94 protein-coding genes (2 of these 94 running past the window's edge) are annotated in these 115343 nt (G+C 60.7%); 37 read left to right on the top strand and 57 right to left on the bottom strand.

Going from position 1 to position 115343, the window contains the following annotated elements; all coding sequences use genetic code 11:
* Both VM554_07525 and cdd read right to left on the bottom strand, forming a co-directional pair.
* Positions 1-569, bottom strand: the start of a protein-coding gene (locus VM554_07525) for a thymidine phosphorylase (protein ID HVJ08218.1). Its footprint begins 769 nt before the window's first position; only the first 569 of its 1338 coding nucleotides appear in the window; its start codon is at positions 567-569; its stop codon lies beyond the left edge, outside the window.
* A 107-nt stretch (positions 570-676) separates the two neighbouring features.
* Positions 677-1111, bottom strand: coding sequence for a cytidine deaminase (gene cdd, locus VM554_07520; protein ID HVJ08217.1), 435 nt, complete (start codon positions 1109-1111; stop codon positions 677-679).
* 137 nt (positions 1112-1248) lie between these two features.
* On the opposite strand from cdd, the gene VM554_07515 reads away from it, so the two are divergent.
* The gene (locus VM554_07515) at positions 1249-5979 is read left to right on the top strand and encodes a DEAD/DEAH box helicase (GenBank protein HVJ08216.1); all 4731 of its coding nucleotides are present in this window, start codon (positions 1249-1251) and stop codon (positions 5977-5979) included.
* A gap of 86 nt (positions 5980-6065) precedes the next feature.
* Here VM554_07515 and VM554_07510 read toward each other — a convergent pair whose 3' ends face one another.
* From VM554_07510 to VM554_07500, 3 genes are all read right to left on the bottom strand, one after another.
* A complete protein-coding gene (locus VM554_07510; GenBank protein HVJ08215.1) occupies positions 6066-8669 on the bottom strand; it encodes a PBP1A family penicillin-binding protein in 2604 nt (867 codons plus the stop codon).
* An 87-nt stretch (positions 8670-8756) separates the two neighbouring features.
* Positions 8757-10517: a proline--tRNA ligase gene (locus VM554_07505; protein ID HVJ08214.1), complete on the bottom strand. Its 1761-nt coding sequence runs from the start codon at positions 10515-10517 to the stop codon at positions 8757-8759.
* A 130-nt stretch (positions 10518-10647) separates the two neighbouring features.
* Positions 10648-11625: a KpsF/GutQ family sugar-phosphate isomerase gene (locus VM554_07500; protein HVJ08213.1), complete on the bottom strand. Its 978-nt coding sequence runs from the start codon at positions 11623-11625 to the stop codon at positions 10648-10650.
* A 164-nt stretch (positions 11626-11789) separates the two neighbouring features.
* Here VM554_07500 and VM554_07495 point away from each other — a divergent pair, with 164 nt between their 5' ends.
* Positions 11790-12410 (top strand): TlpA disulfide reductase family protein, encoded by a 621-nt coding sequence (locus VM554_07495; protein ID HVJ08212.1) that lies wholly within the window; start codon positions 11790-11792, stop codon positions 12408-12410.
* A complete protein-coding gene (locus VM554_07490; protein ID HVJ08211.1) occupies positions 12410-12913 on the top strand; it encodes a protein-disulfide reductase DsbD domain-containing protein in 504 nt (167 codons plus the stop codon). Before VM554_07495 ends, VM554_07490 begins: the two co-directional genes overlap by 1 nt.
* A 73-nt stretch (positions 12914-12986) precedes the next feature.
* Here the strand turns inward: VM554_07490 and gltX are convergent, their stop codons facing one another.
* From gltX to ispD, 5 genes are all read right to left on the bottom strand, one after another.
* Positions 12987-14450 carry a glutamate--tRNA ligase gene (gltX, locus tag VM554_07485; GenBank protein ID HVJ08210.1) on the bottom strand — a complete coding sequence of 488 codons (1464 nt, stop codon included), beginning with the start codon at positions 14448-14450 and terminating at the stop codon, positions 12987-12989.
* Between the two features lie 63 nt (positions 14451-14513).
* Entirely contained in the window at positions 14514-16064 is a 1551-nt protein-coding gene (locus VM554_07480; GenBank protein ID HVJ08209.1) for a glycosyltransferase family 39 protein, read from the bottom strand.
* A 20-nt stretch (positions 16065-16084) separates the two neighbouring features.
* The gene (locus tag VM554_07475) at positions 16085-17956 is read right to left on the bottom strand and encodes a M14 family metallopeptidase (GenBank protein ID HVJ08208.1); all 1872 of its coding nucleotides are present in this window, start codon (positions 17954-17956) and stop codon (positions 16085-16087) included.
* 61 nt (positions 17957-18017) lie between these two features.
* A complete protein-coding gene (gene ispF / locus VM554_07470; protein ID HVJ08207.1) occupies positions 18018-18638 on the bottom strand; it encodes a 2-C-methyl-D-erythritol 2,4-cyclodiphosphate synthase in 621 nt (206 codons plus the stop codon).
* Positions 18639-18681: 43 nt separating this feature from the next.
* Positions 18682-19428 carry a 2-C-methyl-D-erythritol 4-phosphate cytidylyltransferase gene (ispD, locus tag VM554_07465; GenBank protein HVJ08206.1) on the bottom strand — a complete coding sequence of 249 codons (747 nt, stop codon included), beginning with the start codon at positions 19426-19428 and terminating at the stop codon, positions 18682-18684.
* A 195-nt stretch (positions 19429-19623) separates the two neighbouring features.
* On the opposite strand from ispD, the gene tilS reads away from it, so the two are divergent.
* The 4 genes from tilS (at position 19624) to holA (ending at position 25111) form a co-directional block, all read left to right on the top strand.
* Complete coding sequence (gene tilS, locus VM554_07460) at positions 19624-21036, top strand: tRNA lysidine(34) synthetase TilS (protein HVJ08205.1); 1413 nt, start codon at positions 19624-19626, stop codon at positions 21034-21036.
* Positions 21037-21351: 315 nt separating this feature from the next.
* Complete coding sequence (ftsH, locus tag VM554_07455) at positions 21352-23265, top strand: ATP-dependent zinc metalloprotease FtsH (protein ID HVJ08204.1); 1914 nt, start codon at positions 21352-21354, stop codon at positions 23263-23265.
* A 116-nt stretch (positions 23266-23381) separates the two neighbouring features.
* On the top strand, positions 23382-23906 hold the full coding sequence (gene lptE, locus VM554_07450) for an LPS assembly lipoprotein LptE (protein ID HVJ08203.1): 525 nt from the start codon (positions 23382-23384) through the stop codon (positions 23904-23906).
* Positions 23907-23947: 41 nt separating this feature from the next.
* Entirely contained in the window at positions 23948-25111 is a 1164-nt protein-coding gene (gene holA, locus VM554_07445) for a DNA polymerase III subunit delta (GenBank protein HVJ08202.1), read from the top strand.
* A 9-nt stretch (positions 25112-25120) separates the two neighbouring features.
* On the opposite strand, the gene VM554_07440 is transcribed toward holA, so the two are convergent.
* Complete coding sequence (locus VM554_07440) at positions 25121-26059, bottom strand: EamA family transporter (GenBank protein HVJ08201.1); 939 nt, start codon at positions 26057-26059, stop codon at positions 25121-25123.
* 229 nt (positions 26060-26288) lie between these two features.
* Here VM554_07440 and VM554_07435 point away from each other — a divergent pair, with 229 nt between their 5' ends.
* A complete protein-coding gene (locus VM554_07435; GenBank protein ID HVJ08200.1) occupies positions 26289-28085 on the top strand; it encodes a S53 family serine peptidase in 1797 nt (598 codons plus the stop codon).
* A 20-nt stretch (positions 28086-28105) separates the two neighbouring features.
* Here the strand turns inward: VM554_07435 and VM554_07430 are convergent, their stop codons facing one another.
* Positions 28106-30157, bottom strand: coding sequence for a M13 family metallopeptidase (locus VM554_07430; protein ID HVJ08199.1), 2052 nt, complete (start codon positions 30155-30157; stop codon positions 28106-28108).
* A gap of 181 nt (positions 30158-30338) precedes the next feature.
* Between VM554_07430 and VM554_07425 the strand changes: the two genes are divergently transcribed.
* Complete coding sequence (locus tag VM554_07425; GenBank protein ID HVJ08198.1) at positions 30339-31604, top strand: hypothetical protein; 1266 nt, start codon at positions 30339-30341, stop codon at positions 31602-31604.
* Positions 31605-31694: 90 nt separating this feature from the next.
* Here the strand turns inward: VM554_07425 and rpsT are convergent, their stop codons facing one another.
* Positions 31695-31970, bottom strand: a complete 276-nt coding sequence (gene rpsT / locus VM554_07420) for a 30S ribosomal protein S20 (protein HVJ08197.1) — start codon at positions 31968-31970, stop codon at positions 31695-31697.
* A 252-nt stretch (positions 31971-32222) separates the two neighbouring features.
* On the opposite strand from rpsT, the gene VM554_07415 reads away from it, so the two are divergent.
* From VM554_07415 to era, 5 genes are all read left to right on the top strand, one after another.
* A complete protein-coding gene (locus tag VM554_07415) occupies positions 32223-33257 on the top strand; it encodes a methyltransferase (GenBank protein HVJ08196.1) in 1035 nt (344 codons plus the stop codon).
* 382 nt (positions 33258-33639) lie between these two features.
* Positions 33640-34680: a PhoH family protein gene (locus tag VM554_07410; GenBank protein HVJ08195.1), complete on the top strand. Its 1041-nt coding sequence runs from the start codon at positions 33640-33642 to the stop codon at positions 34678-34680.
* 96 nt (positions 34681-34776) lie between these two features.
* Positions 34777-35394, top strand: coding sequence for an rRNA maturation RNase YbeY (ybeY, locus tag VM554_07405; GenBank protein HVJ08194.1), 618 nt, complete (start codon positions 34777-34779; stop codon positions 35392-35394).
* Complete coding sequence (locus tag VM554_07400; protein HVJ08193.1) at positions 35391-36677, top strand: hemolysin family protein; 1287 nt, start codon at positions 35391-35393, stop codon at positions 36675-36677. Before ybeY ends, VM554_07400 begins: the two co-directional genes overlap by 4 nt.
* A gap of 60 nt (positions 36678-36737) precedes the next feature.
* Positions 36738-37850 carry a GTPase Era gene (gene era, locus VM554_07395; protein ID HVJ08192.1) on the top strand — a complete coding sequence of 371 codons (1113 nt, stop codon included), beginning with the start codon at positions 36738-36740 and terminating at the stop codon, positions 37848-37850.
* A 70-nt stretch (positions 37851-37920) separates the two neighbouring features.
* On the opposite strand, the gene VM554_07390 is transcribed toward era, so the two are convergent.
* The gene (locus tag VM554_07390) at positions 37921-39276 is read right to left on the bottom strand and encodes a sigma-54 dependent transcriptional regulator (GenBank protein ID HVJ08191.1); all 1356 of its coding nucleotides are present in this window, start codon (positions 39274-39276) and stop codon (positions 37921-37923) included.
* Complete coding sequence (locus VM554_07385) at positions 39273-41546, bottom strand: ATP-binding protein (protein HVJ08190.1); 2274 nt, start codon at positions 41544-41546, stop codon at positions 39273-39275. The genes VM554_07390 and VM554_07385 overlap by 4 nt, the downstream gene beginning before the upstream one ends.
* Before the next feature lie 280 nt (positions 41547-41826).
* Between VM554_07385 and VM554_07380 the strand changes: the two genes are divergently transcribed.
* Entirely contained in the window at positions 41827-42690 is an 864-nt protein-coding gene (locus VM554_07380; GenBank protein HVJ08189.1) for a hypothetical protein, read from the top strand.
* A 96-nt stretch (positions 42691-42786) separates the two neighbouring features.
* On the opposite strand, the gene ald is transcribed toward VM554_07380, so the two are convergent.
* Positions 42787-43902, bottom strand: coding sequence for an alanine dehydrogenase (ald, locus tag VM554_07375; protein HVJ08188.1), 1116 nt, complete (start codon positions 43900-43902; stop codon positions 42787-42789).
* 183 nt (positions 43903-44085) lie between these two features.
* Between ald and VM554_07370 the strand changes: the two genes are divergently transcribed.
* Positions 44086-44493 carry an Lrp/AsnC family transcriptional regulator gene (locus tag VM554_07370; protein ID HVJ08187.1) on the top strand — a complete coding sequence of 136 codons (408 nt, stop codon included), beginning with the start codon at positions 44086-44088 and terminating at the stop codon, positions 44491-44493.
* An 87-nt stretch (positions 44494-44580) separates the two neighbouring features.
* Here VM554_07370 and VM554_07365 read toward each other — a convergent pair whose 3' ends face one another.
* Positions 44581-46065, bottom strand: coding sequence for an aldehyde dehydrogenase family protein (locus VM554_07365; GenBank protein ID HVJ08186.1), 1485 nt, complete (start codon positions 46063-46065; stop codon positions 44581-44583).
* Between the two features lie 326 nt (positions 46066-46391).
* On the opposite strand from VM554_07365, the gene VM554_07360 reads away from it, so the two are divergent.
* The 7 genes from VM554_07360 to VM554_07330 all read left to right on the top strand — a co-directional run bounded on the left by VM554_07360 (position 46392) and on the right by VM554_07330 (position 57689).
* Entirely contained in the window at positions 46392-47456 is a 1065-nt protein-coding gene (locus VM554_07360) for a rod shape-determining protein (protein ID HVJ08185.1), read from the top strand.
* A gap of 153 nt (positions 47457-47609) precedes the next feature.
* Positions 47610-49142 carry a rod shape-determining protein MreC gene (gene mreC, locus VM554_07355; protein ID HVJ08184.1) on the top strand — a complete coding sequence of 511 codons (1533 nt, stop codon included), beginning with the start codon at positions 47610-47612 and terminating at the stop codon, positions 49140-49142.
* A 9-nt stretch (positions 49143-49151) separates the two neighbouring features.
* A complete protein-coding gene (gene mreD, locus VM554_07350) occupies positions 49152-49670 on the top strand; it encodes a rod shape-determining protein MreD (GenBank protein ID HVJ08183.1) in 519 nt (172 codons plus the stop codon).
* Between the two features lie 115 nt (positions 49671-49785).
* Positions 49786-51810 carry a penicillin-binding protein 2 gene (gene mrdA / locus VM554_07345; GenBank protein HVJ08182.1) on the top strand — a complete coding sequence of 675 codons (2025 nt, stop codon included), beginning with the start codon at positions 49786-49788 and terminating at the stop codon, positions 51808-51810.
* Between the two features lie 53 nt (positions 51811-51863).
* Positions 51864-52964: a rod shape-determining protein RodA gene (rodA, locus tag VM554_07340; GenBank protein ID HVJ08181.1), complete on the top strand. Its 1101-nt coding sequence runs from the start codon at positions 51864-51866 to the stop codon at positions 52962-52964.
* Positions 52965-53380: 416 nt separating this feature from the next.
* Positions 53381-56707: an Rne/Rng family ribonuclease gene (locus tag VM554_07335; GenBank protein ID HVJ08180.1), complete on the top strand. Its 3327-nt coding sequence runs from the start codon at positions 53381-53383 to the stop codon at positions 56705-56707.
* Positions 56708-56894: 187 nt separating this feature from the next.
* The gene (locus VM554_07330) at positions 56895-57689 is read left to right on the top strand and encodes a hypothetical protein (GenBank protein HVJ08179.1); all 795 of its coding nucleotides are present in this window, start codon (positions 56895-56897) and stop codon (positions 57687-57689) included.
* A gap of 9 nt (positions 57690-57698) precedes the next feature.
* On the opposite strand, the gene VM554_07325 is transcribed toward VM554_07330, so the two are convergent.
* From VM554_07325 to mqnC, 4 genes are all read right to left on the bottom strand, one after another.
* A complete protein-coding gene (locus VM554_07325; GenBank protein ID HVJ08178.1) occupies positions 57699-58100 on the bottom strand; it encodes a hypothetical protein in 402 nt (133 codons plus the stop codon).
* Complete coding sequence (locus VM554_07320) at positions 58097-59464, bottom strand: Xaa-Pro peptidase family protein (GenBank protein HVJ08177.1); 1368 nt, start codon at positions 59462-59464, stop codon at positions 58097-58099. Before VM554_07320 ends, VM554_07325 begins: the two co-directional genes overlap by 4 nt.
* 97 nt (positions 59465-59561) lie before the next feature.
* Positions 59562-61196: a cellulose synthase family protein gene (locus VM554_07315; GenBank protein HVJ08176.1), complete on the bottom strand. Its 1635-nt coding sequence runs from the start codon at positions 61194-61196 to the stop codon at positions 59562-59564.
* 160 nt (positions 61197-61356) lie between these two features.
* Positions 61357-62403 (bottom strand): cyclic dehypoxanthinyl futalosine synthase, encoded by a 1047-nt coding sequence (gene mqnC / locus VM554_07310; GenBank protein ID HVJ08175.1) that lies wholly within the window; start codon positions 62401-62403, stop codon positions 61357-61359.
* Positions 62404-62578: 175 nt separating this feature from the next.
* Between mqnC and VM554_07305 the strand changes: the two genes are divergently transcribed.
* Positions 62579-64600, top strand: coding sequence for a hypothetical protein (locus tag VM554_07305; protein HVJ08174.1), 2022 nt, complete (start codon positions 62579-62581; stop codon positions 64598-64600).
* A 136-nt stretch (positions 64601-64736) separates the two neighbouring features.
* Positions 64737-65933, top strand: a complete 1197-nt coding sequence (locus tag VM554_07300; GenBank protein ID HVJ08173.1) for a DUF481 domain-containing protein — start codon at positions 64737-64739, stop codon at positions 65931-65933.
* Between the two features lie 86 nt (positions 65934-66019).
* Here VM554_07300 and VM554_07295 read toward each other — a convergent pair whose 3' ends face one another.
* Complete coding sequence (locus VM554_07295; protein HVJ08172.1) at positions 66020-66604, bottom strand: cytochrome c; 585 nt, start codon at positions 66602-66604, stop codon at positions 66020-66022.
* Positions 66605-66796: 192 nt separating this feature from the next.
* On the opposite strand from VM554_07295, the gene VM554_07290 reads away from it, so the two are divergent.
* The gene (locus tag VM554_07290; protein ID HVJ08171.1) at positions 66797-67561 is read left to right on the top strand and encodes a hypothetical protein; all 765 of its coding nucleotides are present in this window, start codon (positions 66797-66799) and stop codon (positions 67559-67561) included.
* 87 nt (positions 67562-67648) lie between these two features.
* On the opposite strand, the gene VM554_07285 is transcribed toward VM554_07290, so the two are convergent.
* Positions 67649-69082, bottom strand: coding sequence for an aspartate ammonia-lyase (locus tag VM554_07285; GenBank protein ID HVJ08170.1), 1434 nt, complete (start codon positions 69080-69082; stop codon positions 67649-67651).
* 181 nt (positions 69083-69263) lie between these two features.
* Here VM554_07285 and VM554_07280 point away from each other — a divergent pair, with 181 nt between their 5' ends.
* Together VM554_07280 and VM554_07275 are read left to right on the top strand one after the other, a co-directional pair.
* On the top strand, positions 69264-70310 hold the full coding sequence (locus VM554_07280) for a YpdA family putative bacillithiol disulfide reductase (protein ID HVJ08169.1): 1047 nt from the start codon (positions 69264-69266) through the stop codon (positions 70308-70310).
* A gap of 151 nt (positions 70311-70461) precedes the next feature.
* A complete protein-coding gene (locus VM554_07275; GenBank protein HVJ08168.1) occupies positions 70462-72366 on the top strand; it encodes an ATP-binding protein in 1905 nt (634 codons plus the stop codon).
* Between the two features lie 105 nt (positions 72367-72471).
* Here the strand turns inward: VM554_07275 and VM554_07270 are convergent, their stop codons facing one another.
* The 3 genes from VM554_07270 to VM554_07260 form a co-directional block, all read right to left on the bottom strand.
* Complete coding sequence (locus tag VM554_07270) at positions 72472-74688, bottom strand: hypothetical protein (protein ID HVJ08167.1); 2217 nt, start codon at positions 74686-74688, stop codon at positions 72472-72474.
* A 225-nt stretch (positions 74689-74913) separates the two neighbouring features.
* Complete coding sequence (locus VM554_07265; protein ID HVJ08166.1) at positions 74914-75198, bottom strand: hypothetical protein; 285 nt, start codon at positions 75196-75198, stop codon at positions 74914-74916.
* A 191-nt stretch (positions 75199-75389) separates the two neighbouring features.
* Positions 75390-76403 (bottom strand): NAD(P)-dependent alcohol dehydrogenase, encoded by a 1014-nt coding sequence (locus VM554_07260; protein HVJ08165.1) that lies wholly within the window; start codon positions 76401-76403, stop codon positions 75390-75392.
* 127 nt (positions 76404-76530) lie between these two features.
* Between VM554_07260 and VM554_07255 the strand changes: the two genes are divergently transcribed.
* Positions 76531-76746, top strand: a complete 216-nt coding sequence (locus VM554_07255) for a hypothetical protein (GenBank protein ID HVJ08164.1) — start codon at positions 76531-76533, stop codon at positions 76744-76746.
* A 209-nt stretch (positions 76747-76955) separates the two neighbouring features.
* Here the strand turns inward: VM554_07255 and VM554_07250 are convergent, their stop codons facing one another.
* The 5 genes from VM554_07250 to VM554_07230 all read right to left on the bottom strand — a co-directional run bounded on the left by VM554_07250 (position 76956) and on the right by VM554_07230 (position 81297).
* Entirely contained in the window at positions 76956-77729 is a 774-nt protein-coding gene (locus VM554_07250) for an SDR family NAD(P)-dependent oxidoreductase (protein HVJ08163.1), read from the bottom strand.
* A gap of 25 nt (positions 77730-77754) precedes the next feature.
* Complete coding sequence (locus tag VM554_07245) at positions 77755-78630, bottom strand: NAD(P)-dependent oxidoreductase (GenBank protein ID HVJ08162.1); 876 nt, start codon at positions 78628-78630, stop codon at positions 77755-77757.
* 135 nt (positions 78631-78765) lie between these two features.
* Positions 78766-79467 carry a response regulator transcription factor gene (locus VM554_07240; GenBank protein ID HVJ08161.1) on the bottom strand — a complete coding sequence of 234 codons (702 nt, stop codon included), beginning with the start codon at positions 79465-79467 and terminating at the stop codon, positions 78766-78768.
* A 7-nt stretch (positions 79468-79474) separates the two neighbouring features.
* Positions 79475-80236, bottom strand: a complete 762-nt coding sequence (locus tag VM554_07235; GenBank protein HVJ08160.1) for a response regulator — start codon at positions 80234-80236, stop codon at positions 79475-79477.
* A gap of 8 nt (positions 80237-80244) precedes the next feature.
* Entirely contained in the window at positions 80245-81297 is a 1053-nt protein-coding gene (locus VM554_07230) for a YncE family protein (GenBank protein HVJ08159.1), read from the bottom strand.
* 360 nt (positions 81298-81657) lie between these two features.
* Between VM554_07230 and VM554_07225 the strand changes: the two genes are divergently transcribed.
* Positions 81658-83481: a DUF2339 domain-containing protein gene (locus tag VM554_07225; GenBank protein HVJ08158.1), complete on the top strand. Its 1824-nt coding sequence runs from the start codon at positions 81658-81660 to the stop codon at positions 83479-83481.
* 61 nt (positions 83482-83542) lie between these two features.
* Here VM554_07225 and VM554_07220 read toward each other — a convergent pair whose 3' ends face one another.
* The 3 genes from VM554_07220 to VM554_07210 all read right to left on the bottom strand — a co-directional run bounded on the left by VM554_07220 (position 83543) and on the right by VM554_07210 (position 88216).
* The gene (locus VM554_07220; protein ID HVJ08157.1) at positions 83543-86110 is read right to left on the bottom strand and encodes a DNA translocase FtsK; all 2568 of its coding nucleotides are present in this window, start codon (positions 86108-86110) and stop codon (positions 83543-83545) included.
* Between the two features lie 220 nt (positions 86111-86330).
* Entirely contained in the window at positions 86331-87206 is an 876-nt protein-coding gene (locus VM554_07215) for an undecaprenyl-diphosphate phosphatase (GenBank protein HVJ08156.1), read from the bottom strand.
* Positions 87207-87226: 20 nt separating this feature from the next.
* The gene (locus tag VM554_07210; protein ID HVJ08155.1) at positions 87227-88216 is read right to left on the bottom strand and encodes a hypothetical protein; all 990 of its coding nucleotides are present in this window, start codon (positions 88214-88216) and stop codon (positions 87227-87229) included.
* A gap of 111 nt (positions 88217-88327) precedes the next feature.
* Here VM554_07210 and VM554_07205 point away from each other — a divergent pair, with 111 nt between their 5' ends.
* Positions 88328-88735 (top strand): VOC family protein, encoded by a 408-nt coding sequence (locus VM554_07205; protein ID HVJ08154.1) that lies wholly within the window; start codon positions 88328-88330, stop codon positions 88733-88735.
* Between the two features lie 242 nt (positions 88736-88977).
* Positions 88978-89691 carry a hypothetical protein gene (locus tag VM554_07200; protein HVJ08153.1) on the top strand — a complete coding sequence of 238 codons (714 nt, stop codon included), beginning with the start codon at positions 88978-88980 and terminating at the stop codon, positions 89689-89691.
* A gap of 140 nt (positions 89692-89831) precedes the next feature.
* On the opposite strand, the gene VM554_07195 is transcribed toward VM554_07200, so the two are convergent.
* The 13 genes from VM554_07195 to VM554_07135 form a co-directional block, all read right to left on the bottom strand.
* Positions 89832-90797, bottom strand: coding sequence for a threonine/serine dehydratase (locus VM554_07195; GenBank protein ID HVJ08152.1), 966 nt, complete (start codon positions 90795-90797; stop codon positions 89832-89834).
* Between the two features lie 151 nt (positions 90798-90948).
* A complete protein-coding gene (locus VM554_07190; protein ID HVJ08151.1) occupies positions 90949-92604 on the bottom strand; it encodes a ribonuclease J in 1656 nt (551 codons plus the stop codon).
* A gap of 61 nt (positions 92605-92665) precedes the next feature.
* A complete protein-coding gene (locus VM554_07185; GenBank protein HVJ08150.1) occupies positions 92666-93520 on the bottom strand; it encodes a 2,3,4,5-tetrahydropyridine-2,6-dicarboxylate N-succinyltransferase in 855 nt (284 codons plus the stop codon).
* Between the two features lie 266 nt (positions 93521-93786).
* Entirely contained in the window at positions 93787-94710 is a 924-nt protein-coding gene (gene dapA, locus VM554_07180; protein HVJ08149.1) for a 4-hydroxy-tetrahydrodipicolinate synthase, read from the bottom strand.
* Between the two features lie 73 nt (positions 94711-94783).
* Positions 94784-95260 (bottom strand): hypothetical protein, encoded by a 477-nt coding sequence (locus tag VM554_07175; GenBank protein HVJ08148.1) that lies wholly within the window; start codon positions 95258-95260, stop codon positions 94784-94786.
* Positions 95257-95730, bottom strand: coding sequence for a hypothetical protein (locus VM554_07170; protein ID HVJ08147.1), 474 nt, complete (start codon positions 95728-95730; stop codon positions 95257-95259). Before VM554_07170 ends, VM554_07175 begins: the two co-directional genes overlap by 4 nt.
* Positions 95731-95817: 87 nt before the next feature.
* The gene (gene dapB, locus VM554_07165; GenBank protein HVJ08146.1) at positions 95818-96501 is read right to left on the bottom strand and encodes a 4-hydroxy-tetrahydrodipicolinate reductase; all 684 of its coding nucleotides are present in this window, start codon (positions 96499-96501) and stop codon (positions 95818-95820) included.
* Complete coding sequence (lysC, locus tag VM554_07160) at positions 96501-97943, bottom strand: lysine-sensitive aspartokinase 3 (protein ID HVJ08145.1); 1443 nt, start codon at positions 97941-97943, stop codon at positions 96501-96503. The genes dapB and lysC overlap by 1 nt, the downstream gene beginning before the upstream one ends.
* On the bottom strand, positions 97940-99025 hold the full coding sequence (gene asd / locus VM554_07155; GenBank protein HVJ08144.1) for an aspartate-semialdehyde dehydrogenase: 1086 nt from the start codon (positions 99023-99025) through the stop codon (positions 97940-97942). The genes lysC and asd overlap by 4 nt, the downstream gene beginning before the upstream one ends.
* Positions 99026-99132: 107 nt before the next feature.
* Positions 99133-99930 (bottom strand): carboxypeptidase regulatory-like domain-containing protein, encoded by a 798-nt coding sequence (locus tag VM554_07150; GenBank protein HVJ08143.1) that lies wholly within the window; start codon positions 99928-99930, stop codon positions 99133-99135.
* Positions 99931-99969: 39 nt separating this feature from the next.
* Positions 99970-101004, bottom strand: a complete 1035-nt coding sequence (locus VM554_07145; GenBank protein HVJ08142.1) for an isocitrate/isopropylmalate family dehydrogenase — start codon at positions 101002-101004, stop codon at positions 99970-99972.
* 91 nt (positions 101005-101095) lie between these two features.
* Positions 101096-101608 carry a transcriptional regulator NrdR gene (gene nrdR / locus VM554_07140; GenBank protein ID HVJ08141.1) on the bottom strand — a complete coding sequence of 171 codons (513 nt, stop codon included), beginning with the start codon at positions 101606-101608 and terminating at the stop codon, positions 101096-101098.
* 46 nt (positions 101609-101654) lie between these two features.
* A complete protein-coding gene (locus tag VM554_07135; protein HVJ08140.1) occupies positions 101655-102149 on the bottom strand; it encodes a hypothetical protein in 495 nt (164 codons plus the stop codon).
* 409 nt (positions 102150-102558) lie between these two features.
* Here VM554_07135 and VM554_07130 point away from each other — a divergent pair, with 409 nt between their 5' ends.
* A complete protein-coding gene (locus VM554_07130; GenBank protein ID HVJ08139.1) occupies positions 102559-103116 on the top strand; it encodes a hypothetical protein in 558 nt (185 codons plus the stop codon).
* 270 nt (positions 103117-103386) lie between these two features.
* Here VM554_07130 and VM554_07125 read toward each other — a convergent pair whose 3' ends face one another.
* The 3 genes from VM554_07125 to VM554_07115 form a co-directional block, all read right to left on the bottom strand.
* On the bottom strand, positions 103387-104451 hold the full coding sequence (locus tag VM554_07125) for a lysylphosphatidylglycerol synthase transmembrane domain-containing protein (protein HVJ08138.1): 1065 nt from the start codon (positions 104449-104451) through the stop codon (positions 103387-103389).
* Positions 104452-104472: 21 nt separating this feature from the next.
* Entirely contained in the window at positions 104473-105252 is a 780-nt protein-coding gene (locus VM554_07120) for a lytic transglycosylase domain-containing protein (GenBank protein ID HVJ08137.1), read from the bottom strand.
* Positions 105253-105323: 71 nt separating this feature from the next.
* Positions 105324-106232, bottom strand: coding sequence for a Cof-type HAD-IIB family hydrolase (locus VM554_07115; protein ID HVJ08136.1), 909 nt, complete (start codon positions 106230-106232; stop codon positions 105324-105326).
* A 38-nt stretch (positions 106233-106270) separates the two neighbouring features.
* Between VM554_07115 and VM554_07110 the strand changes: the two genes are divergently transcribed.
* Both VM554_07110 and VM554_07105 read left to right on the top strand, forming a co-directional pair.
* The gene (locus VM554_07110) at positions 106271-107536 is read left to right on the top strand and encodes a threonine synthase (protein HVJ08135.1); all 1266 of its coding nucleotides are present in this window, start codon (positions 106271-106273) and stop codon (positions 107534-107536) included.
* Between the two features lie 125 nt (positions 107537-107661).
* Entirely contained in the window at positions 107662-107862 is a 201-nt protein-coding gene (locus VM554_07105; GenBank protein HVJ08134.1) for a hypothetical protein, read from the top strand.
* A gap of 84 nt (positions 107863-107946) precedes the next feature.
* Here VM554_07105 and VM554_07100 read toward each other — a convergent pair whose 3' ends face one another.
* The 3 genes from VM554_07100 to VM554_07090 form a co-directional block, all read right to left on the bottom strand.
* Positions 107947-108510, bottom strand: coding sequence for a hypothetical protein (locus VM554_07100; GenBank protein ID HVJ08133.1), 564 nt, complete (start codon positions 108508-108510; stop codon positions 107947-107949).
* 176 nt (positions 108511-108686) lie between these two features.
* Complete coding sequence (locus VM554_07095) at positions 108687-109250, bottom strand: hypothetical protein (GenBank protein ID HVJ08132.1); 564 nt, start codon at positions 109248-109250, stop codon at positions 108687-108689.
* Between the two features lie 119 nt (positions 109251-109369).
* Positions 109370-110050: a riboflavin synthase gene (locus VM554_07090; protein ID HVJ08131.1), complete on the bottom strand. Its 681-nt coding sequence runs from the start codon at positions 110048-110050 to the stop codon at positions 109370-109372.
* 47 nt (positions 110051-110097) lie between these two features.
* Here VM554_07090 and VM554_07085 point away from each other — a divergent pair, with 47 nt between their 5' ends.
* Positions 110098-111306: an MFS transporter gene (locus VM554_07085; protein ID HVJ08130.1), complete on the top strand. Its 1209-nt coding sequence runs from the start codon at positions 110098-110100 to the stop codon at positions 111304-111306.
* Positions 111307-111317: 11 nt separating this feature from the next.
* On the opposite strand, the gene ribD is transcribed toward VM554_07085, so the two are convergent.
* The gene (gene ribD, locus VM554_07080) at positions 111318-112454 is read right to left on the bottom strand and encodes a bifunctional diaminohydroxyphosphoribosylaminopyrimidine deaminase/5-amino-6-(5-phosphoribosylamino)uracil reductase RibD (GenBank protein HVJ08129.1); all 1137 of its coding nucleotides are present in this window, start codon (positions 112452-112454) and stop codon (positions 111318-111320) included.
* A 2-nt stretch (positions 112455-112456) separates the two neighbouring features.
* Between ribD and VM554_07075 the strand changes: the two genes are divergently transcribed.
* Positions 112457-112636, top strand: a complete 180-nt coding sequence (locus tag VM554_07075; protein HVJ08128.1) for a hypothetical protein — start codon at positions 112457-112459, stop codon at positions 112634-112636.
* Positions 112637-112782: 146 nt separating this feature from the next.
* On the opposite strand, the gene ftsY is transcribed toward VM554_07075, so the two are convergent.
* From ftsY to VM554_07060, 3 genes are all read right to left on the bottom strand, one after another.
* Positions 112783-113742 carry a signal recognition particle-docking protein FtsY gene (ftsY, locus tag VM554_07070; protein HVJ08127.1) on the bottom strand — a complete coding sequence of 320 codons (960 nt, stop codon included), beginning with the start codon at positions 113740-113742 and terminating at the stop codon, positions 112783-112785.
* Between the two features lie 184 nt (positions 113743-113926).
* On the bottom strand, positions 113927-114940 hold the full coding sequence (locus VM554_07065; protein HVJ08126.1) for an HD domain-containing phosphohydrolase: 1014 nt from the start codon (positions 114938-114940) through the stop codon (positions 113927-113929).
* A 189-nt stretch (positions 114941-115129) separates the two neighbouring features.
* A protein-coding gene (locus VM554_07060) for an NAD(P)H-dependent glycerol-3-phosphate dehydrogenase (protein HVJ08125.1) crosses the window boundary here: on the bottom strand, positions 115130-115343 show its 3' portion. 794 nt of this gene lie beyond the right edge of the window; the window shows 214 of its 1008 coding nt (coding positions 795-1008); its start codon lies beyond the right edge, outside the window; it ends in the stop codon at positions 115130-115132.

Raw genomic sequence — 115343 nt, 5'->3', positions numbered from 1 at the left:
AGCCCCTCTGCCAGCTTCTTGCTCATGATGGAAGCGCAGATTAGATCGGGACTCTCGACGGTCGCGGTGCGATCGCGCAATGCATAAAGAACACGATCGGCAGGCGCCAGGTTCTTCGTCTGCCCCATAATGCTTGCGCCGGTGCGATCGAGGATGCTGCGGAACTCAGCCAGTGAAAGTTTCGTGCGATAGCCGGGGATAGATTCGATCTTGTCCAGAGTGCCGCCCGTGTGGCCAAGCGCGCGCCCGCTGATCATCGGCACTGCCAGCCCTGCCGCCGCCGCGATGGGTGCAACCAGGAAGGAGGTTTTGTCTCCCACGCCGCCGGTGGAGTGCTTATCGACAGCCAGCTTGCCGAGCGTCGTCGTGTCGAAGACCTCGCCGGAGAAGCGCATCGCCTGCGTCAGCGATGTCAGCTCGTTGTGCGAGAGTCCCCGCAACCACGCGGCCATCAGCCATGCCGATAACTGCTCCATTGGCAGGCTCTCTTCAGCGGCTCCCCGTACAAGAAACTTGATTTCTTCGTCGTTCAGCTCTATACCGTCGCGCTGTTTTCGAATCAGGTCCACTGCTCGCATTGGTATCCATTCATTGGTTGAAGCGAATTGCTGTGTATTTATGAGTTGTTTATAGGTTGAAGCACATTGCTGGAGATTGCACCTGCAGCAGACGGAGCCTAAGAAGTTGCGCTCGTGCTGAGTTGGAATGGGAAGGGGAAAAGCTCCGCGAATCGCCGAGTCTCCAGCCTGCCTGCAACCGGGAAGACAACCCATGCGTCGGGTTCTGTGAACTCCGCCAACACCTGTAGACAAGCTCCACAAGGGGAGGAGGAAGCCGCGTTGAGGTTTGCCAGTGCGATGGCACGGATGCGTGTTTGCGGCCCACGTTCGCCAATGGCTCGAACTACCGCGGAGCGTTCCGCGCATATCGTCAGCCCATACGAGGCATTCTCCACATTGGCACCGGTAACGACTGCGCCATCGCGCAGGAACAGGGCGGCACCGACGCGAAATCCCGAATATGGCGCATACGCGTTGGCGGCAGCAGACTTCGCCTCGTCGATCAGCTTCGCAACCTGCTCTGGCGTCAGCGGGGGTTCTTCGCTTTTCATCGTGCACTGAGGCTAACGTCTACTCAGGTTCGGTGCAAGCTTCTCCGGCCCTCCCCGGTTTGGCGTGTCCGGGTTTCAGCATATCCAGGGCGGATTGCATCCTACGAAAAACGACGGGATACTCTCATGGAGAGTTCATGACGAAGCGAGGGCAACGCGGGCAGTCGCAGGAGCCTGATCCACTTTCGCTCTTTCATCCGGTTACGGCAGAGTGGTTTCGCGCCGTATTCAAGCGCCCGACCGCGCCACAGCGGCTCGGCTGGCCTGTCATCGCGCGCGGAGAAAGCACTCTCATTCTTGCGCCCACGGGTACGGGAAAGACGCTGACTGCGTTTCTCTGGTGCCTTGACCGGCTAATGCTGCACGCGAGCGAGCCAGCCGCGGAAGGCTGCCGCGTACTCTACATCAGCCCGTTGAAAGCACTGGCGGTCGACGTGGAGCGCAACCTGCGCATGCCGCTTGCGGGCATCGCCGATATGGCGCGCAGCCGCGGAGTCGCCTTTCATACACCAGAGATCGGCGTGCGCACCGGCGACACTCCACAGAAAGAGCGCAGTCGCTTTCGCCGGCATCCGTCCGAGATACTGATTACCACGCCGGAATCGCTATACCTGATTCTGACCTCCGATGCTGGCGCTAGCCTGCGCAGCGTCGAGACCGTGATTGTTGACGAGATTCACGCTCTGGTGCCGACCAAGCGCGGCGCTCACCTCGCTCTTTCTCTCGAGCGCCTCCAGGCGATCTGCGGTCAAAGGCTGCAACGCATCGGCCTCTCCGCAACGCAGAGACCGTTGGAGGAGGTAGCCCACTTTCTTTCGGGCGTGGAAGCAGCGACTCCGGAGACATCGGAGGCAAGCGAGCACGATAACCTCGCGGCGGAGTTTACGGGCGATATAGAGGATCCAGCATTTCCGGCATTCCGGCCTGTAACCATCCTCAATGCCACCGAACCGAAACGGCTGGAACTGCGGGTTGAAGTTCCTGTAGAGGACATGGCGCGCCTGGGACAGGTAGAGGAGCGCGCCAGCGAAACTGCCTCCAAGGAGCCAAAGCGCACCTCCATCTGGAGTGCAATTCATCCGCGCCTGCTGGAGATTGTGCGCTCTCGTACTTCGACCATCATCTTTGTAAACAGCCGCCGCATTGCGGAGCGTCTTGCGGGAGCGCTGAACGAACTGGCAGGCGAGACACTGGCGCGGGCCCATCACGGTTCGCTGGCGGCTGCGCAGCGCACAGAGATAGAGGAGCTGCTGAAAGCCGGTCAGATCCGTGCGCTGGTGGCCACATCGTCGCTGGAGCTTGGCATCGACATGGGCGCAGTCGATCTCGTGGTGCAGATTGAAGCGCCGCCATCGGTTGCCAGCGGCATGCAGCGTATTGGCCGCGCAGGGCACCATGTCGGCGCAGCCAGCGAAGGCATCATCTTTCCTAAATTTCGTGCCGACCTGGTGGCCTGTGCAGCGGTGACCCGCGCCATGCATGAAGGGCTGGTGGAGTCTACGCGCTACCTGCGGAATCCGCTCGACGTTCTGGCCCAGCAGATCGTTGCCATTACCGCTCAACCGCCGCAGCGCACACTCGCAAGCCGACGGAAGGACGTACCGCCGATCGACCCGGAGATCAGCGTCGAGGAGATGTACAGAATCATTCGTAGCGCAGCGCCCTTCGCTTCTCTTACGCGCGCGGCATTTGAGGGCGTGCTGGATCTGCTGGCCGGCAGATATCCCTCAGATGAATTTTCCGAGCTGCGTCCGCGCATCACTTGGGACCGCAATCGCAATCTTCTGACTCCGCGCGAAGGCTCCAAGATCCTCGCTGTTTTGAATGGTGGAACCATACCCGATCGCGGATTGTATGGGGTCTTTCTCGCCAGCTCCGAGACCAAGCCAGTTCGAGTGGGGGAGCTGGATGAAGAGATGGTCTTCGAAAGCCGCACAGGAGACACGTTCGTGCTTGGTGCGTCCACCTGGCGCATCGATGAGATAACGCATGACCGCGTGCTGGTTTCTCCCGCGCCGGGCGAGCCGGGAAAGATGCCTTTCTGGCATGGCGATGCCGCAGGGCGACCGCTGGAGTTTGGCCGCCGCATTGGTCAGCTTGTGCGCGAGCTTTGCGCCATGCCACGAACGGCCGCGCTCAGTAAATTAGCTCGCGAACACGATCTCGATCCGGCAGCAGCGGAAAACATGATGCGCTTTCTCGGGGATCAGCAAATTGCAACTACGGCTGTTCCAGATGATCACACGATTGTGATTGAGCGCTGCCGCGACGAACTGGGAGACTGGCGTGTCTGCATCCTTACGCCCTTCGGAAGCCGCATTCACGCGCCCTGGGCGATGGCGATCACAGAGAGGAGTCGAGCGGCGGGCGGGCCGGACGTCGAGCCATTGTGGGGCGACGATGGCCTGGTGCTGCGCTTTCCCGATAGTGACATAGTGCCGGATGTTCAGCAGTTTTTGCTGGATCCGGCCGAGGCCACCAGCCTCGTCCTGCGCCAGCTCGGATCGACTGCGTTGTTCGCTGCGAAATTTCGCGAGAGCGCAGCGCGTGCGTTGCTCCTGCCCCGCCGCCGTGCCCAGGGCCGCGCTCCGCTATGGCAGCAGCGCAAGCGAGCCCATGACCTTTTGTCGGTCGCATCCCGCTATCCGGCATTTCCCATGTTGCTGGAGGCGTACCGTGAGTGCCTGCGCGATGTCTTCGATATGCCCGCGTTCCTTGAAACGTTGCGTGCGATTGCGACGCGTAACATTCGCGTGCATGTCGCGGATTCGCAGACACCCTCGCCCTTTGCCTCTTCGCTGCTCTTCAGCTATGTGGCGAACTATATCTACGATGGCGACGCTCCCCTCGCTGAGCGCAGGGCGCAGGCACTCTCCATCGATCAGGATCAGCTTCGCGAACTGATGGGCGACGCCGATCTGCGCGAGCTTCTGGATGCGGATGCCATTGCGGAAGTAGAAGAGCATCTTCAATCTCTTGCCGAGCCGATGCGTGCCCGCTCCGCCGATGGCATGCATGATCTGCTGCTGCATCTCGGAGATATCTCTAGGGACGAGCTGGCTCGCCGCTGTGTTAGTCCCAACCTGCTGAAGAACCTGGACCGCCTGCAGCGCGTAAGACGTGTGGTTGAAGTGAAAATCGCAGGCGAGAAGAGATGGATTGCGGTGGAAGATGCGGCCCGATACCGCGATGCCCTTGGACTTTCCTTGCCGCGTGGCCTGCCTGCCGCGTTGCTTACGCAGGTTGGTGCGCCGGTGGTGGAACTGGTCCGCCGCTACGCGCGCACTCATGGTCCTTTCACGCTGGACGAGGTGATTGCAAGATTTTCTCTGGACGCCGCACAAGTGGAGAAGGCGCTGCGCATCCTCATGGCGGATGAGCGCATTGTTGAGGGAGGCTTTCGCCCGGGTGGCGTTCATCGAGAGTGGTGCGACGTGGAAGTGCTGCGCTCTATCCGGCGTAAATCTCTGGCGCGCCTGCGCAAGGAAGTGGAGCCGGTTGAGCCGCAGGTGCTGGCGCGGCTGTTTACGCATTGGCAAGGTGTATTGCAGCCACGGCGCGGCCTGGATGCATTGCTGGATGCGATCGAGAACCTGCAGGGTGCCCCGCTGCCGGCTTCCTTGCTGGAGACCGCGATTCTTCCCGCGCGTCTGGTGAATTATTCTTCCGCCCATCTGGACACGCTGATCGCTGCGGGGGAAGTGATGTGGTGCGGCTTCGATGCGTTGGGCGAGCATGACGGACGCGTGTCTCTTTATCTCGCCGATAAGCTCAGATCTTTGCTGCCGCTCCGCTCTGCGCGCGATGCCGGCAGCGGCGCACCGCTCTCGCCGCGGGAGTTGGCGATTCTGGAAGAACTGCGTCGTGGCGGCGCTGCATTCTTTTCGCAAATACACGATGCGGTGGGAGGCGGCTATCCCGGGGAGACACTCGATGCACTCTGGAGCCTGGTGTGGCGCGGCAAGGTGACCAATGATACCTTCCATGCACTGCGGGCCTATGTGGCAAAGCCTTCGACTGTGCGTCCATCGAGACACCAGCATAATTTGCCTGCATATCGCTCCCGCCGAACCACTCCGCCAAGCGCGCAGGGCCGCTGGGCGCTGGTGCCGGTGGAGGAGGCAACCGCGGAGACAGCGAGCGCTTTGCAGACGGAGTGGAGTCACGCGATAGCGCTGCAGTTGCTCCATCGCTACGGCGTGCTGACGCGCGAATCCGTAGCGTCTGAGAATCTTCCTGGAGGTTTTTCTGCCATCTACGATGTGCTGAAGGCGCTTGAGGAGAGCGGCAGGGTTCGGCGCGGATACTTTGTCGCTGGTCTTGGCGCGACGCAATTCGCGTTGCCGGCGGCGGTCGATCTTCTGCGGTCTCTCAGAAATTCCGCGCAGCCGGAAAAGTCGGAGATGGTGCTCCTCGCAGCGACGGACCCGGCGAACCCGTATGGTTCCGTGCTGCGCTGGCCTGCCGCAGCACAGGCTGATGAGGGAGAGGAACAGGCTCCGCGATCGCTCGCCCGGAGCGTTGGCGCGAGTGTCGTGCTACGCAATGGGGAGTTGGTTGCTTATCTGCGCCGCAACAATCCGAACCTGCAGGTCTTTCTTCCGCTGGAGGAACCAGAGCGCACGAATGTGGCGCGCGATCTGGCGCATTTTCTGGCGAGGACAACCCAGGAGGAGATGCAGCGCCATAATGCCGATCGTCGTGGCGGCATGCTGGTGGCGGCCATCAACGGCCAGCCCGCCCATCTGCACTGGATGGCGAGGCTGCTGCTCGATGCGGGATTTCAGGCTGCGCCACTGGGCTTCAATCTGCGACGCATGCTGCTGCCGCCGCAGTCGGAGGAATCCATTGCACCGGAGGTGCATTAGCGTGCCCTGCAGGATGGATTCTGGATTGAGCACCGATGCTGTTACAAAATGGCAGATGGAGAATCCGGGACTCTCCGTCGAGGAGACTAAGGAGAGGGTTGTGCCTGCGGAGCGGGCTTCTTATCGCTACCCTTCAGCGCGCCAAATACCTTTCCAAAGAATCCCTTCTTCTTTGTGCCATCCGGATTTGTCTCCGTGCGGCTCGCGCTTACGTCTCCAGCAGCCTGGCCTGGTGGCTGCACAATCGGCTGACCGTTGACCGTCGGGGAGGCGGGCTTCTCGCCTATGCCAAAGAGTTTTTGAAACAGGTTGCGCTGATCGCCATTGGCATGATCGCAGGTATCGGTCGGAGCCGTTCCGTCGAGGAACGATGCCGTATAGCTGTCCGGACAGGAATCGTTCGCGAGGAGATTCGTTGCCTTGTCGATGCGTACCTGGATGATGCCGGCAGGGGCGGCAAAGTCATGCGTGTCAGAGTATTGCGGTAACTGTACCGCGCGCTTCATGAATTCTGCCCAGATGGGGGCCGCGGCGGCGCTGCCTGAAAGTTTTACGTCGGTATAGTCGTCGTTGCCCACCCACACAATGCAGATCAGGTTGCTGGTGTAACCTGCAAACCAGGCATCGTGCGAGGTTCCCGTTTTGCCCGCGGCTGGAGCGTTGAAGCCGCGCCTGCGTACTTCGTAGCCCGTGCCGGCGTTGATCACGTTCTGCATCAAGCTGGTTGTGAGGTAGGCGACTCGCGGATCAAGAATCGGTTTGGAGTCAGGAGAATAGTCGTCGATAACGTCACCGGAGCTGGTGCGAACGGAGGCCAGCATCCAGGGATCAATCTTGACTCCGTTGTTGGCGAAGACGGTGTAAGCGCCGGCCATGTCGAGAGGCGTTGCGTCATAGGCGCCCAGCGCGACGGCCGGAGTTCCCCGAGCCGACTTGATGCCTGCATCCCGCGCGAGAGAAGCCACGTTGTTGAAGCCCACCATTTGCGCCAGGGAGATGGTGGCGTTGTTCAGCGATTGCTGCAGGGCAAAGCGCGCGGTTACCTGGTCGTGATATTCGGAGTGGTAGTTGCGCGGTGTATATTCCTGGCTGCTGCCGGCGTTGTACGTGGTCTGCTCGTCACTCAACATGGTGACGGGCGAAAACACGGCGTCCTGCCCCGTCAATTGAGCACCTGAAAGACTCGAGTTAAAAGCCGCTGCATACACGAAGGGCTTGAAGATCGATCCTGTGGGTCGCTTGGACACCGCGTGATTTAACTGGCTCATGCCGTAATTCCGTCCGCCAACCAGGGCCAGCACCTGCCCCGTGTGCGGATTGAGCGCGATGAGCGCCACCTGCGGATACGTGATGTTGCCGCTGGTGGTGATCGTCCCATCTTTCGCTTTATGCGAGTGGGCCTTCAGCACCAGTTGGTCCACATTCTTCATGCCGATCTCAACTGCTTCCGCCGCGACACGCTGCAGGTCAGGATCGAGCGAGGTATAGATACGCAGCCCCTCGCGGTTGAAGTCGCGCTCGCCGAGCTTCTGGTTTAACCGGTCGCGAACAAGGTCCACAAAGTAGGGCGCCTCGCTGGCATCGACGCTCATGACAGCCAGCTTCAGTGGAGATGCCTTTGCGATATCCGCCTGCTGCCGGGTGATGGCGCCTGTCTCCACCATCGAGTCGAGAACCAGGTTGCGCCGCTCCAGTGCGCGCTCGGGATGCTTGTAGGGAGAAAAGTAATTCGGCCGTTGGATCATGCCGGCCAGCAGCGCACATTGCGGCAGATCAAGCTGCTGCACATCCTTGCCGAAGTAGCTCCTTGCGGCCTCGCCGAATCCGTTGATCGAGAAGCTGCCGCGCTGGCCCAGGTTGATCTGGTTCGCGTACATTTCGAAGATCTGCCGCTTATTGAAGCGATGTTCGAGCTGGAAGGTAATTGCAATCTCAATCAGCTTGCGCTTCAGCCGCTTTTCCGGGGAGAGGAAGAAGCCGCGTGCCAATTGCATGGTGAGCGTCGATCCGCCTTGCGCCTTCTGCCCGGAGCGGACGTCTTTAAACATCGCCATCATCAGGCGGTAGTAGTTCACGCCGCTGTGTTCAAAGAATCGGCGGTCCTCGATGGCGAGCACAGCCTGCACCAGGTTGGGCGGAATTTCGTCGTAGGTGACCAAGCGCCGCTTGGTGCGATTGGCATCTTCCGACAGGCCGGTGATCAGCAGCGGCTCCAGCTCATAGGCAGCCAGCGCCTGCCCCTGGTCTCCGCTTATCTGGCTGACAAGACCGTTGGCGATGCTGATTGTTGCGCCGTCCTGCGTGTGGTAGGACTGCGCTCCGGGATGGATGTAGATGCTTCCCGGCCGATCTTCATAGGTGCCCATCTGCGAAGCATGAATGTCGCTCGACCGGCTGTAGCCGGCCTGACTGAGTTCCTGCGCTATAGCGTTCACGGTGAGCTTCTGCCCGATACGCACCTCGCGCGGAGCCGCGTAAATCTTTGCTGTGCGCGCGAACAATGGCTGGGTAAGGCGCTTGTCTACGATCTGCTCATAGCGGTAGTAGTAGAAAGATGCTACCCCGAAGAGCGCGAGCAAAACCGCCACTACGCCACCGAGCAAGATCTTCACCGCCTGCTTGCCAGATTTACTTGCAAAGAAGTCCTGTACCGACGTTCCCGGACGACCGAGTTTAATCTTGACTGGCAACCGTTTACCTTCTACCTTCCTGGTCTCGCATTCTTCAGCTTACTTAGACGTTCCCGGAGAGCAATTCGGCACGCTGTATCTGGAGGATTATCCAGCGATCGTCTTGAGGGTACTCACGACCGCGTCGAAGTCCAGATCCTGACTGCTCGAGGTTGCGCGCGTCACCAGCTCTACCTTGCCATCGGCCGTCTTCTTTCCAACGTTGACGCGATACGGAATCCCCACCAGGTCGGCGTCCTTGAACTTCACGCCCGCCCGCTCATCCCGGTCATCCAGCAGCACATCCAACCCTGCCGCTTCCAGTTCGGCGGCGATCTTTTCGCCCGCCTCCACCAAGGTCGTATCGGTGGTATTGGTTATCGTCACGACCACATCAAACGGCGCAATCGAACGTGGCAGCCAGAAGCCCTTCTCGTCATGGAACTGCTCCACCGTGGCGGTCAGAATGCGTTCAATGCCAATTCCGTAGCTGCCCATGATCGGTGCGACTTCCTTGCCGTTGGGGTCCAGTACATGGGCGCCCATGCTCTCGGAGTACTTGTAGCCCAGCTTGAAGATGTGACCCACCTCTACTGCCTTGGCAACCTTCAGCGGAGTGCCGCATACGGGGCAGCCCTCGCCTTCCGCAGCGTTGCGCACATCCGCGATCACCGTGGCCTTAAAGTCTCGCACAGGGGTGACGTTGCGCAGGTGGTACTCCTCCTTGTTGGCGCCGGCAACCAGGTTTGTACGACCCTCCAGTGCGCGATCCACAATGACTGTCACACCTTCAGATGCAATTTTGGCCGCCGTAGTGAGCCCGATGGGACCAAGATAGCCAGCAGCGGAGCCGAATGTCTGGCGAATCTCCTCCTCGTGCATGGGACGCAACGCCACAGCACCCACGATCGAGTTCAATTTGGCTTCGTTGACCTGGTGATCTCCGCGCAGAAACACGACTACCGGAGCCAGCTTTGCTTCGGACTCTTTCCCGGCTACGCGGAACTCAGCCATATAAGCCATGGTCTTGATCTGCTGCGATTGCTCGACCTGGAGAAACGCGGCTACCTGCTCAATTGTCTTCTGGCCGGGAGTGTGCACCGGTTCGGGTTTGCCGTCTCCGGTTGCCGCAAGGTCCTCCACCGGCTCAAGGCGCGACGTGGCCTTCTCCATGTTGGCCGTATAGCTGCACTTGGGGCAGCTTGCGATCAGGTCTTCGCCTGCATCGGTGTAGACCATGAACTCCTGCGACTGCGATCCGCCCATTGCGCCCGAATCCGCCTCGACCGCGACGAAAGGAAGCCCGCAGCGGTTGAAGATGGTCCGGTAGGTCGCGTCGTGCAGGTCGAAGCTCCTGTCCAGCCCGGCCTTGTCGATGTCGAAGGAATACGAGTCCTTCATGATGAACTGCCGAACCCGCAGCAGGCCCGACTTGGGGCGCGGCTCATCGCGAAACTTGGTCTGGATCTGGTACCAGACCTGCGGAAGCTGCTTATAGCTGCGCAGCTCCTTGCGGGCAATGTCGGTCATCACCTCTTCGTGCGTCATGCCCAGGCACAGGTCGGCTCCCTTGCGGTCCTTCAGCCGGAACAGGTTGTCGCCCATGGTTGACCAGCGGCCGCTCGCCTCCCACACCTCGCGCGGATTCAGCGCCGGCAGCAGGAACTCCTGCCCGATCTTGTCCATCTCCTCGCGCACGATGCCGATGATCTTGTTGATGGAGCGCTGCCCGAGAAAAAGGTAGGAGTAAATGCCCGCGCCAAGCTGCCGGATATATCCCGAGCGAAGCAGAAACTTGTGGCTGGCGACCTCGGCGTCTGCCGGAGCCTCACGAAGTGTAGGAATAAAGAGTTTTGACCAGCGATGCATGCGTTCGACTGTGCTTTCCTTTAAGGAATCTTGCAGATAAAAGGTAAAAGCCCATTCTACCCGTTTGCGGTGTTCGCTGCCCTCGGGAGGACTGGCCGGTGCAGTAGATGCCCTTTGGGTCAGGATGCCGCTACAGCATCTCCGTGCCCCATAGATCGTGCAGGTGCAGCACGCCTTCGACCGCGCCTGCTGCGTCCACCACCACCAGGGATGTGATCTTCTTGCCCTCCATCACGCTCAGGGCGCGGACCGCGAGCTCCTCTGGCGCAATCGTCTTGGGAGCCGGGTTCATGGCCTCTCCCGCAGTCTTCTCCAGGGCTGCCGGGCCTTCGTGCTCCAGCAGGCGACGCAGGTCTCCATCGCTGATGATGCCGACCAGCCTGGTGTTTTCCTGTACCGTGGTCAGGCCCAGGCCCTTGCGCGACATCTCGTAGATCACGTCCGTCATAGGAGTCGTGCGCTCGACGCGTGGCACGGCGTCGCCGCAGTGCATTAACTGCCGGACGCGGGCCAGCTTCTTACCCAGCTTGCCACCGGGGTGCAGGTCGGCGAAGTCCTCGGCACGAAAACCCTTTTTCAACGAGACCGCAATAGCCAGTGCATCGCCCAGCGCGAGCATCGCAGTGGTCGAGGCCGTCGGCGCCAGGCCCAGTCCGCAGGCTTCCTTTTCAACCGAACAATCCAAGGCCACATCGCTCGCCTGCGCAAGAGTCGATGCTATGTTGCAGCAGAAGCTGATAAGCGCGTCGCCCATGCGCTTGAGCGTGGCCAGCAGGCGCAGAATCTCCTCGGTCTCGCCACTGGCCGAGAGCGCAATTACGACGTCGCCCTGCATCAGCACCCCGAGGTCGCCATGCAGGGCCTCTGCAGGATGGAGAAACAGCGCGGGCGACCCGGTAGAGCTCAAGGTCGCGGCGATCTTCTGCGCCACGATTCCGCTTTTGCCCATGCCGGTGACGACCACCCGGCCCCGCTCTTCCCCGCAGCGCAGTACCAGCTCCACGGCGCGGTCAAAGTCCGCTGCCATTGGTCCTTCCAGCCGTGTTGCCAGCGCCAGCAGCGCCTCTGCCTCTGTCCTTACCAGCGATGCCGGGGTGTGTTCCGTCATGTTGCTCCCGCTTCCTGTCCCCAAAGCAATTGATGGTATCAGAGCGTCCGTGTCCGGGCCGTGAAGCGGCTCCGTCCATCCTCCTTTAGAATAGAGGCAGCGTCCGTTTCCTTCGTTTTGTATGCGGCGCTATATGCGAGCCTTTGGGAAGGTCACGGTCTTCGGTGAAACGCAATCATTTCATTCTGCTTCTTATCCTTGCTTCGCTGGCGCTGATGTTCTGGGCGGGATGGGCGAACTACGAGAGCCGACGCCAGCAGGCGGAACGGCTTCGCGCAACGCACGTCACGCTGCAGCAGGACTCCGCAGACCAGGAGGTCTCGCAGTTGCAGGGCAAGCCCGCTCCCAACTTCACGCTGAGCGACCTGAATGGCAAAAAAGTTTCACTCGCGGACTATCGCGGCAAAGCCGTGCTGCTGAACTTCTGGGCAACCTGGTGCGCTCCCTGCAAGGTGGAGATTCCGTGGTTCCTCAAGCTGCGCGAACAGTATGCAGGGCAGGGGTTTGAGATTCTTGGCGTCTCCAGCGACGACCTGGACAAGGAAGACCGCGCGAAGCTGTTTACGCAAAAGGCCGAGATCGCGAAGTTCGTCGAGCAGCAGAAGATGACCTACCCGGTATTGATCGACGGCGACTCCATCAGCAATCCTTACGGCGGTGTTGATTCGCTGCCCACTTCCTTCTACATCGATCGCAAGGGAACCGTGGTCGCGCAGACCGTTGGATTGGTTCCTCGCGATGAGGTTGAAGCAAATATCCGCAAGGCCTTGGCAGGAGGACAGTGATGAAGATTCGCGCTCTGCTTGTTGCCGCATCGCTGGTTGCACTGGCGCTTCCGGCACAGCCGCAGTTTCCGGCGTCGGAGAAGTCCGCGCAGTCAAGCGCACGCGGCGCCGATTCGGTCCGCTTCCTCTTCCCGGATCAGGTTGCCCTCGCCGCCAAGAAGCCGGGTGTTGTGGAGTTGCACTTCCGCGTGGCCGACGGCATGCACATCAACTCGCATACGCCACACTCGAAACTGCTGATCCCGACGAATTTCGTGGTTGCGGAAAAACCAGGAGTCAATGTAAGCGCAGTGGATTTCCCAGCCGGAGCCGATTACAGCTTCTCGTTTTCCCCGAAGGAAAAGTTGAGCGTGTATGCCGGGGAGTTTGTTCTGAAAGCGCACGTTACCGCGCAGCCGGGGCAGCATCTGGTTGAAGCAGTCCTCCGCTATCAGGCCTGCGACTCCAACTCCTGCTATCCGCCCAAGACGATTCCCGTGGTCTTCAACATCGCGGCGAAATAGACGCAGTGCAGATTCTCTGCGCGATGGGTTCTTTAAAAGATTGCCGCACCGCGCAGAAACAGCGCCGATTCTTCTAGGCTGCCGGGATCTCTCCCGCCGTTGCCAGGCGCTTTACCACACGCTCCTTGCCAAGAGATACCATGACGGCAAACAGGCTGGGAGCCACGCCCTGCCCGGTCAGCGCCACGCGCGCTCCGTTGATCAGCGCGCCCGCCTTCATGCCCTTCTCCTCCGCGAAAGCGCGCAGCACCTGTTCAGTCGATGCCTCTGTGAACTCCGGCGCAGCCTTGTATCTCGCGGCCAGTTCCACCAGCCGTCCGCGCAGCGAGTCATCCTTGAAGAACTTCGTAACCGCTGCAGTATCAAATTCAAAAGTATCCGTGAAATAAGCCTTGAAGGCGCCTGCAAAGTCCTTCAGGTTGCGCGCGCGAGGCTTCAGCAATTCAATCGCGGCGGCAATCTCTCCGGGCGTGCGTGTCGGCTTCAGGCCGGCCTTCTCCCACTCTTCTTCGATCAGCGGCAGCAGCTTCTCCACGGGATAGGCGCGGATGTATTCCGTGTTGAACCATGCCAGCTTATCGTTGTCGAAGACAGCGTTTGACTTGGAGATTCCCTCCAGCGAAAAGAGCTGGATCAGCTCCTCGGAGGAGAAGATTTCGCGATCCTTGCCATCGGCGTCCTTGCCCGCTGCCCCTGGCGACCAGCCCAGCAGCGAGAGGAAGTTCCGGAAGGCCTCGGGCACGATTCCCATGTCTTTGTAGGAGATGACGCTGGTTGCGCCGTGGCGCTTGGAGAGCCGCGTCTTGTCTGGACCAAGAATCAGCGGCACATGCGCAAAGATCGGGAGCTCCGCGCCCAGAGCACGGTATTGCAACACCTGCTTGGGAGTGTTCGAGATGTGGTCCGCGCCGCGAATGATATGAGTCAGCCGCATATCGAGGTCGTCTGCCACGACGCTCAGGTGGTACGTCGGTATCCCATCCGACCGCAGCAGTACGAAGTCTTCCAGTTCCGCGTTCTGGAACTCGACTTTGCCGAATACGGCGTCGTCAAAGCTGGTCGATCCGCCGACGGGCACGGCAAACCGTACCGCGCACGGCTCGCCTGCCTGCTTGCGGCGGAGCGCCTCTTGTGGGTCAATCTTGCGGCAGCGGCCATCGTACATTGGCGTGCGTCCGGTCCGTGTGGCCTCTGCGCGGCGCTGCTCCAGCTCTTCCTTCGTGCAGAAGCAGTAATACGCATGACCGCTGGCCAGCAGCTTCTCCGCTGTCTCGGTATACAGGCTCAGGCGCTTCGATTGATAGAACGGTCCTTCATCCCAGTTCAGGCCCAGCCAGCGCATCCCCACGAGGATGCCCTCGACCATCTCCTCGGAGGAGCGCTCAAAGTCGGTGTCCTCAATCCGCAGGATTAGCGTGCCGCCGGTGTGGCGCGCAAAGAGCCAGTTAAAAAGAGCAGTGCGAGCGCCGCCCACGTGCAGGTAGCCGGTGGGGGAAGGCGCAAAACGTACGCGGGGAGTCTTGATGATGTCAGCCATTTTCTTTTCGGAGTAACTTCGATGCTAGCACCATCGCCGCACGCGATTCCAACACGCCGCCGCTCAATTCCACTTCTTCACGCGCGCCCAGTCGTCTGCCAGGTTCCACTTCAATCCGCGGCAGTGGAATACGGAACCGATCTCATCGCGCCGTGCATACTTATCGTCCAGCACTGCTGCTGTGGTGACCGAAGAGCACTCCTTCTTCAGGGTCGCTTCGTTGTCGCCCAGCACAATCAGGCTCTCTCCCGTGTAGCCATGCGCTCCCCAGTACCAGTAGTTCTGGTGGCCGCTGATGGCCGGTGGAAGCCCATAGCGGGGCCCAAAGAAATCGATTGCGCCTGCCTCTCCATAGTTGTTCGCAAAGATGCCGGTCCGCGCACGCTCTTCGTCTGGCAGAGAGTTGTAATAGGCCGCGACCTTTTGCGCCATTGGCTCCCAACCGAACATGTCCGCATAAAGTTGCGGCAGCAGACCGGGCCGGTTGTTCTCAAACTTTGGCGGGGCAATGCCCAACGCATGGGTGTAGCGCAGGTACTGGTTCACCGTCAGCACCGGGACAGCAATGGGCGAAAGGAGAATGCCGCTCGCAATGAGCACGGCAGAGAAAGCCGGTACGATCCAGCGATATCTCACTGAACCCAGCCAGACCGCTCCTCCTGCCAGCACCATCGGATACATCGGCGCCAGGTAGTAGTTTTTTGCGTGCATCGCCATCAGGAGCAGAAAGGTTGCCAGGAAGGCCCATCCCAAGGAGCGAAAGGCCTTGCCCCTCGGCCCGAACCAGAAGATCAGCGCGCCTGCAATCAGCACAACGTTCAGCGGATGCAGTATCTGTGCCTGCTGGCCGAGGAACCATGGCACACCGTTCCATGTATCGCGGCCGCTGGCCCGGATGGCGTGCATCAACTGCAGGAAGGGAAAACCACGATGCCACTGCCAAAGGAAATTCGGCATTGCGATCGCGGCCCCGATGGCCGCGCCTGCCCAAAGCCGCAGATTCAAAAATGCGCTCCGCATTGGCGTTAGCAGAATTCCCGCCAGAAGGCCCAGCGTAAAGAACGCGACTCCATACTTGTTGAGCAGCGCGAATCCCACCACCGGCCCTAGCCAGATCCAGACATTCTCATTACCGGTTTTTGCTGCGCGAACCAACACCGCCGCGGCTGCCATCCAGAGAAGTGGATCGAAGGCATTCATGGAGAAGAGGTGGCTCATCGCCAGGTAGATCGGCGTGCAGAGAGCGGCCAGTGCCGCAACCAGGACCGCGCGCCGTCCGCCGCCAAACTCCTTTGCCAGCCACCCGCAGAGGAAGATGGTTCCCGCGCCTGCCAAGGCAGGCAGCAGCCGCAGGGCATAGAGTGAGGTGCCAATCGAGTGCTCCAGCAGCCACGCCATCCATGCGATCATCGGCGGCTGATCGACGTATCCCCATGCAGGATGATGGCCGCAGGCAAGGTAGTAGAGCTCATCTCGAAAATATCCGTAGCGCGGCCCGATCCACACATAAAGCAGCAGCCGGAGCAGCGCCACAACCGCAGCCCATCCAAGCCCACTTTGCCAGATGTTGTTCGGCGCTCTCTCAGCCTGCGTACTGTCCGGTGGATGCATCATGGAGGTTACGATCCTTGGCTTTACTTCAAGGGAATACCGTCCAGTTTTGTGAGCCTGCCGACCGGGTAGAGTCCCAGCCGCGCATCTGCCCAGGGCGAGCGGTCATAGAAAAATTCGAGCCTGGCCTCGGAGTTTGCGGCGAAACGCGGATCGGTGGCGATCTTGCGCTCGAACTCAGCCTTGAGCTTGGGGTCCTTCGCCATCATCTCCCGGGCAAGCTTTTCCAACACGTAGGCTTCGCCATACTCCTTTTGCTCAAAGATGGAATCAAAAAAGCCCCAGGCCATAGCCGAGTCCGGCCCCTGCGGCTCCAGCCAGTGCACGGCGACCTTCGAGAGGCGCTGATTCAGCAGGACAACCGCCGACCCCGCAGGATATGTAACCGCGTTGGTTACTAATGTGCATTGACCGAACTGCCCCGGCCTGCCATGAGCGCCCTCCCCTGAAAAAATGGGATGACGGCCCTCAAATGGCCGATCCTGCCACTCCATTCCGCTGCACCGGTAGGTCTCAACGGTCCCGGTCCAGGGAGCAGTCGTGCGCTTCATCTCAACCTGGTGCGCCTGCAGCACGTCGATCACCCGCGTCCATTCAGCGGGAATAATATAGGCCGCTGGAGGTACGGTAGATGCGACGACTTTGGCGCCGGTCTGCAGCGGAAGAGAGACATTCCATGGTTCGTGGGAATACTCCACCCACATCGCGCCGGAAACCTCGCTCAATCTCCGAGTGGCCTTGTAGCCGCGATACAAAAACGGCGTAGTCTCGCCGCCCCACACCATGCGGAGCGGGAAGGGCTGGTTGCCGAGCGGATGTGCGCCAAGCCGCATCGCATCTTGATCCGCCTCGCGGTTCAGATCGATCAGGCGATCCGCATCGCGATTGACCAGTTGCATCAGCCCGCGCAGGATCTCGTAATTCCCGGTCACGCGCGTCTTGTAGTCCTTCAGCATGTGCAGCTCGACCAGCAGACCGGGCCGGTTTTCCAGAATCATGTAGCCGGTTGAGAAGCGCGGCGGGTCGTCGTTGAAGGAGAGCCCCTGGGCCGGATCCGTGTCGTCGTTCAGCGTGATGTATGTGGGAGCGGCCAGGTGGCCTGCATCGTCCACAGCCTTCTCCAGGGCTGGAGTCACTGTTCCGGTGACCCATTTCGCGGTTGCCGGCGCTACATCCGGTCCATTGTCCAGGGTGAAGGTTACGTCGTACTGGTAGTCCGCGCCATCGGTGACGTGATCGTCCACGAAGAAGTCCGGCAGCCAGCGATGCAGCATCTTCAGCAGGGCGCGTGTTTCCGGTGCGTCTGCCTTCATGTAATCGCGGTTCAGGTTCAGGTTGCTGCCGTTCGCTCGCCAGCCCATCTCCTCCGGGCCATTCTGGTTAATGCGGTTATATTTCGAACGCCGTTCATGGCCGTCGGCATTGTAGATGGGGATAAAGACGAAGACGGCGCGATCCAGCAGGGCAGCCTGCGATTGAGTCACGACCATGTCGCGAAGCAGCGCCAGGCAGCTATCCTTGCCATCCATTTCGCCGGCGTGGATGGAGTTCTGCACCAGCACAATCGGTCTCTTCGCGGCGTGCAGCTTCGCCGGGTCAAACTCCCCGTCACGTGATGCAATCACGATGTAGAGATCGCGGCCCTCTCCCGTTTTGCCAAAAGGTTCCAGGCGTACCTGCCGGGGTGCGGCCTCGGCCACTCGCCTGAGGTAGGCCATCGTTTCCTCGTAGTTGGGAGTGGTGCGGTATCCGCTCTGCTCCGCGGGAGTCAGCCAGTCCTGCTTCTCCTCCGCTCGCAGCAGCGGCGCGATAAGAGCGCATGCGAGCGACACGGCAATCATGGCGGTCCCGAAGGCCGCGGCTTTCATTCTCAAGGGATTGGTCCTTCGAGCCATTGTCTCCGATTTAGGGCCTCCGCTTAAGGGGCTTCGGTTAAGGCTCGCTTGCTTTCGGTGATTAGGTGATGTCTTCTGTATCAAAAGTCGGAAGAGCTGCCCTGTCCCGTGGTTGAACTCCATGCACCTGGCTCAGCAGGTCTTCCACTACATCTTCCAGTTGCTTCTGGCTCTCGATGACGGCGCTCATGCTCTTCAGATCCTGCGGATCTTCTACCTTTTCCAGTAGCACTACGGCATGCGCCTGAGCTACGTGATCCTGGTTCAGGCCTTCCGGCGTCTTCGCCTTGATGCTGATGACCGAGGGCTCCACTTCCATCAATTCGGCAAGGTGTTCGCGCATCTCTGCGGCCACTGGAGAGATCTTCGGTGCGGCGAGGATCAGCGTCGTATCCACGTTTACGATGCTGTAACCCGCATTCTGAATCTCCTCCAGCGCAAGGTTCAGAAAGATGGCCGAATCGGCATTCTTCCATCGCGAATCTCCCGGGGGGAAGAAGGTGCCAATGTCCCCGGCGGAGACCGCACCCAGCAAAGCGTCGGTGATCGCATGCAGCAGCACGTCTCCATCGGAGTGACCGGCGAGTCCTTCCGGGTGTTGCAGCGTCAATCCACCAATACGCAGCGGCACGCCTGGCTTGAATGCGTGCGAATCCCAACCATATCCAATTCTCATGCTCATAGTGAATCTCTCCGCGCGGACGGCAACGAATGGCGGCCCGGGTTCAGTCCTTCTCTCTGGCCGGCGTTGTCAGCCGCGACGAGCGCGTCTTCAGGTAAAACTCTGCGAGTTCCAGATCGGATGGCTGGGTGATCTTGATGTTGCTGGGCGAGCCCATCACGACGAAGACGCTCGTTCCCGAGCGTTCCACCACGGACGACTCATCGGTGCCTAGAAAGCCATCCGCCTCAGCCTCGGCAAAGGCCTTTTTCAGCAGATCGCAGCGGAAGCCCTGGGGGGTCTGCGCCAATACGATCCGCTCACGGGGAATGGTGCTGGAGATAATAGCTCCATCCGCGGTCCGCTCCACCTGCTTGATCGTGTCAATGGCAGGCACGCCAACAATGGCCGCGCCATGCTTCTCTACAGCCTCGATGGTCCGCTCGATAATCGCAGGTTCAATCAGCGGCCGCACCGAGTCATGCACCAGGACGATATCGTCACCGCTGCAATCAAGCGCGTGCAGCGCGTTGCTGACGGATTCCTGCCGCGTGTTCCCGCCTTCCACTACGAATACCTTTCCGCTGAATCCGTAGTCGTCGATCTGTTTCCGCAGCCGTTCCATCTCCGTCTTGCGCACGGCAACATAGATTGCGTTAACCTGGCTCACTGCGGCAAAGGCAAGCAGCGTATGAACCAGGATCGGAATACCGTTAAGTTCGAGAAATTGCTTGGGCGCCGAGGGTGCAGTGTGAGCCACTGCCATGCGGGTGCCGATTCCTGCCGCCGGTAATATAACGAATACACGCATAAAAAGAGGAGTATACAGGACTTCTCGCAGGTCGCCGCCAATTGGCCCGGGATTTGAATCTGGCGTGTCACCTCCTCCCTCGGACCACAGCCTACGGCCAAGCGGGAGCCTCACCGCCGGGCGGGGGATTGCACGAGGCCAACAGCATGGATCAAGCCAAGACCAATCGGATAGGCAGGCTCTAGGATAAAAGTCATGAGCAATCCCGCCATACTGGCGCTGAATACATCGCTCTTCCGGCCTGGCATGCGTGTCGCCGTGGCCGTCTCCGGCGGGGCGGATTCGGTGGCGCTGCTTCGCGCCCTGCTGGAGCGGGCCAGAGAACTCGGTCTCGTACTGTCCGTTGCACATGTCCATCATGGTCTTCGCGGAGCCGATGCCGACGCCGATGAAGCCTTCGTTTGCGAACTGGCGCGGGTGCACGACCTTGAGTTCCACCTCCACCGCTGCGACACCCCTGCCGCGGCAAGTGCGAACGGGGAGGGAATCGAGGAGGCCGCGCGCAACCTGCGCTACGATTTTTTCCGCGGCCTGCTGGCATCCCGCCAGGTAGATGCCGTTGCCACCGCGCACACCCTCGATGACCAGGCGGAGACGGTTCTGCTCAAGCTCATTCGCGGTGCCTGGACTGAGGGCCTTGGCGGTATCTATCCCATCTATGAAGTATCCGGCGAAGTGTCCGGCAGGGAAGTACCCGTCGGGGGCCGGATCCTGCGTCCGATGCTTGCGGTGCGGCGCGCCGAGGTGGAGGCATTTCTCCGCGAGCGCCATCAGGATTGGCGGGAAGACGCCTCCAACCGCGAGCTGATCTATAGCCGTAACCGTATTCGCCATCAGCTACTTCCGGCTCTGCGGGAGTATAACCCCGGGGTGGAAGCCCAGCTTGCAGCTCTCTCCGCGATTGCCCGCGACGAGGAAGCCTACTGGCAAGCCGAACTGGCAAAACTGCTTCCCTCGCTCCTCTTACCAGGAAAACCGGTGCGAGGAGGCGGCCGGGCCAGCAGTACCCATCCGGGGGAGAAGTCCCTCTCGATTGAGTTGGAGCGCCTGCGTTCGCTTCATCCCGCCCTGCGGCGCCGTGTGCTGCGGGCGGCTCTCTCGCAGCTGGGCGTGAGTGTTGGCTTCGATCCCACGGAGGAGCTTGCGGCCCTCTGCAACCCTTCCGCCGGAGAAAAGCTGCCTCCGGGGATTGACCTCCCCGGCGGCGTTCGCGCCAGGCGCAGCGCCCGGGAGCTACGTTTGGAAGTCGTCTGCGGGAAGCCCCCCGCAACGGCGCAAGCCATTCTGCAATATGTACTTCCAGTTCCCGGAGAGGTTTTTGCGGAGGCCTTCGGACTTCATTTCCGCTGCACCTGCCAGGGTGGCGGCGACCTTGCTCCCGCTACCGTTCGGCCACCCTTGCCCGGGGACCGAGTTCGCCTCCGCTACACTCGCGGCCCCAAGCGCATGAAAGAAGTTTTTGAGCGCATGCACATCGCCGCCCCTGACCGGACGCTCTGGCCGGTTGTCGAGTGGAGAGGAGAGGTGGTGTGGATGCGGGGGGTCGAGTTGGAGCCGGAGCTGGAAGCTGCCCTGAAGCTGGAGATTTCGGCGGAAACGGCAGGCTGAGGAATCCTCGGAGGGGGCTGCCCGGCATGGGTTCCGTAAAGCTGCCCACGAATACCGAAAGCATTACTCCTGTCACCGGGAGTTGTAGGGTGAATCCTGCCCATCCGGGGTAGAATTAAGTTTACAGTTCGGAAACCTCCCGGCAGTCGTCTCTGTTGCCGTCAAAAATTAAGACCGGAGTCTTTCTGATACTTATCGGCGACTCTTGTCGTCTAATAGTGCAATGCAGGTGAGAAGTTAGCCTTCCCCTAATCGTTCTGGGCGTAGCGAACTCCATCTCCAATGCAGCAGGCGCTAAGAGAAAGAGGGTTCTGAGTGAATTCAACGGTCAAGACGATCATCTTCTGGGTCATCATTTTGGCCTGTCTCGTGTTGCTCTGGAACGTTGTCCAGAAGAACACGGGCATGGGTAAAGACAAGGAAGTCCCTTTTTCGCAATTCCTCTCTGAAGCCCAGGCCGGACAGGTGAGCGACGTCACCGTCGTGAACAGCGAAGTCCACGGCCACTACAGGAATGACGCGAAAGAGCAATTCCATACGACAGTTCCGGCGAACTACCCGGACATGTATAAGATCCTGCAGGACAACAAGGTTTCGACAACCATCAAGGACACCTCTGGCAACGGCTGGGTGAATATCCTGATCCAGTTCCTGCCGCTCCTCCTGCTGGGGCTGCTCTGGTTCTTCATGCTTCGGCAAATGCAGAGCGGCGGCAACAAGGCGCTTTCCTTTGGAAAGAGCCGCGCCCGGCTGCTCTCCATGCAGCAGAAGAAGGTCACGTTCAAGGACGTGGCTGGCGTGGATGAGGCCAAGGAAGAGCTGCAGGAGATCATCGAGTTCCTGCGCGAGGCACAGAAGTTCCAGAAGCTTGGCGGACGCATTCCCAAGGGAGTTCTGCTGGTTGGACCTCCAGGAACCGGCAAAACCCTGCTGGCCCGCGCAGTGGCGGGGGAAGCCAACGTACCCTTCTTCTCCATCTCAGGCTCGGACTTCGTCGAAATGTTCGTCGGCGTCGGCGCAAGCCGTGTCCGCGACCTGTTTGAGCAGGGTAAGAAGAACGCCCCCTGCATCATCTTCATCGACGAAATCGATGCGGTCGGACGCCATCGCGGCGCTGGCCTCGGCGGTGGCCACGATGAGCGGGAGCAGACCCTCAATCAGTTGCTGGTGGAGATGGACGGTTTTGAGTCGAACGACGGCGTCATCCTGGTCGCGGCAACCAATCGCCCCGACGTTCTGGATCCCGCTTTGCTGCGTCCTGGCCGATTCGATCGCCGGGTCGTGGTAGGCAGGCCGGACGTTCGTGGCCGCGAAGAGGTTCTTCGTGTTCATGCCAAGAAGGTTCCGCTCTCTGAAGATGTCGATCTTCGCGTTTTGGCGCGTGGAACTCCGGGATTCTCGGGTGCCGATCTCGCCAATATGGTGAACGAAGCAGCTCTGAACGCGGCCCGCATGAACCGCAAGTCGGTCTTCATGGTGGATTTCGAAACCGCCAAGGACAAGGTCCTGATGGGCGCCGAACGCAAGTCCATGCTGCTGACCGACGAGGAGAAGCGAGTCACCGCGTATCACGAGGCCGGCCACGCTCTGGTGGCGACGCTGCGCGATCACGCTGATCCGCTGCACAAGGTCACGATCATTCCTCGGGGAATGGCTCTCGGCGTCACCATGCAACTGCCCGAAGACGACAAGCACACCGTCACCAAGGATTACCTGGAGACGCAGCTTGCCATCCTGATGGGCGGCCGCATCGCGGAAGAGATCTTCCTGAAGCAGATGACCACCGGCGCAGGCAATGACATTGAACGTGCCACCGAACTGGCGCGCAAGATGGTCTGCGAGTATGGCATGAGCCGCCTGGGTCCGCTCACCTTCGGGAAGAAGGAGGAGCAGATCTTCCTGGGACGCGAGATCGCACAACACCGCGACTTCTCCGAGGAGACTGCCCGCCAGATCGATGCCGAAGTCAAATCGCTGGTCGATGAAGCCTATCGCGCCGCCTATGGAATTCTCGACTCCCGCCAGGATGTCATGCACCGCATGGCTGCCGCTTTGCTGGAGCGTGAGACCCTGGATGCGAACGAGATCCGCATGATCCTTGAGGGCAAGGAACTGCCGCCACTCAAGATCGACGGACCGGGCAGCGGCACCGGCGACGTGCAGCAGGTTCTCAAGCCGGATTCGGGACGCTCTTCCGGATTCCCGGAGGGCAGCCCTTCCCCGGCATAGGCAGGACAGCAAACTACAGCAACAGGAGAAGGCGGCTCACAAAGGCCGCCTTTTTCCTTTGGAGCAGGTGCGGAATCGTAGTGCACAGCCCATGCTTCTGCGAGAATAGAGACAGCATGCGCCCGGTCCAGTTTGTTCTCCTTGCCACATTTGTCTCCTGCCTTGCCGGCTGTGGATATCACACGCCTGGCTCGGCCGCGCATCTTCCTAGCACGGTGCATACGCTGGACATTCCAATCTTCCAGAATCACGCGCAGTCCTTCCATACGGAAGTCGTGATGACCCAGGCCGTCATCCGTGAGTTCACCAGCCGCACGTCGTGGAAGGTGCTGAGCGCCGATGCTCCGCCGGACGCGGATGCAACCCTGCGCGGAACTGTCCTTACCGAGACCGTTACGCCGCTTACCTACAACTCCGGCACCGGTCAGTCTTCCAGCTTTCTGGTCACGGTCCACACCAAGGTTGTGGTGACGGATCGTAATAACGCGGTGCTCTACCAGAATCCGGATTACGTCTTTCGCCACCAGTACGAGACCACGGCCGATCTCTCCAGCTTTATTCAGGAAGATCCCGCCGCAATTCGTCGTCTCTCGCAGGACTTTGCGCAGTCGCTCGTGAGCGATATTCTGGAATCCTTCTAAAGGAACTCGATGCCATCCACGCCACCAGAACGGAGAAGCAAGTGAGCGCAGCACGCTGGGGAGCGGGGTTCGCCTCCACCGAACGATTTGTCGCCGAGATTCGCGCGGCTGCCAAGGATCCGTCCTCGTTGAAGCCCGGTTACGTTCTCGTCGGCGATGAGATCTTTCTCTACGAACGCTGCCGCCATGCGGTTCTCGATGCCTTTGTCCCCCCGGATATGCGCGACTTCTGCCTGTCGGATCTGGATCTTGCCGAGACAGGAATCTTTGAAGCGCTGGACCGCGCTCAGACGCCTTCGCTGATGGCGCCTTTCCAGGTGCTCTTTCTGCGCAACCTCAAAGTGCTCTACACCCGCGGCGCAAAGAAAGACGAATTCGCGGCGCTTAAGAATTACTTTCGCTCTCCCAACCCGCAGGCCCTGCTTCTCTTTGTCGCGGACCACATTCGTATCCCCTCCGACCTGCGCCGCATGGACTACGAAGATAAGAATCGCTACGAGCGCATCCGCGAGACCCTGGGTGAGGATTGCGGAATGGTAGAACTGGCGCGTGCAGACGAAGCCGATGCCGTCCGCTGGCTGACCGACGAGGGAGAGAAACGCCAGGTTCGTTTTGACCCGGAAGCGGCTCGCGAGCTTTCCGACGCCCTGGGCGCGGACATGATGCTCATCGCCAGCGAGTTCGAAAAGCTGGTGCTGTACGTGGGCGAGAAGCGCCGTGTGACGCTGGGCGATGTGGAGACGATGGTCCTCGCAGCCAAGCAGCGCTCGCTCTATGAGCTTACCGACGCGATCTCTTCCAAGGACAAGGCGCGCTCCCTGCTGCTGCTGCAGGGGCTCCTGAATGCCTCCGATGGCGGAGAGGATTCGGCGATCGGGCACCTCTACATGCTGGCGCGAACCTTTCGCCAGATGCTCGTCATCCTGGAGAAAAATGTGCGGGATTCCCGGGCCATCTGGCAGGCATTGTGGCAGGGCTTTCGCATGCCGCCCTTCGCGGCTGAAGATCTGATCCGCCAGGCGCGCCGCTACAAGTCCCGCCGCGAGCTCACCCGCGCTCTTCGATTGATCGCCCGTGCGGATCTGGAGCTGCGCTCCTCGCCGCCGGATAAGCGGCTGGTGCTGGAGCGTCTGGTGCTGGAGTTGGCCAGCGATCGTTCGGCCTCGGCGAATCCCGCCGCGAATCAATACGCCATGGAGCTATAGAAGCGTCCGTTATTCCAGCAGGGCTGGAATCTCTTCATGCCCCCGGGTGGTGAGCGTAATAGCAGCCGCCAGAATCAGCGCGCCGCCGATCCACGCATGCGGTCCCAACTGGTCCCCCAGCAGCTTGACTCCCAGCCACGAACCCAGTGCAGGCTCGATATTCAGAAACACTCCGGCGCGCGAGGCAGGGACGTGGTGAATCCCCCAGTTCCACAGCAGGGTTGAGGTCGAGGTGCATAGGATGCCGCTCGCGGCAAGCGCCCCCCACGCCCTCATGCTTATGCCATGGACCGGCGGCAGCCCGCTGCGTAAGACGACAAAGACAATCAGCATCGCCGTGCCGCTCAGGATTCCGTATGCCGTGACCACGATCGGCGAGTGAGTCTGCATCAGCCGTTTATTCAGCAGAATCCAACCCAGGGCCACGATGAGTGAGAGAACGATCAGCAGGTCTCCAACCAGGCTCGGGCCCCTGCCTGTCTGGGAGTGCTTGCCGCCCAGGACGATCAGCGCCGCGCCCGTCGTGGATCCTGCCAGCGCCAGCCAGCCAAGTCCATCCAGCCGCTCTTTCGCGAAGAGTACCGCGCCCGCGGCGAGGATCACCGGCATAGTCCCGACCATCAGCGCGGCATGGCTCACGGTGGTCAGCGACAGTCCGTAGAACTGCACCAGAAACTGCACCGGGATACCCAGCAACGAAGCGGTAAGCAGGGCCCGCCACTCCGAGGCCTTGAGCCGCGCTGGATGGAGCAGCACGACCGGCAGAAACCCGATGCAGGCGAACAGGAAACGATAGAGCACCATATGGTTGCTGCCCATCTCCCGAAGCGCCAGCTTGCCAAAGTAGAAGCCCATGCCCCACAAACATCCAGCCCCGGCGCACGCCGCGTAGCCAAGCACGCGCTGCCGTGTTTGTCGGGCAGCCTGCTCCATTTCACAGCTCACCATACTTCCACTTTCGCACATCGCTGCCGCCAGCGGGGGCTACCACCCGAGCGAACCATCTTCCATGTTTTGTTGATCCCGCCACCAAATAGCTCGCAGACATCCACAGATTTGCATCTACTAGCAATCAGGCGTGCAGGGTTTTCGGCTGCGGAGGGCATCGTACTATCCGGATACACTTGTTCGCCCGACTTTAAATTTCCTCACAACAGTGCGATTCTTCGGAGGCTCTATGAGAATCAGCCTACCCTTAGCCGTCATCCTCGGCTTGGCTGCTGCAATATCCTGCATTCCTTCTGCCGCGGCTCTTGAGAAAGCGAAGATTCAAGACCGTGCCCCGGCGGCTCAGCCGGTAGAGTTCGATCTCTACCTGCCGCTGCAGCACGAATCCGAGCTGGACCAACTGCTCAACGACCTGCACGACCCGGACTCTTCGCTTTTCCAGCAATGGCTTACACCGCAGCAATTCGCGGCCCGGTTCGCGCCGTCGACACGGCTGATGAACGCGATCTCCCAGGAGCTTCGCGGCGAGGGTTTCAAGGTAATAGGCGTGCATACGCATTCCATGCATGTCGCCGGCACTGTGGGAGACGTGGAGCGAGTCTTCTCCACCCGCGTCGCCCATGCTTCCCTTGCCAATGGCAAGACGGTCCTGGCTGCCACGCAACCACTGCGGCTGTCGCCTCTGCTTACCTCTGCCGGAGCCATCGTGATGGATTTTTCCGACACCATCCACATGCACTCCCATGCGCAGTTCGCTTCAGCAGCGCCGGAGGACCGCTATTCTTCCGCCGGTCCCTACTGGTTCGACGACCTGAAGCAGGCATATGAGTTTCCCAGCTACCAGGTCTACACGGGTAAGGGCGCCCGTATCGGCATCCTGATGACCGGCGCGTATAACCCAGCAGATATGGATTTGTACTTCGGCCATGAGAAGCTCAGTACGCCCCGCATCTTCGAGGTGGAGATTCGCGGCGGGGCGCCCTTTGACGCCATCGCTTCGCTCGAAACCCATCTTGACATCCAGCAGGCTGGGGGCATGGCTCCGGGAGCAGAGATTGTTCTCTACAATCTGCCCGATTTGTCCGATGCGTCCATTTTTGCCGGACTCACCACCATCGTTGAGAGCAACGCAGTGGATATCGTCAACATGTCCTTCGGCTCGGCTGAACTTGGCTATACCGCCGAATACAATAGCGGCGTCGATCAACTCGGACTGCTCAACGTGTGGGACTCCCTGTTCAAACAGGGGAATGCGCAGGGCATTACCTTCGTCGCCAGCTCTGGGGATCTTGGGGCAAAGTCGATACCTCCGCCTGCCTGCTTCGATGTCGCTGCAACCAGCAGTTGTGGCTCCTTCAGAGTATCGGTGGAAGTGCCCGCTGCTAGCCCGCACGTGACAGGGGTCGGCGGCACAAACCTCATCACCACCTACAGCGCGCTCCATCCAAACCTCGATTCCGCCTATATCAAGGAAGCGGCCTGGGGCGATCCGCTGCAAATGGATATCTTCTACCGCACGCCGGCTACCGGGGGCTATTGGAGCTCGGGAGGTGGGACGAGCATCTTCTTTCGCCGGCCACAATTTCAGATCACGTCGCATACCGGCTCCAGAATGCGCGCGGTTCCGGATCTTGCGTTACATATGGGCGGCTGTCCCTTCGGCGCAGAATGGCCATGTCATCCAGATCGCAGCTCTGTCGTAACCGTGAGCGGGGGCACCTTGTATCAGGTGATTGGAACCAGCGCTGCCTCTCCCGCCTTTGCCGGGCTGACCGCACTCAAAATTGAGCGATCGGGCCATCGCCAGGGCAACGAAAATTACGCCATCTATGCGCTGGCAGCCGCGCAGGAGAAGAGCCCGACGCTGCGTGTCTTCCACACGAATATCTCTGGCTTCAATGGCAAGTACTACACCGGGCCCCGCTACAACATGGTTCTAGGCAACGGCACGCTGTATGGCAAGGACTTCATCCTCGCGCCCAATGTGCCATCGGCGGGAGTTCCGCAAACGCCCAGCAATCCATAGCTTCATCTGAGAGCCGCGTGCTACCAGACGCGGCATTGCTTCACCGGCGTCATGGGCGCTCCCTTCCTGCAGCCGAAGGCGGCGCCAAACTCCGGCATGTTCACCACGACGCCATTGGCACGCGTTCGATCCGGCGAATGCGTATCCACCTGGGCCATCATGCGCAGCATCTCGGGACGCTCATTGCTGCACCAGTTCTGCGCCCACCCCAGGAAGAGCTGCTGCAGGGGATCGTAGCCATCGGTCTTCTGCTTCATGTCGATTGCGGACTGCTGCGCCCGTGCCATCAGCGCCATTATTGCCAGGCGCAGGCCGCCATTGTCGGCGGTGTTCTCGCCGAGCGTGAGCTTGCCGTTCACCTTTACGTCGTCCACGGCAGTAAAGTTGCCATACTCTTCCACCAGGCAGTTCGTGCGCTCCTCAAAGTTCTTCGCGTCTGCGGCGGTCCACCAGTCGGAGAGGTTTCCCTTGCCATCGAACTTGCGCCCCTGGTCGTCGAAACCATGCGTCAATTCGTGCCCGACAACGGCTCCAATGTGCCCGTAGTTGGTGGCGTCGCTGGCATTCTTGTCATAGAAAGCAGGCTGCAGAATGCCGGCGGGAAAATTGATGTCGTTCATGCTGGAGTTGTAGTAGGCGTTCACCGTCGGCGGACTCATATCCCACTGCCCGCGGTTAACCGGCTTGCCGATCTTTGCCAACTGGAAGGCTACTTCGAAGCTGCGAGCGCGCAGGGAATTCCCCAGCGCATCGTCACGCTTGATCTCCAGTCCGGAGTAGTCGCGCCACTTGTCGGGATACCCGATCTTGTCGGCGACCTGCTGCAGCTTCTCCTTTGCCTTGGCCCTGGTTGCCGCGCTCATCCAGTCCAGCGAGTCCAGATCCCTGCCCATCTGCGCCTCGATGTCGTGCACCATCTGCAGCGTTTTAGCCTTCTGGTCCGGGGAGAAGTATTGTTGCACGTAAACCTGGCCCAGCACCTCGCCCATCGCCGCGTCGGTCGCGGATACGCAGCGCTTCCAGCGCACCGATTGCTCCGGAGTCCCCATCAGCTTGCGCCCATGGAAGTCGAAGGATTCTTCGTCGAAAGCTTTGGGCAGCCGCATCGCCAGCGAATCGATCAGCCGCAGTTTCAAATAGGTCTGGATCGTTTCGATGTTCGTGCTGGCAAGCGTCTGGTCGAGTCCCTTGAAAAACTCCGGCGAGGTCACATTCATTTCACTGATAACGGGTGACCCTACGCCCTTCAGGAATCTGTCCCAGCCCAGTCCCGGCTCGCTGGCTTTGAGAGCCGTCAGCGGCATCAGGTGGTAGACGTTCTCCGGATCGCGGCGCGCGACGTTTCCCATCGAGACCTTCGCCAGCGCGGTCTCCATCTTCATCACAGATTGCGCCTCGGCCTCAGCTTTTGCGGCAGGCACGCCCAGCAGCTTCAGCAGATTGGTCAGGTGCTGAACATACTGCTTCCGCAGCTCTTCGCTTTTGGCGTCCGTGCGCAGGTAGTAGTCCTTCTCCGGCAAGCCCAGGCCGCTCTGGTCGACGACGGCGATCTGCCGGGTGGCATCCTTGAAGTCCTGCTGCGAGCCAAAGTCAAGGAAGGCTGCCACCTGTATCTTCTGCAGCCGGGCGATCTGGTCGGGCAGCTCGTCCTTGCTCTTCAGCGCGTCAATGCGGTCCAGTTCCGGCTGGATAGGCGCAAGGCCCTTTGTCTCAATCGACGCGGTATCGACGCAGCTTGCGTAGTAATCGCCGATCTTCTGGTCGTTTGCGCTGCGCTCTGCTCCCCCGGCCGCAGCCTTCTCCAGGATCCCGTGCAGCGCCTGGGTATTGATCTCATAAAGATTGTCGAACTGCCCGAACGAGGGCCGGTCATTGGGGATCGGATGCTGCGTGGCGAAGTTGCCACAGGCGTACTGGTAGAAGTCCTTGCAGGGATCGGCGGTCAAATCCATCGCGCTCTTATCAAAGCCGGGAATCGGCTTGTACACCGGAGTGGATTGTGTCATCTGCGCCATGCAGGAAGCCCCGAGGGCCGCGACTGCCAGTACTTGAGTTATTCCTCGCTTGTGCATCCAAAGTCCTCCAGAAAGTGTGGCCACGCGTTCCTCCCATGGAATACGCAGCACGGAACGCATCGGTTCGCTCTGTCACAGCAATAAAAACGGGCGACTGCCGGGAAAGTCAATGGATAGGCGCTACTGCATGACCAGGGCTGCCGCAATAGGCGACAATAGGACAGCGGGATTCGTTGAGATGAAAGACGTTCGAACGGATGCAGGCTTCGCGAAGCGGCTGGCCCTGCGGGGTCTGGCAGCATACTGCCTGCTTGCGCTGGCGATGCTTCTCGCTGCACGGGCGCTGTCTGCGGCAGAGTTTAGCCACGCCACCGCCAGGCCTTCCATCGTTATCCCGGTTGGGCCGCTGGGGTATGGTCCACCCGGCGAGCTCTATTTCATGATGCGGTATTCGCAGGTATCGCTGGATTTCGTCGATGCCGATCACCTGCTGTTCACGTTTCAAAAGAAAGAGTTGCTGCGCCACTCGCCGGATGAGCAGCCGGACGATGACGACCAGCTGATCCACGCCGTCGTACTGCACCTGCCCGAAGGCAAGGTCAGCGCTTCCGCCGACTGGCGCATGCCCGACCGCCGGCGCTACCTGTGGCCTCTGTCTCCGGGGAGTTTTCTGGTGCGGCAGCGCGATACGCTCTTTCTCACGGATGCCTCGCTGAAGCTGCAGCCGTATGGCCGGTTTCCGGGGCGGCTTGTTGGCCTGCAGGTGTCTCCGGGGGGCGATCTTCTGGTGGCGCAAATTGAGCAACCGGAGAAACGGGAAGGGGTGCCGGTCGCGCAGGCTCAGGCAGGGAGTGCCCCGGATTCCACAGCCAGCAAGCCTCTGACTACGGATGCCAGGCCGATCCTGATGCTGGTTCTCCGGGTCAAGGACCACGCGCTGGTCGCGAAATCCCGCGTGCGCAGCCCCGTGAATCTACCCATCAATCAGAGCGGCTTTTTCGAGAGTCTGGAAGGCAAGCCCAATCAATGGGTGCTGAGCTTTACGCCACTTACCGATGGCTCGCCCGCGCCCTCTGCCAAACCCTTTGCCCAGGTGACATCCACCTGCCAACCCACCCTCACATGCGTTAGCCGGGATACCATCGTGGCCACCCGCTGCACTCCATCTTATGAGCACCTGGCGACGTTCCTTACGCTGCAGGGGAAGATGCTGTGGGAGCACAAGTGGCAGGCCAGGCGGGTATGGCCCACGTGGGCGTATTCGCAGAATGGAAGCCGCGTCGCGCAGGGAATGTTGGTCCGGCCAGCGGGCCAGACGCCGCTGGGGATGGATGATGTATCCGGCCAGCAGGTCGACGTCTTCGACACGGCCAGCGGAGCTCTGCTGCTCTCTGCTCCCGCAACGCCGATCTACGACGCCGGCCAGAACTTCGCGCTCTCCGCCGATGGGCGCCGCTTTGCCATACTCCACGACGGAGCCATTGAGATCTACGACCTGCCCTGAAGCAGGGAGCCAGGGGGAAAGGCGCATTTCCAGGCACAACGAAAAGGCCGGAGATTCTCCGGCCTTTTCGTTGCCAGTCTTGCGGATAGCTTAGGCGGTCTTGGTTGCGAGTGCCTTCACGCGTGCGTTGAGGCGGCTCTTGTAGCGCGAAGCGGTATTGTCGTGGAGGATGCCCTTCTGCACGCTCTTGTCGAGAGCGGAGACGGTCTTCCGGTACTGCTCCTGCGCCGCAGTGGCATCGCCCTTGGTGAGTGCCTCACGCAGGCTGCGCAGGCTGCCGCGCACCACGCTCTTGTTGGCACGGTTAATCTCCGTCTTCTTGACGGTCTGCTTGGCGCGCTTCAGCGAGGAAACATGGTTCGCCATCTGTAAAAGTCCTAACTTTCGTGTGGAAATGGGATGCAGGCAGAAGAGACTCACGTGCCACATCCCCTGCAATCATTAAGTTTATGAAAAATGCGGCTTTCGGTCAAATGGCGCCGTCTCCGGAGAGTCCACAGGCCGATTTTTCGATTGCTATGAGGAGAGCACTTGAATAGACTTGCGGGGCTTCAACCAGGGCCCCAAAAAGAAATTCAATCCCCAATTCATCCCCGATCTAAAGCCTTAGAGGAGCCTATGACAACTACCGCGCAGCCACCCGTTACTCAACAATCCGTAAACCCCGAGCGGATCATGCAGTTCGCATGGAGCTATGTCCCGCCCCTGGTGCTGGAGGCAGCGATTCGCCACCGTGTCTTCGATACTCTGGATGCCGGCCCAGGAACCGTGGCAGAGATTGCCGCTGCGACGGGAGCCTCGGCTCGCGGATTGAGCTCCATTATGAATGTGCTGGTGGGGCTGGATCTTCTTGCCAAGGATGCGCAGGGCCGCTACTCGCTGACCGCCGAGAGCGCCGCCTTCCTTGTCAGTACCAAGCCAGGCTTTCGCGGCGGCATGATTCGTCACTGCAGCGAGCATTTGATTCCCCGGTGGCTCCACCTCAATGAGGTCGTCGGCACCGGCAAACCAGTGCAGTCCGTGAATCAGGAGGCAACCGGCGGCGACTTCTTTCAGAACTTCGTGGTCGACATCTTCCCCATGAGCTACCCATCGGCAGAGGCGCTGGCCGTGCATCTTGCGCTGGGAGCCACAGGCTCTCCCGTCAGCGTTCTGGACCTGGCAGCAGGTTCGGGCGTGTGGAGCATCGCTCTGGCGCAGAGCGCGGAGAATGTCTCCGTAACCGCCGTTGACTGGCCCGAGGTTCTGCCAGTGACGGAGAAGACCGTTGCCCGATACGGTCTGGCCGCTCGCTACAAATTCGTCGGCGGAGATCTGCTGGAGGCAGACTTCGGGCGCAACCACAACGTCGCTACGCTGGGCCACATTCTTCACAGCGAGGGCGAAGCCCACAGCCGTGCCTTGCTGGCGAAAACCTTTGACGCGCTGGTTCCGGGCGGCACAATTGCCATCGGTGAATTCCTGGTAAACGACGATAGAACCGGACCACTGCTCAGCCTGTTCTTCGCCGTAAACATGCTGGTGAATACGGATGCTGGAGATACCTACTCGTTCGAGGAGATTAGCCGGTGGCTGGAGGGTGCGGGTTTTGTTCGCCCACGGCTCCTCGAGGTGCCCGGCCCATCTCCGTTGATTCTGGCAACCAGGCCCTGACGCTCGTACCAGATTTCGTGTGCCGGGTGCCAGCCCTTGCTCCCGCAAGTGGCGTGCCTTTGACAAGACCGGTGCTGCAAGGAAGGAATCCCAGCCCGCTGGAAGTTCCTTTCCTTGCAGCAGATATCCGAAAAGGAACCTCGCGTTATCTTTTGGCGTTGTTTCTTCATTGACGGGATGCGAGCACGGCGCTACTCTGAGCGCATTACGGGAAAGATTTGGTGCTCACCGCCAACCCGACCGCACTGCATCCAAGGATTGCTGGCTGCATCCAATTGGATGTGGAGTTCCACAGCACTTCCTCGCCCCTTTGTACCCCACCACTCACAACTCACCTGTGTCTCGCGAGAGGCACAACCATGGGAGGGAATTTCTCCGCTTGATGAAAAAAGCGCTGGAAATCACACCGAATCTTGAGCCCCTGTTTGGGACCCGCGATGAAAACCTCAGGCTTCTCGAAGACAGCCTCAGCGTGCGGATCGATTTAAGGTCTGATGCGGTACACGTTGAGGGCTCTGCGGAGAGCATCTCCCACGTCGAACGAATTTTCGCGGACTTCGAACATCTCCGCCGCGCAGGCCATACGCTGCAGAACGGGGAATTGCACGGCATGCTGAAGCTGGTCGTCTCTGACAAGGGGATTACGCTGCGCAGCCTGGTAGAGGCCGGCAAGCAGCGCTCCTCCGGCATCAAGCGGATGGTCCAGCCGCGCTCGGTGAACCAGCGCCGCTATGTGGAGGCGATTGAAGCCAATGACATGGTCTTTGGCGTGGGACCCGCGGGCACCGGCAAGACCTATCTTGCCGTCGCCATGGCGGCCTCCGCGCTGATGGCGAAGAAGGTGAGCCGAATCATCCTGGTACGTCCGGCGGTCGAAGCGGGCGAGCGCCTCGGCTTTCTTCCCGGCAGCCTGCAGGAGAAGGTCGATCCCTACCTTCGTCCACTCTATGACGCGCTCTACGATCTGCTGGAGCCGGAGCGGGTGGATAAGTTGCTGGAAAAGAACATCATTGAGGTTGCTCCGCTGGCGTTCATGCGCGGGCGCACGCTCAACGATGCCTTCATCATCATGGATGAGGCGCAGAACACCACTACCGAGCAGATGAAGATGTTCCTGACGCGCCTCGGAAACAACTCCAAGGCGGTCATCACCGGCGATATCACGCAGATCGATCTCCCCAATCCCAAGAAGTCTGGACTGGTAGAGGCGATCAATGTGCTGGAAGGAGTGGAGGGAATCCGCTTCTGCCACTTTGAGGAAGGAGATGTGGTGCGCCACTCGCTGGTACAGCGAATTGTGCGGGCGTACGACAGCTTCGGACGCAACCAGCCAGAGTTGCCGCTGACCATGGCGGAGAGCCCGGTGCTGGCGAAGCCAGGCTCCAAGGCCGCTGCCGCACATCCCTCGGTGAAGCCGCAGTAGAGCCGAGTGCGATACCATCAACAGGAGGGCTTCGGCTCTCCTGTTTCGTTTTTTTCTGAGGGCAACGAGCGCACGTGTCGGTGATCGCTCCAGGCAATGATCGTTATTGAACCTGCAAATTTGTTAGCTTCTCTGGCCGCCGCTTCCGGAACCTCCTCCGGGAGGACCGCCCCCCTTGGTAGGCGCGAGCTTTCCAGCTTTCTCGGTCTTGCGGCCGAAGGGGTAGGCGTGAAGGGTCAAATCTCCGTTCTGTTAACCGACGATCGCACCATCCGCGAGCTCAATCGTCAATTTCGCAAGAAGGATAAAGCTACGGATGTGCTCTCCTTTCCTGCGGCAGAGCCGGTGAGCAGCGGAAGAAAGACTGCGCTGCTGGCGGGCGATCTGGCGGTCTCGCTGGAGACGGCTGCGCGCCAGGCCCGGGCCTTTGGGCATACGCTGCAGACGGAAGTGAAGGTGCTGCTGCTGCATGGTTTGCTGCACCTGGCGGGGCTGGATCACGAGACGGATTCCGGCCAGATGGCGCGGCGCGAGAGCAGCTTGAGAAAACGCTTCGGCTTGCCGCTGGGGCTGATCCAGCGCAGCGGAGAGGCAACGAAGAAGCCTGTCGCTCGAAAGGCTGCCCCCGTGAAGACGCGCACTGCGAAGAAGAGTGCTCCCAGGAAGCGCGCCACGCGAACCGCGCCCCCGGCAAAACGGAGCAAACAGCCATGAGCATCGGCGCCGTACTGCTGATCCTGGTTCTGCTGTTTGTCCTTACGCTCGGCTCCTATGTGGACCGGATGTATTCGGAGATGGGCAAATTTCTCTCGCGCGAATTTCAGGAGAATATCGACGCGTGGGAGCAAAAGGTGGAGCCTCGCCTGGGAATGAGCCCGGATCGCATTGCGCTGTCGGCGGCCGTGGTTTCGCAGCTTTCGCTGGCCTGCGTGGCGCTGCTGTTCGGGGTGCTCCTCTTCGATCGTGCTTCGATTACGGACCGGCCAAGCCCTGCGGAGATTGGACAGGCGGTTCTCGGCGTGGTGCTGGTCGTGGTCCTGTTCAACCGGCTGCTGCCCTTCGTCTTTTTTACCCGGACGCGCGGGCTCTGGATTGCGCGCTACCGCGTCATCCTGCGGATCCTGTTTTACCTGGTATTTCCAGTCACGCTGCTGCTGGGCTTCCTGCTGTCCATTGCCTCTCTGGCCGAGCCTCCGGCGCGCGATGAGGAAGAGAGCCCCTCTGAAGCCGTGGACGCTCTGCTGGAGGCAGGCGAAGAAGAAGGTATTCTGGAGGAGAGCGACCGCGACCTGATCCGTTCCGCCGTGGAGTTTGGCGACAAGGTGGTGCGCGACGTGATGACTCCTCGGCCCGAAGTCTTCGCGGTTCCCGGCAGCCTGACCCTCGAGCAGTTTCTGGCCGCTCTCGATGGGCATCCCTATTCGCGCGTTCCGGTGTTCGAGGATTCGATCGATACGATTACCGGGATCGCATTTGCGCACGACCTGTTGCAGATTACCGACGCCGATGCGCATACGCTTACCGTGGCCAACATCCAGCGCCCCGCAGCCTTTGTGCCGGAGACGAAGAAGGTGAACGAGCTGCTCCGCGAAATGCAGCGGGAAAAGCAGCATATGCGCGTTGTGATCGATGAGTATGGCGGCGTTGCCGGGGTGGTCACAATCGAAGATCTGCTGGAGGAGATTGTCGGAGCCATCTCCGACGAGCACGAAGAGGAAGACCTGCTCGACCGGCCAGTACGTGAAGCCGATGGAAGCTGGGTCGTTCCAGGAACGTTCGAGGTGGAGCGCCTGGAAGATCTCTTTGGCGACGCATGGGAGAAGAACGAGGGACATGCTGCGACGACGGTTGCCGGGCTCGTCAGCGAAACGGTAGGACGCATTCCGCTGCCCGGCGAGGTGGTGGAGGCGGAGGGTCTCCGCTTCGAGGTGCTCTCCTCGACGGATCGCCGCATTGAACGCCTGCGCGTGGGAAAGATGGCGGCGCCATCGGTATAGTGGCCTGCTGCTGCCGATACCTGATACAAAGCAAGAGCAGAGATAAGGGAGTGTCACAGATTGCGATCTGGTTTTGTTTCCATCCTCGGACGTCCGAACGCGGGTAAGTCAACGCTGCTCAACGCCCTGATCGGCGAGAAGGTCGCGATTGTCACCAACAAGCCGCAGACCACCCGCACCCGTATCCACGGCATCCTGGATGTCCCGGCGAAGAAGGGCGTGCATCAGGCAGCCCAGATTGTTTTTGTGGATACGCCAGGGGTACACAAGCCGGGCACGCTGATGGACCGGCGCATGATGCAGGAAGTCTACGACGCGCTGGAGTCGCGCGACGTGGTGTTGCTGATGGTGGATGCGACGCGGCGTCTGCAGTTGCGCCCCAGGGAGGATGCGGCGGAAGAGGCGGCCGACAAATCGGAGGACAAGGCCGGGAAGGGCGCGGCACGTCGCAGCTTTCAGGATCTGACCGAAGACGAGTTCGTGCTGGAACTGGTCCGCAAGCTCGATTGCCCCGTCTTCCTGTTGCTGAACAAGATCGATCTGGTGGCCAAGGACAAGCTGCTCCCCCTGATTGCGCAGCTCTCCGCACTGCACACCTTCGCTGAGGTGATTCCCATCTGCGCCAGCAAGGGAGATGGCCTGGATCGCCTGGTGGCGCGGCTCATCGCGCATCTGCCCGAGGGCCAGCGCTACTTTCCCAAGGATCAGTTCACCGATCAGCCGGAGCGATTCCTCGTGGCGGAGCTCATCCGCGAGCGGATCCTGCTGACGACAGGCGAGGAGATTCCCTATGCGTCCGCCGTGGTGGTGGAGCGCTTTGAGGAGCCACCTCCGGCGCGACCGAAAAAGAAGAATTCCACTGCGCCGGAGAAGCTTCCGCTGACCCGCATTTCCGCCGCGATCTATTGCGAGCGCGCAGGCCAGAAGGCGATTTTGATCGGCAAGGGCGGCAGCAAGTTGAAGGCGATTGGCGCCTCCGCACGCAAGGAGATTGAATCCCTGCTGGGCACCCGAGTTTACCTCGAACTGGTTGTTATCGTGGAAGAAAACTGGCGGCAGTCGCGTGGATTCCTCGAGACGCTGGACTGGCGTAAGCAACTGGAAGAGATTGCCAACAAGGCCGCGGTGATTGAAGAGGCGGACCAGCGGGACAAGGAGCGGGATAAGTCCTGAAGCGAAGCGGGATAGGTTCCGGGTATCTGGACATGAAAAGCCCGTGCACTGCGCACGGGCTTTTCATCGCTTACTCGCGAACCGTGATGCCGAGGGTTTTCATCTTGCGATAGAGGTGACTGCGCTCCAGTCCCAGGCCTTCGGCGGCACGGCTTACATTGCCGCGGCACTCATCGATCTTCTTCAGGATGTATTCGCGCTCGTAGGCCTCGCGGGCCTGCTGCAGCGTGCTGAACTCTTCGCTGCGCCTGGCTCCGGCGCGGTAGACGAGCATGGGCAGGTGCTTGCGTTCGACGCGCGTCACCGTGGGATTGAGGATGAGGATGCGCTCGATCATGTTCTTCAATTCGCGCACATTGCCCGGCCAATGGTATTGCTGCAGCGCAGCGATCGCTTCTTCGCTGATCTCGACGCGCGGCCTGCCGTATTCGCGGCCCACTTCGCGCATGAACTCGCGTGCCAGCAGCGGAATATCTTCCTTCCGGCTGCGCAGCGGCGGCACGTAGAACGGGATTACGTTGAGGCGGTAGAAGAGATCTTCGCGGAAGTTGCCCTTGGCAATCTCTTCTTCCAGATCCTTGTTGGTGGCGGCGATGACGCGCACGTCGACACGCAGGGGTTGTGCCCCGCCGACCGGGGTAAAGAGCTGTTCGTCAAGTGCGCGCAGCACCTTGGCCTGGGTCTTCAGGCTCATGTCGCCCACTTCATCCAGAAAGAGCGTGCCGCCATTCGCGCGTTCGAACGTTCCGCGTTTCTCCGGCGGGCCTCCAGCGACCGCCCCATGGCGATAGCCGAAGAGCTCGCTCTCGATGTAGTCCTCGGGGATGGCCGCGCAGTTCAGCTCTACGAAGACGCGCTCCACGCGCAGGCTCTGTTCGTGAATCGCGCGCGCAATCAACTCCTTGCCAGAGCCGGATTCGCCGTAGATGAGCACACGGCCATTGGTCGGCGCCATCAGCTTGATCTGTTGCCGCAGAGCCTTTACCGGAACGCTCTCTCCCGTGATGGGCGCGTGATGCGAGAATTGCCGCTTCAGCTCCTGATTCTCGCTCCGCAGCCGCTTGCCCTCGATGGCATTCTTGACAACGATCAGGGTTCGATCGAGCGAGAGCGGCTTCTCAAGAAAATCGAATGCGCCAAGCTTGGTGGCCTTGACCGCGGTTTCGATCGTGCCGTGCCCGGAGATGATCACCACCTCCGGCTTACTCTCTATATCCAGCGCATGCAGGTCTGCGAGAACATCCAGGCCGTCCCGGTCGGGCAGCCAGATATCCAGCAGCACGACGTCATAGGGAGCGTCGCGCATCAGCACCAGGGCTTCGGAGGCGGTCGCCGTCGAGGTGACCGTATAGCCCTCCTCCTGCAATATCTCTTCCAGTGATTCGCGAATTTCGGCTTCGTCGTCGACGATCAGCACATGGTTCATGCCGGGGTCCTGTCATCCTTCCAGGGCGCTGGTTCGTTGCCTGCGCCATTCTCCGCAAGGGGTAATTCCACAATAAACCGTGCACCGGCGGGAGTGTTTGATTCTGCGCGAATCGTTCCGTGGTGCTCCTGAATAATCTTTGCGGCGATGGCCAGTCCCAGGCCGGTGCCTCTCTGCTTGGTCGAGAAGTAGGGCAGGAAGAGGCGCTCGCGCATGTCGTCGGTAAGTCCGTGGCCAGTGTCGGCGAGGATGATCTCCGCCGCTCCGTGGCTCTCGTTGAGCGCGGTTTCAATGGTGAGCACCTTCACCAGGCTGCCTTGCATCGCTTCCGCGGCGTTGTCGATCAGGTTGGCCAGGGCGCGCTTCATGCCTTCCGCGTCCACCATCACCAGCGGTAGTTTCGCGTCCATGTGCCGCTTGATGCGGATGCCTTCCATCCTGCCGGCAAAGAGCATCAGCGAGCTTTCAATCACCTGCTTCAGATCGGTTGGCTTGGGTTGAGCCGTTGGGAACTGCGCCAGGGCACCGAACTGGTCCACCAGGGTACGCATGGTCTCGACCGAGCCAAGAATCACCTCGCTGCATTTGCGAATCACGGCGGGCGATTCCGGTACGTTGCGGTCGATATGCCGTCGAATACGCTCGGCGGAAAGGCCGATAGGCGTCAGCGGATTCTTGATCTCATGGGCCACGCGCTGCGCTACTTCCTTCCACGCAACCTGCCGCTGGGCTCGCAGCGCTTCGGTCACATCTTCCAGAACCAGAATGGAGCCGCGCTTTCCGTCCTGCAGCACCAGCGACGCCATGGTGGCAGCCAGGTTCACCATGCCTCCAGGGCCGCGCATTTCAAACTCGGTAGAGGCCATGCCCATGCGGTGGCTGCGACGGACAAGCCGCATCAGCTCTTCGGCAATCTCTTCGGGAAGTATCTCGTTGAGAGGCAGCCCCTGAACCCCCGGCCGGCCATGCGTGTTGGTCAGATCGGTAAAGGCCCGGTTTGCCTGGAGAACGCGAAGATCCGGGTCCAGCGTGACGACTCCGTTGGGAATCGTCTCCAGAATCGTCTCCAGTTCGCGGCGGCGCTCGTCGAGCGCGAGGTTGGCGGCGGAGAGCTTGGTGGTAGAGGTTTCAGCAAGCGTGCGGCTCTCCTCGAGATCGGCAGCCATGTGATTGAAGGAGCGAATCAGCTCCCCGAGTTCCTGTGTCGTATTCTCCTGGATTCGATGCTTGTAGTGGCCGGCGGCAATTTCTCCCATTGCGTCGGCCAGCTCTTCCACCGGCCGCGTGATCTGTTTGGAGAGGAAGAGCGCGAGCCAGCTGCTGGAGAAGAAAATCAACGCCGTCAGCAGCAGCAGCAGCAGCAGGTAGGTGCTGCGGATACGATTGCGGGCGCGAAACAGGATCCAGTAGTCGCGCGCTCCGGTGCGGATGCTCTCCACCGTCGTGCTCAAGCCCTGCGGCAGCGGCAGGCCAACAACCACCACACCATGCTCGCGGCTGGTTGCGATGCCGAGCGAATACTCCTGCGAGCCCATGGCAACAATGGGATTGTCGGCGCGCTGTGCGGCGCTTAATACGGTCGTGTTCAGCGGCTCGCCAGCCGGAGGCTTCATCTCACTGCTGTCGTCCAGCCAGGAGTGAATCGCGGTGAGCTTCTGTCCATTCGGGACCTGATATTCGGCGAGCACTTTGCCATCGCGATACACCATCGCGAAGCCGCCTTCAAGACCGAGGCGATGGTTTTCCATCTCTTCAAGGATCGCGGCAGAATCGCGGTTTTGCAGGCCCCGGTTGACTCCCTCCGAAGAAGCAAGCGATCCCGCCTCGGCGCGTGCATTGGCCGAGGCGTATTGCTCCAGCGCGAGCGCCACGCGTGTCGAGTCCTCCCGCAACTGAGAGGTGGGCTGTGAGAACCAGCGATCGATGGACCGGTTCATCAATCCGTAGCTGAACGCGAACATGAACAGCGCGGGAGCAAACGACAGCAGCACCGCTCCCAGCAACATGCGCGAGCGCAAGCGCGAACCCAGCACACGGCTGCGCTGATCGGCAAAGAGCTTGAGGATGTTGCGAAAAAGGAGAATCAATACGACAACGAAGAGCAGAAAAACGACAACCGAGAGAGAGGTGAAGAGAAAGATCTGTCCGATGCTGCGCGGATGGAGAAACCTGAAGTTGAAGGCGTTGAGCGCGCCCAGCAGTAGAAAGAGCAGCAGCATGCCGCCGCCCAGAATCCATACCGTGATCTTCCGCTTCGAGTTATCCGCCAAGCTGTTGCTCCGACAAACCGGTCCGACGCCACGCCAGCATGCAGGCTTTGTCATCCTGAGCGAAGCGAAGGATCTGCTGATCCGACGCTCGCGCGAGCATGCCGGGCGAGCGGTGTCACGTTGAACGAATTATAGGCTGCTACGTCCTGCGGGTTATAGCTGCTATCTTCTGTGGAATCCTGCATCCCTCCACCGGGTCAGTCCCAGCGGGGAGAAATCCGGATATCCTGACAAACAACAAACAACCACAAGCGCGAGACGAGCCATCAAACAAGAAACGATGAAAGCTATTCGTAGGGTCAAATTCTATCTTCCTGTAGTCGCGGCCATTGTTGTTCTCTTCAGTGCGGGTTGCAGAAGCAATCAGGTTGCAACCAATGCACCCGCCGATAACCAGCCACCCGTGGATACCCAGCCCGGTCCCGCAGCACGGCCCGGAAGGGCGAATACCTACGCTGCTCAGCCCTCTGGGGGTGCAGCGCCTGCCGGGGTAGCCCCGGCCGCCGGTACGGCTCCAGCAGACGCCTCTCAGGGCATCCCTGCCGCAGCGCCGGGAGCGGCTGCTGTCCCGCAGAGCAGGTCGTCTGCCGCGATACCGCAAGGGGCGGAGAATTCTGCCGGGGCTCCAGCACGAGCCAACCTCCAGATTCCCGTGGGAACCGAGTTGCGGGTGCGCCTGGGGCAGACCTTGAGCGCCAAGGGCAGCTCGCCCGGCCAAAGCTTTTCAGCGACCGTGGCCTCCCCCGTAGAAGAAAACGGGCAGGTTCTGGTTCCTGCAGGCACGCCGGTGAATGGTACGGTGACGGCAGCAAAGGCCCGGGGACGCTTCAAAGGCGCAGGCCTGCTTGCGGTTCGTCTGGACAGCATGCAGCTCAACGGCAATACGTACACGCTCGATACCAGCTCGATTTCGCGCGCGGCAAAGGGTAAGGGCAAGCGCACGGCTGGATTTATCGGCGGAGGCGCGGGCGGAGGCGCTCTTATCGGCGGCCTTGCAGGTGGTGGAATGGGCGCCTTGATTGGCGGTCTGGCCGGTGCAGGCGCGGGTACGGCAGCCACTGCTTTCACAGGGAATAAGGATCTGGTCCTGCCGGCAGAGACCGTGCTGACCTTCCGCCTGGCACGCGCAGTCGAGCTCCACTAATCACGAACACGACAGCAGATAGTTTCAGGAACAAACGATAGGCCGCGATTTTGATCGCGGCCTATCGTTGTTTTCAGCTTAGTTTGCTACAGTTCTTTACCCCAGAACCTCAAGCAGCGGCTTCCAGCTCTGCTTCTGCGACTCGGCGACCGCCTGGCAGGTCAGCGTGCCCTCTACCGTGTTGAAGCCCTCGGCAAAGCCCGGATCGGCAAGTGCAGCCGCCCTCACTCCGCTCTGCGCCAGACGCAGAACGTAAGGGAAGGTGGAGTTTGTCAGCGCCAGCGTCGAGGTATTCGGCACCGCGGCAGGCATGTTCGTCACGCAGTAGTGCACCACGCCGTTGACGGTGTAGGCAGGATCGCTGTGTGTCGTGGGTCGCGCCGTCTCGATGCATCCACCCTGATCGATGGCCACATCGACAATCACAGCGCCCTTCTTCATCTTCGAGACCATGTGTTTGGTGACAATCTTGGGGGCTGCCGCGCCGGGGATCAGCACGCCTCCAATTACCAGGTCCGCATCGCTGACTGCATGGGCCAGGTTGTAGGCGTTGGAGGCCAGGGTGTAGACGCGTCCATTGAAGATGTCGTCCAGGTCGCGCAGGCGGTTCAGGTTCTTATCCACCAGCGTGACCTTGGCTCCCATGCCGAGCGCAATCTTGGCCGCGTTCGTGCCCACGATGCCGCCGCCGATAATGCAGACGTTCCCAGGGGGCACGCCCGGGACTCCGCCGAGCAGCAGGCCGCGCCCGCCGCGCTCGCTCTCCAGATACGACGCGCCAACCTGCACGGCCATGCGCCCCGCTACCTCCGACATCGGCACCAGCAGAGGCAGAGCGCCCTGGGCATCGCGCACTGTTTCATAGGCGATGCCGATCACCTTCTTCGTCAGCAGTTCGCGCGTCAGTTCGGGCACCGGTGCGAGGTGCAGATAGGTGAAGAGAATAAGTCCCTCGCGGAAGAAGCCATACTCCTTCTCGACCGGCTCCTTGACCTTGACGATCATGTCGGCCACACCCCAGACGTTATGCGCCGATCCCACAATCTCCGCGCCGGCGCTCTGGTACTCGTCATCGGTAAATGCGGACGCCTCGCCGGCATGAGTTTCCACCAGCACTTTTTGCCCGGCGTCCACCAGCGCCTTTACCCCTGCGGGGGTAATGCCGACGCGAGTCTCGTGGTCCTTGATTTCTTTCGGTACGCCAATAATCATTTGCTCTCCTATAGCCTGCGGCGCTCCTTCATCTTGAGGGAGCGCCTTGCCTGTTCATCGTAGTACCGCCCGCCGTCGATATGTTTGCAAAAGGCGTGCTAAAACTAAGGAATGAGCACGAAACAAGATGCATTAGCCGCCTTGTTGCAAGAAGTGTGCAGCGAACCTCTGAACCAGGCAATTTTGGCGTTTCTGAAAAAGCGGGGAAGGGCGACGAACTACGAGGTGGGCGAGGCCGTGGGATTGTCGCCTTCGGCGGCCTCCAGGCGCATCCAGGCGCTCGAACAGTGCGGCGCGATCCGCGGCTACCAGGCGCTGGTCAGCGATGGCGCGCTGGGCAAGCAGATGACCGTGTTCATTCGGGTGACGCTGGAGCGGCAATCCGCCGATATGCTTCAGGCCTTTGAAGTCGCCATCAAACGCTGTTCCAGCGTGATCTCCTGCCACCTGATGGCAGGCCAGTACGACTACATGCTGGTGGCCAAGGTGGCCGACATTGGCGACTATGAGCACCTGCATCAGCATGAGCTGTCGCGCATGCCCGGAGTCACTCGCATTGAGTCAAGCTTCGCCGTGCGAGCCGTGATGTAAGGCGGAAACGCTACCTCGTTTGCCGATACCGCTGGAGCGTAGCGGAGAGGAAGCGATCCATATCTCCCTGCCGCTACGCTCGACGCCCTAGTCCATTTGCGCCCGCTGCAATTTGTCGGAGTAGTCCACGTATACGGACTTCCACGTGGTGTAGAAGTCAATCGCGCCGATGCCCCCTTCGCGATGGCCGTTGCCGGTCTGCTTTACGCCGCCAAAGGGCAGATGAACCTCGGCGCCAATGGTCGGCGCATTGATGTAGGTGATGCCTGCTTCGAGATCGCGAATTGCGGCAAAGGCGCGATTGACGTTGCGCGAGTAGAGCGCTGTCGAGAGCCCGTATTGAATCCCGTTCGCCTGCTCGATCGCCTCTTCCAGGCTGCTGCACTCGATCAGGCTGATCACCGGCCCGAAGACCTCTTCCTGCGCAATGCGCATCGCCGGGGTCACGTTGCTGAAGACGGTCGGCGCGAAGAAGGTGCCCTTGGCATGCGCGCCGTCCCGCAGGCGGTCGCCGCCGCAAAGCAGTTTTGCTCCCTCGCGGGTTGCCATCTCAACGTAGCGGGTGGAGGTTTCGATCTGCTGCTGGTTGATCTGCGGGCCCATCTCTACCTGCTCGTCCAGCCCGTCGCCGACGCGCAGGGCCCGGGCGCGAGCCGTCAGCCGCTCGGTGAATTCGGCTGCGATGTCCTTGTGCAGGATGATGCGGCTGGTGGCTGTGCAGCGCTGTCCGGTGGTGCCAAAGGCTCCCCATACCGCGCCATCGAGGGCAAGGTCGAGATTGGCGTCCTCCATCACGATCATGGCATTCTTGCCGCCCATCTCCAGCGAGCAGGGCTTGAAGTTTGCCGCCGCGGCCTGGGCCACCATGCGGCCCACCTCGCTCGATCCGGTGAAGGAGATGGCGCGAACGTCGGGATGGACGACGAGCGGCGCGCCCGCCTCCGGACCAAAGCCGGCGACAATGTTCACCACGCCCGGCGGCAGGCCGGCATCCATCAGCGCCTGGACCAGGTTGTAGGTGGAGAGGGGCGTGTCCTCCGCGGGCTTGATGACGCAGGTATTGCCGCAGACCAGCGCGGGAAAGAGCTTCCACGAGGGGATAGCCATGGGGAAGTTCCATGGCGCGATCATGCCGCAGACGCCCACCGGCATGCGTACCGACATGGCGAATTTATTACGGAGTTCGGAGGGGGTGGTCTGGCCGAAGAGGCGGCGCCCCTCGCCTGCCATATAGAAGGCGGTGTCGATGGCCTCCTGCACGTCGCCGCGGGTCTCGTTCAGTACTTTGCCCATCTCCCGTGTCATGTCGCGGGCATACTGCTCCTTGCGCTGGATCAGGAGCTCGCCCGCGCGGTAGAGAATCTCCGCCCGCCTGGGCGCCGGCGTCAACCGCCAGGTGGCAAAGGCAGCCTTGGCAGCGGCTACAGCGTCGGCTATATCCACTGCGTCGGAGGATGGAAATTCGCCCACCAGATCCTCGTGATGCGCCGGGTTGATGTTGAGAAAGGTCTTGCCGGAGTGCGCCGCGACCCATTGGCCGCCGATCAGGTTTTTATATACAGGTGTGGACATGGAATCTGCTTTCCGCGTTCAGAAATCATTCAACGGGTAAGAATACTAGCAAGCTTCTCCACTGGCTGGTTTTCCATCCACCCTCCAGTCCAGCGCCTGAAGGACCAATACCCTGAAGAAGATGCGGGAGATTGGGCGCGCAGCCGCTTACCCTGTGGCCCTGCCTTCTGTGTCCGATGGATGCGGTCGATTGCGGGAATATTTGCAGAATCTTAGGGGGTTCGTTGTTCATTGGCCGCAACAACGCAACAAATGGTTGCGCTTTGCATGCGACAATGCAACTCTGGCCTTACAATTAGTTGAGTTTCAGGAAAAGTCCCGTATTCATGTCATCGAATGGTTTTCAATCGCGTTCCTCGCGGTCGCACGGAGTGCGCTCGCTGTTTAGTGTGTTTTCCAGTGATCTGGCAATCGATCTGGGAACGGCCAACACCCTCGTCTATGCACGGGGCAAGGGAATTGTTGTCAATGAGCCGTCCATCGTAGCCATCAACAAGAACACCGGTGAGGTTGAGGCCGTCGGCAAAGAGGCGAAAGAGATGCTGGGCCGCACCCCGGGCAACATCGTCGCCATCAAGCCGATGAAAGACGGTGTGATCGCCGATTTCAAGATCACGGAAAAAATGCTGAACTACTTTATCCAGAAGGCGCACAACCGCAAGATGCTGGTGCATCCGCGCATCGTTATCGGTGTGCCTTCGGAGATCACGCAGGTGGAAAAGCGAGCGGTGGAAGACTCCGCCTATCGCGCCAAGGCCAGCGAGGTTTTCCTGGTGGAGCAGGCGATGGTGGCCGCGATTGGCGCGGGTTTGCCCATCACCGAGCCCTCGGGCAACATGGTAGTGGACATCGGTGGCGGCACCACGGATATCGCCGTGATCTCGCTTTCCGGCATCGTCTACTCGCGCTCGGTGCGCATGGCCGGCAATCAGATGGACGAGGCCATCATGAATTACCTCAAGCGCAAGTACAACCTGCTGATCGGCGAGCGCACCGCGGAGCAGATCAAGATTGAGATCGGATCGGCCTACACGCTGGACAAGCCCCTGACGATGGAGATCAAGGGCCGCAACCTCATCGAGGGCGTGCCGAAGACGATTACCATCGACGACAGCGAAATTCGCGAGGCACTGACCGAGTGCATCTCAACCATCATGAATGCAATTCGCGTCGCGCTGGAGCGGACTCCTCCGGAATTGAGCGCCGATATCAGCGATCGGGGCATTGTGCTGACCGGCGGTGGAGCGCTCATCAAGAATCTGGATAAGCGCATCCGCGAAGAGACGGGATTGCCGGTATCGATTGCCGATGATCCGCTGGCGAGCGTGGTGCTGGGCACGGGCAAGATGCTGAGCGACTTCCGCCTGCTGCGCAAGATCAAGATCGATTGAACAGCGTCGCGGCCTCGCTCCCTGGTGAGTGTGGCCGCGCTCGTTTTTTGCGCCGCAATCCTTTTTACGCCGCGATTCTGGCGATGAGTATCTTTCCACATACTGGCAAACGAAGCGCTCTCAGGGCATGCTTCAATAGCCTTATTCGGGACTATGGAATCATTTTTCAGCCGGTATAAGAACGTCCTGGTGCTGATCGCTGTCCTGCTCGCCCAGGTCGTCGGCCTTGCCGTCCAGGTTCGGCGTCCCATTCCGGGCGCGCCGGAGACCGGGCAGGTCCGGCTGATTCGCTATTGGGTGGTGAGCCTGATCTCGCCCCCCGAGCGCTGGGTTCACTCCATGGGCGGCGGTTTGCGCGGCGTGTGGTCGAATTATGCCTATCTGCGCGGCGTGCGCCAGCAGAACCAGGATCTCAAGGCAGAAGTGAATCGCCTGCGGATTGAACAGGCGGGACTTGCCGAAGACGCGCGCCAGGGCCAGCGCCTGCAGCAACTGCTTTCCTTCAAGGAGCACTACATCTCCACCACGCAACCGGCGCAGGTAATCGGCACCGCGGGCTCCGACGTGGCGCATGTGCTCTACATCGACAAGGGATCCAACGACGGTCTGAAGCCGGATATGCCGGTCATCACTCCCGACGGCATTGTGGGCAAGATTCGCGATGTCTTTCCCGACACCTCTCAGTTATTGATCATCTCCGACCAGACAAGCGGAGCAGGCGTGATGCTCGAGACCTCGCGGATTCGGGGCGTTCTTCGGGGCAACTCGCTGGGCCAGCCGCAGATCGTCAACGTCGCGCCAGATGAACAGATCAAGGTGGGCGATCGTGTCCTGACCAGCGGCGGGGATGGCGTGTTTCCGCGAGGCTTGCCGGTTGGAGTCGTGGAGCGCAAGGTTCCCGATCCCGACCATGACGGCTACCTTGCGCTTGTGGTCAAGCCCGCCGCCAACCTGACACGGTTGGAAGAGGTGCTGGTGATTACCGGCGTGAACGATAAGATGCCTGCGGCAGAACAGCGCGACCTGGCCCAAAGTGCGATTGAAGCAGCATCCCAGAAGCGCGCCGCCGATATCCTCTCCGAACGCCTGCCGGGCCTGAAGGACCCCAACGCGCCGCCCACGGCACCCGATGCAACGCCGGAAGCGCCAGGAGGCGACCCGGGCCGTCCCCCCAGGCCGGGTGTGCCGTTGCATCCAGACCGCTTCTCCCCGGCCACGATACCATCCGCCAATACCATGACCCCAGGCGGGCAGACTCCACGTCCGGCTTCGGGCACGGGAGCAGGCAGCTCCACGACAGGAAAATCGCTGAATTCAGCCGGCACCAGCGCCAAAACGCCCGGCGCGGGAACCACGGGTTCTACTGGTGCTGGTTCTGCTACAGGTTCTGCTACAGGTTCTGCTACAGGTTCTGCTGGCGCTGCGAGTAAGACGGCCAGCGGCACCGGGACGAAGAGCGTGGGCAAGCCGTCGCAGGCTCCCGCATCAGAAGGTACTGCTACCAGAAAGCCGGGAGCGGTGTCCCCGGAGGGAAGTGCCCCAAAACCTGTGCAACCTAAGCCTGCGCAGCACCGTCCTGAGCAATCGAATCCAGCCAATCCTGCGCAACCCAAGCCAAGGCCCGAGCAAACCAGGCCGCAGACAGCAGCCCCGGACGCAGCAACTCCTCCGGGAGGGAGACTGTAGCCCGTGGCCATGTTGATGAACGCCAATTCGCGCCGCGACGCCGAGGTCTACTCGTTTTCGTGGCTGGTTTCGGTGCTGGTACCCCTGGCAGCACTCGGGCTCCAGGCCTATCTTCCGCTGCACTTCTGGCGCTTCGGCATCGTGGATCTGCCGCTGATTATCACCGTATATTTCGCGGTAGCGCGGCGTAATCCCATCGCCGGAACGCTGACCGGCGCGATCATTGGGATCGCCCAGGATGCGCTCACGCAGCGGCCGCTCGGCATCAATGGCATTTCCAAGACGATCATCGGCTATCTGGCTGCATCGATTGGGGTTCGCATCGATGTGGACAACCACGGCACGCGCCTGATCCTCAATTTTGGAGCGGCGATGCTGAACAGCGCCATCACCCTGCTGATTGTGCACCGCATGCTGGCCATGGAGGCACCCTGGAGCTGGGTGCACGAGTTGATCCGCGCGGTGGTCAATGCGCTGCTGGCAGTGGTCCTGTTCGCCCTGCTGGATCGCGCCAAACGCGAGAATTGATCCAGTCGATACGCATCCCGGCTGGTAGAGCAATTGGCAGTATTCTAGAGAGTGAAGAGCGAGCTGCAACCAGGTGTATTCGGACAAACTAAACCGGGAAGAGAAGCTGCCGGCAATGAAGCTGGCCGTCGCGCAATACGTGATCGTGGCGATTCTGCTGGTGCTGATTTCCGGTTTGTGGAGATTACAGGTCCTGGGGGCGCAGAATTATCGTGCCCTGGCGGAGCAGAACCGCATACGGAAAGTTCCAATTCTCGCGCCCCGCGGCAGGCTCTTCGATCGCGATGGCCGCGTACTGGTAGACAACTATCCCTCGGTTTCGTGCTTTCTGGTGCGGGAGCAGGGTCGCGACCTGACGCCGGATCTGCCCTTGATCGCACGCGGCCTGCATATGGATGTGGATCAGCTCCAGGGCATTCTCAAGCATTACCGCGCCGCGCCTATTTATCAGCCATTGCCGCTGAAGCAGGATCTCTCACCGGATGAGCAGGCGTTCCTCGAGGCCCATCGCAACGAGTTGCCGGAACTGGAGACGATCGACGAACAGCGTCGGCTCTACCCCCGCGACAACTTTGCCGCGCATCTCGTCGGCTACGTCGGCGAGGTTAGCGAGGATATGCTCAACGATCCCAAGTATGCCTACTACATGCCGGGAGACGTGGTGGGCAAATCCGGTGTGGAGGAGACTTACGACCAGCTTCTGCGGGGGCGGGACGGCTCTCGCGATGTGATCGTGGACAGCCACGGCCGCGAGGTAGGGCGGCTTGGCAAGGAGCCGGCGGTTGGCGGCCAGAATCTGAAGCTCACCATAGACATCGATGTGCAGCGAGCCGCCGAGCTGGCACTCGGCGAGCGTAACGGCGCCGTCGTTGCCATGGATCCGCGCACCGGGGAGATTCTGGCGATGGTCAGCCACCCGGCCTTCGATCCCAATGCCTTCGCCATCCGCATTCATCGGGATGAGTGGAGCAGGCTGGTTACCGATCCGAATCACCCGCTGCTCAACAAAGCGATCCAGGGGCAACTGGCGCCGGGTTCAACGTTCAAGATCATCATGGCGACGGCCGGACTGCAGGAGGGAATCGCTCAGACGCTGCACGTCAACTGCGGCGGCGGCGCGACGTTCTATGGGCGCTACTTCCAGTGCTGGCAGAAGCATGGGCATGGCTCGACCGATATCACCAAGGCCATCTGGCAATCCTGCGACGTCTTTTTCTACACTCTCGCGGAGAAGCTGGGAATCGGCAAGATTGCCTATTGGTCCCACCAACTCGGCCTGGGGCAGAAAACGGGTATCGATCTGCCGAATGAAGTTCCCGGCGTCATGCCTTCGGAAGAGTGGAAGCTGAAGAATTTCCATGAGAAGTGGTACGCCGGAGAGACCATTTCCGTGGGCATCGGACAGGGTGCGATTGCAACTACGCCGATCCAGATGGCGCGCGCCATCGGCGGAATCGCCTCCGGCGGCGTTCTGCGGCGTCCCCACGTGGTGAACGAGGATCAGGTTCCGGCGGAATATCGCCAGGCGTTGCTTGAGTCGTTTCCGGGCTCAGGCGACCAGCGAATTCCCCTTGACCCGTCGAACTGGGAGACGATCACCGACGCCATGGCAATGGTGATGGGACCGGGAGGAACCGCCGCCAGCGGTCACCTGGAGGGCATCGATTTCGCCGGAAAGACGGGCAGCGCACAGGTCATCGGTCATCAGTCCAAGGGGAAAGTCGGCGTCAGCAAGAAAGATAATGCGTGGTTTGTCGGCGTGGCTCCCAGGCGCAATCCCGAGATTGTGGTCTGCGTCCTGTTCGAGGGCGGCGAGCACGGTACTCTGGCAGGCAGGTTGGCTGCCCAGGTAGTGCTGGCCTACGTAGATAAGCAGCGCAAACGCGACAACAACCTGGAGGAGGCGAAGCAGCCTCCAGCCCCGGTCGAGGTGGGAGCGATATGGACGGAGCCGCCCGCGGACACGGCCAATTCGGCCTCTCTGCGAGGTGGGCACTTCTTCGTGACCCCGGGCCAGCGATCTGCGGGGCAGGGAGACGCAGGACAGGGGAACAGGGGCCAGGGAAATACGAATACAGGCAAGCCCTCTGCCGTTGCGGCTGCCGCACATCCATCGGTAGCAGCGGTGCGGTTGCCTTAGCTGTATGGCATTTGTTTTCAATAAGATAACGGCGAGAGCAGGAAAGAATCAGGATGCGGCGATTTCTCTCATTTCGTGACTTCGACTGGGTACTTCTAGGCCTGGTACTCCTGCTGTCGGTCATCAGCGTAGCGGAGATCTACTCTGCTACGCTGCACACCAAGTTCGTGGGTTTTGACAAGACGCAGGTGATCTGGCTGCTGGGCGGACTCGTAGGCATGTTCGCACTGAGCCTGGTCAACTATCACCGGCTGATCGACTACGTACACTACGCCTATGGTGTGTCGATTGTTGCGCTGCTCGCTGTGATGGTGGTGGGCACCAAGGTACTGGGAGCGCGGCGCTGGATCAAGCTGCCGGGAGGCGTTCATTTTCAGCCGTCGGAGTGGGTCAAGCTCATCCTGATTGTTGCCGTGGCGCGCTACTTCACCAATCTGGCCGGAAGAGATTTGACCTGGGGCGACATCTTCAAGGCTTTTGCACTGGTGGGTCTACCCATGCTCATGGTGCTGAAACAGCCTGATCTGGGAACCGCTCTCACCTATACCCCCATCCTGCTGTGTGGACTGTTCCTCGGTGGAATCCGCTGGAAACAGGCGGCCATTCTCGCGTTGGCCGGAGCTGTAGCTATTGGCGGCGCCTGGTATAGCGGCAAGGTCCTCAAGCCTTACCAGAAGGCACGGTTGACCAGCTTTGTGAATCCGGACAACGATCCCAGAGGCAGCGGATACCAGATTCGCCAATCCCTGATCGCTGTAGGTTCGGGAGGCATCTGGGGCAAGGGAGCTACCAAGGGGACGCAAACTCAGGGTGACTTTTTGCCGATTCCGTACACAGACTTCATCTTCGCGGCGTTTTGCGAGGAGCATGGCTTTGTGGGCGCGGTCTCGGTGCTACTGCTATACTTCTTCATATTGATGCGTTTGATACAAAACGCTCAAACAGCTGCCGATCTCTCCGGAACGTTCCTGGTCATGGGCGTTGTGGCCGTGCTGATCTTTCAGATCGCGGTCAATGTAGGGATGGTGGTCGGATTGATGCCTGTAACCGGAATCCCATTGCCGCTTATGAGTTACGGCGGGTCTTCGGTTCTGTTTACGTTTCTGGCTCTCGGAATGGTAATGAACGTCCGCATGAACCGCTTCGTGAACTAGAGGGCTGCGGCTGAGACCACAAGGTTTTTGTTTTGTCCGGCAGTGCGCAAGTGCGATGCCGGGGGTTAGGAAGTTAAGTCTAAAACTATTACAGCCGGCCGGGTGGATCACCGGGCCGGGCAGGATTGGGTATGAGCGCGCAACGACGGGTAACGGCCCCGCCTTATTACAAGGCTGAAGCGGTCACAAACTCATTGCGCCCAGATAGCCTCCAAAAGCACTACGATCCTTTCAGTGAGCCTCCACCCGGTTCAGGGCGGAGGTATTCGCAACTCCTCACACAAGGTATCTTCTTCGCTACGGCCATCTCTTCGTCTGCCCCAATCCTTTCCGGTACCCCGGGAGCAGGAGAATTCCTGTTCTGATCGCCTCGCCGGACGTTCGTCAGGTTCAGCCTGCCGGACAGGAGAGGCAGAATGTCAAAAGAGATATGCATTTCCAGCACGCCCCATGAAACGCGGCTGGCGATTATTGAGAACGATGAGCTCGCAGAGATTTACTACGAGCGCGAAAATGAGTACACCCTAGCCGGCTCCATTTACAAGGGCCGCGTGACCCGCGTGTTGCCGGGCATGCAGTCGGCATTTGTCGACGTAGGTCTGGAGCGCGACGCATTCCTCTACGTCACCGATTTTCTTGAAGAGCAGGAAGACTCTGCCGACTTTGAGCGTGTTGGTTCCGCTCATGGCCGCCGGGAGGGCGGGCGGGAGAGCGAAGGTGGCCGCGAAGGACGTGGCCGCGAGCGCGAACCGCGCGAATCTCGCGAACCGCAAGCCCGAGAACCGCGCGAGTCCCGCGATCAGCAAGCCCGCGAACCGCGAGAGAATCGCCCGCCCCGTGCCGCTCGTCCGGATCAACTGGCGGAAGAGGCTGCGGTTGTCACACCCTCCCCGACAGAGGGCAGGGAAGAAGAGTTTGAGCAGGGCGGAACCCGCCGCTGGCGTGGCCGCCGTGGCCGCCGCCGCGGTATGCGCGGACAGCAACCGGTGCGCGAGGCCGAGCCATCCACACAGGAAGAGAGCTTCGACGAAGCCTCGGAGACGTATTCGATCCACGCGGCCCACGCAGAGCACGAGGCCGAGCCCTTCATCGCCGAGGAGCCGCGCAAATCGACGCATGCGCCGCAATCCTCTGCATCCTCCGCGGCCGTCTTTCTGCCCGGCGAGTCACTCTCGAAGTACGGCCACGCACCCGCCCAGGAGCCGGAGATTGAGATTGAAGCGCTGCCCAGTAATCCTGTTGAGCCTGCGCGGCCGACGCCGGTCTACACGACCTTCAAGCCGTCCACACTGATCGAAACCCCGATCGAGTGGGATGGCGGCAATCTGCTGCCGGGTGAGACGATCTCCCGCTATCGCAATGATGTGCCGCTGGCGCCGGCGACAGGCGCGACCCACGTTGAGGAGACGCCCGCTCCTGCCGAGCACGAGGCAGAGGCTTCCGCGACCGCAGCGGACGTTGATGCGCACGCCGATACGAACGTAGAGACGCCGGAAGAGATTCAGTTCGAGGCTGCGGAAGAAGCGCAATATGAAGCGGCGGAAGAAGAGACTGAGGCGGTTGTGGGCCACGCTGCCGAGCCGACCATAGAAGCTGAACCAGTCGCCGAGATCAAGCATCCCGAACACCATCACGATTCCGAGCAGCGGGTTGAGCCGTTTCCTGAGGAAACCGAACCGACGCATGCCTCAGCGTCGTATCGCGTGGATCCTACCGCGCCGAGCGAGTTCCGCCTCGTGACTCCCGCAGAGGAGAAGGCCGAAGTTGAGGCACCCAGCGAGGCTGCTGCCGAAGTCCAGCACCACGTTGACCGTGTGCATGTGGATCGCGTCCTTGGAACCGGCGAGCTTGCCGAGCATTCGCAGGAGATCCCAGTGACCCCGGCCGTCGAGCCTGCGAGTGTCGAAGAGACCGCCGCTGCGCCCGTGAATGCCGAGGAGAACGAAGCTGCCGCGGAGAAGGAGCAGCTGCTCAACAAGGAACAGTCTCTCGAAGAACTGCAGGATGTAGCCGAAGACTTTGAGGAGATAGAGGAAGAGAGCGGCACGGAAGACAGCGGTACCAGCGTCGGAACGATCCAGGGATTTGCGCCCGGCCGTGGAGTGATTGAAGAAGAGGTTATCGACGAAGAGGAGTACGACTTTACCCCTCTCTATGCGCATAGCGAAGAACACGATCTGGATGAGCTGGAAGAAGAGACCATTGACCATAGCCTGACCGACGCGGACCTTGGCGAGCTGGTTCGTGATACGCATCTCGATACCCGCGTCAACGTTGCGTTCCACTCCGACGTGGCGACCGAAGAGACCGAGACCGAGGAAGAGCATGAGGAGAGCGACGAAGAGTCCGAAGTAGAAGCGATTGGCGAAGACTTCGATGAGGAATCGGAGGAAGAAGCTCCCGCCGCCGACGGTGCTCCCGCTCCCAGCCGCCGCAGCGATGAAGGGCGTCGCGGAGGACGTGGTGGACGCCACGGCCGCCGTCGCGGCAACAGCGGTGGTGGAGATCGTGGACGCAGATCCACGGCGCAGATGACCGATCTGCCGATCATCAGCGACTTATTGAAGCAGGGCCAGGAGATTCTGGTTCAGATCGCGAAGGAGCCCATCGCCAAGAAGGGTGCCCGCATCACCAGTCATATCGCGCTGCCGGGCCGGTTCCTGGTCTTTATGCCGACCGTCAATCACGTCGGGGTCTCGCGTAAGATCTCTTCCGACGAAGAGCGCCAGCGGCTGAAGCGGATTCTGATCAGCGAAAAGGGAGAGAACAGCGGCGGATTCATCGTGCGCACGGCTGCGGATGGAGCCAGCGAAGAAGATCTCCGCGCCGACATCCGTTTCCTAATCAGCCTGTGGGCGGAGATTAAGCAGCGCTCCGACTCAGCCAAGGCACCGGCCCTGATCTATCACGACCTCAACCTTGTCGAGCGCATCCTGCGCGATCAGGTGTCGGATAATTTCTCTTCTATCTGGGTGGATAGCGAAGTGGAATACGAGCGCATCGTGCGCTTCCTCAACCGCTTCCAGCCATCCCTGGTGCGCCGCGTCAAGCTCTATACCAAGGAGACGCCGCTCTTCGAACAGTTTGGCATCCAGGACGAAATCAGCAAGGCGCTGAAGTCTAAGGTATGGCTCAAGTCGGGTGGTTCGATCGTCATCAACCAGACCGAGGCGCTTGTCGCAATTGACATCAACACCGGCAAGTATGTGGGCAAGACGGCGCGGCTTGAGGATACGATTCTCAAGACCAACCTGGACGCGATTCCAGAGATCGTGCGACAGATTCGTCTCCGCGATCTCGGCGGCATCATCGTCATCGACTTCATCGACATGGATGAGCGCAAGAATCGCCATCGCGTGATGCAGGCACTGGAAGAGGCGTTGAAGGCGGATCGTGCGCCGTCGAAGGTTCTCCAGTTCAACGATTTCGGATTGGTCGCCATCACCCGCAAGCGCGTCAAGCAGTCGCTGGAGCGCACCTTGAGCGTGCAGTGCACCATCTGCCAGGGAACGGGAATGGTGAAGAGCCCGGTCACAGTCTGCAACGAGATCTACGTTGAGATGCACAAGATGCAGAAGACTTTCGATCACGGAGATGTTCTGCTGCGTGTGCATCCTGATGTGGTGAAGACGTTGAAGGATCACAATGCAAAATGGCTGACCGAGCTTGAAGAGATGATCAGCAAGAACATCATCGTGAAGAGCGATCCAAGTCTGCATCCGGAGCAGTTCGACATCCACTAAACACAAAACCATACTTCATCGCGCGAAAGGCCGGGATCAGTCCCGGCCTTTTTGCGTAATGCGGGAAGTAAGCCCTCGCGCAACAAACTCCGCAGGATCGCGTCTAACAAAAGTGGTGACGGGCAGCAGTGTGCCGGCCGTCGCGAGGTCTTCGATCCTGTTGGGCGAGTTGTGTTCGAGGAGACTTATGCTTTCATTGCGTTCTCTTGTTCCTCCGATCTGCAAAGTCGCTACTATTGCCGCTATTCTTCTGCTATCGAACGGAGCCCCGGCCCTTCAGGCCCAGGTGTCCAGTCAGGTATCCAGTTCTGACGAATATCACAGCATGGTCGATCCCGGAGATGCGGCTCCGCTCCATCTGCATGCGCTCGAAGGCAACGGGCAGGCTGTGCCTGCATACGGCTATCCATCGCATAGTCCGTGGGTGAGCCATTTTGCAGCCAAGTTTGGCGGGGGCTTCACCACTCCAGCCGACGAGGACCAGCACGATCTTACCTATGGGTGGAATGTCGTTGCGGGTGCCGGATATCGCTTCGATCGTAATTTTTCGATGATCGGGGAGTACCAGTTCGACAGCAACAAGATCCCCGCGAAGGTGCTGGCACAGGTTGGCGAGCCCGGCGGCTATGTGCACATCTGGTCGCTCACGCTGAATCCTGTGTGGGACTATAAGACCGGCGGTTCGTGGGGCGGCTATCTCACCGGTGGCGGCGGGTTCTACCGCAAATACACGGCCTTCACCCAGCCCGGCATCATCAACAGCTACTACTGCGATTTCTTTTTCTGCTATCCCTACGACTACACCGGAAACGTGGTGGTGAGTCACTTTGCAACCAGCCAGGGAGGCATGAACATCGGCGGCGGATTTACATTTGGTAACTGGAGCGGTGGCAAATTCTTTTCTGAGGCGCGTTACACCTGGATCGACACGCCGGGCCGCGCCACCAGGGTTGTTCCGGTTACGTTTGGCTTTCGCTGGTAGCCAAACCAGCTAAAGCAAGCCGAGTTGCTTCAGGCGCAGCAAGCCTCCACCCAGAACGGCCAAAGGCGTGAGCGCAGTAAGCGCGAGTTGATAGCTCACCGGCTGTCTGCCCTTCATCTGCAATGCGGCCATGGCGCTGAGTAGCAACACTACCAGCGCCAGGGCGAGCGTGTGGATGATCGGGTTTGCGTGGGCGATCCACGCCGTGACGTAGCCTCCGACAGCGCCAAACAGGGCACTGTATCCCAGGTTCAGCAGCAAATGTAACCGTCTCGGTTTCTTTTGCGATGCCGATTCTTCGTCTACCATCTCCGGCGCGATGCGTTTGAGCACCAGGGTTGTGATCGCCACCAGGATGGCGATCGAAAGGAAGCCGCCGCCGATAGCCAGAAACGACTGCAGTATTCTCACTCTTTTGCCTTCATTGCCGCTTCCACTTCGTCGGCCGTATGCGCCAGCTTTTCCGTCAGGTCGATCAGCTTGCCGTGTTCATCCACGCGGTAGATATCCTCGATTCGCACCCCTAGCTTCTCTTCGGGAATGTAGACTCCCGGCTCAATGGTGAAGACGGCGCCAGGAGGGATGGCCTTTGTGTAGTCCATGGGATCGTGCACATCGATACCGACCGAGTGGCCAAGGCCATGAATCCAGTATTTGCCGAGCGGCTCGCCGTGCAGGTCCTTGCCATGCGTGTTGATGTAGTTCCACGCCACGGTATCGAGCGAGTCGGGGTCGCGATGCTCACGATCGTTGATCTTCGACTTGCCCGCGACAAACGCAGCCATCGCTGCTCGCTGCGCTCCCAGAACTACATCGTATACTTCCCGCTGGCGCGCGCTGAAGTGACCGCTGACAGGGACCGTGCGCGTAATGTCCGAGGCGTACATCGAGTATTCGCCGGCGGCATCGACCACCACCACATCGCCCGCCTGCATTGTATGCAGGTTCTCCGCGTAGTGCAGCACGGTAGACTGCAATCCCGAGCCAACGATGGGCGAATACGAGGGCCGCTCGCATCCCTGTGCCATCAGGTTCTCGATGATGATTCCTGCGACGGTGCGCTCGCTTGCTCCCGGATGCACCGCCCGCATCATCGCGCGCTGCGCCACCATGGAAGCGTCTGTGGCCTTGGTCAGCAGGTCAATCTCCCGGGCATCCTTCAGTATGCGCAGCGGTGTCGTCAACTCGCTCACGTCGCGCGCATCGGGAACACTGGCGGTGCCGAGTGTGGTTGAGGTCCAGGTCAGCAGCGCCTTCGCGTCGGGCGAATCGTGCTGCGCCCAGATGCTCTGCCGCAGGCGGCTGTCCGCGCGCAGCATCTGGCTGAGCAGCGAGGGCAGCTCCGTCATCGGCTGCACGTCGGCGACTCCGGTTGCCGACACAGCGCCGGGCGAGCTGGCGTCCAGCTTGACTCCGGTGTAGAGCTCCAGGCGCAGGTTGCGCGTCGGCAGCAGCATCACCTCGCGATAGGGGTGCGCAGGATTTCCGGCAGCCGCGGAGGCTTCGCCTTCGATCAGCAGTGCGGCTCCCGGCTCATTCCATCCGGTCAGGTAGTAGAAGTCCTCGTCTTGCCGGTAGGGCATAAAGTCGAGCACCGGCTCCTGCGCCGCGAACAGGATGGCCACGCCGCCATCAAGATGACTGGCCAGCGCAACGCGCCGCGCATGATAGTCGGCAGCAGGTTGTTTCTCGAGAGCGGGCGCTGTGGACGCGCCAAGGAAGAAAAGCAGGATAGCCAGTAACAGTCTCTTCATCTTGAGAAGAGTGTAGAGCAATCTGAGCTGTTATGTCCTGGAGTAGAGTAGCCGCGGCGAAGCGCGTCAATTGAGGCTTAAAAGCACACCAATTGAGCCAGAGAAGCCTGGCCGCTTTCTATACTCCGACGGGGAATGGCTTGGGCGAGGACTCCTCGAGATTTGCACCGCGGCGGAAGCGTTCGAAGCGCCCCTGAAAGAGCGATAGCAGCCCGGTATACCAGTAGCCCACCACAAAGAGCAGCAGGAAGGGCACCGTGAAGTAGTTCTCGTTGGTGATGGCATACCAGATCGTCAGCGCGAAGTAGCAGCCGATGACCAGCTCGATCCAGGGAATGATGCCGAGGCGCTTGCGGTACTTGGCGGCCTGCGACTTCTCGCCCTTCTGCTGTACGCGGTACTTCGGCGTGCGCTTGAAGGCGCTCTTAATACCGAAGATCGCCTCCATCACGGCGATAGTATTGGTCACCGTCAGCCCGATGCCCAGCGCCATCAGGAACGGCAGGAAGAGCAGCGTCTTATACCATTTGCCGGGGAAGAGCTCCTTCTGCGAGACAAGGTAGAAAGAGGAGATGGAAAACGTCGAGGCAAGAAAAAGCGGCACGTCGATGAGCAGCATCTGGAACCATCCCTGGTAGAAGCGGATGACCATTGCCGGCATCAGCAGCACCGAGAGAACCACCATCAGCGGGTAGCTCAGGTTCGCGGTCAGGTGGTAGATCGCCTCAATTTTGACGCGGCGGGGAACGTTGCTGTGGAGCACCTGGGGGAGAATCTTCTTCGAGGTCTGGATAAGGCCCTTGGCCCAGCGCGCCTGCTGCGTCTTGAAGGCAGTCATCTCAATGGGCAGCTCCGCGGGACACTCCACGTTGGGCAGGTATTTGAACTTCCATCCTGCAAGTTGCGACCGATAGCTCAGGTCGGTGTCCTCGGTGAGCGTGTCGTGCTGCCATCCGCCTGCGTCGGAGATGGCCTGCCGCCGCCACATGCCCGCCGTACCGTTGAAGTTGAAGAAGACGCCGCTGCGTGCGCGTGCGCCATGCTCCAGCACAAAGTGGCCATCGAGCAGGATCGCCTCTACCTGCGTAAGGAAGCTGAAGTCGCGGTTCAGGTGGGTCCAGCGCGTTTGCACCATGCCGATTTTGGGATCGGCGAAGTGGTGAATCACACGCATCAGCCAGTCTCTTGGCGGTACAAAGTCCGCATCGAAGATGGCGATAAATTCGCCGGTTGCCGTCTTCAGTCCGGCGTCGAGCGCCCCAGCCTTGTAGCCGTGGCGATTCTCGCGATGCACATAGACGATGGGGTGCCCGGCGGCGCGATAGCGCTCCACCATCTCGCGAGCCACCACTTTGGTCTCGTCGGTGGAGTCATCGAGGACCTGGATCTCCAGCTTGTCCTCCGGATAGTCGAGGTTGCAGCAGGCTTCCAGCAGGCGGTCGATCACGAACTGCTCGTTAAATATGGGCAGCTGAATGGTGACGCGCGGCAGCTCCGCGAATTGGCCTGAGGGCGTGATGTCGAGATTCTTCTTGTTCTTGTAGTAGCGGTAGACGAGCTGGTAGCGGTGCATGCCGTACGCCGCAAGAACGATCATCACGGTGAAGTACGGGATCAGCAGCATGATGTCGAACGGGTTCCAGCGGTAGAGATGCTCGAAGGTGCGGTCGGCGTAGTGGGTGCGCAAATAGTGCTGCAGACTGTGCTGGTCGGCCACCAGCATCAGGGCTGCAAAGGTATGCGCTTTCAACATGCAGGACACTGCGAAAGTCTTTCCAACCGCAAACTTCAGGAACATAGGGGCGAGCAGGATCATGCCTCCGCAGCGGCATCTTCGGCCGAATTTCTGTTGCCAATTGTACGCGAGGATGCACAGCCCCCGCAGTTGTACGTGTAGATGCCGCCGGGCATATCTAGTTCAGGAACATGGTCCGGTAGAGCGTATCGCGTTGCACGGGCTTAAACCCTGCATCGCGAATCAGGCGACGGAGCTCCTCTTCCGTGGTGTGGTTGGCGGTTCCCGCGGCCTTCACCACGTTCTCTTCCAGCATTACCGATCCCACATCGTTGCCGCCGAAGTGCAGACCCATCTGCAGCACCTTCAGCCCCTGGGTCACCCAGCTGGATTGCACATTCTCCACGTTATCGAGATAGAGGCGCGAGATGGCGAGTACCTTCAGGTATTCGACCGAGGTAGCTTCCTCCCATCCGCGGCCGCCAAGCGCGGTGTTCGTCGGCTGGAAGCTCCAGGGGATAAAGGCGGTGAATCCGCCCGTCTCTTCCTGCAGGCGGCGGACCTCTTCAAAGTGGTTGATGCGCTGCTCAAAAGTCTCACCCACGCCGAACATCATAGTAGCCGTGGTGCGCATGCCAAGCTGGTGAGCCGTGCGGTGCACCAGCAGCCAGTCCGCTGTGGAGCACTTGAGCCGCGCAATGCGATGGCGAACTTCGTCGTCGAGGATCTCCGCGCCGCCGCCCGGTATCGAGGCCAGCCCGGCATCGCGCAGCCGCGCAATCGTGTCGCGGACCGTGATGCCGCTGTATTCGGCAATCGCCAGAATCTCCGACGCGGAAAAGCAATGTAGCCAGATCTGCGGGAAGCGCTGCTTGATGCCCGTCAGCATCTTCTCGAAGTAGTCGATCTTCAGGTCCGGGTGCAGGCCGCCCTGCATCAATACGCCGGTGCCGCCCATCTCCAGCGTCTCCGCGATCTTGTCGTAGATCGTCTCGAAGTCCAGGATGTAGCCTTCCGAGGCCTGGGGGCCCTTGAGCGGCCGGTAGAAGGCGCAGAAGGTGCAGTACTCGGTGCAGTAGTTGGTGTAGTTGATGTTGCGATCGATGATGTAGGTGACCACTCCCTCGGGGTGGAGCCTGCGGCGAAGCGCATCGGCTTCCATGCCCAGGCCGATCAGATCGTCGGAGCGGAAATAGTCAAGAGCCTGCTGGCGAGTTAACGACATATCTAGATTTTAAAGCCCCCGAGAGCGTTCGGCGAGTGCCGGGGGTCTCCAACTCCCCAGACTGGCCAGGTTTTTGCTGGTTTGCCCCCGGAATCGGCGTTTGCAGCGAGTCTGATTCTGCGGCAACGCTGATTTTGGGACAAGGCTGATTCTGGAGCAGGGGGAGCGTCTTATCATGGGCAATATGCCCCGAAAATGCGCTCGATGGACGGCCAGCCTGCTCATTTTTTGCATTCCAGGGGTGATTTATGGCCAGCAGAGCCCGCAGGATGACGTCTCTTCTGCCCGGGGAACGCCGCTCGCGCTTTCCCTGAAGGAGAGCGTGATGGTATACGCGCACGAGGATGCGCTTGCGCCGGATCCGTCCGCCTCGGCATTCAGCCGCGAGGATCTGCTGCCCGCCGATCCCGGCCGGCCGGGGATTCCATTTTCCATTCCCGGCTATCCGGCGGAGACTGCGTCCGGCGGCATCAAGGCACCGCAGTATTTTGCCCCCGGAGTTGCCGGAGATCATGGAGAGCCAGTCGTCCAGTTCTTTCAGATCGGGGATTTCCTCTTTCCCAATAACCTGACCGCGAATGCGCATGGCAATGGTTACGCCGACCCCAACCTGCTTATACCGGCGATCCTCGGCGGCGTCGAAGTGGATAACGCAGCTTTTAACGCGCGCTATGGCGATCACTCGATCAACCTCGCGGTGAATTACAGCCTGCGGGACCGCCTTGCTCCTTTCCTGCAGTTGACGAGCGATGGCCGCGACGGAGACGTGTCCGCTGGCTGGTCTCCACGAAACTCCGCCAGGCTGGCGTGGATCGTGGTGGAGGCATCCTTCGGGAACGGCTTTCTGGCCCGTCCGGAAGAGCGGCAGCAGTACAAGGTCAACGCCCAGCGGGTCTGGACCCTCGGCAATCATCGGCTCACGGCGTTTGGCGCAGCCTATTACGGATTCTCCCGTCTTCCCGGGCTTATCCCGCTGGCGACGCCGGTCGCGGACGATACCATCGATCCCCGACAGAAGGATCTGACCCACACCACGCTGGCTGTGATCACAGACAGTTGGCGGCCCTCCGAGCGGCAACTCCTTACGCTCTCGGCATTCTCACGCACGTATAGCCTTGCTCTCGACTCCAACTTCGGACTTGGCCTGATTGAGCAGAGCGAGTTCCGCACCGTGCAGGGCGCCAACGCAACCTATACGCAGAAGATTGGCGCGCGCTTCTATGCGCTTGCCGGGCTGGACTACCGGCGGGATGCCCCGCGCGGCCTCGACCTGGCTCATGCGGATGCTCAGGGAACCCTGCGGCTCGTTACCGGGAATGACCTGACCATCAGCGACTATGCTCCCTTCGCGGCTCTCGAAGGGGATCTGGGGCATCGCCTCCGGGTCTATGCAGGGGTGCGGCACGACGAGATCCAGTTTGCCAATACCGACAAGCTCACTTCGGCGAACTCCTACACCCAGACGCCGCGAACTACCAGCCCGAAGATCACGCTGACCTGGGGAAGGGAACAGGGCGGAGTCCTGCCGCAGCTCTCGTTGAGCTTTGGAAAGGCTTTTCACGAGAATGACCCGCGCATCGGCTCCGGAACCGGCCATGGTGCGCTCATCACTCAATCGCGCGAGTACCAGTTGGTTGTAGGCAAGGTGATCGCCGGAACGGAGTTGCGGGTGACGCTTGCCCATCAGACGAACTCCGAGGAGTTGGCCAGGATTGATCCTGATACCGGACTGCAGCAGGACAACGGCCCTTCGCTAAACCGCTACTTCACCATTCTGGCCCGGAGGCGCTACTCCCGTGGTTTGCTTCTCGCCTCGTACTCGCAGGCCAACGCAACTGACCGTGCTCTGCATCAGCCGGTGCCGGAAGCTCCGCGGCTGATCGTCGATTCGATCGGCACTATCGAACGCCTTCCATTCCACACCGCAGCAAAGGCGGAATACGAATACGTTGGCGAGAAGCCGCTGGGGGACAGCTTCCGCGCTGTGCCTGTGCAGGAGATCCGCCTTGGCCTGGAGAAATCGCTGGGTGATGGGCGCTGGGTTGTCTCTCTTCATGGCTCTCTGGCGAATGGCTACTCGGGACAGACCCTCGAGACCTTCGCCCTGCCTGCAGGGAGCTTGCCCATCGAGCGCATCGTCGGGGTTCCATTGCGATCCTTCGGCGGTGCTTCCCTGCGCTACGAATTCAAACGCTGAAGGAAACCTCCCGTCTCTGCGATCTTTCTTCTTTTGCCACTACTCGCATACTACCTTCTGCATCTAATTGACCTTGCTCGCATTACGAATCAGGTTCGCTGGAAGCCGGAATTTTTCTTTGGGAGAGAGGTCTGTTATGCCAGATATATTTCCTCGTGCTCGAGCAGGATTTGCCAGCATCCGATGGACTCTCGCCGTGATTGTGGCGCTTAGCGGAGCCAATCATGCCTTGCTGGCGGATGGTACGGGTGACCCGAAGCCAGGAACCGATGTAGTGGTATTCACCAATGGAGATCAGCTAACCGGCACGTTTCTGCACTCCAGCGGAGATAAGCTCGTCTTTCACAGCGACAATGCGGGAGACATTACGGTTGGTTGGGACAAGATAAAAGAACTGCGGACTACGGAGAAGTTCGCAGTGATCCAGAAAGGGCAGAAGCTGAGCAGGAAGACTCCCGACTCCGAGGTTCCGCAGGGAACGATCCACGCCACGGGAACCGAGATTCAGGTTGAGAGCGCCACCGGCGCGGCAGCCCCAGCGATTGCCACCAAGAACGCGGACACTGTGATCGACCAGGCGAGCTTCGAGAAGGCTCTCCGCCACGAGCCGAGCTTCTTCCACGGTTGGAATGGCACGGTAACCGCGGGTGCCGCCTTTGTGGAGGCGACGCAAAACAGCCAGAACTTCAACGTTGGGCTCGCGCTGGCGAGGCTCGTTCCCGGTGTTAGCTGGCTGGCGCCGCGCAATCGCACCACCGCCAATTTTACGGACATCTACGGCAAGGTGCACCAGCCCGGAACCCTTGACACCAAGACCTCTATTTTCCACGCGGATGCGGAGCGCGATGAGTACTTGACGTCGCGGTTCTATGTGCTTGTCGATGGCGCCTGGGACCACAACTACTCCCAGGGCCTGAGCCTGCAGCAGATTTATGGAGGTGGCGTCGGCTACACGATCATCCAACAGAAAAACCAGCAACTGGATGCGAAGGCCGATATCCACTATGAACATCAGACCTTCTCCGCAGACACCTTTCTTGTGCCCGTGCCGCCGGTGCAGCCCAGCACCAGCCTTGTCGGCTCAAGCTTTGGCGAGACATATTGGCGCAAGCTTCCCGCTGGATTGCTGCTGAATGAAGCGGGGGTAGCGAACGTCTCCTACAACGACACCAATGCCTTTTCGTCGAACGTATCGGCGGGATTGGTCTTCCCGGTCTACAAGCGGCTGAGCTTCAACCTCGGCGCGGTGGACAACTATCTGAACAATCCTCCGACGGGCTTCAAGAACAACTCCTTCCAGTTCACGGCGGGAGTCGGCTACACACTTCACTAGAAAAGGAACGGGCAGCCGGTTGGAGAACTGGCTGCCCGTCTTAGCCACGGCATGGTTTAGAGCCGCGATGGTCTAGATCCGTGGATTTACTTTGCCGGTGAGGTAGGAAGGACCGCTGCGTCCGCGCCTGTCGCCGGCGGGTCATAATCGAAGGGTCTCTTCAGCAGTTCAAGAACCCCAGGCGGCATCGGTTTATCCGCATTGGCCAGCAACAGGGATACCTGCCACATCTCGGTCTGATTCAATACCTTGCTATACGAGGGCATGCCGGTGAGCCGGATGCCGTTGGCGACCTTCCAGTAGGTCTCGCTCGGCGGATCGTCGCTTACTCCCACCACTCCGTTGCCATGCGGTTGCCAAAGCTGCGGGGCAACGGGATACATGTGCGACGCGAAGGCGGATGGCCGTCCATAGAGCCCGTGGCATGCCGAGCATTGCTGACGATAGATGTGGGCCCCTGCCTCCAGATTGGTGGCGCTGGCTTCCATGGGCACTGCTTTGGCCGCTTCCCTGCGAATGCGCGCATGCATGGGAATGTGGACCAGCGTCTCTTCCATGGGGAAGGGCTTGTCTGAGACGGCCACAGGTGGCGTTCCCGCCTGGAAGTAGACTAACGCCCCCAGGGGGACACATAGAACGCCTAACAACAGGCCCAACAGAAAGGTCTTCATCAGTTTTCAGCCTCGTGGTGTTCGGTTTTTTGTGCAGGATCAGGGTAGGTTCCGCAGCATGCCCCCCACGCTATCTCGCTGATTCTAGCCGAAAGCAGAGTCACTTGGGCGATGCAGATGCTTTAATACAAAGAGCGAAGTTTTTTCTGCCCTTCTTTTACCGGCAGCTTAGTCGTGGAGGCTTTCAGGTTCATGCACCGTAGCAAGCTCAAGCAGTATTTTCTATTTCCCCTTCTGTCTATTCTTCTTGCCGCGCCCGCGATGCGCGCACAGACCAGCACCAGCACCGACGCTGCTCCTGCAGCCCAGGAACCAGCGCAGGAGCCAGCCCAGACCACGCCGGCGCCCCCGGCGGCAGCGGGGCCACAGTCGGCGGCTGCGCGGGTACGCGCCCGGCGTCAGCAGCGCATTCAGGCACTGGTTAAAGATATCTACGGGCACAAATATGAGGCATATGGCGGCTTTAGCTACCAGCGCTTCCGTCCCGGCGACAGCTTGCAGCGTTCGACCGAAGTTGGATGGAACGTCGGGCTGACCGACTATATCCGGCCGAAGCTGGGAATCACCGTCGATACCCGCGGCAACTATGGTGCGGCCTACACCTACAACAACCAATACCAGGTGTTTATGCCCAGCATCAGCCAGTACGTGTTCATGGCGGGGCCGCAATACCGGATTACACAGGGGCAGCGCCTGGCCAGCAGCGTCCGCGTTTTGGTCGGCGTCTCCCACGGAAACTTCGACACCAATACCAACGGACTTCCGGGAACCCTGATCGGCCTGTACCCCAACGGCAATTCCGTGGCCCTCGATGGCGGCATCCCGTTGGACTACAACGTCAGCCCGGCACTGGCTGTTCGAGTTACCCCGGATTTTCTATATACCCGTTTCGGCAGCTCGAACCAGTACAATCTCGGCTTTACGGCGGGGATCGTCTACCGCTTCCACAAGCGTTAAGCAGGGAATCCAAAAACAAAGGCCGTGCCCGAGAGAGGATCTCAGGGCACGGCCTTTTTGTTTGTGGGCCGGATTCAACTCCGGGCCTCAGGCTTTTGTCTTGGCGTCCCGCTGCTTCGCGGCTTCCAGCGGATACTGCGGTTCGGTCATGCGCACCGGGTCGAGGATCTCGGCAATCTCCTCCTCGGTCAGCAGCTTCTTCGCCCGGGCAATCTTGATGATGGATTCACCCGTGGCTACCGATTCCTTCACAATCTCCGCTGCCTTGGCATAGCCAATGTAGGGATTGAGCGCGGTGGCCAGCGATACCGTGCTCTGCGCGTAGAAGTCGCAGCGGGCGGCGTTGGCCGTGATTCCGGCGACGCACCGCAGGTTGAACTGACGCAGCATGTTGGCCAGGATGGTGATGCTCTGCAGAACGTTGTAGGCCATCGTCGGCATCATGACGTTCAGCTCGAGCTGTCCTGCCTGCACCGCATATGCCACGGCAGTATCGTTGCCAACTACCTGGAAGCTCACCATCGCCGCCAGCTCCGGCATGACCGGGTTGATCTTTCCCGGCATGATGGACGAGCCCGGCTGCAGGCTTGGCAGGAAGATCTCCGCGAAGCCAGTGTTGGGACCGGAGGAGAGCAGGCGCAGGTCATTCGAGATGCGGATGACCTCCAGCGCGATCGCACGCAGTGCGCCGCTTACCTCTCCCATGCAGGCGTTGGACTGCATCGCCCAGCGCATATCCTCGGCGGGGGTCAGCTTCTGGCCGGAGATGCGTGCCAGGTTCGCCACTGCCTTGGCGCGATAGTCGGGATGCGTGTTGATGCCGGTGCCCACCGCGCTGCCGCCCAGTCCCAGCTCGCGCAGCGAGTCTGACGCATCGTGCAGGAATCTCCTGCCCTTCTCGATCGCGAGTCCGTAGGCCGCGAACTCCTGCCCCAGCCGCATGGGCACTGCGTCCTGCATGTGCGTGCGCCCGGACTTCATGATGCCGTGGAACTCCTTCCCCTTGGCGGCGAAGGTGGCGGCCAGCGCATCCAGCACCGGATACAGCGTCTCCAGCGCCAGCAGCGTTCCTACGCGCATCGCGGTGGGGAAGACGTCGTTGGTCGACTGCCCATAGTTCACGTGGTCATTGGGGTGAACCTCGGCATACTCGCCGAGAGCCCCTCCCAGAATCTCATTCGAGCGGTTGGCGATCACCTCGTTGGTGTTCATGTGGAGGCTGACGCCCGCGCCCGCCTGGAAGACGTCCACGACAAACTCGTTGTTCCACTTGCCGTCGATCGCCTCCTGCGCCGCCTGGATAATCGCGTCGGCGCGGTGTGCATCCACCAGCCCCAGTTCTTTGTTGGCTTCGGCTGCGGCCCGCTTCACCATCCCCAGGGCACGAATGAGCTGCGGATGCGCCCGCATGCCGGAGATGGGGTAGTTCTCCACCGCACGCGCGGTTTGTGCGCCATAGTAGGCTTTGGCAGGCACCTCAACAAATCCAAGTGAATCTTTTTCCTTGCGAACTTCCGACATTTCGAATCGCTCCTCGTGCTGCTTGTGTGGGAATGGAGGACTATCGCCTGAGCCAATAGCCTTCCGAGGACTTTGAGTATAGAGCAGCAAGATGAACTCAGTCAGGTGAGTGAAAACGGCGCACCGGATTGCCTGCGTAAATCGCCTGCAATCCCGGCGCCGCATCGTCTAACCTAGAGAGATGAGTGAAACCAGCAATACCCTCACCCCGCTGCCTTTTGGGCGTGGAGGCGCCGGGGAGGAAGAGTTCGACGTTCTGGTTGTCGGCGCCGGTCCTACCGGGCTGGCCTGCGCCATCGATGCCCAGCAACTGGGCCTGCGCGTGGTGCTGGTGGATAAGGGCTGCCTGTGTAATTCGCTCTTCCATTACCCCTCGCACATGACGTTCTTCACCACGCCGGAGCTGCTGGAGATCGGCAACATTCCCTTCGCCAGCCCGAACCAGAAGCCCAACCGCGCCGAGGCGCTGGAGTATTACCGCAAGGTCGCGGATCACTACCACCTCGACGTTCGCCAATACCAGAGGGTGCGCCAGGTCAGCGGCAGCGATGGAGCTTTTCAGGTCGTCACCAGTGACCGTTTCGGGCGTGAGCGCGCCTTCTCTACGCGCAAGATCATCCTCGCCACCGGATATTACGACCTGCCAAATTACCTGAAGATTCCTGGCGAGAAGTTGTCCAAGGTTCTGCACTACTACCAGGACCCGCATCCCTACTACAATCTGGACGTGCTCGTGATTGGCGGTAAGAACTCGGCTGCCATCGCGGCGCTGGAGTTGTGGAGGCACGGCGCGCGGGTCACCCTTGTGCATCGCGGCCCTGCCATGCACAAGCATGTAAAGTATTGGATACTGCCCGACATAGAAAACCGCATCAAGCATGGGGAAATTCAGGCACACTTCCAATCCCATGTTCTGAGCATCCATGAAGATAGTGCAGTCCTTGCCACCCCACAGGGAGAAGTGACCGTTGCGAATGATTACGTCTTTGCCATGACGGGCTATCATCCCGATTTTGATTTCCTTACCGCCCTCGGAATCCAGCTTGAGGGCGAGGATCGTTTGCCTGTGTGCGACCGGCGAACGCTGGAGAGCAATGTCCCCGGAGTCTATCTCGCAGGGGTCATCGTTGCCGGGAAGAGGACGAACGAGATCTTTATCGAGAACGGGCGGTTCCACGGGCACCAGATTGCATCCGATTTGAAGGAAAAGATGATTCCCGCTCGCTGAGCTACTTCGAGGCACTTCAGATCGCCTCCGCTGACTCGCAGGCAGGAGGGCGGCTACGAGGCGAATGCGGCGTATTCTTAGTCTGACGCGACCATGGCAAAGATGGAAATTGCTCCGGGGAAGAACAGCTAACGGAGATCAGGTTGCACTTATGAACTTTTGGAAACCCCGCACCATTCGCAGTCAGCTTATTGCGGGATTGATCGTGACGGAGAGCATTCTGCTGCTCTCTTTCGCCATCGCACTGGTGCGCCAGCAGACGACCGAGATTCGCCATCGAGCGCAGTTGCGCCTGAACTCCAAGGCTTCGGTGCTCGCATCCCAGGCTGCCCCCCTGTTGACTTCCGGCCAGTTTGACACGTTGCAGCTCATCGTCAACACCATCATGGACACATCGTCGGTTCATGCGGCCCAGGTAACGGATGCCAATGGCCGCACGGTTGCCAGCAGCGATTCCACCTCCAATGGCCTCTACGTTCTGTCTCCGAGCGAGCGCCAGCATCTTCACCCGATGCACGATCCCGAGTCATTTCGCACTGCCATCGATCCTGAAAATCAGGATATCGGGGAGGCGGTAGCTCCGATCATGGCCGACGGAAAGCTGATCGGTTTTGCCTGGATCTATGAGGACACTGCGCCCGATCACCAGCAGGTTTCCTCGCTTCTGCGCATCACGTCTCTCTATGCCTTGTGCGCCATCCTTGCGTCGGTGCTGGTCGCGTTGGTCATGGCCCAGTCCATTACCCGACCGCTGGCGGTCCTGCGCGAAGGCACGCGGCAGCTCATGCGCGATCCCTCCTCCCATCACCGCTTCCCGTTACCGGTGCTCTCATCGAACGAAGCTTCGGATCTCACCACCGCGTTTAACCTGATGGTTTCGTCCATGGACGAGCAGCGCTCGGGGCTGAACGACACCCTGGCGCTGCTGGATTCCATGCTGGCGAATGCGCCCACCGGCTTTGGTTTTTTCGACCGCAAGTGCCATTACGTGCGCATCAACGGATTCCTCGCCGATCTGAATGGGCTGCCGATCAGCCGCCAGTTGGGGAAATCTCCATCGGAGCTGATTCCCACTCCCGCCTCATTCCAGATAGAGGAGCTCATCCGTCAGGTCTTTTCCACGGGAACGGCGATACAGGACGTTGAGCTGAGTACCGAACTTCCCAGAGAGCCCGGCACCACACGCCATTGGCTGATCAACCTGTATCCCGTAAGAACCGGCCTGCAGCCGGTGCGCTGGGTCGGCGCCATCATCGTCGATACCACCGAGCGCATTCGTTCGGAGGAGGCTCTGCGCAAGACGGAAAAGCTGGCCGCCGTGGGCAGGCTGGCCGCTTCCATCGCGCACGAGATCAACAATCCGCTGGAAGCGGTCACCAATCTGCTCTACCTGCTACACATGAATTCCTCGCTGGATCGCGACGCGACGCGGTACGCAGAGATGGCGCAGCATGAGGTCGCTCGCGTCTCCGAGATCACCCAGCAGACGCTCCGCTTCTACCGTCAATCGACGCTGCCGGTGTTCTCGAATGTGCCGGATTTGATCGACTCCGTACTCTCCCTGCACCAGGGGCGCATGAACGGCTTCAACATCGAGGTCAAGCGAAACTACCGTCCCGGAGGCGAACTCTTTTGCTTTGCCGGGGAGATGCGTCAGCTCTTCGCCAATCTGGTTGGCAACGCGGTGGACGCCATGCAGACAGGTGGGCAGCTTGCCGTGGAGGTGCGACGCTCGCGCTCCTGGCGGGATCCTGCCGTCAAAGGCGTCCGCATATTTGTAGCCGATACGGGCTCAGGAATGGATGCGTCGGTTCGCAAACACATCTTCGAGCCGTTCTTTACGACAAAGGAAGTGACTGGGACCGGACTCGGACTCTGGGTCAGTGCGGAGATTATTCAAAAGCACGACGGCATCGTCATGGTGCGCAGCCGCCCCGCCTCCAGCGGAAAGCCGTCGGGCACTGTCTTTATGCTCTTCTTTCCCGAGCGGATGCTGGACGCGAAAGTCGATGAGCAGATCATCGAAGGTCAGATGGAAAGCCGCAGCAATACGTAGAGCACTCCCCAGACGGCGAGCCTCCACTCCTTGACGGCGAATCGCCACCCCTCAAGTTTGCCCGTAGGCGAGCAAGCGTGAGGGGTGGTTCCGTTTTAGTTTCGTTTATTGGAGAGGCAGCTGCCGCCCGCCCAGAGGTGCGTCGTTCGCTGCCTTTCCCGGAGCGAGGATTGAGCGAATGCCACAGCTGGTTGGATGTGGCAGTCCGATGGACTTCGACCGCGTGACGTGGAAACGGTCCATCGTTACGTAGCGTACCCGGAGGCCGCCGACGGTTGCAGGCATCGAGCGCGGTGTCTTCTTGCGATCGACGTAGACCAGCAGGGAAGCTTCCGCCGGATTGTCGTGGCTCTGCGAGACGCCCACGCCGAAGAACGCGGGATCCTTCATCAGCGATTTCCAGTTCTGCTCCTTCACGGCAATGGCCGGGGCCAATACGCTTGCCGGAAGGTGGATTCCCGCTGGAACCATGTGGGAGGACGCGGCGGTATGGCTGGCGACGCTGTTGGCGGTCGCCGGGATCACCAGAGTTCGTACCCCGCCAATTGCCGCAGGCACGGGCACATTTACCTTCTCCTGGTCCACATAGACAATTACGGCGGCCTCTCCCGGGCTATCCATGCTCTTGCCGGTTGCCGTTCCCAGGATGCCCTTTTTGGCGTCAACCAGCGAAGCCTCCGCTATGCTGGCTGCCTGCTGCGCGGCTGCCATCGCTGTCGGGGAGACGCTCACGGCGGACGCAGCAGTGACGGTATTGGTGTCGTAGTTCAGGCAGGTTATGGGGTGCTGGCCGCCGCCCGTAACCTTGAAGCTTCCGCTGCTCTGGCCCGCCTGTGTCGCCACTTCGTTCAGCACCTCTCCGATGGGGCTCGCAACGCTGAATCCGTTGCCCCCCGCGTAGAAGAGGCCGATGGGCTGTGCGTTGCTGGCGTCAAGAACCATGGATCCGGAATCTCCGGCATCGCTAAAGCTGTTGCCGCCGATGGAGATCTGGTTGGTGTACGTCTTGGTCAGATAGCCGGTCGTCTCGGCGCAGTCCTTGAAGTAATCCACGCTCACGTTCTGGCTGATGGATTCGACGGTCGAGCAGGTCAGCCCGGTGGTGCGTCCGCTTTTGACCACCCGCAGCGATCCGGCGGTGAAGCTTCCCGCGGTCAGTGGTTCACCCGTTCCGCCTGCCGGGGGAGCCGCCGTCAGCAGTCCCGATTGCAGCGGACCAATCTGCAGGATAGCGCCTGAGGTGTCCACGGTGGAGCTGACTCGGGCAATGGCTGCGTCAACATTGGTCTGCGTGCTGGAGAGGGGTACGTAAGCCGTGAGGGTCGCTACGGGGCGAACGGTGGCGCCGTTCTGGCCATAGGGTGTGCAGCCGCCATCGATCAGGCCGGGCTGTACGATGGAATCCCCGACGCGCGCCTGGTCGGACTCTCCCAGCACGTGATTGTTGCTCAGGATGTAGTGGTTTCCGGCGCTGTCCTCTACCAGGGAACCCAGGGTTCCGCCGCAGCAATCGCTGATGAAGGATGCTCCGGTCTGGTCCTTCTGGAGATCGTAGTCATTGTTGTTTCCGCCGGAGGTCCCCATCTGCACCAGCCCTGTCTGTGCATTCTGGTTGGTCACCGGCGAGCTGTTCACCCCCTGCGAATCCAGCAGGATGTGCAGCGGCGTAGTGGACGTGCTGCTGTTCGCCTGCGCCACTACATAGACCGATGGACTTGAGGGAAGCGTGGCGGGCGCCTTATAAGTGACGCTGCAGGTGGTGTAGGTGTTGGCGCCTGTCTGGCAGGAGGACTGACTGAGCGTGCCCAGCGATGAGCCGCCGTCTGAACCGTTTGCCGTGGTGCTCACCACCCAATTAATCTTGCCCGCGCCGACCTCGGAGATCGAGCCCTGCACGTCCATGCTCGATCCGGCGGTGAGCGAGGAGTTCTCCGGGCTCAAGGGCTGCAGGAATCCCGGGGTTACCGTCACCATCGCCGAGGCACTGCTGGAAGTATTGCTGTTGAGCGTGGCGGTCACGCGAACCTGCACGGAATTGGCGGTGAGATATGCCGGCGGGGTATACACGCCTGCAGTTGTGATGCTGCCTGCGCCAGCGGTTGTATCGCCGTTCGCAACCTGCCAGGTCACGTTTGCCGGCTGCCCGTTATTCAGGGTGGCTTTGAAGGTCTGCTGTGTATTGGTATCCAGGGTGGTCGATGCCGGGCTGATGCTGAAAGTTCCGTTGCTGGGGCTGGAGGTGTTGCCGCCGCAACCTGCAACCATAAGGGCAAGCGGCAGGATGAGCCCAGCCACACGCTGCAAGGAAATTTTGATCATCATGGAAAGACCGGCCTTTTCTTGTGTTTTGGATGGAGGCCCTTGCGAGCCACCAATTCCTATTGAACACGAAGCTCAGCCTTTCGACGTTCATACGACGAAAAAAGTCATCCAGGAAATGGGGATTTCCCTGGTCGACCCAAGAATGTGCCGAAAGCTGTGCCGAAAAAAACCGGAAGGAGACCGGGTAGGGAGGAGTGACTCGCCTCCCTGCCCGCAGGTATCGGTTTATGCGGCGGCACCCGTCTCTCGATCCGCGCTGGGAACCAGATGCGGCGTGTGTGTCGGAGTTGGAAGAATTTTCACCTCGCCGGCCTCAATCTCTCTCATACGGCGAAGTTCGCGGGGAGTCAGTGGCTCCATCCGTTCCGCGGAGTAATACATGTGTCTTCCGCAGTCGAGGCAAACCTTGTAGGTCTGCCGTTCAATGGTAAAGGGGCGCGTCAGCCTGTCATGTCGGCATCCGAAGAGGGCGTCGTACAGGAAATCCAAGACAGCATATATCCATTCCATACGAGTCTCCTTTCATCTCCCCTGAGTTTGGCAAGCAGATCTGGGAAAGGGCCAAATTCCACTCAGTGGAGGTCCGGCGTTAATAGCCGCCGAATCTGCACGTCTATAGAGATGCCACAATACGCCAAAAGTAGCACCTATAGAGATGAGAAATTCATCTCGTTTTTACTCATGGCCATGGGTTTAGATGGTTAGTCCGTAATGCGAATGACGATCTTGCCGAAGTGCGATCCGCCTTCCATCGTTGCGAGGGCTTCCTTTATGCTGTTGAAACTAAATACGTTACCTATAGCCGGTTTCAGCTTGGAGTGGCTAATAGCGCGATTCATGTCCAGGAAGTCCTGTCTTGAGCCGACCGAGATCGCCTGTATCCTGATCTGTTTATGCAGCATAGGGCCAATGGGAAGCTTCTCCTCATTCCCCGTCAGAATGCCGATCTGCGCGATAGTCCCGGCAAAACGCACCGCCTTCAGCGACTGCTGCAGGGTTCCCGCTCCTCCCACTTCGACGATCAGGTCCGCGCCTTCTCCGCCGGTCTGCTCCAGAACCCAGGAAGCCCAGTCCGATTGCTTGCGGTAGTTCAATCCAGCATCGAGATCGAGCTTCCTGGCCCTGGCCAGCTTTTCATCGCTGCTGGAGGTTCCGATGACGCGTGCTCCCAGCAACCTGGCGAATTGCAGGGCGAAGAGCGATACTCCACCCGTTCCCTGGATGACCACCGTCTCTCCCGCTCGCACCTGGTGCGCGCGGTTCACGGCATTCCATGCGGTCACGGCGGCACACGGTAGAGTCGCGGCCTCCCCATACGTCAGGTGTGCAGGAACGGCCACCACTCCCTCAGCCGGCAGCGCCACATACTCGGCCAGCATGCCGTCGATGTCGCCGCCCAATGCGCCACGAGACTTGGCAGCGGTGAGGTTCCCATCCAGCCAGTTCTGCATGAAGATGCCTGCGACGCGGTCGCCCACCTTCCAGCCCTGCACCTCGGAGCCGACTTCGACGATCTCCCCGGCACCGTCAGAGCAGGGAATTCGTGGCAGCGCCATCTTGGGGTTGTAAAGCCCCTTTACCATCAATAGATCGCGGAAGTTCAAGGAAACCGCATGGATGCGCACCAGAACATCTCGCGGCCCCGGAACTGGCATAGCGATCTCCACCTGCTCCAGTTGCTCCACTCCAAAAGTCCCAATTCGCCATGCTTTCATCGTTGACTCCTGTGTTAAATGACATCGACTACAGTGAAGATGCGACAAAGTATGCTCCGGATTGTGGAAAAACACGTAACATAGAAGTATGTCTAAAGGATGGGAAAGCAAAAGCGTAGAAGAGCAAATGGCACTCAAAGAGTCGGAATCGGCCCGGACGGAGTTGACTCCAGAACTCAAGCGGCAACTGGCGATCGCCAAAGCCGCTGTTGAGCGCGAGAGGCAGGTTCTGAACCTGCAGCGGGAACGGATCCTGTCGGAGCGTACCGCCAGTCCTTATCGCCGCGCCGCTCTGACCGCTGCACTGGCTGATGTTGAACTGAAGCTGGAAGCGCTCGCTTAATCGAACCGCCGTCGCGCAGCCTGCTGCTGACGAAGCAATCTATCCCTGTGTATCCAGAGCAACTGTCTATGGAGCAATGGAGCGCCGGGCGTGGACGCTGGAATATCCCACATCTTCCGCTCTTGCTCTAAGAAAACGCTCTGAAAAGATGCCGGGGTTTCGCCCCGCCCGAATGTTTGTTCGGAGTGTATGCGAGAACCCTGCTTCGATCACGCTTTCCGGTTAAATAAGAGCGAATTGGCCTGATCGATCGATGTTAGCGAGACGCGGGCAATGTTCACGTGGGCAGGCCGGGTCGTCGCCCAGAGGATGGCGTCTGCCACATCTGCCGCGGTCAGCGGGGTAAGCCCATGGTAGACCTTCGCAGCCCGCTCCGTATCGCCTCGGAAGCGTACCTCGCTGAACTCAGTCTCCACCATGCCGGGATCGACGGTGGTCACCCGTACCGGTGTCCCTAGAAGATCCTGCCGCAGGCCATCGTTGATGGAGCGCTCTGCCGCCTTGGTGGCGCAGTACACAGCTCCGCCGGGATAGGTGAGCTCACCTGCCGTCGATCCCAGGTTGACGACATGGCCGCGGCCCCGGCTCACCATTCCAGGAACGACCGCGCGCGTGACGTAGAGCAGCCCCTTCACGTTGGTGTCGATCATCTCTTCCCAGTCGTCCAGTTGCCCGGCGTAGAGTTTATCCAGTCCGCGGCTAAGCCCGGCGTTGTTCACCAGCACATCGATAGCCTTCCACTGCTCCGGCAGGCCGGAGATGGCCGCTGCTACAGCCGTTGCCTGGGTCACATCCAATTGCAGCAGGTGAACATCGGGAGCGCCCAGGCTCCGCAGCTTCAGAGCGCTCTGCTCCAGCCGATCCTTGCGCCTTGCTGCCAGCAGCAGCCGCGCTCCTGCCGATGCAAATGCCTGGGCGCAGGCCTCGCCGATACCCGCGCTCGCTCCAGTAATGAAAACGATCTTGCCATTGAGTGCCGTCATAACGCCCATAGTATCAAGATGCGAGTTATCGGGTGAGAGCCACGCTCTGCGCCAGATGGTATTGCCCGACGGCCCAATCCTCTCGCGCCAGACCGGCGTCGGACGCCATTTGCAACTGCCGCCCGAGCAGATCCGCCAGCGGCAGACGTGTCTTGCTGGCGCTGGCCGCTTCCCGAAGAAGGTTGGTGTCCTTGATGCCGAGCGCGATGGTTGCCTCGGGCTGTTTCGTCGGATTGAGCATGACCTTGCCATAGGACGCATAGAACGGCGACTGGAAGAGCGCCGCATTCACCGTCTCCAGAAAAACCGTGGGATCGATGCCCTGTGCGCTCGCGAAGACGAAGCCCTCGCTCAACGCCTGGATCATGGCGGTAATCATGAAGTTGCCGCCCAGCTTGAGCGCGTGGGCCTGCCTGGGCTCCGCACCCACAATGGTGATGCCCCGGCTGATGGCGGACAGCAGAGGATGCAGGCGCTCGACTGCAGCTGGCTCTCCGGCGATCGCGATCCAAAGCTTGCCCTGCTCCGCAACGTTCGGGCGGCCGAAGACAGGCGCGGCGACAAAGGTCTGCCCCAGTCTGCTGTGCTCCGCCGTCAGCCGCTCGGAGAGTTGCACGCTGATGGTGCTCAACGAGACATGGATTGCGCCCGGAGCCATAGATGTGGCGACTCCTCCCTCACCAAGCACAACGCTGCTCACCGCCGCGTCGTCGTTCAGCATGGTAAAGACGATGTCACATCCGGCGACTGCGTCCTTCGCCGCTGGGGCTACCTGCAATCCGCCAAGCTCAGCCATCGGCTTCGCAGTACGATTCCACGCCGTCACATCGGCTCCGCTTTCGTGCAGCCTCCGGGCGATTGGCATTCCCATCTTTCCCAGCCCAAGAAAGGCGATCTTCACGGCAGTACCTCCGTCGATTTTTGTAATTGGATGCGTTGCGTCTGACCGGGAGAGCCACAAAGAGCGAAGCCCCCCACGCTGCAGCGGTGTGAGGGCTTCGCTCCGGTTGCGGATTAAGCTTAGGAAAACTAAAAATCAGGAAAACTGGGGAGTGACGAGGTGGTGCGCGATGGCAAACAGAGCCAGTTCCAGCCGCGTGGAGACACCCGTCTTGTCGAAGATGTTCGAGAGATGCCGCTTCACCGTCTCCTCGCTCAGCGAGAACTGCTTCGCGATGTCGCGATTGCTGCAACCTTCCACAATGCAGCCCACCACTTCCAGTTCGCGCGGGGTCAGCCCGTAGGTCTTCCGCTCGGGAACCGCGGCCTTCTGCATCAGATCGTGCAGCGCGCCGACCAGATTGACAACCCGCTTGCCGCCGATCCAGTAATCGCCCGAGGCGACAGCCCGGATGGCCGTAGTCAGGTGATCCGTGACGGCGTCCTTCAACACAATGCCGCGGGCGCCGATCTGCAGCGCTTCAATCACCTGCTGGGTGCTGATCAGGCTGGTCAGCAGCATAATCTTCACAGTAGGCGAGCCGCTCATGATCGCGCGCATCGCCTCCAGTCCGGGCAGGCGAGGCATCTGCACGTCCAGCAGAAGAACATCGGGCAGCAGCTCCAGTGTCTGCGTGATCGCATCATCGCCATCGGATGCTTCGCCCACCACCTCCAGTCCGGGATCGGACTGCAGCATATTTCGAACGCCGATGCGAACCACAGGATGATCGTCCGCCAGCAGGATTCTGATGGCACGCGTCGTCGGGCTCTTGACTCGAATGGGTGTGGTTTTCATACCTTGATCACCAAAGCTTTCCGGCATTTCTTTCCAGCAGGATACGCCGCAGTTCGTCGCAAGCAGAAGACAATTCTTTCAGGAATCTCTGCCCCTCATCTGGTTGATAACTACCCGCTTCAATCTTTCCTGCGATTTGCGACAGCCTTGCCGCGCCAATCATGGAAGCGCCGCCCTTGATGGCGTGCGCTGCCTGGCGCAGGCCCTTCAGGTCCCCTTGCTCCAGGCATTCCGTCATCTTCGGGATGCGCTGATGCACATCCTCAATGCAGGTCTCGAATACCTCCCGCATCAACGCCTTCGGCATCATGCCCTGCAACCTGGCAAAGATGGCTTGATTCAGCACGGGAGAGTCCTCGGCCACCGGAGGGCCACTGGGCGTTGCGGGCCCGGCATCGTCCTCGGCCAGCAGCCGAGCAAGCGCCGCCGTGTCGATGGGCTTCAGCAGAAAGCCGTCGAAAGGTGCGGTGGTGGCGGGCTCACTGGCGCTCATCGCCAGAATGCGTACGTCGCTGCCGGCGTGCCGGCGAAGCTGCCGCGCCAACTCTTCTCCGCACAGGCCCGGCATGTTCAGATCGACGAGGATGGCTGAGGGGCGTTCCCGGGCATCGGCATGCGCCAGCGCCTCCAGCGCCTCGTTTCCGGTAGCTGCCTGGGTCACGGAATGGCCTTCCGACCCGAGCAGGAGAGCCACCAGCTCCCGGCTGATGGGGTCGTCATCCACCACCAGGATGCTGTGCGCTTTATCGGTCTGGCTCTGTCTGGTCATCGCAGCCCTCAGCGTCCGACGACGAGCACAACGAAGCTGTGGGGCAGAATGGCCGGCCGTGGTCTGGGATTTTCCGGTGTGGACGCAGGCCGTGGACCGAAGTCCGCGGAAACCAGATAGACCTTGCCGGTTGCGCGGTCGACGGCCATGGTGCGCGCACCCGGCTTGGTCGCCAACGTCTGCAGCGTCTCGTAATCATTCGGCGATTTCTGCGAAAGTATCGTCAGGGTGCCTTCGCCGTTCGAGCTGAAGACGACCGAACCCGCCGCGTCGAAACCTGCTGCATCCGGTCCGCCGCCAATCGTGGGAGTGGCGACGACCTTGCCCGACGTTGCATCGACTACGATCATCTTCTTGTTGCTGCACACGCTGAAGAGGCGGTCATGAGCTGCGTCGATCGCCATGCCGGAGGGCTCTTCCCCAGGGGCGATCGGCCAGGTTGCCGTCACCTTTGCGGTGGCCGCGTCGATGCGTGCAATCTGGCTGGTGTCTTCGAGATTCACGAAGACCGTCCCTTTTCCATCTGCCTGCGGAAACTCGGGCCGCCCTGGCAGAGCGATCGTTGCCACTACCTTGTTGGTATGTGTATCAATCACGGTTACATCCTTGCTGCCGCCGTTAAAGGCAAGGACGCGCCCGGTCTTTGGTTCGTAGAGAATCCCGTCCGGATTTTTGCCCGTCGCGATGGTCGCCGTCACCTTGCGCGTGGCTCGGTCAAAGACGGCGACGCGGTTGCCTCTGCCGTCGCTGATGTAGCCTGACTTGCCGGATGCATCGAGCGCGATTCCATGCGTGCCCTGGAAACCGGCAATCTCCCCCGCCAGCTTGCCCGTCTGCAGATTGACAATTTGCACGCGAGGGCCGCGTGCAATGTAGAGCAGCCGCGCCGTCGAATCGACGGTTAGATAATCCCATCCGCCTTCACCGCCGATGGTCCACGTCTGCTGCACCGTGTAGGGAGATGCGCTCTCGGCCGCGGGCAATCGAACCGGAGCCATCAGCACAAGCGCACTCATCGCTGCAAAGACGGCGTGGGAGGTAATTCTCTTTGCATCCAACATTCGGGTGCCTCCAGGCACACGGAAATCCTAATCCATTCCTGCGAATATCGACGGATCTCTTTTACGGATCTCTTTGTGTTGTGGTCCTCGATCGTGTTTGCCGTGCCATCGATCGTGTGCCTTGCCATCGATGGTGACGCGGACTCTCGATCCGTCACGAACCAACCTTGTACACTCGAGTTCTGCAAGATGCCTCCGCACAGTGCCATAGGAGGAGGCCCCTGGCGCCTCCGTCTGCCGCATATCTTTGCCTCCTGTCTCGCTTGCTGTACATTGACGGGCATGGGTCGGGATAGCGAACTCGAGGAGTTACGGCAGCAGGTTCGGGAACTGGCGGCTCGTGTCCAGCGATTGGAGGCTATGCCAGACTCTGCGGCATCCCCGACCCCGCCTGGGCAAGCTGCCACGCCGCCTCCGGCAGCCACCGTGCGACGGCCCGGCGAAACGCCACCTGTGCCGGAACATATCCGAGAGACGGGCACGACAACATCGGGCGTAACAACATCGGGCACAGCAAAATCAGGCACTACGGCGGGTACTAAAACGGCGGGTACAACTAGGACGCTGGAGCAGCGAATCGGCTCGCAGCTCTTCAACCGCGTCGGGATTGTCGCCGTCCTCTTCGCCATGGCCTGGTTCCTCAAGCTGGCCTTCGATCGCAACTGGATTGGGCCGCCGGTGCAGATCGCGATTGGGCTGATTCTGGCTGTGGCTCTCGCGCTCTGGTCGGAGCGCTTTCGCCATAAGGGATACCCCGCATTTTCTTACACGCTCAAAGCATTGGGCAGCGGTATCGCGTACCTGTCCCTGTGGGCCTCGTTCAATGTCTATCACCTGGTGCCGGCTGCGGTGGCCTTTCTTGGTATGGTCGCAGTAACGGTTACAAATGCATATTTCTCCTGGCGGCAGCGATCCGAGGTGCTGGCAACCTATGCGCTGCTGGGTGGGCTGGTGACTCCGGGGCTGCTGTCTACCGGCGAGGATCACGAGATCTTTCTCTTCGGCTACCTGCTGCTGCTCTCCGTCGGAGTGGTACTGCTGGCGGATTTGCGGTCCTGGTTGCGATTGCCGGTTGGAGCCTTCGTTGGCACGGGATTCTATTTCTTTGCCTGGTTTGGCGAGTTCTACCACCCACCCCTGGCCGCTCTTACGCTCACGTTTGTGGCGCTGTTCTTCGTAGTGTTTTCGGCTGTTCCGCTGCTTACCCTGCGCAGTTTCGGGAGCGAGTCCGCCCCGCCCGCTGCGAGTATATTTCTTGTCGCCGCTCCGGTCGCGATTGCTTTGCTCGCGGCCATCGAGGCATATTCGCTGGTGGCGCACCCGCAGCAGGCGTGGCTGCGCCAGTGGATCGCGCTCGTCCTGGCTGCAGCGTCGATCGCGCTATCCCACCTCGCGCGATTGCAACCGCGGGCAAACGTCGCCGAGCGCAAGTTCTTCGTCACGCAGGAGGCGCTGGCCGCCTTCTTTGTCGCGCTCGCCATCTGGTTCCACTTCACTGGATACGCCATCGTGCTGGGGTGGCTGGGGGAAGCGCTGGCAGGGATCGCCATCGCATTCTGGCGGCCTCGTCCCGGCAGGCGCGAACTGGGCGCTGCCGTTGTGGTCCTCTGCTTCCTCAGCCTCTTGCTGCTGGAGATCAGCGATCCGCTGCATCAGCCGGTGGACGTCGTTCTCAATGCCCACTTCGCCACATACATGGCGGCGCTTGCGGCCTTTGCCGTCGCCCTGCGGATCAGTGTGCTGGGCCTCAGGCATGCGGAGCAGAAGTCCGTGCTCTCCTGGAGCGCACTCGCTGCCCTCCTCACGATTGCCTTCAATGTCGTGGCGCTATGGTCCGTCGCATTTGAAATTCACCATTACTGGACCTGCGGAGCCAGCCTTGCCGGGAACCTCTGCAGAGTGATCGATCCCCGCGATCTGGTCTATTCGCAATTTGCCTACAGCGGCTGGTTCATGGCCTATGGGGCGGCGTTGATGGCGACGGGTTTCCTCGCGCGCTCGGCGTTCCTGCGCTGGCAGGCCCTGGTCCTGCTCGCGCTGGCGATTGCCAAGGTATTTCTCTTCGATGCCAGTCAACTCAGCCAGGGATATCGCGTGGCCAGCTTTTTGGCGCTGGGCGTGGTGCTGCTCGCCATCAGCTTCGCCTATCAGCACGACTGGCTGGCTCTTCGCCGCGACACGTAGAGCCACCAGTCAGCAAGGAAGCCATGAGAACGACGCACGCCTAGCCCATGAAAGGATCGACCTAGCGCATGACAGGATCGACCTGGTTCAGCCAGTCCGGTGGTTTCAGAATCTCTCTTGGCTTGGAGCCATCGGCGGGGCCTACGATGCCGTCGCGTTCCATCATGTCGATCAGGTGCGCCGCGCGTCCGTAGCCAATGCGCAGACGACGTTGCAGCAGGGAAGTGGAAGCCTTGCCGAACTCCAGAATCAGGCGCACCGCGTCCTCGAACAACTCGTCGTTGTCGTCGTCGCTCACTGTATCCAGGTCGCGCCCCTTGTCGTCCTTGGGAGAATCGAGGAATCCGTGCGCATACTCCGCCTCGCCCTGATTCTTCCAGAAGCCAACCACCGCCGCCGTCTCTTTTTCCGTTACGAAGGGAGCGTGCAGGCGCTGCAGGCGCGAGGTTCCCGGCGGCAGAAAGAGCATGTCGCCGCGGCCCAGGAGGCACTCCGCTCCATTCGAATCCAGAATCGTTCGCGAGTCCACCTTGGTTGCCAGGCGGAAGGAGATCCGCGTCGGCACGTTGGCCTTGATCAGCCCTGTGATGACATCCACCGAGGGCCGCTGGGTCGCAAGGATCAGGTGGATGCCCACGGCACGCGCCATCTGCGCCAGCCGCGTGATGGCCTCTTCCACATTCGACTTATCCAGCATCATCAGGTCGGCAAGCTCGTCGATGATGATGATGATGTAGGGCAGCGGCTGCTGCTCCTCCGAGTCCTCGAACATGCTCGGCGTGCCATTCTCAAACAGCTTGTTGTACTGGTCGATGTTGCGCACGCTGCGGGAGGCCAGCAGCTTCAGCCGCCGCTCCATCTCGCGCACCGCATTGCGCAGAGCATTCGCCGCAAGCTTGGGCTCGGTGATGATGGGCGTAAAGAGGTGCGGAATCCCCTCGTACATCCCCAGTTCCACGCGCTTGGGATCGACCAGGATCAGCCGTACCTGCTCCGGCGTGGAGCGATAGAGCACGGACATGATCATGGCGTTGATGGCCACCGATTTGCCGCTGCCCGTCGATCCTGCGATCAGCACGTGAGGCATGGTCGCCAGATCTGCGGTCACAATGCGGCCGTTGATGTCCTTGCCCATTGCCAGAGTCAGACGCGACTTGGCATGCCCGAAGGTCTCCGATTCGATGACGTCCCGCAACCAGATCGTCTCGCGCTCATGGTTCGGAACCTGGATGCCCACGGTGCTCTTGCCTGCCATGCGCTCGATCAGGATGCTCTCTGCCCGCATCGCCAGGCAGAGATCGTCGGAGAGGCCAGTGACGCGGCTATACTTCACGCCCGCCTCGGGCCGGAACTCGAAGGTCGTGACCACCGGCCCGGGATTGATCTGCACCACCTGGCCCAGCACGCCGAACTCGGCACATTTCTCCACCAGCACCTGGGCATCTGCCCGCAGTTCATCTTCGCGGACTACCTGCTCCTCTTCACTGCGGAAGAGCAGGGAACTGGGCGGCAGCTTGAAGCCGCTGACCGATTTCGGAGTCACGGTTACCGGTCGGAGCACAGCGTCGGCGCGTTCGCCGACCACGATGCCTTCGTCTGCATCCTGCTGCTGCGGCTGGCCTGGCTCAGCGGCGTCTTCAACCCAGCCCTCCTCCGGCGTCGGCACGGGGTCCGGGACAGCCTTGGCCCGCGGAGGCACCAGCCGGGGCTTCAACTCTTCCACCGGAATAGGCTCCGGTTCGGGATCGGGAACCTTCGCGCGCGGCATCTGCTCCCATAGGGTTGGCGGCGGCGCAGGCTCGTCGTAGAGTTCGGCAAAGCCGGCACGACGATTGCCCGTGTCCTCTTCTTCCTCGGTCGTGGCTGGAGTCACCTTCTGCGACTTGCCGACTGCCTTGCGAGCCTTTACCAGTGCTTTTTCGCGAGCTGCTTCTTGTTTGCGGGCGCGCTTCAGTTCTTTGGCCCGAGCACGCGCCATCTTCCAGTTGGTCCAGCGATCGCGCCAGTTCGACAGAAACGCAAAACGCACCACCAGCCAATCGCGGCTGGTGTTAAAGGAGAAAGTCGTGCTCAGGTAGGCAGCGATGGCGACCATCGTCACCACCACCACGCAGGCTCCGGGAAAGTTCAGGTAGGCAACCAGCGCGTCCACCACCAGGTGGCCCACCAGCCCTTCAATCGGAAGAGTATGCATCCACAGCATATGGCCGGGCAACAGGCCGAGCAGCGCCGGCACAAAAATCAGGCTCAGAGCCACTCCGCTCCACTTGGCCAGGGGTGGCCCTGCCGGCCTGGAACGCAGCCAGGTGTAGCCGAGGCCGCCAAGAAACAGGGGAAAGCAGAACGCGCCAAGGCCCTCGACCTGCAATAGCAGATCGCTGATGGTGGCGCCGATCAGCCCCGTCCAGTTGTGCGCAGGACGGCCCGCGGCAAATCCGCCCACCGTATTCAGCGAGGGGTCCGTAGCCCGATAGGAGAGAAGCGAGAGGAGAAGGAGGCTAGCCGCAACAAGCAGCATCAGCCCGACCAGTTCGTTCAGGCGGCGGTTGCGCGTAGGCGTCAGTACCAATTTGAGTGGCTTCATTGAGGCGCGCGACGATGCCCGCGGTGGAACGGAAATTCGGTCCATCGGCAACACATCCCGAACACCAGAGCAATTCCAATTATCCCAGAATGGACTCTCCGGGGGGACAAAATCCCCGGGGTGGTATCCACATCTCCAACTACCAGAACGGGGTACGCGGAACCGGCAGGCAGGGCAGATACAGGGATCGGGGGAACGGGGCAGGGAGGCTGAGATAGCGGACTGGGACAGGGAACCGGGACAGCCTCCCGGCTCCGCCTATCCTCTACATTCCGAAGAGCTTCGTGCCAAAGACCAGTAGCAATCCGCCCACAACGATGCGGTAGATGGCGAACAGTACGAATCCGTGATTGCGGACCCACTGCAGGAACCACTCCACGCATCCCAGGGCCACCACAAACGAGACCACGAAGCCGATGGCCAGCACAACCCAGTCGTGTCCCGTCATTACCAGGGGAGCTATCGCCTCCGCGCCCTCGACGTGCTTCGGGTGCAGAGTCTTCAGCAGGTCGTAGCCGGTCGCCGCGATCATGGTTGGAATCGAGACCAGGAAGCTGAACTCCAGCGCAGCCGAGCGGGTCATACCCACGAGTTGACCGGCGGCGATGGTCGACATGGAACGGGACGTTCCCGGAAAGACGGCGGAAAGCGTCTGGCACAGGCCAATCCAGATAGCTTGCCCCAGCGACATCTGCTCTACGTCCCTGGTGGTCGCCTCGCGACGAACGCTCCATGCGTCTACCACCCACATGATGATGCCGCCGATCACCAGCGCCAGCGCCATGATGCGGATGCTTTCCAGGTGCTTGCCGATCAGCTTGGTCAGCAGCAGCGAGGGAACCGCGGTGCAGACAAAGGCGACAAGGGTCAGTGTCAGCGGATGGTTGAAGACGGTGCGGTCGCCTTCCTCGCCCTCGGGAAAGGTGCGCAGAAATTCGATGATCCTGCCCAGGAACAGCAGCAGCAGGGCCAGAATCGCGCCTAACTGGATCACGATGGTGTACATCTTCCAGTAGGGATTGGTCAGATTGATTTGCAACAATGCTTCGGTAATTCTCAGGTGAGCGGTGGAACTGACCGGCAGAAACTCCGTCAATCCCTCCACAATGCCTAGCAACACAGACAATACGTAATCGTTCAAGAAACCTCCGGCCCTGCCGTCTACTCGCGATCGATACCGTAAATGGGAATATCCTGCTCCAACTTGTATACCAAAGCGGCGGCCCTGGCCGCATAATCCGTCTGCGGCCAGTGACTTACCAGCTTACCAGCCAGATCCCGCGCCTTCGCCTTTGCGCCGTCGGATTTCTTCCTGTCCTCGTTCGCGGCGTAGATGTCTACCAGCACACTTTGGCGGTACATGGCAGAATACAGCGCTTCCGCCGCCTTGGGGGAGTCAGGATGCTCGGTGACGTACTTCTCGTAGGTCTCCGACTCCTTCTCCGGGCACTTAGGAGAGCCCTGCCAGTCTCCGCACAGCTTATTGTCAATCTGCAGAAAAGCAGCCATGTCGGACCATTTGCTATGCGGATACTTCTTCTCGATCTTTTTCAGTTCCTCATCGTCCAATTGCTCCCGCAGGTAGTTCTCCTTTTCGTGAGCGGACGGACGCGACATGGCATCGGCCTTCTCCAACTGCCAGCGGATATCCGCGGCGCGCCAGGCCGCCTCCGGAGCCAACGCCGATTGCGGATAGAAATCGTTGACCCGGCGATAGAGCAGGCGTGCGTCGAGCGCCGCGCGCGGAGGAGAGTGCGGCTCGCTGGCCAGGAGTTCTTTCGTGGCAGCCTCGCCCAGCAGGATCGCGTCACCATTCGGCGTCTCGGCTGTCAGGACACCCTTATCCTGCACCCATCCTGAAACCGGAGGGGGAGCCGACTCCTGCCCGAAGAGCGGAACATCCGCGTCGCGAGCCTCTTCCACGTCCGTGTTGGCAAAGACGCGCAGCCATTTGCCGCTGTGCTCCACGATCACCATCTCGCGCCCCGGGGTCATCTGCCCAACCTTCTGGGCGGAGGTGTCGGAGGATATGTAGACCACCGTCTCGCGAATCACCGTGGCGCGCGTACCCTGCGGAACGGGCGATGCGGACTTTTCCCCCAGCGCCGCCATGGGAAGCAGAAAAACAGCAAAGGCAAGCAGTCGATTCATCGGTTTCCTTAGGGTATCGCATTCAGCACTGCGCTTGCCCCCATTCTAGGGGATAGGGCTGTGTCGAAGGGGCCTGACGAATGGTGTAACATCCTTCGCTTAGGAGGCGCGATGTTCCTCGATCCAACAGCGGATGCGTTCCGATGCTCCATCGCGCCCTGGCTGTCGGTTCGGAACAGCGCTCAGGCTGTGGAGTTCTACAAATTCGCCTTCGGCGCCACAGATGCCTATCGGCTGGAGACTCCCGGAGGAGGGGTGGTAGCGAAGCTCTCCGTGCAGGGTGCGGAGTTCTGGGTCAGCGACGAGTCCCCCGAAAATGGCAACTTCAGCCCTGAGTCTCTCGGCGGCGGCTCTGTGAGAATGATCCTGACGGTGGCGAACCCCGATGCCGTCTTTGCGCAAGCCCTCGACGCGGGCGCAACCGAGGTCTTCCCGGTAGATGAGGAGTACGGCTGGCGGCTGGGGCGGGTCGTCGATCCCTTCGGCCACCATTGGGAGATTGGCCGCCCTCTCCCCTGAGGGATAGTGCCTCATCATCCTTCGCCCACATTCTTGTCATCCTGAGCGAAGCGAAGGATCCCCTTCTTCATCCCCGAAGCGAAGGATCCGCTTGATGGATCAACTACGGGGAGAAAACTGAGACGCCGCCTCCCGCATCGCGAGAGCTTGACACCGCTCTGTACGCCTGCTATTGATACTTCGCTTCTCGGCCCATCCCACGGTCTCCCCCGGTAAAAAAATCAGATCTGGAGGGAACTACCTTGAAAAGCACAGGCGCGTTCTTTGTTGCCTCGCTGTTCCTCGCATCTATCTGCAACGCGCAAGACCCACCCGCGCAGCACGCCGCATGGACGGACGTCTACCATGTCCACATCACCAAGGCCGCACCTGGCAAGGCCGGGCCGCTAGCGGACTACCTGAAGACTCCAGACCCCAAGGCGCCGATGCCTGGGCATTTCCTGGTCCTGCGTCATCAATCCGGTGAGGATTGGGACTATGCGGTTATCGAGCACATGGGCACCAAAGCCACGGTGGATGCCGCCGGTACTCCGATGCCTCCCTCCGCGCGCGACCTGAGCATCTGGCATGGCGACACGTTTGTCAGCGGCCCGCCCTGGGAGGAGTTTGCCCGCGCCATGGGCATCACCGGCGACTCGGCAGGGAAGACCGCCGATGCGGTGTATCTGGTTGCCGTCTATCGTGCGCTTCCAGGGCATCGGGATGATCTGCTGAAGGTGCTGACTACGCCCGGAGCCTCACGTGCGGAGCGCACCGCCGGTACCGTGATTCTGCGGCATCTTGAAGGCGCGCCGTGGCAGTTCCTTGAGATCTCCCGCTACAACTCGTGGCAGGATTTTGCAAACCTGGAGGAGGCTACGGAAAAGGAGACCAGAAAGGGCACGGGAGGCTGGTTCGAGTTGCGGGAGAACATCTCCTACCACACGGACACCCTCACGGATCGCATCGCTCCATAAGGCACCGGGGATATCAAAAGAGTGCAGAGAGCCGGAAAGCAATAGAGGGCCGGAGGAGGCTTGAGGGGGGCCGGGAGAGCGGCCTTCCTCAAGCCGCATTCCTATCAGCCACCCTGGCGGACTCTCGCAGTCTGCTCCAGTCAGCTTTCGCTGATTACCGCACGCAGGATCTCCGGTTCCACATTGCCGCCGCTCATTACCGCCACCGTCTTGCGGGAGTGGGGCAGCTCCGCCGCGTGGTAGAGCGCGGCTGCCGTGGCTACTGCGCCGCTTGGCTCCGTCACCAGCCGGGTGGAGAAGATCATGCGCCGCATTGCGCTGCGAATCTCCGCCTCGGTCACGGTGACAATGCCATCGACGTAGGCGCGAATATGCGCGAAGTTCAGCTCGCCAATGCTTTGCGTGCGCAGCCCGTCGGCTATGGTTCGCGTGGTCTGTTCGCCGGTGTAGGAGACGATCCTTCCGGCGCGATAGCTCTCTGCCGCATCGCCTGCAAGCTCCGGCTCCACGCCGAAGACCGGAATGCCGGGCCGCGAAAGCTTGATGGCCGCGGCCACTCCGCTTAACAGTCCACCCCCGCCGACTGGCGCCAGAACCAACTCCACGTCGGGCAGATCGGCAACAATCTCCAGACCGCAGGTTCCCTGTCCGGCAATGATGGCCGGGTCGTCGTAGGGCGGAATCACGGTATAGCCAAATTCCCGCGCAAGTTCTTCGGCTTTCTGCCTGCGTTCCTGGCTCGACGGACCGACCAGCACAATCTCTCCGCCGAGGGCTGCCGTAGCCTGCTGCTTTACCTGGGGTGCATTCGCGGGCATCACGATCACGGCCTTCAGTCCGAGCGCACGGGCCGCATACGCAACGCCCTGGGCATGATTGCCGCTGGAGTAGGTGATGACGCCGCGACGGTGCTCCTCCGGGCTGAGAAGAGAGATTTTGTTATAGGCCCCGCGCAGTTTGAAGCTGCCGATGGGTTGCAGGCACTCCGCCTTAATCCACAGACAGCCGTTGCCGCCAGAGTCCTCCATCGCCACCAGTGGCGTATGGACTGCCACACCGCGCAGGCGTTGCTGCGCAGCTTCGATGTCGGCAAGAGAAATCAGCATCAGCGTTGCTCCTGAAAAGTCCAACCAGGGAATCCAGTCAAGGCGACTGCGGAGTGCGACTGTGGTCGTCCAGATGGGGAGTCCAAAGCGAACGGGAGAGGCGAACCGGGAGGGGCGAACCGGGGCTGGGAACCGCCCCGGTTCGCCTTGCTCAGATCTCCAGAATCACCGGCATGATCAGCGGCCGGCGGCCAGTCTGCTTCTGGATATAGCGCTTCAGATCGATGCGGATCTTTTCCTTGGTGACTCCGTAGTCCGCCTTCTCCTCGGTGGAAGAGTTCTCCAGCGTCCGCGCCACGATATCGCGCGCCTCGTCGGCGATATCGGCCGCAGCAAATCCACGCGACACGATCTCCGGCTGCCGCTCCACTTCGCCCGTCAGCTTGTTGATGGTGACAATCGCCAGCACAAAACCGTCTTCGCTCAGCAGCCGGCGGTCGCGGATCACCAGGTCTTCCACCACGTCGCCGGTCGAGCCGGAGTCGATGCAGATGCGTCCCGCCGTGACCTTGCCATTCTTCTTTGCGGACCTGGCATCCAGTTCGAGAACATCGCCGTCCTCCAGCAGAATCGCCGTCTCCACCACGCCCGTGCTCATGGCTACGTCCGAGTGCCGCTTCAGATGACGGTAGTCGCCGTGTACCGGGATGAAGAATTTCGGTTGCAGCAGATTCGTCATCAGGCGCAATTCCTCCTGGCTGCCGTGTCCGCTGACGTGGATCAGTCCCGAAGCGCCGTCGTCGTAGATTACTTGCGCGTCCCGGCGGTAGAGGTGGTCGATGACGCGAAAGATGCTCTTCTCATTGCCGGGGATCACGCGCGAGCTCAGCACGACCGTGTCGCCCTTCTCAATGTGCGCGTACTTATGGTTGTCCACCGCAGCGCGTGACAGGGCGCTCATTGGCTCGCCCTGCGTGCCGCTGATCATCACCATGACGTCGTGGGCCGCATAGTCCTTGATCTGCCCGGGATTGATCAGCAGCCCCGGAGGAATCTCGATATAGCCCAGGTCCTGCGCGATCTCCGACGACTCCACAATCGAGCGGCCAACGATGGCCACCTTGCGCTTGTGCAGGGCCGCCAGCTCCAGCGCAATCCGGATGCGATAGATGGAGGACGAGAAGCAGCTGAAGAACAGCTTGCGCTTGGCCCGCGAGAAGATCTCGTCCAGCCGCGGCCGAACCGCCCACTCGCTCGGCGTGTAGCCGGGGCGGTCCACGTTGGTCGAGTCCTGCAGAAGCGCCAGCACTCCGCGCTTGCCGTAATCGGAAAAGGTATGCAGGTCAAAGGGTTTGCCATCCGGCGGAGAAAGGTCGATCTTGAAGTCGCCGGTGTGCACTACCACCCCAACCGGGGTTTCAATCGCCAGAGCTACGCAATCCACCAGGCTGTGCGTCACGCGGATCGGCTCCACCGTGAACGGCCCAATTGTGAATTTGCGCTTCGGCTCGATTTCGATCAGCTCGGCTTGGTCGAGCAGCTTGTGCTCGTCCAGCTTGCCCTCAACGTAGGCCAGCGTAAACTCGGTCGCATAGACCGGTACGTTCAGCTCGCTCAGGATCCAGGGCAATCCGCCGATATGGTCTTCGTGACCGTGGGTGAGGATAATGGCGCGGACACACTCCCGGTTCTCCACCAGGTAGGTGATATCCGGCACCACAATGTCCACACCGAGCAGTTCGGTTTCGGGAAACATCAAGCCGGCGTCGATGACGATAATGTCGTCCTGCCAGCGAAGGGCGAGGCAATTCATCCCGAATTCGCCTAGACCGCCCAGAGGAATGATCTTTAATTTGCTTTCATCCATGGAAACTTTGATGCTAGCACATGGAGCAGCCTCAAGTTCCTGCGGCGGCCCTCAATAGGGCCTATCGCAGCAGGTCTTCGAGCACCAGGCTCAGTTCAGTCTTCTCGTCGCGATACTTCACGATCACCGGGGTATAGACGTTCAGATCCCACTGCGCGCCCTTGCCCTTGGCGATCGACCGCGACCCGGGTACGACTACGGCGCCCTCGGGGATTACCAGCGGTTTGTCTGCGGTGGCCCGCAGCACTTCGCCATTCACCACGTCGTAGACCGGTGTGCCCCGCGTCAGGATCGTTCCCGCCGCCAGCACCGCTTTCTTGCGCACCACGGTGCCCTCGTAGACGCCGCAGTTGCCGCCCACGAGCACATCGTCCTCCAGGATCACCGGGCTCGCGTTCACCGGTTCCAGCACGCCGCCTACCTGGGCCGCCGCGCTCAGGTGCACGCGCTTGCCAATCTGCGCGCAACTGCCCACCAGGGCATGCGAATCCACCATGGTGCCCTCGTCCACATAGGCGCCTACGTTGACGTACATCGGCGGCATGCAGACCACTCCCTTGGCCAGATGCGCGCCTGCCCGTACCGACGATCCCCCGGGAACCAGGCGCACTCCGTCATCGACCGCGAAGTGCCGCATCGGATAGGTGTGCTTGTCGATAAAGCCAAACTCCTCGCCACCCATCTCCCGCATCACGCCCAGGCGAAAGCCCAGCAGGATGCCCTGCTTCACCCAGGCATTGACGCGCCAGCCAAAGGGAGAGCCAGCGTCGGGCTCCGCCGCGCGGATCTTGCCCTCTTCCAGCGCATCCCGCAGCTCCATAAACGTGTGCATCGCGCCGGAGTCATTCACCACCGCCGGCCCTGCTGCAAAGAAGCGCTCAATCCGTGTTTTCAGGGAAGTATCTTGTTCAGCCATAGAGTCCTCAATATATCCGGATTCGGTGCCCGAAGGAGAAACGGGCCGATCTTTTGCCGGAGAAATTCCACATCTTCGGCTTCCCGGCAGCCAGATTCGCTCAGCCGGGGGGTTGTAGCCAGGGTTCGCAGCCAGGGTTCGCGGTCAGGGGTCGCAGCTAAAAGTTCAGCCAGGTTCCGGTGTGTCTTCCACGTCAGGAGACCAGGAAGGGAGGAATGCGAGAGGTACCAGGGGCACTCCGGGGCCTCGAAGGCCCGGCGGCGTACCTAAAACATTCGCATGTCGCCCTCAGGCGCGGGGGCAAACTTCAGCAGCCCGAGCTCTCCCGCCAGCCGTTCGAGCCTTCTGCGGGTCTCGGGCTGTGGAGGAACCAGCGGCAGGCGGACCGTGGAGTTGATCTTGCCCATCAGCTCCATCACGTATTTCACTGGCGAGGGGCTCGTCTCCCAGAAGTTCGCCAACATCAGCGGGTAGAACTTGCGGTTAATCCGGCGGGCAATGGACCACTCGTTCTGGAGCGCCGCATTCACCATCTCCGCCATCTCCGAGGGAATCTCGTTTGAGGCTACGGACACTAGTCCGGCGCCGCCCACGGAGATCACCGGCAGAGCGACCGGATCGTCTCCAGCGAAGACCTTGAAGTTGCTGGGCAGCAGATTGATGAGCTCGGTAATCTGGCTCAGCACGCCGCTCGACTCCTTCGCGGCCTGGATCGTCGGAACATCCTGCGCCAGCCGTGCGATCGTCTTCGGCTCAAGATTGGTGCCCGTGCGGCTGGGGATGTTGTAAATCACGACCGGCATATCGACAGCCTCGCCGATGGCCTTGAAGTGCTGGTACTGCCCCTCCTGGGTCGGCTTGTTGTAGTAGGGGTTCGCCGTCAGGATGGCGGAAACCCCGGGGATCTTTGCGGCCACCCGGGCACGCTGGACCGCCTCCCGCGTGGAGTTGTGCGTACACCCGGCCCACACCGGAACGCGCCCCCCGGAGGCCTCAGCCACGATGCGGATTACCGTCACCCATTCGTCATAGGTCAGCGTCGGCGTTTCGGCCGTGGTTCCGCAGGCGACCAGAAAATGGATGCCGCTGTCGATCTGCCATTGCGCCAGGGAAAAGAGCGCGTGTTCGTCCAAACTGCCGTCATGCCGAAACGGCGTTACCAGTGCTGTCCCACAACCTGTCAGTTCCATAACTCGTCGAGTCTACACCGTCGGGCAGCCAGGGCGAAGGGAAACGGCTGCAAAGCGACGGGTTAAAATCCGCTCAGCCCGCCTCGCCGCTGCCGGCCTTCAGTTCCTGTTGCAGCAGCACCGCAAGGCGCGGTTCGCCGGGAGCGTTTTTCCCCTTTACGCTGCAGGCCCGCAGGTAGGCATCGAGCGGCAGCCATGGTTCAGTCTCTCCGGCAAGCCCCTGCAGGGCAACAACTTCCGCAGCAAGCTCGCGAAGATGGTCGGCCTCCGGCCAGCCGCGATTCTCGCTCTTGGCGTGTATCTGCACCGGCCGCGGCTCTTCGATCTCCTCTTCCAGCAGGTTCAGCGCGGCGTTGATGCGATTCATCCGCTTCATGTGGCGGTCGTGGGGCAGCTTATGGGCTGCGGTGTGCACGGTATCGTATTGATCGAACAGGCCCAGGCGCCCGCGGGCTGCCTCGGGCAGGCAGGCGCGCAGCAGCGCTTCGAACTCGTCCCTGGCCTGCGCCAGCCGCAAATCCCGCTTTTCCAGTCGCTTACTTCGGCTCATTCGCCCTCATCCGTCTCGCCGTCCTTTTTATCGTCCCCGGAAATTTCTCCGGGCGCTTCTTCAGCTTCTTCCCGGTAGCGCTCGAGGTTGATCGGCAGACCCCGCGCCGCAAACTCCTCCCGCTTCAGCTCCTGCAAAAATCGTAGCGCCATTCGCGGCTCGCTGGGAATATCGGAGCCCTTCTCCGCGCGGTAGCCCTGGTACGCGCTCAACAGCGGCATCTCGGTCATATCCCCGAGGCTCTCCTGCAGGGCCGTGATCTCTTCGCTCAGCGCCAACAGCCGGTCTGCCTCAGGCCACTTGTAATAGCGTGCGGCCGTCTCCTGGCCCAGTGCCCGCGCATGCTGCCCAAACAGCCCGGAACGCCCCCGCGCGCACTCTGGCAGCAGCTTTCGCAGCAGGGCCTCAAATTCAGCCCTGGCCTGCTTCAATCTCTGCCGCTGCGGGGTTCCGCTCTCACTTGCGCTCATGGTTCAAGAGTACATGCTCTCCAGCGATTCAGGCATGTGTGCGGTCGATGCGCCAGAAGAGGACGGCGAGATGGGAAGGGAATCGCGCTAATCCAGTTGTTCGAAGATTTCGCGAAAGTCCCAGCAGCCGTTTTTGCCCGCGACCCACTCCGCAGCGCGCACCGCGCCCTCGGCGAATCCGCGGCGAGAGAAGGCTTCATGCTTCAGCTCGAGAACATCATTCTGCGAGCGGGCCTCCACTACGTGAATGCCGGAGGCATCGCCTTCGCGCACCGAGCTGATCTCCACCTGCAGCGCGGGGTTCGCCGCTTCCAGCACCTGCTTGAGCGAGAGAGCCGTGCCGGACGGCGCATCCTTCTTGCTGACGTGGTGCGTCTCCGTAATGTGGAAGGTGTAGCCCGTGGCCGCCTTGGCAAGCTCCCGCGCCACGCGAAACATTACCTGCACGCCAACCGAGAAGTTGGTCCCATACAGCAGCGCCGCGTGCTTTCTCTCGGCCAGTGTACGCATCTCTGCCAGGTGGGCGTACCACCCGGTCGTCCCCACCACCATGCGCGCTCCATGTCCCAGGCAGGCCCGCATGTTGTGCAGGACCGCTTCCGGCGTGGTGAAGTCGATCACCGCATCTACGCCCTTCAGGAACTCCGCCGTCAGCGCTGCGCCATTCGCATTGTCTTCTTCCGACACCACGCGCACCGCATGGCCCCGCTCGCGGGCAACCTCGCCCACCAGCTTGCCGGTCTTTCCCTGGCCAAGCATCACAAAGAGCATTATTGCTTCACACTTTCGGCGGCGAGTGCAGCGGCCCGGGCGGCCTCCCGCGCTTCCACGTCAAAGATTGCCGGGTCAGGATTTTCAAAGAACGTGGCATGAAGCGAACGCACCGCTTCCTCTACGTCATCCTCGTCGATCATGAAGCTCATGTTGATCTCAGATGCGCCCTGCGAGATCATGCGGACGTTGATGTGGCGAATGGCCTGAAAGACCTGCGCGGCAATGCCGTTCTGCCCGCGAATATTCTCGCCGACCATGCAGACCAGCGCCTTGCGGCCCTCATACTTCACATCGGCGAGCTTGCTCAGGTCGGCGGCGATGGCAGGCAGCTTCTCGTTCGAATCCACTGTCAGCGAGACGCTGACCTCCGAGGTGGAAACCATATCCACCACGCACTTGTGTTTGTCGAATACGTCGAAGATCTCCTTCAGATAGCCGTGCGACATCAGCATGCGGTTGGCCACCACGTCGATGATGGTGAGCCGCCGCTTCGCCGCGATGCACTTGAAGGGGCTGCGGCAGTGCGGTGCCAGCGAGATGATGCGTGTGCCCTCGTTCGAGGGGTTCCGCGAATTGAGCACCAGCACCGGAATATTCTTCTGCACCGCGGGCAGGATGGTGGCCGGATGCAGCACCTTGGCTCCGAAGTAGGCCAGCTCCGCCGCCTCTTCAAAGCTGATCACCTTGACGCGCAGGGCATCCGGGCAGATGCGCGGATCGGTGGTCATTACGCCATCGACGTCCGTCCAGATCTCGATCGCCTCTGCGTTCATGGCGCCGCCAATCAGCGCAGCGGTAAAGTCGGAGCCGCCCCGGCCCAGGGTGGTGGTCACGCCCTGCTCATTGGAGCCGATGAATCCGCCCATCACCGGAACGCGTCCCTCCTCGACCAGCGGCAACAGATGCAGCTCGCTGCGCTGCTCGATCACCTCGTCGTTCGGGACAGCCTTGCCGTATTGCGAATCCGTGATGATGATGTCGCGGGCATCGACTGCGGCTGCGCGGATGCCGCGCTCCTCAAAGGCTGCAGTCACCAGCTTGCTGGAGAGCCGTTCGCCGTAGCTGGCGATCAGGTCGGTGACGCGGATCGTCAGCTCGCCAACGGCGGCCAGTCCACGCAGTACCTCATCCAGCGCGTCGAAGCGCACGTCCATCCAGGTGTGGTAGAGCGCGGCCTTTTCCGGCGGCAACAGCGCCGATGCGGTGTCGCGATGACGGCATCGCAGCCGCGCGCTGATTGCCAGCGCTCCGGCGCGGTCTCCGCGAGCCGCGGCGTTTGCCGACGAGAGCAACTGGTCGGTTACCTTGGCCATGGCGCTGACCACGACAACGGGCTGCTGACCCCGGGCAATTCTGCCGGCAACAATCCTTGCAGTGCGATCGATGGCGGTTTGGTCTTCTACGGAGGTACCGCCGAATTTCATGACGACCAGTTTCATGCCGGCGATCCCGCAAGCGCCCGGTCCTGCCGGGGCTCCAGTTTGTTCAGGGAGACGAGTAACTCCGCATTGAGAATTGCCGCACCTGCTGCACCGCGGATGGTGTTATGCGAGATTACCGTAAACTTCCAATCCAGCAACCCGCAGGGGCGCAGGCGGCCTACGGTTGCTGCCATGCCATTGCCGCGCATGCGGTCCAGCCTCGGCTGCGGACGATCCACCGCATCGACCCACTCCACCGGCTGTGCCGGGGCGGTGGGGAGCTGCTGGCCGGCAAGCGGCGTAAACTCCTTCCACGCAGCCAGAATCTCTTCCTTCGTAGCCTTGGTGCGCAACTTGATGGAGACGCTCTCGGTATGTCCGTCCTCGACAGCGACGCGGTTGCAGTGCGCGCTCATCTTCGCGGCCAGCGGCTTGACGGCGTGACCCTCGAAGCGGCCCAGCAGCTTCAGCGTCTCTTCCTCCATCTTCTCTTCTTCGTTTTTGATAAAGGGAACCACGTTGCCCAGAATGTCCAGCGAAGGCACGCCAGGGTAGCCCGCGCCGCTCACCGCCTGCATGGTGGTGACAAAGATCGCCTCGATGCCGAAGCGCTCCTCCAGCGGGCGCAGCGCCATCACCAGGCCAATGGCCGAACAGTTCGGGTTGGTCACGATGTAACCGCCCGACTCCTTGCGCCAGGTCTGCTCATCAATCAAATGCAGGTGCTCCGCATTCACCTCGGGAATCACCAGCGGCACATTGGGGTGCATGCGGAAGGCGCTGGAGTTCGACACCACGGCACATCCGGCGGCGGCGAACTTCGGCTCCAACTCGCGCGCGATATCCGCATCCAGTGCGGCAAAAATCACCTTGGGAGCACCTGCGGGATCCGCGGGAGATACCGGCATATCCGCAATCCGCTGTGGCAGTTGCGTGTCCAGCTTCCAGCGCACCGCGTCTCCATAGCGCTTTCCGCTGGAGCGGTCGCTTGCCGCCAGCCAGGTTATCTCAAACCAGGGATGATGCTCCAGAAGTTGAATAAAACGTTGGCCGACCATGCCCGTCGCACCAAGGATGCCGATCTGTAATGGCTTTTGCATATGGGTTGTTGGAATTTTACAGTAGGAGAGACCAAATTCAGCCAACATAACGAAAAGGCCGTGTCAACTTTTCGGCACGGCCTCATCTTTGCAGCGGTTTTGCGAGCTTATTGCGCGCTGCCGATAAAGCTCATCTGGGTGGGGGTGGTCGCCTTCGATGTCACCGTAACCTGCGCTGTTTGTTGGCCTAACTCTTCATGCACGGCCACCAGCGTATAGGTTCCCGGCGGCAGGCCCTTGATCTCGAAGTGTCCAGACTCGTCCGTCACAGCAAAGAAGGGATTGGGCGCGACGTTGATAAACGCCTGCATCCAGGGATGGTTGTTGCAGCGCACCGGCATCATCGTCTCCGGTTTTAGAAAGACGCGCTTGGTTTCGCCGCCTCTCGGAGGCTGGGAGACGTCCATGTTCTGGTCGCCGTTCACCATAGGCATAACGTGCACGTTGTGCATGGTGGCATCGCTGTTGGTAAAGTCCACCGGCTGGCCTACCATCACGGCAATCACGTGCGGTGTATAGCGGCAGCCCTTTTGATCCAGTGTTACCGCCGTTGTCGGGGGCAGATACACCTTTCCGTTCAGGCCGTCCTTGACGTAAACAAAGACGTTCTGCAGGCCGCCATCCTTTACCATGTATTGCTCGCTGAGGTTGTCCGCAGCCAGCCCGCAGACGGGATCCTGTGCCATGTCGATCCGCACCCGCGACGGAGGTGTCTTAGGAAAACGAATCGTTCCCGTGATGGTGCCCGAGGTCGCGTAGTCGATCTGGGTATAGGCCGTGGCTGGACCAGGCTTTGGGCCTGTGGCGTTCCCGCCGTTCTTCCTGCATCCCGTGGAGAGGAGCGCGCCACCCATCATCAGCACCAGCGCACCCCGTCCGGCAGTCGAGCGTAGAGTCCGAATCATTCGTAACCGTCCCTGTGGCAAATATTCTGTATACCGCCGTTAGACTTTGACTTCTTCGAGGGCCTTCACCATGGCATCGGCAAAGGCGCTGGTTCCGCTGGTGCCGCCTACGTCGCGGGTCAGCGAGCGCTTCTCCCGGTAAACCAGCTCCAATGCGGCCTGCGCCCGGTTGGCCGCCTCGGTTTCGTCGATGTGATGCAGCATCAGGATCGCCGATTGCAACAATGCTGTCGGATTTGCGATGTCCTTGCCTGCAATATCCGGGGCGGAGCCGTGGACTGCTTCGAAGATCGCTGCATTCTCGCCGATGTTGGCTCCCGGCACCAGCCCGAGTCCGCCGACGAACGCTGCGCACAGATCGCTCACGATATCCCCGTACAGGTTGGGTAGCAGCAGAGTGTCGTACTGGTAGGGATTGGTCACCAACTGCATGCAGGTATTGTCGATGATGTGCTCGCCGTAGGTGATGTCGGGGTAGCCTTTGGCCACCTCCCGCGCGCACTTCAGGAAGAGGCCATCCGACATCTTCATGATGTTTGCTTTGTGGATCGCATGGATCTTCCGCCGGTTATGCTTGCGCGCATACTCAAAGGCCCACTTCGCAATGCGCATCGAGCCCTTTTCGGTGATCACCTTCAGCGAGGTCATTACGCCCGGCACCACCTCGTGCTCCAGGCCGACGTACTCGCCCTCGGTGTTCTCGCGAACGATGATCAGGTCCACGCCGGGATAACGTGTTTCGAGCCCCGGCAGATTCTTGATCGGACGGAAATTTACATACAGCTCAAACGCCTTCCGCAAGGTCACGTTGATCGAGGAGAAGCCTCCGCCGATCGGAGTCGTCACGGGCCCCTTCAGCGCCAGCTTCGTCCGCTCAATCGAGGCAAAGAGCTCCTTTGGCACATACTCGCCATGCTTCGCGAACGCGTCCGCGCCTGCCGCGTATTTCTCCCACGCGAACTTTGCTCCCGTCGCCTCCAGAATTCGAACTACGGCTGCTGTAACTTCAGGACCGATTCCGTCTCCTGGAATCAGTGTGACTGCATGTACCTTCTGCGGATTGCCTTCGTTCATATCGCTCCTTAACTCAACTCCAAGAGAGAGGGACACGGGCAGAGGAAAAAGGGAGGTGATAGATTCCTGATCCCACCCCTATTGCCTGTCCCTAATCCCGGATCCCAGCCTTGCTCCCTGTTTTCTTTCTACCAGCAGCTCCGGGCTGCTCCTTCGTATTCAGCAACTGTTCGAGTTCTTCCTTAAATTCGCGCACATCCTTGAAGTCCCGGTAGACGCTGGCGAAGCGGATATAGGCCACCGTGTCGATCGCTTTCAGCCGGTCCATAATCAGCTCTCCGATGGCGGTAGTGGATCGCTCGCGCTCGGGCGAGTCCACCAGGTACGCCTCGGTTTCGTCGACGATGGTCTCCAGCTTGCTTGCGGAGACGGGCCGCTTTTCACACGCGCGCAGCAGGCCGCTCAGTACCTTCTGGCGCTCGAAGCGCTCGCGGCGCCCATCCTTCTTCACTACCATGTAGGGGATTTCGTCGATGCGTTCATAGGTGGTGAAGCGCTTTTCGCAGCGTTCACACTCACGACGGCGGCGAATGGAATCCGCCTCCTTGCTCTCTCGCGAGTCCACCACACGATCTTGCGCAAATCCGCAGTAAGGGCACTTCATCTCGTGCCGCGATTCTAACAGGCGCACGGGCTTGGACGCAGCGGCCCTAGGCCAGGCCGCGCCGGATGCCGCGTCGAACCAACTCGGTGACGACGCCGAAGACCGCATAGGTCATGCGGCTGCTCACGTGGGCTTCCGCGACCGCAGCCGTATCGGCAGCGCTCTGCTGGCCCGCGCTTGCCGCATTCGCACGCGCAATCCGGCCCAGCGCCAGGCCAAAGGCCGCTCCCTGCCAGGCTGCTGTGGTGGGCTCTGCCTCTACCGCCGCGCCATAGACCGCTCCCGCCAGCCCGCCAAAGACCCATGGAGTCAAGCCGGGAGTCACCTGAGGCAAAATTCGGGTGACGAGCGATCCTGCCGGCTCGTGCAACTGGCCATCGGCTTCGAGCTTCAGCGGAACCCGCGCCTCCACCAGCCGCGGAGCGTAGATGCTTTCAAGATACGATTTCGCCGCAACCCCCGCCAGGCCCCCTGCGATCCCGGCCAGCGCGCCCTTCCAGATGGATCTGTTTGGTCTTCTCGACCGTTCCGGCTTCTTCATGTACGGTTTGCCTCCCGGCTACTTCATGTACAGATAGATGCGCGCCAGCCCGGCGAGGCTTCGCGGCACTTCCATTGAGAGCATTCGATTCAATTTTGCTTGACAGGCGCATCCGGCTCAGGACACGATAACCCGCCGCAGTCGAGAAGTTAGTTGCCCTGACTTCCTGATGGCGGAGAGATCCAGTCACGCGTATGGCGCCTGCAGGGTGTTACTCCCGCGCCGTGCGAAATGGATCTGGCATCGATTATGCCCGGCGTCTGCGATAGGCGCACGGGGATTCTATCCGGCCCCTTTTCTGCCGCAGGAGAGCAAGATCCGCGAGGATCGTGCTCCAGCGGAGCCCCGGGACAATGAATGCTTTCTCCTTCCCGCGTGAGCGGGAAGAGCCCAGTTCTGTGGATAGACCATGAAGACACGATGCATCGCCTTAAATCTGGCGCTGATGGCGGGTTTGGTTGCCGCCGTTGGCGTAGCGAAGGCCGCAGCTCAGGATCAAGCGGCACCCAACGACGAGAGCCGTATCAAGCAAGGCTTTGCAATCTCACCCGTACCGCTGAATATGGCAGGTAAGAATCGCGCCCTAGTGGGACTTGGCAGTTACCTGGTCAACGCCGTGGGAGACTGCAGCGGATGCCACACGAATCCCGAGTTCGTTACCGGCGGCGACCCTTACATGCACCAGAAGAAGGTTGTGAACGCAGCCCATTTCCTCGCGGGCGGCCAGCACTTCGGCCCCTTCGTCTCCCGCAACCTGACGCCGGAGAACGGACTGCCCGAGGGCCATACCTTCGCGGAATTCGTTCAAATTATGCGAACCGGCATCGATATGGACCATCTCCACCCGCAGATAAGCGACTTATTGCAGGTGATGCCGTGGCCCACTTACCAGAACATGACGGACCACGAACTCCGCGCCATCTACGAGTACCTCAGCGCCATTCCACCGGCCACCCCTGGACCGTAGACGATCTCCGCACACAAATGCGACGGCGGCAGAATCCCAGGAGAGATTTCTGCGAGAGATTCTGCCGCCAATTTTTTCGAGTGTTCGCGAGTGGAGCGCCCGCGCAGTTCCGATTTGTCACTCTGCGCGAAGCGGCTTTGTCATTCTGAGCAAAGCGGATTTTTCATTCTGAACAAAGTGTCCGATTTGTCATCCTGAACAAAGCGTTTGATTTGTCATCCTGAGCGAAGCGAAGGATCTGCTTTTTCCCCCAGCGCCCACGTGGGGTCCCTACTCCGCTACCTCTGCGTGGAGTGCGGCTTCCTCACCCGCATGCTCGCTCTCTTCGGTGACCTTCTTCAGTGAGACGTGTTCGAACTGCGCCCAGATCAGCCCGACCGGAATGATGCACATAAAGGTGACCACCAGCAGCATGGCCCCGCATCCCAGTGCCGGCTCCCACGCCACGTCAAAGAGCTTCTGCATGGCAGTCGTGGTTACGCCGATGGTGGTAAACCAGCCGATAATGGGCAACTGCACGATCGATCCGCCCATGCTGGCCGCCATCAGCAGCATGCAGCGGGAGAGCGTCATGCTGGACAACTGCGGCGAGTTCACAAAGGCATGCGTGGTTTCAAGATAGGCGCTGGTGATCAATCCCCACATCGACAGCGAGATCGCTACTGCGATGGCGAAATCCTTGAAGGAGCCAATCGCGTTCAGCCCGTCGCGAAAGGCACCAATTTTGCTGGCGACGCTCTCCGCCAGCGCTGGCGAGAGCGGGTGCAGCATCCTCCGTGCGGCGGCTGCCACAATGTGGCCCGATGCTCGCACCGCGACGGCGAAGGCGGCCAGGGCAAAGGTACCCAGCAGCCCGAACTTCGCCACTCGCACCATCAGTTCGTGGTGGGGGAGCCCGATGCTGTCGTGGGCAAACAAGAGGACGGTCGAAAAGATGAGCGCCATCGAGCCCATGTCGAACATGCGCTCGACCGTATACACCGCGATCTGCGAGCCCAGCGGCAGGTTTACCCTGCGTGCGACCAGGTAAGGACGCACCAGGTCCGCCAGCCGCCCAAAGATTGCCACTGCCGTGAAGCCGATCACCTGCGACCCCAGCACGGAAAAGGTGGAGACCTTCTTGGTGGGGCGAACAAACAAAGCCCAGCGCGCCGCGCGGAAGACGTAGGCGACATAGATCAGGCAGATGCCAAGCACAATCCGGCGCCAGTCCGCAGCGTGAAGCTGCTCGAGAAAGACGCGCCAGTCAAAATGGATGCGGTTGTGGGCAAAGATTCCCAGGGCGATCAGGGCCACGGCGGCAATCAGCCACACTACCCACTGCTTTGTCTTCAAAATAAACGCTCTCCAATGCTGCTACTGGATATGCTTCTGCGTTGCGCTTGCCGTCTGGCTTGCACGGCGCGAAGGTGAGTTCGCCTCGCGCTCCGCCAGCGTCTTGCGCCGGTTGAACTCATGAATCACGCGGGCAACGTAGGCGCGTGTCTCATGGTACGGCGGAATGCCGTGATAGCGGTCCACCGCGGCAGGTCCGGCATTGTATGCCGCCAGGGCCAGCGGAATATCGTCGTGGTAGCGCGTCAGCAGCGCATCCAGGTAGGTAGTGCCGCCGTTGATGTTTTGCTCCGGACGAAAGCTGTCTGCCACGCCCAGTTGCGCCGCCGTCCCTGGCATTAACTGCATCAGGCCGCGGGCTCCGGTCCGGCTCACCGCGCGGATGTTGCCGCCGCTCTCGGCGCGAACCACGCTGGCCAGCAGATCCACGTCAAGATTATGCTGCGCTCCGGCCTGCGACATCATCTCGTGCAGCTGTTCCGGCGTAGGGTCGGGCAGACGCCGTTCCGCTGCTGCTGTCGCAGAAGTTTGCTGTTCCGCGAACTTCACGGCCGGAGCAGGCTCCACGCTCACAATCTCTTCCCCGGCTACTTCTACAAAGCTCTGGCTGCCCGGCTGCAGATAAAGCCGGACACGGTTTCCGACCGACTCCCGGTGATCGCAGATCAGGTCAAATCCGTTGGACAGCGTGACGTGCAGGGCAGAGGCGTCCGCTGCCACCGCGCCGCTCGCAGCAGCGCCCAGCAGCGCCGCCGCTATCGCGACGGTGCGCGTCCAGCCGGCCTTACGCCCTGCCTTCATCCTCGTCGCACCATACTTCAGGCACTCTATCACTTCGGCAGGGGAATTCCTCTGCCACCGGCGGGGGAGGCTCATGCCCGATCCGCCTGGCCGACTGTCTCAGAATCCAGGCATACGGATTCAATCACCTGGGCTACACCATCCTCGTCGTTGGTGCCGGTGATCAGCCAACCGTGCTCCTGTCCGATCTGCTGCAATTCAGGGGTGGCGTTGCCCATCAGCACTCCGCGGCCGGCAAAGGCCATCATCTCCACGTCGTTGTAGTTGTCGCCGATGGCCATTACTTGCTCGCGGCCTATGCCTCGCTGCCGGGCCAGCCGCTCCAGCGCCGCACCCTTCGAGCAGCCTTGCGGCAGAATGTCCACGATGCACAGATTGCGCCGCGGATATTCCGTTCGGTGCAGGGCGATCTCCTGGGCCATCGCGCTCGATGCTAGCGCATCATAGGCCTCCCGCATCGCCTCCACAGTGCCGCAGACCATCGCCTGCACCGGAGACTCCCCATCGTCCAGCGCCCGCTCCAGCGGAACCACCTCGGCCAGCGAGCTGCGATTGGCTTCCACCCACAGCGCGATGCGCTCGTGCAGCGTTTGCAGGGACTCAATCACCAGCGATCCCGGTCCCTCCCGGTCGAAGGTCATGACCGTCGAGCCATAGTTGCGCAGCATCCGGCAAAGCTCCCGTGCGGTTGCCGAGGGCACCAGCGAGCGCTCCAGCAGATCCCCTGCAAAATTCCTTGTAATCGAGCCATTCGAGGAGATCAGGATCGTCTCCTGGCTCAGGCCCACCGGCTCCACAATCGGCAGGGCAAAGGCCTGGCGGCGGCCGGTAGCGATTACGATCTCAATTCCCGCGGCCTCGGCTGCGCGCAGGGCCCGCTGATTGCGTTCGCTGATCGCGGTTCCTCGTGACGGCAATATCGTGCCATCGATATCGATGGCGATCATCTTTACCGGGGCGGCCAGGGAGGCAGAGGTCATGCTCCCAGTTTACCTGCCGATCCGTTAATCTTTGACGTATGCCGGCAATTGCCTTTCTTGAGTGCTCTCGCTGCCATACGCATCTTTCGCCCGCCACCCCGCAAACTGTCTGCCCAGCGTGTGCTGGCGCACTCTATGTCCGCTATGACATGGACGCGCTGCGCCGCACCGCCGCTCGACCCAGCGACGTCGATCGTGCGCCCAGCCGTGGCATGTGGCGCTATTCGAGCGTCCTGCCTGAGGTCGAGCCCGTGACCCTTGGCGAGGGCTGGACCCCGATGCTCCGCAGCCGGCGCAATCCCCACGTTTTTCTCAAGGAGGAGGCGAACAACCCCACGGGAAGCTTCAAAGCCCGTGGCCTTTCGCTTGCCGTCTCCATGGCCAGGCACTATGGAATCAAAAAGTTAGCTGTCCCCTCCGCGGGCAATGCCGCGGGAGCGCTTGCCGCATATGCTGCCGCCGCCGGCATCGAGGCTAATCTCTTCATGCCGCGCGACGTGCCCTTTGCCAACTACCTGGAAGCGGTGGCCTATGGAGCCAAAGTCACTCTTGTCGATGGACTTATCTCCGATTGCGCCCGCATCGTCGCCGAGCGCAGGGAGCAGGAGGGCTGGTTTGACGTCTCCACCCTCAAAGAGCCCTTCCGCGTGGAAGGCAAGAAGACCATGGGCTACGAACTGGTGGAGCAGCTTGGATGGGAGTACCCGGATGCGGTTTTTTATCCCACGGGTGGGGGTGTAGGCCTCATCGGCATGTGGAAGGCGTTTGCTGAGATGGAGGAGCTCGGCTGGGTGAAGCCAGGGCGCAGACCGCGTATGTTTGCCCTGCAGTCGTCAGGATGCGCGCCCATCGCGCGTGCCTTCCGGCAGGGAGCTACAGTCTCGGAGTTCTTCCCGGAGGCCAGCACCTTCGCCTCCGGCCTGCGTGTGCCCAAGCCATACGGCGATGCCATTATTCTCGAGATCCTGCGGGAATCCGGGGGAATGGCGCTGGATCTACCCGACCAGGCGATTCTTGCCTCCCTGCTGGATTGGGCGCGGCAGGAAGGCATCCTGCTCTCGCCCGAGGGCGCTGCAGCCACGGCAGCCTACGATCATCTGATCGCGACAGGAGTACTCCAGCCCACGGACCGCGTCGTCCTCTTCAACACCGGCTCCGGACTGAAGTACACCGATGTGCTGGCCAAGGCGATGCACCTGGAGTCTCCCACGGCGGCTGGAGCCAATCCTCTGGCCGAACGGGATCATCGCGGCATTCAGCTACCCGCAAAGAGCCGCGTTGGTGGCATCATCACTCCGCAATAGGTGCGGAGAGAGTTTTGCGGCATCTCCGTGCAGCACTTCGATACGGAGTCCTCGCTGGCCCGTTGCTAATCGATAAACAACCTTCCTCTGCTGCCGCCAATCTCAAACGGTAAGGAGAATCCCCCATGGCTGTCAGGCCAGAACCATCACCCGCAAGATTAGGAAGTCTTATTTTCTGGGCGGGTGTTGTGCTATTCGCTGGGCTGTTGCTGGTCTTCCTCATCAGCTTCTACCGCAAGGGGCCCAGTGTCGATGGTGCATCCGGCATGAATCGAGCGATAGGCGCCGGCGTCACGATTCTTGCTTCCCAGTTCAGTTCCGTGTGAATTTGCATGCCAGGCGCGGCTCGTCCAAGTCTGGATCAATCGGGCAGAACTAGACTGATAACCGCGCCTTCATGCGCGTCACTGCTACTCACCCGTGCCCGAAGAGGGTAGTTCAAGCTTCTGCTCGAGGGACTGAGCTTTTGCTTTGGCTTTGCCATACTCCACAAAGTCGTTGATGGTAGCCGCCGTTCTGGATGCGAGCTCGTGGTTGGCGGTCGTGTAATCGCGATACGGCGGCAACCCGACACGAGACTGGTTGTTGTTCAGGTGGTTGATGGTGGTCGTAAGCTGATCGGCCATATGGCGCAGCAAGGGATTGATGCGATCGATTGCTTCCTGCTGCCAGGGCGATCCTTCTCCGCGGATGTCATTTAACTGCTTCACCGTCTTGCCTAAGTCGTTCACATGCTCCTTCATGGAGTTCAACTGGCTTGAATGTGTCTGCCACGAGACCCCGGACGTAGTAAAGGATTCAAGCATAGCGGCATCGTCTTCCGCGAGCCTTGCCTGGGTTCTCGCGTCGGCCAGCAGTTGGGAAACCGCCGCCGAATCCGTCGTTTGCGCCGACGTGAACCGCCAGCCCATGAACAGCAGAAACATGACAGCAACGAAACCGGCAGAGATTCGAATTATCCATCGGGATTTCATGATTCCTCCTTTGCAAAAGCCCCCCTTAGTCCGTCTTCCTTGAACGGGATGCCGACCCTTCTGCTGCCATCTTGGATCTTGTAGGAATCAGTGTGTTGCGTCCTTCAGGGGGCAGATGGAGCAGAGGCTTCCGGTCGGGTCAGGCCATAGTGAACGAGCAGGCAGAAGATCTCCGCTTACTTGCCGGTACCAGAGCTGGGTAACTCCAACTCCTGTTCCAAAGATCCAGCCTTCGATCTTGCTTTGCCATATTCCACGAAGTCGCTGACAGCGGTTGCTGTGCGGGTTGCGAGTTCATGCCCGGCCGCTGTGTAGTTGCGATACGCCGGCATATGGATGCGGTCTTTGTTATCGTTCAGGTGCTTGATTGTTGCGTTGATTTGATCGACCTGATGCCGCAGCAGAGGATTAATCTGGAAAATTGCCTCCTGCTGCCAGGGAGATCCTTCCTCGCGCAGGCCGTTTAACTGCTTCACGGTTTCGGCCAGGGCGTTCACATGTTCCGCGATGGTTCGAAGCTGCGCAGCGTGTGTCTCCCAAGCGGATCCGGGGTGCGTATAGGACTCGAGTATGGCGGCATCATTCTCGGCAACCACTGCCTGGCTCTTCGCTTGTGCCAGCAGATTGGAAATGGCTGTCGAATCAGGAGACTCTGCTGACATCCACCGCGCGCCGATTGCAAGGAAGCACGCGAATAGAGCGAACCCGGCAGAGATGCGAAGTACTAGAGGAAATCTCATAAGAGCCCTCCTTTGCCGGGAGAACTGAGCAAGTTCTGCCGGCATTGGATGGGATGCGGCGATCTTTGCTTGCAACCGCGATGTCACACGCTGCTGTGTGCTGCGTCACGACAGGAGGATCAATACCCCTGTGCGAGCAGAAAGTCTTCAGTCAGATCGAACTCAGGCACGCGTTTCTGCTGCGCGGCAAACTTCACCAGCACATCGGCTTCAATGTTTACGGGCCGGCCCGGCCGCATGGTGTGCAGATTCGTTGCCAGGTAGGTGTGGGGAATGATTGCGACCGTGACCACATCTCCTTCCGGCAGGCCCGGCTCAAAGCTGGCAATGGTCAGGCTGATGCCCTCGATGGCGATCGATCCCTTCTCGATCATGAAGCGGGTCACGTTTTCCGGAACCGTCACCTTCAGCCACCAGTCGGCCAGTGCGGGGTCTGCCTCATCGGAAACCTGTTCGAGCGATACCAGGCTGCCGACACCATCCACGTGGCCCTGAACCACATGCCCTCCGAGAGGACTTCCTGCGGCGGTGGGCAGCTCCAGGTTGACCTCCGATCCCGGTTGCAGGACCGCCAGCGAAGTGCGGTTTACCGTCTCCTGCGCCAGGTCGGCATGGAAGACGGGAGGATCGGCCTCCGGCTCGATGTCGAGAGCCGTCAGGCAGACTCCGCTCACCGCAACGCTGTCGCCCTCGCGGAGACGCGAAGCGAGTCCCGGGGCGGCTACGGTGATCCGTCTTGCTCCGGAGCGCTCCTCCACACTGACGATGGTCCCTGTCTGCTCTACCAATCCTGTAAACATATCTCTAAGCTTATCGCAGGTGACTTACAGCATATGACCTTACGTATATGACGTTAGCGGACCAACAGAGCGAGGAGCATATCGCGCTCACGCGGCGCATTGTCAGGACGGCCTTTCTCAGCTTTCTCTGCTATTTGTGCATTGGGATCCAGCTTGCCGTGCTGCCTTCCTTCGTCCATCTGGACCTGGGATACATGCCGTTGATGGCGGGCCTTGCCATCAGCATGCAGTACGTTGCCACGCTGGTCACCCGGCCATGGGCAGGCCATATGGGCGACACGTTGGGAGCCAAGCGTACGGTGATGAAAGGCCAGGTGTACACCACCTGCAGCGGAGCCGTTCTGTTACTTGCCGCGTTGCTGCGCCATCGCCCGCTTCTCTCCCTGCTGCTGCTTCTGGCCAGCCGCCTTCTGCTGGGAGCAGGGGAAAGCTGTACTGCTACGGGCGTCACGATCTGGGGTATGGGGCGCGTGGGGCAGGAGCACACGGCGGAGGTGATCTCCTGGAGCGGCATTGCCACCTACGGCGCGCTCGCCATCGGAGCGCCCGTCGGTGTCTGGGTAAACGGCCGGTTTGGTCTTGGCTCGCTGGCAGTGCTGGTTCTGATCCTCTCGTTCGCGGGCTATGTGCTGGCGGCGAAAATCGCAGCTGTCCGCGTCATCAAGGGGGAGAGCCTGACCTTCCAACATGTTCTGGGCAAGGTCTTTCCGCATGGCATGAGCCTCGCCCTGGGGACAGTCGGCTTCGGCGCCATCGCGTCTTTCATCACGCTCTATTACGCCAATCGCCAATGGAACAACGCCGCCTTCTCGCTCTCGGTCTTCGGGCTGTGCTTTATCGCCACCCGGCTGCTTTTTGCTCGCAGCATCGAACGCCGGGGAGGCTTCCCGGTCGCACTGGTTTCGCTGGCGGTGGAAACGGTGGGCCTGGTACTGCTGTGGCTTGCCTCGACCTCGTCGGTGGCTCTGCTCGGCGCGGGGCTTACCGGCACCGGCTTTGCCCTGGTCTTTCCCGCGCTTGGGGTGGAGGCGGTCAGGACCGTGTCACCAGCGAATAGCGGGTCCGCGCTTGGTCTCTATAACGCCTTCATGGATCTCGCGATGGGGATTACCGGCCCAATTGCCGGGCTGATCATCAGCGGCTATGGGTATTCGGGGATATTTCTCTTTGCCGCAGTCATGTGTGTCGGCGGCATCCTGCTCACGGTGGCGATCTATCGGCGGGCAACCCAATCCCGCCAGATAGACGAAGCTTAGTCAGGCGAAGCTCAGTCTGCCCAGGGATCGTGAATCAAACCCCGTATGAGCACGTCTTCGTCGAAGCGCACCATCTCCGTGTGCTTCAGCGTGATCCGCTTTCCTTCCAGACCGCCGATCAAGGGAACCGCATCCCCGCCCAGAAACCTCGGCGCATAGAACAGGCTGACTTTGTCCACCAGATCCTCGCGCAGGGCCTGTGTATTCAGCACAGAACCGCCCTCGAGCAGCACGCTGGTCATGCGCAGTCCGGCAAGCCACGTCAAAACCTGCTTGAGGGGCACGCGGTCGCCGTCGCCCATCTCCTCCACCTGCACGCCACGGTCCTGGAGCGCCTGGATGCGTGCCTGCTTTTCAAGCGTCGAACTTGCGGTGCAGAAGACGACCAGATCTCCTGCCGCGGAGCATACCAGGCGGGAATCGACCGGCAACCGGAGCTGGGAATCCACGATGGCTCGCAGCAGGGGGCGGCGGCGGGGAAGCTCGCTGCGGTCTGTCAACAGCGGATCGTCCGCCAGCGCCGAGTTGATACCCAGCAGAATTGCATCCGACGCGTGCCGCATGCGGTGTACCTCGGCGCGCGATTCTTCCCCGGTAATCCAGTACGGCTCTCCGCCGGAGTGGATGCCGCTTGCCGGAGCAATGCGTCCATCCAGGCTCAAGCCTGCCTTGAGCGACAGCAGCGGCAGGCCCGTGCGGATGGATTGGGCAAAGGCATCGTTCAGCCGCCGCGCCTCAGCTTCGCGGACCCCAACTGTCACGCGGATCCCGGCCGCAACCAGGTTCACAATGCCGCCGCCATTCACCTCAGGATTGGGGTCTCTGGTTGCCACGACCACCCGCGCGACTCCGGCAGCGATCAACGCGTCGGCGCAGGGTCCAGTTCGCCCCTGCGTGCTGCACGGTTCCAGCGTCACATACGCGGTAGCGCCCCGCGCCTCGGCTCCGGCATTTCGCAGGGCCACAATCTCTGCGTGGTCTTTCTCCGCATAGGCATGGAACCCTTCTCCAATGGCCCGGCCGTTCTTGACGATCACGCAACCCACCGTCGGATTGGGCGAGGCCAGACCGTTGCCCATCTCCGCCTGCAACAGAGCCCGCGCCATCCAGGCCTTATCCGCTTCATCATCTATGGCAATCGAGAACACGCATGGCCCCTTCCATTCCGTTCGAGGGATATCGTTTCTTCTCAGGCGGCCGCATAGGGCGCAACCGTGCAGAAAGCAAACCAGGAATCCGGCCGGACCCTAAAAGGAAATCCAGCCAGACCCTCAAATATTTGGTTGTGATCCGGCTGGAGATTCATCCCGTTCATCTTTCAATGGAATAACGGTTCCTAGATAAATAACGATTCTTAGATAGGATGATTCGTCTCAGTGACGTGACAGATATCCGGAAAAGAATTTTCTGTTGATGGGTTGAACACGCCAACCTGAAAAGAGCGGGCCAGCGGAAATGCCCATTCTTCCGCGCTTCTCATCGGTTGCCCAGCAGAGACTCTGCGAAGGCCTCGCTGTCAAAGGGCAGCAGATCCTCAATCTTCTCCCCCACTCCTACATAGCGGACAGGCAGCTTCAGCTCGCGTGCGATGGCCACTGCGATGCCACCCTTGGCAGTGCCGTCGAGCTTGGTCAGCACAATGCCTGTCACTCCCGCCGACTCGGTGAACAGTCGCGCCTGCTGCAGTCCGTTCTGTCCCGTGGTGGCGTCCATCACCAGCAGCACCTCATGGGGAGCGTCGGCGATAAACCGCTGCGTGGTGCGGCGCATCTTGTCCAGTTCGGCCATCAGGCCGCCCTTGGTATGCAGCCGTCCGGCGGTATCCACAATCACGATGTCGAAATTGCGAGCCTTGGCAACCTGCAGCGCGTCGAAGAGCACTGCCGTCGGATCTCCGCCCTGCTTGCTCTTGATCAGCTCCACTCCGCTGCGTTCGCTCCATACCTCCAACTGCTCAATCGCAGCAGCGCGGAAGGTGTCGGCGGCGCACAGCAGCACGCTTTTCCCCTGGCTGCGATAGAGTGCGGCCAGCTTGCCCGAAGTGGTGGTTTTGCCGGTGCCGTTCACCCCTACCATCAGGATGATCTCTGGCCCGCTGACGGTGGCGACTGGCCGCGCCTGCTCGTCGAGGATAGCTTTGATCTCTGTTTTGAGCAGTTGCCGGAGCTCCGCGCCGTCGCGTATCTGCTGGCGCTTGGCATGGTCCCGCAGAGTCTTCAGGATCTCTTCGGTCGTGCCGACGCCGAGATCGGAGGCGATCAGGCTCAGCTCCAGCTCATCCAGCGTGGCCTCGTCGACCTCGCGGGTCAGAGCGATAACGCCTTCGATCCGCTCCTCCAGGTTCTCCCGCGTGCGGGAGACGGCCTGTTTCATGCGTTCGAAGATGGATTTCTTTTCCGGCTCCTCGCTAAGACTGCCAAACAGCGTTTGAATCATTCCGACGGAATCCCTTTGCTCGTCCGCCTTGAGTGTATCAAGACACAGAAGCTGGCCTGCAGTCGACCAGGCACAGGGCAGCTCCCAGCGCAGGAGCCTTCATGCGGAAACAGGGTATTCCATGAGTAAAGAGGCCGCCAGGTGAAAAGGGACCGGGGCCGGCGCGCCTCTCCGCGGATCGTTCTTAGCTTCTGCCTGCCTCTGCCGCCATCTTCTGTTCCAGAAAATCCACCGGGGTTCTGCCGGCATCGCCGTGGGGCTGGAGGGCCTCGCGCTCCAGATAGCGAAGCAAGGCGTCTACAACTCTGCGATCCAGACGTGCTCCTGCAAGATCATCCATCACGTCGAGCGCTTCGCTAACGCTCATCCCCGGCTGGTGAGGATCGGCGCTGATCAGCGTGTCGAAGGTATCCGCCACGGCCAGGATGCGCGCTGCCAGCGGGATGTCGTCTTCCGTCAATCCGTAGGGATAGCCGCTTCCGTCCGGTGCTTCATGGTGCAGCTCCACCGCGGGAACCAGGTCGCTCAAGGACTCGACGGAGCGCAGAATGGCCGCTCCTCGAGAGGGGTGTGCCCGCAGAATCTCGAATTCCTGAACCGCCAGCAGACGGCCTTTCTTCTGCGCCGCCTCTCCGATGCCGATCATGCCGATGTCGTGAACCATCGCCGCCAGCCGGATGCGCTCGGTCAGTTCTTCGCCCAGTTCAAATTCTTCGGAGATGCCCGCCGCGTAGGCGGCAACCCGCTCGGCGTGCCCGCGCAGGAACGGGGAGCGCTCCTCGGTGGCCTTGGCCACGGTACAGAGAAACTCGTTTAGATCCGCGCGCGATTGGATCGCCTTCGAGCGCTCCTGGTTGATGGTGCGCTCCAGGCGCAGAGCGGCCTTCTCCCAGGCCTCCGCTACCTCTTCAAAAAAGAGCGTTTGCGGCGCGCGGCGTCCTCCCCGCGGCGGATCGGGAGGCTCGCTGATCGATGCTGCTACTCTGCTGCTCTCCTGCGCGATAGCGTTGGAGACGATCTGGCTTGCCAGCGCGCAGACTGCGAGACTGGTCAGGATCGCCACCATGGTGGAGAGTACGGCGGAGTGCCCCGAGGTAATGGCTGCCGTAGCAGCCGCTGAGCTGATTGCGCTTGTCGCGATCAGCAGGAGGAACAAAGGCAGAAAAATCCGAAATCGGAAGGCCGAAACGCTTTTCATGGAGTCATGCCGCATCCAGTTGCGGGATGAGAAAAGTTTAAGGGGAACTGCCTGTCCTTCCAGTCGCACGAAAGTCGTAAACGGGGGATCAAAGAGGGTAGCCACGCCAACGGATAACCCGCTAGTAAGTTACGAAACGGTAAGTTACTCGGGAGTTAGTGCGTCCGCGAATACCCGCTCGTATTCTGGCTATTCGTCGCGTCCGGGGCGGCTCATCAGCTCGTGCATTGCCTCCAGCGGAGACTTGCCCTGGTGCAGAATCAAATCCATCTGCTCGGTGATCGGCATCTCCACGCCATGCCGTTGCGCCAGGCCCAGGGCGGCAGTGGTGGTGTGCACCCCCTCGGCCACCTTGCCCTCCAGTCGCGCAAGAATCTCTGGCAGCTTGTGCCCTTTGCCCAGC

The sequence above is a fragment of the Acidisarcina sp. genome (assembly GCA_035539175.1).
In the GTDB taxonomy this organism is placed as follows: Bacteria; Acidobacteriota; Terriglobia; order Terriglobales; family Acidobacteriaceae; genus JANXZS01.
This window is presented reverse-complemented; position numbering and strand designations above follow the sequence as displayed.

Excerpts from the sequence above, each read along its gene's own strand:
- VM554_07135 (HVJ08140.1), bottom strand. The coding sequence starts at position 102,149 with ATGAAGAAGCCGGAACGGTCGAGAAGACCAAACAGATCCATCTGGAAG.
- VM554_07435 (HVJ08200.1), top strand. The coding sequence starts at position 26,289 with ATGAGAATCAGCCTACCCTTAGCCGTCATCCTCGGCTTGGCTGCTGCA.
- VM554_07400 (HVJ08193.1), top strand. The coding sequence starts at position 35,391 with ATGAGCATCGGCGCCGTACTGCTGATCCTGGTTCTGCTGTTTGTCCTT.
- nrdR (HVJ08141.1), bottom strand. The coding sequence starts at position 101,608 with ATGAAGTGCCCTTACTGCGGATTTGCGCAAGATCGTGTGGTGGACTCG.
- VM554_07255 (HVJ08164.1), top strand. The coding sequence starts at position 76,531 with ATGGCACTCAAAGAGTCGGAATCGGCCCGGACGGAGTTGACTCCAGAA.
- VM554_07260 (HVJ08165.1), bottom strand. The coding sequence starts at position 76,403 with ATGAAAGCATGGCGAATTGGGACTTTTGGAGTGGAGCAACTGGAGCAG.
- dapA (HVJ08149.1), bottom strand. The coding sequence starts at position 94,710 with ATGGAACTGACAGGTTGTGGGACAGCACTGGTAACGCCGTTTCGGCAT.
- VM554_07515 (HVJ08216.1), top strand. The coding sequence starts at position 1,249 with ATGACGAAGCGAGGGCAACGCGGGCAGTCGCAGGAGCCTGATCCACTT.
- VM554_07480 (HVJ08209.1), bottom strand. The coding sequence starts at position 16,064 with ATGATGCATCCACCGGACAGTACGCAGGCTGAGAGAGCGCCGAACAAC.
- VM554_07270 (HVJ08167.1), bottom strand. The coding sequence starts at position 74,688 with ATGATGATCAAAATTTCCTTGCAGCGTGTGGCTGGGCTCATCCTGCCG.
- VM554_07185 (HVJ08150.1), bottom strand. The coding sequence starts at position 93,520 with ATGGCTGAACAAGATACTTCCCTGAAAACACGGATTGAGCGCTTCTTT.
- VM554_07150 (HVJ08143.1), bottom strand. The coding sequence starts at position 99,930 with ATGATTCGGACTCTACGCTCGACTGCCGGACGGGGTGCGCTGGTGCTG.
- VM554_07235 (HVJ08160.1), bottom strand. The coding sequence starts at position 80,236 with ATGACCAGACAGAGCCAGACCGATAAAGCGCACAGCATCCTGGTGGTG.
- VM554_07190 (HVJ08151.1), bottom strand. The coding sequence starts at position 92,604 with ATGGATGAAAGCAAATTAAAGATCATTCCTCTGGGCGGTCTAGGCGAA.
- VM554_07425 (HVJ08198.1), top strand. The coding sequence starts at position 30,339 with ATGAAAGACGTTCGAACGGATGCAGGCTTCGCGAAGCGGCTGGCCCTG.
- VM554_07250 (HVJ08163.1), bottom strand. The coding sequence starts at position 77,729 with ATGACGGCACTCAATGGCAAGATCGTTTTCATTACTGGAGCGAGCGCG.
- VM554_07170 (HVJ08147.1), bottom strand. The coding sequence starts at position 95,730 with ATGAGCGCAAGTGAGAGCGGAACCCCGCAGCGGCAGAGATTGAAGCAG.
- VM554_07275 (HVJ08168.1), top strand. The coding sequence starts at position 70,462 with ATGAACTTTTGGAAACCCCGCACCATTCGCAGTCAGCTTATTGCGGGA.
- VM554_07220 (HVJ08157.1), bottom strand. The coding sequence starts at position 86,110 with ATGGACCGAATTTCCGTTCCACCGCGGGCATCGTCGCGCGCCTCAATG.
- ispF (HVJ08207.1), bottom strand. The coding sequence starts at position 18,638 with ATGAGCATGAGAATTGGATATGGTTGGGATTCGCACGCATTCAAGCCA.
- VM554_07075 (HVJ08128.1), top strand. The coding sequence starts at position 112,457 with ATGGCCCCTTCCATTCCGTTCGAGGGATATCGTTTCTTCTCAGGCGGC.
- VM554_07315 (HVJ08176.1), bottom strand. The coding sequence starts at position 61,196 with ATGTTGAAAGCGCATACCTTTGCAGCCCTGATGCTGGTGGCCGACCAG.
- VM554_07490 (HVJ08211.1), top strand. The coding sequence starts at position 12,410 with ATGAAGATTCGCGCTCTGCTTGTTGCCGCATCGCTGGTTGCACTGGCG.
- gltX (HVJ08210.1), bottom strand. The coding sequence starts at position 14,450 with ATGGCTGACATCATCAAGACTCCCCGCGTACGTTTTGCGCCTTCCCCC.
- rpsT (HVJ08197.1), bottom strand. The coding sequence starts at position 31,970 with ATGGCGAACCATGTTTCCTCGCTGAAGCGCGCCAAGCAGACCGTCAAG.
- VM554_07500 (HVJ08213.1), bottom strand. The coding sequence starts at position 11,625 with ATGACGGAACACACCCCGGCATCGCTGGTAAGGACAGAGGCAGAGGCG.
- VM554_07115 (HVJ08136.1), bottom strand. The coding sequence starts at position 106,232 with ATGACCTCTGCCTCCCTGGCCGCCCCGGTAAAGATGATCGCCATCGAT.
- VM554_07360 (HVJ08185.1), top strand. The coding sequence starts at position 46,392 with ATGTCATCGAATGGTTTTCAATCGCGTTCCTCGCGGTCGCACGGAGTG.
- dapB (HVJ08146.1), bottom strand. The coding sequence starts at position 96,501 with ATGCTCTTTGTGATGCTTGGCCAGGGAAAGACCGGCAAGCTGGTGGGC.
- VM554_07295 (HVJ08172.1), bottom strand. The coding sequence starts at position 66,604 with ATGAAGACCTTTCTGTTGGGCCTGTTGTTAGGCGTTCTATGTGTCCCC.
- VM554_07110 (HVJ08135.1), top strand. The coding sequence starts at position 106,271 with ATGCCGGCAATTGCCTTTCTTGAGTGCTCTCGCTGCCATACGCATCTT.
- mreC (HVJ08184.1), top strand. The coding sequence starts at position 47,610 with ATGGAATCATTTTTCAGCCGGTATAAGAACGTCCTGGTGCTGATCGCT.
- VM554_07090 (HVJ08131.1), bottom strand. The coding sequence starts at position 110,050 with ATGTTTACAGGATTGGTAGAGCAGACAGGGACCATCGTCAGTGTGGAG.
- VM554_07380 (HVJ08189.1), top strand. The coding sequence starts at position 41,827 with ATGAAAGCTATTCGTAGGGTCAAATTCTATCTTCCTGTAGTCGCGGCC.
- VM554_07475 (HVJ08208.1), bottom strand. The coding sequence starts at position 17,956 with ATGGCTCGAAGGACCAATCCCTTGAGAATGAAAGCCGCGGCCTTCGGG.
- VM554_07240 (HVJ08161.1), bottom strand. The coding sequence starts at position 79,467 with ATGAAAACCACACCCATTCGAGTCAAGAGCCCGACGACGCGTGCCATC.
- VM554_07130 (HVJ08139.1), top strand. The coding sequence starts at position 102,559 with ATGAAGACACGATGCATCGCCTTAAATCTGGCGCTGATGGCGGGTTTG.
- VM554_07415 (HVJ08196.1), top strand. The coding sequence starts at position 32,223 with ATGACAACTACCGCGCAGCCACCCGTTACTCAACAATCCGTAAACCCC.
- mrdA (HVJ08182.1), top strand. The coding sequence starts at position 49,786 with ATGAAGCTGGCCGTCGCGCAATACGTGATCGTGGCGATTCTGCTGGTG.
- VM554_07505 (HVJ08214.1), bottom strand. The coding sequence starts at position 10,517 with ATGCATCGCTGGTCAAAACTCTTTATTCCTACACTTCGTGAGGCTCCG.
- VM554_07095 (HVJ08132.1), bottom strand. The coding sequence starts at position 109,250 with ATGAGATTTCCTCTAGTACTTCGCATCTCTGCCGGGTTCGCTCTATTC.
- VM554_07145 (HVJ08142.1), bottom strand. The coding sequence starts at position 101,004 with ATGAACGAAGGCAATCCGCAGAAGGTACATGCAGTCACACTGATTCCA.
- mqnC (HVJ08175.1), bottom strand. The coding sequence starts at position 62,403 with ATGTCGTTAACTCGCCAGCAGGCTCTTGACTATTTCCGCTCCGACGAT.
- ald (HVJ08188.1), bottom strand. The coding sequence starts at position 43,902 with ATGATTATTGGCGTACCGAAAGAAATCAAGGACCACGAGACTCGCGTC.
- VM554_07430 (HVJ08199.1), bottom strand. The coding sequence starts at position 30,157 with ATGCACAAGCGAGGAATAACTCAAGTACTGGCAGTCGCGGCCCTCGGG.
- VM554_07440 (HVJ08201.1), bottom strand. The coding sequence starts at position 26,059 with ATGGTGAGCTGTGAAATGGAGCAGGCTGCCCGACAAACACGGCAGCGC.
- VM554_07300 (HVJ08173.1), top strand. The coding sequence starts at position 64,737 with ATGCCAGATATATTTCCTCGTGCTCGAGCAGGATTTGCCAGCATCCGA.
- VM554_07065 (HVJ08126.1), bottom strand. The coding sequence starts at position 114,940 with ATGAAAAGCGTTTCGGCCTTCCGATTTCGGATTTTTCTGCCTTTGTTC.
- VM554_07280 (HVJ08169.1), top strand. The coding sequence starts at position 69,264 with ATGAGTGAAACCAGCAATACCCTCACCCCGCTGCCTTTTGGGCGTGGA.
- ispD (HVJ08206.1), bottom strand. The coding sequence starts at position 19,428 with ATGCGTGTATTCGTTATATTACCGGCGGCAGGAATCGGCACCCGCATG.
- VM554_07085 (HVJ08130.1), top strand. The coding sequence starts at position 110,098 with ATGACGTTAGCGGACCAACAGAGCGAGGAGCATATCGCGCTCACGCGG.
- VM554_07305 (HVJ08174.1), top strand. The coding sequence starts at position 62,579 with ATGGGCAATATGCCCCGAAAATGCGCTCGATGGACGGCCAGCCTGCTC.
- ftsY (HVJ08127.1), bottom strand. The coding sequence starts at position 113,742 with ATGATTCAAACGCTGTTTGGCAGTCTTAGCGAGGAGCCGGAAAAGAAA.
- mreD (HVJ08183.1), top strand. The coding sequence starts at position 49,152 with ATGTTGATGAACGCCAATTCGCGCCGCGACGCCGAGGTCTACTCGTTT.
- VM554_07225 (HVJ08158.1), top strand. The coding sequence starts at position 81,658 with ATGCCAGACTCTGCGGCATCCCCGACCCCGCCTGGGCAAGCTGCCACG.
- asd (HVJ08144.1), bottom strand. The coding sequence starts at position 99,025 with ATGCAAAAGCCATTACAGATCGGCATCCTTGGTGCGACGGGCATGGTC.
- VM554_07410 (HVJ08195.1), top strand. The coding sequence starts at position 33,640 with ATGAAAAAAGCGCTGGAAATCACACCGAATCTTGAGCCCCTGTTTGGG.
- VM554_07105 (HVJ08134.1), top strand. The coding sequence starts at position 107,662 with ATGGCTGTCAGGCCAGAACCATCACCCGCAAGATTAGGAAGTCTTATT.
- cdd (HVJ08217.1), bottom strand. The coding sequence starts at position 1,111 with ATGAAAAGCGAAGAACCCCCGCTGACGCCAGAGCAGGTTGCGAAGCTG.
- VM554_07285 (HVJ08170.1), bottom strand. The coding sequence starts at position 69,082 with ATGTCGGAAGTTCGCAAGGAAAAAGATTCACTTGGATTTGTTGAGGTG.
- tilS (HVJ08205.1), top strand. The coding sequence starts at position 19,624 with ATGAGCAATCCCGCCATACTGGCGCTGAATACATCGCTCTTCCGGCCT.
- VM554_07290 (HVJ08171.1), top strand. The coding sequence starts at position 66,797 with ATGCACCGTAGCAAGCTCAAGCAGTATTTTCTATTTCCCCTTCTGTCT.
- ybeY (HVJ08194.1), top strand. The coding sequence starts at position 34,777 with ATGATCGTTATTGAACCTGCAAATTTGTTAGCTTCTCTGGCCGCCGCT.
- VM554_07390 (HVJ08191.1), bottom strand. The coding sequence starts at position 39,276 with ATGAACCATGTGCTGATCGTCGACGACGAAGCCGAAATTCGCGAATCA.
- VM554_07120 (HVJ08137.1), bottom strand. The coding sequence starts at position 105,252 with ATGAAGGCAGGGCGTAAGGCCGGCTGGACGCGCACCGTCGCGATAGCG.
- VM554_07330 (HVJ08179.1), top strand. The coding sequence starts at position 56,895 with ATGCTTTCATTGCGTTCTCTTGTTCCTCCGATCTGCAAAGTCGCTACT.
- VM554_07175 (HVJ08148.1), bottom strand. The coding sequence starts at position 95,260 with ATGAGCCGAAGTAAGCGACTGGAAAAGCGGGATTTGCGGCTGGCGCAG.
- VM554_07100 (HVJ08133.1), bottom strand. The coding sequence starts at position 108,510 with ATGAAATCCCGATGGATAATTCGAATCTCTGCCGGTTTCGTTGCTGTC.
- rodA (HVJ08181.1), top strand. The coding sequence starts at position 51,864 with ATGCGGCGATTTCTCTCATTTCGTGACTTCGACTGGGTACTTCTAGGC.
- VM554_07365 (HVJ08186.1), bottom strand. The coding sequence starts at position 46,065 with ATGTCCACACCTGTATATAAAAACCTGATCGGCGGCCAATGGGTCGCG.
- VM554_07195 (HVJ08152.1), bottom strand. The coding sequence starts at position 90,797 with ATGCTGATTTCTCTTGCCGACATCGAAGCTGCGCAGCAACGCCTGCGC.
- VM554_07205 (HVJ08154.1), top strand. The coding sequence starts at position 88,328 with ATGTTCCTCGATCCAACAGCGGATGCGTTCCGATGCTCCATCGCGCCC.
- lptE (HVJ08203.1), top strand. The coding sequence starts at position 23,382 with ATGCGCCCGGTCCAGTTTGTTCTCCTTGCCACATTTGTCTCCTGCCTT.
- VM554_07265 (HVJ08166.1), bottom strand. The coding sequence starts at position 75,198 with ATGGAATGGATATATGCTGTCTTGGATTTCCTGTACGACGCCCTCTTC.
- VM554_07230 (HVJ08159.1), bottom strand. The coding sequence starts at position 81,297 with ATGTTGGATGCAAAGAGAATTACCTCCCACGCCGTCTTTGCAGCGATG.
- lysC (HVJ08145.1), bottom strand. The coding sequence starts at position 97,943 with ATGAAACTGGTCGTCATGAAATTCGGCGGTACCTCCGTAGAAGACCAA.
- VM554_07210 (HVJ08155.1), bottom strand. The coding sequence starts at position 88,216 with ATGAATCGACTGCTTGCCTTTGCTGTTTTTCTGCTTCCCATGGCGGCG.
- VM554_07335 (HVJ08180.1), top strand. The coding sequence starts at position 53,381 with ATGTCAAAAGAGATATGCATTTCCAGCACGCCCCATGAAACGCGGCTG.